At 62.5% G+C, this 113,530-nt stretch carries 106 protein-coding genes, 1 tRNA gene and 1 pseudogene (1 of these 108 cut by a window edge); 37 read left to right on the top strand and 71 right to left on the bottom strand.

The window, feature by feature from the left end:
* Together BM190_RS27380 and BM190_RS27375 are read right to left on the bottom strand one after the other, a co-directional pair.
* Window positions 1-486, bottom strand: the 5' portion of a protein-coding gene (locus BM190_RS27380; RefSeq protein WP_028140463.1) for a LysE family translocator. 126 nt of this gene lie to the left of the window's left edge; the window shows 486 of its 612 coding nt (coding positions 1-486); it begins with the start codon at window positions 484-486; the stop codon falls past the left edge of the window.
* A gap of 217 nt (window positions 487-703) precedes the next feature.
* Window positions 704-1,078: a response regulator gene (locus tag BM190_RS27375; protein ID WP_092260653.1), complete on the bottom strand. Its 375-nt coding sequence runs from the start codon at window positions 1,076-1,078 to the stop codon at window positions 704-706.
* A gap of 120 nt (window positions 1,079-1,198) precedes the next feature.
* Between BM190_RS27375 and BM190_RS27370 the strand changes: the two genes are divergently transcribed.
* The gene (locus BM190_RS27370) at window positions 1,199-2,029 is read left to right on the top strand and encodes an SDR family NAD(P)-dependent oxidoreductase (protein WP_092260651.1); all 831 of its coding nucleotides are present in this window, start codon (window positions 1,199-1,201) and stop codon (window positions 2,027-2,029) included.
* Window positions 2,030-2,132: 103 nt separating this feature from the next.
* On the opposite strand, the gene BM190_RS27365 is transcribed toward BM190_RS27370, so the two are convergent.
* Window positions 2,133-2,936 (bottom strand): lytic murein transglycosylase, encoded by an 804-nt coding sequence (locus tag BM190_RS27365; RefSeq protein ID WP_092260649.1) that lies wholly within the window; start codon window positions 2,934-2,936, stop codon window positions 2,133-2,135.
* A 268-nt stretch (window positions 2,937-3,204) separates the two neighbouring features.
* Here BM190_RS27365 and BM190_RS27360 point away from each other — a divergent pair, with 268 nt between their 5' ends.
* Both BM190_RS27360 and BM190_RS27355 read left to right on the top strand, forming a co-directional pair.
* On the top strand, window positions 3,205-3,549 hold the full coding sequence (locus BM190_RS27360) for a hypothetical protein (RefSeq protein WP_092260647.1): 345 nt from the start codon (window positions 3,205-3,207) through the stop codon (window positions 3,547-3,549).
* A 461-nt stretch (window positions 3,550-4,010) separates the two neighbouring features.
* Window positions 4,011-4,247: a hypothetical protein gene (locus BM190_RS27355; protein WP_018318231.1), complete on the top strand. Its 237-nt coding sequence runs from the start codon at window positions 4,011-4,013 to the stop codon at window positions 4,245-4,247.
* An 18-nt stretch (window positions 4,248-4,265) separates the two neighbouring features.
* Here BM190_RS27355 and BM190_RS27350 read toward each other — a convergent pair whose 3' ends face one another.
* The 3 genes from BM190_RS27350 to dnaG all read right to left on the bottom strand — a co-directional run bounded on the left by BM190_RS27350 (window position 4,266) and on the right by dnaG (window position 9,370).
* The gene (locus BM190_RS27350) at window positions 4,266-4,646 is read right to left on the bottom strand and encodes a thiol-disulfide oxidoreductase DCC family protein (protein ID WP_092260645.1); all 381 of its coding nucleotides are present in this window, start codon (window positions 4,644-4,646) and stop codon (window positions 4,266-4,268) included.
* Between the two features lie 184 nt (window positions 4,647-4,830).
* Complete coding sequence (gene rpoD, locus BM190_RS27345; protein ID WP_092260643.1) at window positions 4,831-6,972, bottom strand: RNA polymerase sigma factor RpoD; 2,142 nt, start codon at window positions 6,970-6,972, stop codon at window positions 4,831-4,833.
* 376 nt (window positions 6,973-7,348) lie between these two features.
* On the bottom strand, window positions 7,349-9,370 hold the full coding sequence (gene dnaG, locus BM190_RS27340; RefSeq protein WP_092260641.1) for a DNA primase: 2,022 nt from the start codon (window positions 9,368-9,370) through the stop codon (window positions 7,349-7,351).
* Window positions 9,371-9,806: 436 nt separating this feature from the next.
* On the opposite strand from dnaG, the gene BM190_RS27335 reads away from it, so the two are divergent.
* The gene (locus tag BM190_RS27335; protein ID WP_092260639.1) at window positions 9,807-10,370 is read left to right on the top strand and encodes a chlorite dismutase family protein; all 564 of its coding nucleotides are present in this window, start codon (window positions 9,807-9,809) and stop codon (window positions 10,368-10,370) included.
* A gap of 56 nt (window positions 10,371-10,426) precedes the next feature.
* Here BM190_RS27335 and BM190_RS27330 read toward each other — a convergent pair whose 3' ends face one another.
* Window positions 10,427-10,825: a gamma-glutamylcyclotransferase family protein gene (locus BM190_RS27330; RefSeq protein ID WP_092260637.1), complete on the bottom strand. Its 399-nt coding sequence runs from the start codon at window positions 10,823-10,825 to the stop codon at window positions 10,427-10,429.
* 75 nt (window positions 10,826-10,900) lie between these two features.
* On the opposite strand from BM190_RS27330, the gene BM190_RS27325 reads away from it, so the two are divergent.
* Complete coding sequence (locus tag BM190_RS27325; RefSeq protein WP_092260635.1) at window positions 10,901-11,704, top strand: N-formylglutamate amidohydrolase; 804 nt, start codon at window positions 10,901-10,903, stop codon at window positions 11,702-11,704.
* Between the two features lie 3 nt (window positions 11,705-11,707).
* Here BM190_RS27325 and BM190_RS27320 read toward each other — a convergent pair whose 3' ends face one another.
* The gene (locus BM190_RS27320; protein WP_177237307.1) at window positions 11,708-12,328 is read right to left on the bottom strand and encodes a LysE family translocator; all 621 of its coding nucleotides are present in this window, start codon (window positions 12,326-12,328) and stop codon (window positions 11,708-11,710) included.
* Window positions 12,329-12,585: 257 nt separating this feature from the next.
* Window positions 12,586-14,031 (bottom strand): LVIVD repeat-containing protein, encoded by a 1,446-nt coding sequence (locus BM190_RS27315; RefSeq protein WP_092260633.1) that lies wholly within the window; start codon window positions 14,029-14,031, stop codon window positions 12,586-12,588.
* 116 nt (window positions 14,032-14,147) lie between these two features.
* Here BM190_RS27315 and BM190_RS27310 point away from each other — a divergent pair, with 116 nt between their 5' ends.
* From BM190_RS27310 to BM190_RS27300, 3 genes are read left to right on the top strand one after another with little or no spacing between them, the layout of a single operon-like run.
* On the top strand, window positions 14,148-14,462 hold the full coding sequence (locus BM190_RS27310; protein WP_092260631.1) for an ArsR/SmtB family transcription factor: 315 nt from the start codon (window positions 14,148-14,150) through the stop codon (window positions 14,460-14,462).
* Entirely contained in the window at window positions 14,455-14,925 is a 471-nt protein-coding gene (locus BM190_RS27305) for an SRPBCC family protein (RefSeq protein WP_092260629.1), read from the top strand. Before BM190_RS27310 ends, BM190_RS27305 begins: the two co-directional genes overlap by 8 nt.
* Window positions 14,922-15,434, top strand: a complete 513-nt coding sequence (locus BM190_RS27300; RefSeq protein ID WP_092260627.1) for an SRPBCC family protein — start codon at window positions 14,922-14,924, stop codon at window positions 15,432-15,434. The genes BM190_RS27305 and BM190_RS27300 overlap by 4 nt, the downstream gene beginning before the upstream one ends.
* Before the next feature lie 191 nt (window positions 15,435-15,625).
* Here BM190_RS27300 and BM190_RS27295 read toward each other — a convergent pair whose 3' ends face one another.
* Window positions 15,626-16,396: a DUF2189 domain-containing protein gene (locus BM190_RS27295; protein WP_026201985.1), complete on the bottom strand. Its 771-nt coding sequence runs from the start codon at window positions 16,394-16,396 to the stop codon at window positions 15,626-15,628.
* A 240-nt stretch (window positions 16,397-16,636) separates the two neighbouring features.
* Between BM190_RS27295 and BM190_RS27290 the strand changes: the two genes are divergently transcribed.
* Window positions 16,637-18,868, top strand: coding sequence for an ATP-binding protein (locus BM190_RS27290; protein WP_092260625.1), 2,232 nt, complete (start codon window positions 16,637-16,639; stop codon window positions 18,866-18,868).
* 1 nt (window position 18,869) lies between these two features.
* On the opposite strand, the gene BM190_RS27285 is transcribed toward BM190_RS27290, so the two are convergent.
* The 7 genes from BM190_RS27285 to BM190_RS27255 all read right to left on the bottom strand — a co-directional run bounded on the left by BM190_RS27285 (window position 18,870) and on the right by BM190_RS27255 (window position 24,522).
* Complete coding sequence (locus tag BM190_RS27285) at window positions 18,870-19,313, bottom strand: hypothetical protein (RefSeq protein WP_092260623.1); 444 nt, start codon at window positions 19,311-19,313, stop codon at window positions 18,870-18,872.
* Window positions 19,314-19,315: 2 nt separating this feature from the next.
* Window positions 19,316-19,702 (bottom strand): nuclear transport factor 2 family protein, encoded by a 387-nt coding sequence (locus BM190_RS27280; protein ID WP_092260620.1) that lies wholly within the window; start codon window positions 19,700-19,702, stop codon window positions 19,316-19,318.
* 83 nt (window positions 19,703-19,785) lie between these two features.
* Window positions 19,786-20,253 (bottom strand): MarR family winged helix-turn-helix transcriptional regulator, encoded by a 468-nt coding sequence (locus tag BM190_RS27275; protein ID WP_092260618.1) that lies wholly within the window; start codon window positions 20,251-20,253, stop codon window positions 19,786-19,788.
* Window positions 20,254-20,279: 26 nt separating this feature from the next.
* A complete protein-coding gene (locus tag BM190_RS27270) occupies window positions 20,280-21,890 on the bottom strand; it encodes an acyl-CoA synthetase (protein ID WP_092260616.1) in 1,611 nt (536 codons plus the stop codon).
* Between the two features lie 49 nt (window positions 21,891-21,939).
* Window positions 21,940-23,079: an epoxide hydrolase family protein gene (locus BM190_RS27265; protein ID WP_092260614.1), complete on the bottom strand. Its 1,140-nt coding sequence runs from the start codon at window positions 23,077-23,079 to the stop codon at window positions 21,940-21,942.
* A 225-nt stretch (window positions 23,080-23,304) separates the two neighbouring features.
* Window positions 23,305-23,760 carry a GatB/YqeY domain-containing protein gene (locus BM190_RS27260; RefSeq protein ID WP_018318249.1) on the bottom strand — a complete coding sequence of 152 codons (456 nt, stop codon included), beginning with the start codon at window positions 23,758-23,760 and terminating at the stop codon, window positions 23,305-23,307.
* 51 nt (window positions 23,761-23,811) lie between these two features.
* Window positions 23,812-24,522 (bottom strand): alpha/beta fold hydrolase, encoded by a 711-nt coding sequence (locus tag BM190_RS27255; protein ID WP_092260612.1) that lies wholly within the window; start codon window positions 24,520-24,522, stop codon window positions 23,812-23,814.
* A 146-nt stretch (window positions 24,523-24,668) separates the two neighbouring features.
* On the opposite strand from BM190_RS27255, the gene carA reads away from it, so the two are divergent.
* Window positions 24,669-25,859: a glutamine-hydrolyzing carbamoyl-phosphate synthase small subunit gene (carA, locus tag BM190_RS27250; RefSeq protein WP_018318250.1), complete on the top strand. Its 1,191-nt coding sequence runs from the start codon at window positions 24,669-24,671 to the stop codon at window positions 25,857-25,859.
* Between the two features lie 166 nt (window positions 25,860-26,025).
* Window positions 26,026-26,547 (top strand): hypothetical protein, encoded by a 522-nt coding sequence (locus tag BM190_RS27245; protein ID WP_092260610.1) that lies wholly within the window; start codon window positions 26,026-26,028, stop codon window positions 26,545-26,547.
* Window positions 26,548-26,671: 124 nt separating this feature from the next.
* Here the strand turns inward: BM190_RS27245 and BM190_RS27240 are convergent, their stop codons facing one another.
* The gene (locus BM190_RS27240) at window positions 26,672-27,196 is read right to left on the bottom strand and encodes a Dps family protein (protein ID WP_018318252.1); all 525 of its coding nucleotides are present in this window, start codon (window positions 27,194-27,196) and stop codon (window positions 26,672-26,674) included.
* Between the two features lie 114 nt (window positions 27,197-27,310).
* On the opposite strand from BM190_RS27240, the gene BM190_RS27235 reads away from it, so the two are divergent.
* Window positions 27,311-28,012, top strand: a complete 702-nt coding sequence (locus BM190_RS27235; protein WP_092260608.1) for a class I SAM-dependent methyltransferase — start codon at window positions 27,311-27,313, stop codon at window positions 28,010-28,012.
* A 54-nt stretch (window positions 28,013-28,066) separates the two neighbouring features.
* A tRNA-OTHER gene (locus BM190_RS40685) sits at window positions 28,067-28,142 on the top strand.
* Window positions 28,143-28,311: 169 nt separating this feature from the next.
* Here the strand turns inward: BM190_RS40685 and BM190_RS27230 are convergent.
* Entirely contained in the window at window positions 28,312-28,683 is a 372-nt protein-coding gene (locus BM190_RS27230; protein WP_092260814.1) for an ArsR/SmtB family transcription factor, read from the bottom strand.
* Between the two features lie 113 nt (window positions 28,684-28,796).
* Between BM190_RS27230 and BM190_RS27225 the strand changes: the two genes are divergently transcribed.
* From BM190_RS27225 to greA, 3 genes are all read left to right on the top strand, one after another.
* Window positions 28,797-29,966, top strand: coding sequence for an MFS transporter (locus tag BM190_RS27225; RefSeq protein ID WP_092260606.1), 1,170 nt, complete (start codon window positions 28,797-28,799; stop codon window positions 29,964-29,966).
* 252 nt (window positions 29,967-30,218) lie between these two features.
* On the top strand, window positions 30,219-33,683 hold the full coding sequence (gene carB / locus BM190_RS27220; RefSeq protein WP_092260603.1) for a carbamoyl-phosphate synthase large subunit: 3,465 nt from the start codon (window positions 30,219-30,221) through the stop codon (window positions 33,681-33,683).
* A 221-nt stretch (window positions 33,684-33,904) separates the two neighbouring features.
* Window positions 33,905-34,378, top strand: coding sequence for a transcription elongation factor GreA (gene greA / locus BM190_RS27215; protein ID WP_018318257.1), 474 nt, complete (start codon window positions 33,905-33,907; stop codon window positions 34,376-34,378).
* A gap of 405 nt (window positions 34,379-34,783) precedes the next feature.
* Here the strand turns inward: greA and BM190_RS27205 are convergent, their stop codons facing one another.
* The gene (locus tag BM190_RS27205) at window positions 34,784-35,263 is read right to left on the bottom strand and encodes an Lrp/AsnC family transcriptional regulator (protein ID WP_026201989.1); all 480 of its coding nucleotides are present in this window, start codon (window positions 35,261-35,263) and stop codon (window positions 34,784-34,786) included.
* A 266-nt stretch (window positions 35,264-35,529) separates the two neighbouring features.
* On the opposite strand from BM190_RS27205, the gene trxB reads away from it, so the two are divergent.
* From trxB to BM190_RS39785, 5 genes are all read left to right on the top strand, one after another.
* Window positions 35,530-36,495, top strand: a complete 966-nt coding sequence (gene trxB / locus BM190_RS27200) for a thioredoxin-disulfide reductase (protein WP_018318258.1) — start codon at window positions 35,530-35,532, stop codon at window positions 36,493-36,495.
* A 5-nt stretch (window positions 36,496-36,500) separates the two neighbouring features.
* Window positions 36,501-37,424 (top strand): LysR family transcriptional regulator, encoded by a 924-nt coding sequence (locus tag BM190_RS27195; protein ID WP_026201990.1) that lies wholly within the window; start codon window positions 36,501-36,503, stop codon window positions 37,422-37,424.
* Between the two features lie 459 nt (window positions 37,425-37,883).
* Window positions 37,884-38,792 (top strand): 4-hydroxy-tetrahydrodipicolinate synthase family protein, encoded by a 909-nt coding sequence (locus BM190_RS27190; protein ID WP_092260598.1) that lies wholly within the window; start codon window positions 37,884-37,886, stop codon window positions 38,790-38,792.
* A gap of 316 nt (window positions 38,793-39,108) precedes the next feature.
* Complete coding sequence (locus BM190_RS40680; protein WP_018318262.1) at window positions 39,109-39,255, top strand: hypothetical protein; 147 nt, start codon at window positions 39,109-39,111, stop codon at window positions 39,253-39,255.
* Window positions 39,256-39,387: 132 nt separating this feature from the next.
* The gene (locus tag BM190_RS39785) at window positions 39,388-39,552 is read left to right on the top strand and encodes a hypothetical protein (protein ID WP_143109090.1); all 165 of its coding nucleotides are present in this window, start codon (window positions 39,388-39,390) and stop codon (window positions 39,550-39,552) included.
* 79 nt (window positions 39,553-39,631) lie between these two features.
* Here the strand turns inward: BM190_RS39785 and BM190_RS27180 are convergent, their stop codons facing one another.
* Complete coding sequence (locus tag BM190_RS27180; RefSeq protein ID WP_025032179.1) at window positions 39,632-40,309, bottom strand: AAA family ATPase; 678 nt, start codon at window positions 40,307-40,309, stop codon at window positions 39,632-39,634.
* A gap of 360 nt (window positions 40,310-40,669) precedes the next feature.
* Entirely contained in the window at window positions 40,670-41,008 is a 339-nt protein-coding gene (locus tag BM190_RS27175; RefSeq protein WP_018318265.1) for a hypothetical protein, read from the bottom strand.
* A 408-nt stretch (window positions 41,009-41,416) separates the two neighbouring features.
* On the opposite strand from BM190_RS27175, the gene BM190_RS27170 reads away from it, so the two are divergent.
* From BM190_RS27170 to BM190_RS27155, 4 genes are all read left to right on the top strand, one after another.
* Window positions 41,417-42,583 (top strand): CaiB/BaiF CoA transferase family protein, encoded by a 1,167-nt coding sequence (locus BM190_RS27170; RefSeq protein ID WP_092260594.1) that lies wholly within the window; start codon window positions 41,417-41,419, stop codon window positions 42,581-42,583.
* Between the two features lie 2 nt (window positions 42,584-42,585).
* Window positions 42,586-43,509: an HpcH/HpaI aldolase/citrate lyase family protein gene (locus BM190_RS27165; protein ID WP_092260592.1), complete on the top strand. Its 924-nt coding sequence runs from the start codon at window positions 42,586-42,588 to the stop codon at window positions 43,507-43,509.
* 6 nt (window positions 43,510-43,515) lie between these two features.
* Window positions 43,516-44,454 carry an AEC family transporter gene (locus BM190_RS27160; RefSeq protein ID WP_092260590.1) on the top strand — a complete coding sequence of 313 codons (939 nt, stop codon included), beginning with the start codon at window positions 43,516-43,518 and terminating at the stop codon, window positions 44,452-44,454.
* An 84-nt stretch (window positions 44,455-44,538) separates the two neighbouring features.
* Window positions 44,539-44,943 (top strand): nuclear transport factor 2 family protein, encoded by a 405-nt coding sequence (locus BM190_RS27155; protein ID WP_092260587.1) that lies wholly within the window; start codon window positions 44,539-44,541, stop codon window positions 44,941-44,943.
* A gap of 33 nt (window positions 44,944-44,976) precedes the next feature.
* Here BM190_RS27155 and BM190_RS27150 read toward each other — a convergent pair whose 3' ends face one another.
* Entirely contained in the window at window positions 44,977-45,474 is a 498-nt protein-coding gene (locus BM190_RS27150; protein ID WP_092260585.1) for a DinB family protein, read from the bottom strand.
* Between the two features lie 125 nt (window positions 45,475-45,599).
* On the opposite strand from BM190_RS27150, the gene BM190_RS27145 reads away from it, so the two are divergent.
* Entirely contained in the window at window positions 45,600-45,965 is a 366-nt protein-coding gene (locus BM190_RS27145; protein WP_092260583.1) for a DUF7677 family protein, read from the top strand.
* 247 nt (window positions 45,966-46,212) lie between these two features.
* Here the strand turns inward: BM190_RS27145 and tenA are convergent, their stop codons facing one another.
* Window positions 46,213-46,896: a thiaminase II gene (tenA, locus tag BM190_RS27140; protein ID WP_018318272.1), complete on the bottom strand. Its 684-nt coding sequence runs from the start codon at window positions 46,894-46,896 to the stop codon at window positions 46,213-46,215.
* A gap of 706 nt (window positions 46,897-47,602) precedes the next feature.
* Here tenA and BM190_RS27135 point away from each other — a divergent pair.
* Window positions 47,603-48,418, top strand: a complete 816-nt coding sequence (locus tag BM190_RS27135) for a site-specific integrase (RefSeq protein ID WP_092260581.1) — start codon at window positions 47,603-47,605, stop codon at window positions 48,416-48,418.
* A gap of 261 nt (window positions 48,419-48,679) precedes the next feature.
* The gene (locus BM190_RS27130; protein WP_092260579.1) at window positions 48,680-49,897 is read left to right on the top strand and encodes a tyrosine-type recombinase/integrase; all 1,218 of its coding nucleotides are present in this window, start codon (window positions 48,680-48,682) and stop codon (window positions 49,895-49,897) included.
* 190 nt (window positions 49,898-50,087) lie between these two features.
* On the opposite strand, the pseudogene BM190_RS27125 reads toward BM190_RS27130, so the two are convergent.
* Window positions 50,088-51,215: pseudogene (locus BM190_RS27125) on the bottom strand (IS3 family transposase).
* A gap of 1,301 nt (window positions 51,216-52,516) precedes the next feature.
* On the opposite strand from BM190_RS27125, the gene BM190_RS27120 reads away from it, so the two are divergent.
* A complete protein-coding gene (locus BM190_RS27120) occupies window positions 52,517-54,094 on the top strand; it encodes a recombinase family protein (protein WP_244550744.1) in 1,578 nt (525 codons plus the stop codon).
* A gap of 610 nt (window positions 54,095-54,704) precedes the next feature.
* Here the strand turns inward: BM190_RS27120 and BM190_RS27115 are convergent.
* From BM190_RS27115 to BM190_RS27085, 7 genes are all read right to left on the bottom strand, one after another.
* Window positions 54,705-55,607: a terpene synthase family protein gene (locus tag BM190_RS27115; protein ID WP_092260576.1), complete on the bottom strand. Its 903-nt coding sequence runs from the start codon at window positions 55,605-55,607 to the stop codon at window positions 54,705-54,707.
* Window positions 55,604-57,154 (bottom strand): hypothetical protein, encoded by a 1,551-nt coding sequence (locus tag BM190_RS27110; protein ID WP_092260574.1) that lies wholly within the window; start codon window positions 57,152-57,154, stop codon window positions 55,604-55,606. Before BM190_RS27110 ends, BM190_RS27115 begins: the two co-directional genes overlap by 4 nt.
* A gap of 158 nt (window positions 57,155-57,312) precedes the next feature.
* On the bottom strand, window positions 57,313-58,308 hold the full coding sequence (locus BM190_RS27105) for a polyprenyl synthetase family protein (protein ID WP_177237323.1): 996 nt from the start codon (window positions 58,306-58,308) through the stop codon (window positions 57,313-57,315).
* 131 nt (window positions 58,309-58,439) lie between these two features.
* A complete protein-coding gene (locus tag BM190_RS27100; protein ID WP_092260572.1) occupies window positions 58,440-59,783 on the bottom strand; it encodes a cytochrome P450 in 1,344 nt (447 codons plus the stop codon).
* Complete coding sequence (locus tag BM190_RS27095; RefSeq protein WP_092260571.1) at window positions 59,783-60,628, bottom strand: SDR family oxidoreductase; 846 nt, start codon at window positions 60,626-60,628, stop codon at window positions 59,783-59,785. The genes BM190_RS27100 and BM190_RS27095 overlap by 1 nt, the downstream gene beginning before the upstream one ends.
* The gene (locus BM190_RS27090) at window positions 60,615-62,216 is read right to left on the bottom strand and encodes a cytochrome P450 (protein ID WP_092260569.1); all 1,602 of its coding nucleotides are present in this window, start codon (window positions 62,214-62,216) and stop codon (window positions 60,615-60,617) included. The genes BM190_RS27095 and BM190_RS27090 overlap by 14 nt, the downstream gene beginning before the upstream one ends.
* Window positions 62,217-62,307: 91 nt before the next feature.
* Entirely contained in the window at window positions 62,308-63,510 is a 1,203-nt protein-coding gene (locus BM190_RS27085; protein WP_092260567.1) for a cytochrome P450, read from the bottom strand.
* Window positions 63,511-64,599: 1,089 nt separating this feature from the next.
* Between BM190_RS27085 and BM190_RS27075 the strand changes: the two genes are divergently transcribed.
* Window positions 64,600-65,229, top strand: coding sequence for an FMN-binding negative transcriptional regulator (locus BM190_RS27075; RefSeq protein ID WP_092260565.1), 630 nt, complete (start codon window positions 64,600-64,602; stop codon window positions 65,227-65,229).
* An 817-nt stretch (window positions 65,230-66,046) separates the two neighbouring features.
* Entirely contained in the window at window positions 66,047-66,955 is a 909-nt protein-coding gene (locus BM190_RS27070) for a TauD/TfdA dioxygenase family protein (protein WP_092260563.1), read from the top strand.
* A 187-nt stretch (window positions 66,956-67,142) separates the two neighbouring features.
* Here the strand turns inward: BM190_RS27070 and BM190_RS27065 are convergent, their stop codons facing one another.
* From BM190_RS27065 to BM190_RS41235, 24 genes are all read right to left on the bottom strand, one after another.
* Window positions 67,143-67,385: a DUF2274 domain-containing protein gene (locus tag BM190_RS27065; protein ID WP_092260561.1), complete on the bottom strand. Its 243-nt coding sequence runs from the start codon at window positions 67,383-67,385 to the stop codon at window positions 67,143-67,145.
* 4 nt (window positions 67,386-67,389) lie between these two features.
* The gene (locus BM190_RS27060; RefSeq protein ID WP_092260559.1) at window positions 67,390-68,601 is read right to left on the bottom strand and encodes a TraB/TrbI/VirB10 family type IV secretion system protein; all 1,212 of its coding nucleotides are present in this window, start codon (window positions 68,599-68,601) and stop codon (window positions 67,390-67,392) included.
* Window positions 68,598-69,623, bottom strand: coding sequence for a P-type conjugative transfer protein TrbG (gene trbG, locus BM190_RS27055; protein ID WP_177237306.1), 1,026 nt, complete (start codon window positions 69,621-69,623; stop codon window positions 68,598-68,600). The genes BM190_RS27060 and trbG overlap by 4 nt, the downstream gene beginning before the upstream one ends.
* Window positions 69,620-70,303, bottom strand: coding sequence for a conjugal transfer protein TrbF (trbF, locus tag BM190_RS27050; RefSeq protein WP_092260555.1), 684 nt, complete (start codon window positions 70,301-70,303; stop codon window positions 69,620-69,622). The genes trbG and trbF overlap by 4 nt, the downstream gene beginning before the upstream one ends.
* A gap of 101 nt (window positions 70,304-70,404) precedes the next feature.
* A complete protein-coding gene (gene trbL / locus BM190_RS27045; RefSeq protein ID WP_092260553.1) occupies window positions 70,405-71,634 on the bottom strand; it encodes a P-type conjugative transfer protein TrbL in 1,230 nt (409 codons plus the stop codon).
* Window positions 71,631-71,996, bottom strand: coding sequence for a putative entry exclusion protein TrbK-alt (gene trbK-alt / locus BM190_RS27040; RefSeq protein WP_092260551.1), 366 nt, complete (start codon window positions 71,994-71,996; stop codon window positions 71,631-71,633). The genes trbL and trbK-alt overlap by 4 nt, the downstream gene beginning before the upstream one ends.
* Complete coding sequence (gene trbJ / locus BM190_RS27035) at window positions 71,996-72,724, bottom strand: P-type conjugative transfer protein TrbJ (protein WP_092260549.1); 729 nt, start codon at window positions 72,722-72,724, stop codon at window positions 71,996-71,998. Before trbJ ends, trbK-alt begins: the two co-directional genes overlap by 1 nt.
* Window positions 72,721-75,162 carry a conjugal transfer protein TrbE gene (trbE, locus tag BM190_RS27030; protein WP_092260547.1) on the bottom strand — a complete coding sequence of 814 codons (2,442 nt, stop codon included), beginning with the start codon at window positions 75,160-75,162 and terminating at the stop codon, window positions 72,721-72,723. The genes trbJ and trbE overlap by 4 nt, the downstream gene beginning before the upstream one ends.
* 10 nt (window positions 75,163-75,172) lie before the next feature.
* Window positions 75,173-75,436, bottom strand: a complete 264-nt coding sequence (locus BM190_RS27025) for a VirB3 family type IV secretion system protein (RefSeq protein WP_092260545.1) — start codon at window positions 75,434-75,436, stop codon at window positions 75,173-75,175.
* A complete protein-coding gene (locus BM190_RS27020; protein ID WP_092260543.1) occupies window positions 75,436-75,759 on the bottom strand; it encodes a TrbC/VirB2 family type IV secretion system protein in 324 nt (107 codons plus the stop codon). Before BM190_RS27020 ends, BM190_RS27025 begins: the two co-directional genes overlap by 1 nt.
* Before the next feature lies 1 nt (window position 75,760).
* Window positions 75,761-76,675 (bottom strand): P-type conjugative transfer ATPase TrbB, encoded by a 915-nt coding sequence (trbB, locus tag BM190_RS27015; RefSeq protein ID WP_177237322.1) that lies wholly within the window; start codon window positions 76,673-76,675, stop codon window positions 75,761-75,763.
* Window positions 76,676-76,903: 228 nt separating this feature from the next.
* Entirely contained in the window at window positions 76,904-78,232 is a 1,329-nt protein-coding gene (locus tag BM190_RS27010; protein WP_092260539.1) for an MFS transporter, read from the bottom strand.
* Between the two features lie 136 nt (window positions 78,233-78,368).
* On the bottom strand, window positions 78,369-78,794 hold the full coding sequence (locus BM190_RS27005) for a ribbon-helix-helix domain-containing protein (protein ID WP_092260537.1): 426 nt from the start codon (window positions 78,792-78,794) through the stop codon (window positions 78,369-78,371).
* A 6-nt stretch (window positions 78,795-78,800) separates the two neighbouring features.
* Entirely contained in the window at window positions 78,801-80,789 is a 1,989-nt protein-coding gene (locus BM190_RS27000; RefSeq protein ID WP_092260535.1) for a conjugal transfer protein TraG, read from the bottom strand.
* Window positions 80,790-80,825: 36 nt separating this feature from the next.
* Complete coding sequence (locus BM190_RS26995; RefSeq protein WP_092260533.1) at window positions 80,826-82,589, bottom strand: relaxase/mobilization nuclease domain-containing protein; 1,764 nt, start codon at window positions 82,587-82,589, stop codon at window positions 80,826-80,828.
* A complete protein-coding gene (locus tag BM190_RS26990) occupies window positions 82,586-82,978 on the bottom strand; it encodes a hypothetical protein (RefSeq protein ID WP_092260532.1) in 393 nt (130 codons plus the stop codon). Before BM190_RS26990 ends, BM190_RS26995 begins: the two co-directional genes overlap by 4 nt.
* Entirely contained in the window at window positions 82,975-83,805 is an 831-nt protein-coding gene (locus tag BM190_RS26985; RefSeq protein ID WP_092260810.1) for a lytic transglycosylase domain-containing protein, read from the bottom strand. The genes BM190_RS26990 and BM190_RS26985 overlap by 4 nt, the downstream gene beginning before the upstream one ends.
* A 2-nt stretch (window positions 83,806-83,807) precedes the next feature.
* Window positions 83,808-84,320 carry a S26 family signal peptidase gene (locus BM190_RS26980; protein WP_092260530.1) on the bottom strand — a complete coding sequence of 171 codons (513 nt, stop codon included), beginning with the start codon at window positions 84,318-84,320 and terminating at the stop codon, window positions 83,808-83,810.
* Window positions 84,317-84,781, bottom strand: coding sequence for a DUF2840 domain-containing protein (locus tag BM190_RS26975; protein ID WP_092260528.1), 465 nt, complete (start codon window positions 84,779-84,781; stop codon window positions 84,317-84,319). The genes BM190_RS26980 and BM190_RS26975 overlap by 4 nt, the downstream gene beginning before the upstream one ends.
* Window positions 84,782-85,070: 289 nt before the next feature.
* On the bottom strand, window positions 85,071-85,952 hold the full coding sequence (locus BM190_RS26970) for a replication initiator protein A (protein WP_092260526.1): 882 nt from the start codon (window positions 85,950-85,952) through the stop codon (window positions 85,071-85,073).
* A gap of 22 nt (window positions 85,953-85,974) precedes the next feature.
* Window positions 85,975-86,256 (bottom strand): helix-turn-helix transcriptional regulator, encoded by a 282-nt coding sequence (locus BM190_RS26965; RefSeq protein ID WP_008561544.1) that lies wholly within the window; start codon window positions 86,254-86,256, stop codon window positions 85,975-85,977.
* Between the two features lie 133 nt (window positions 86,257-86,389).
* A complete protein-coding gene (locus BM190_RS26960; RefSeq protein WP_349516770.1) occupies window positions 86,390-86,830 on the bottom strand; it encodes a DUF2285 domain-containing protein in 441 nt (146 codons plus the stop codon).
* A gap of 136 nt (window positions 86,831-86,966) precedes the next feature.
* Complete coding sequence (locus BM190_RS26955; protein ID WP_092260522.1) at window positions 86,967-87,161, bottom strand: transcriptional regulator domain-containing protein; 195 nt, start codon at window positions 87,159-87,161, stop codon at window positions 86,967-86,969.
* Between the two features lie 165 nt (window positions 87,162-87,326).
* Window positions 87,327-87,599: a DUF2285 domain-containing protein gene (locus tag BM190_RS41235; RefSeq protein WP_092260808.1), complete on the bottom strand. Its 273-nt coding sequence runs from the start codon at window positions 87,597-87,599 to the stop codon at window positions 87,327-87,329.
* 208 nt (window positions 87,600-87,807) lie between these two features.
* On the opposite strand from BM190_RS41235, the gene BM190_RS26945 reads away from it, so the two are divergent.
* Window positions 87,808-88,035, top strand: a complete 228-nt coding sequence (locus tag BM190_RS26945; protein ID WP_050385492.1) for a helix-turn-helix domain-containing protein — start codon at window positions 87,808-87,810, stop codon at window positions 88,033-88,035.
* Between the two features lie 64 nt (window positions 88,036-88,099).
* Here BM190_RS26945 and BM190_RS26940 read toward each other — a convergent pair whose 3' ends face one another.
* From BM190_RS26940 to BM190_RS26920, 5 genes are all read right to left on the bottom strand, one after another.
* Window positions 88,100-88,420, bottom strand: a complete 321-nt coding sequence (locus BM190_RS26940) for a DUF736 domain-containing protein (protein WP_092220534.1) — start codon at window positions 88,418-88,420, stop codon at window positions 88,100-88,102.
* Between the two features lie 572 nt (window positions 88,421-88,992).
* Complete coding sequence (locus tag BM190_RS26935; RefSeq protein ID WP_092260806.1) at window positions 88,993-89,442, bottom strand: hypothetical protein; 450 nt, start codon at window positions 89,440-89,442, stop codon at window positions 88,993-88,995.
* Window positions 89,443-89,580: 138 nt separating this feature from the next.
* Window positions 89,581-90,504, bottom strand: coding sequence for a DUF2493 domain-containing protein (locus tag BM190_RS26930; protein WP_092260520.1), 924 nt, complete (start codon window positions 90,502-90,504; stop codon window positions 89,581-89,583).
* A gap of 338 nt (window positions 90,505-90,842) precedes the next feature.
* On the bottom strand, window positions 90,843-91,904 hold the full coding sequence (locus BM190_RS26925) for a DUF7146 domain-containing protein (RefSeq protein ID WP_092260518.1): 1,062 nt from the start codon (window positions 91,902-91,904) through the stop codon (window positions 90,843-90,845).
* Entirely contained in the window at window positions 91,904-95,320 is a 3,417-nt protein-coding gene (locus BM190_RS26920; RefSeq protein WP_244550743.1) for a strawberry notch family protein, read from the bottom strand. Before BM190_RS26920 ends, BM190_RS26925 begins: the two co-directional genes overlap by 1 nt.
* Window positions 95,321-95,347: 27 nt before the next feature.
* Here BM190_RS26920 and BM190_RS41230 point away from each other — a divergent pair, with 27 nt between their 5' ends.
* Window positions 95,348-96,079: a hypothetical protein gene (locus BM190_RS41230; protein WP_244550742.1), complete on the top strand. Its 732-nt coding sequence runs from the start codon at window positions 95,348-95,350 to the stop codon at window positions 96,077-96,079.
* Between the two features lie 325 nt (window positions 96,080-96,404).
* On the opposite strand, the gene BM190_RS26915 is transcribed toward BM190_RS41230, so the two are convergent.
* Window positions 96,405-98,522, bottom strand: coding sequence for a ParB/RepB/Spo0J family partition protein (locus BM190_RS26915; protein WP_092260513.1), 2,118 nt, complete (start codon window positions 98,520-98,522; stop codon window positions 96,405-96,407).
* A gap of 101 nt (window positions 98,523-98,623) precedes the next feature.
* Window positions 98,624-99,586 (bottom strand): ArdC family protein, encoded by a 963-nt coding sequence (locus BM190_RS26910; protein WP_092260511.1) that lies wholly within the window; start codon window positions 99,584-99,586, stop codon window positions 98,624-98,626.
* Window positions 99,587-100,558: 972 nt separating this feature from the next.
* Between BM190_RS26910 and BM190_RS26905 the strand changes: the two genes are divergently transcribed.
* Window positions 100,559-102,421 (top strand): reverse transcriptase domain-containing protein, encoded by a 1,863-nt coding sequence (locus tag BM190_RS26905; protein ID WP_210189094.1) that lies wholly within the window; start codon window positions 100,559-100,561, stop codon window positions 102,419-102,421.
* 372 nt (window positions 102,422-102,793) lie between these two features.
* Here the strand turns inward: BM190_RS26905 and BM190_RS26900 are convergent, their stop codons facing one another.
* Window positions 102,794-103,834, bottom strand: a complete 1,041-nt coding sequence (locus BM190_RS26900) for an IS110 family RNA-guided transposase (protein WP_092260510.1) — start codon at window positions 103,832-103,834, stop codon at window positions 102,794-102,796.
* A 373-nt stretch (window positions 103,835-104,207) separates the two neighbouring features.
* Here BM190_RS26900 and BM190_RS26895 point away from each other — a divergent pair, with 373 nt between their 5' ends.
* Complete coding sequence (locus BM190_RS26895; RefSeq protein WP_143109088.1) at window positions 104,208-104,966, top strand: hypothetical protein; 759 nt, start codon at window positions 104,208-104,210, stop codon at window positions 104,964-104,966.
* Window positions 104,967-105,125: 159 nt separating this feature from the next.
* The gene (locus BM190_RS26890; protein WP_143109087.1) at window positions 105,126-105,659 is read left to right on the top strand and encodes a hypothetical protein; all 534 of its coding nucleotides are present in this window, start codon (window positions 105,126-105,128) and stop codon (window positions 105,657-105,659) included.
* On the opposite strand, the gene BM190_RS26885 is transcribed toward BM190_RS26890, so the two are convergent.
* From BM190_RS26885 to BM190_RS41635, 3 genes are all read right to left on the bottom strand, one after another.
* Complete coding sequence (locus BM190_RS26885; protein ID WP_092260504.1) at window positions 105,640-105,873, bottom strand: hypothetical protein; 234 nt, start codon at window positions 105,871-105,873, stop codon at window positions 105,640-105,642. The genes BM190_RS26890 and BM190_RS26885 overlap by 20 nt on opposite strands.
* Entirely contained in the window at window positions 105,860-106,045 is a 186-nt protein-coding gene (locus BM190_RS26880; protein WP_092260502.1) for a hypothetical protein, read from the bottom strand. Before BM190_RS26880 ends, BM190_RS26885 begins: the two co-directional genes overlap by 14 nt.
* A gap of 100 nt (window positions 106,046-106,145) precedes the next feature.
* Entirely contained in the window at window positions 106,146-106,274 is a 129-nt protein-coding gene (locus tag BM190_RS41635; protein WP_283806126.1) for a hypothetical protein, read from the bottom strand.
* Between the two features lie 581 nt (window positions 106,275-106,855).
* Here BM190_RS41635 and BM190_RS26875 point away from each other — a divergent pair.
* Complete coding sequence (locus BM190_RS26875; RefSeq protein ID WP_092260500.1) at window positions 106,856-107,803, top strand: hypothetical protein; 948 nt, start codon at window positions 106,856-106,858, stop codon at window positions 107,801-107,803.
* Window positions 107,804-107,860: 57 nt separating this feature from the next.
* Here the strand turns inward: BM190_RS26875 and BM190_RS26870 are convergent, their stop codons facing one another.
* The 4 genes from BM190_RS26870 to BM190_RS26855 form a co-directional block, all read right to left on the bottom strand.
* Window positions 107,861-109,024, bottom strand: coding sequence for a patatin-like phospholipase family protein (locus BM190_RS26870; protein ID WP_092260498.1), 1,164 nt, complete (start codon window positions 109,022-109,024; stop codon window positions 107,861-107,863).
* A 28-nt stretch (window positions 109,025-109,052) separates the two neighbouring features.
* Window positions 109,053-111,287, bottom strand: coding sequence for an anti-phage 6A-MBL system cap2_3 protein (gene cap2-3, locus BM190_RS26865; protein WP_092260496.1), 2,235 nt, complete (start codon window positions 111,285-111,287; stop codon window positions 109,053-109,055).
* A gap of 2 nt (window positions 111,288-111,289) precedes the next feature.
* Window positions 111,290-112,426, bottom strand: a complete 1,137-nt coding sequence (mblB, locus tag BM190_RS26860) for an anti-phage 6A-MBL system MBL-fold protein (RefSeq protein ID WP_092260494.1) — start codon at window positions 112,424-112,426, stop codon at window positions 111,290-111,292.
* A gap of 71 nt (window positions 112,427-112,497) precedes the next feature.
* A complete protein-coding gene (locus BM190_RS26855) occupies window positions 112,498-113,451 on the bottom strand; it encodes a ComEC/Rec2 family competence protein (protein ID WP_210189093.1) in 954 nt (317 codons plus the stop codon).
* Window positions 113,452-113,530 lie beyond the last annotated feature (79 nt).

The following is a 113,530-nucleotide window of genomic DNA, read 5'->3' as shown; positions in this document are numbered from 1 at the left end:
GTAGACCACGAACACCGCAAGGGTCATCGCCATGAAGGCGCCGCTCAATTCCAGCATGCGCGCCAGCACATGGGCTTCGTCCGCGGCGATGAATTGCGGCAAGAAGGCGAGGAAGAAGATCGACAGTTTTGGATTGAGGATGTTGATCAGAAAGCCGGTGACGATGACGCGGCCGACCGAACGCTCGCGGATCTCGCCCTCGACCGCCAGCGCACCTTGCTCGCGTAGCGCCTGCCAGGACATGTAAAGCAGATAGAGCACCCCGCCCCATTTCAGCGCGGCAAAGGCGAGCGCGCTGGTGTGGAGCACGGCGGCGAGCCCGAGCATGGCCGCCATCATGTGCGGCACGATCCCGAGCGTGCAGCCGAAGGCGGCCGCGAGACTGGCACGCGAGCCGCGCGTCAGCGCCGCAGCCAGGGTGTAGAGCACGCCGGTGCCGGGCGAGGCGACGACGATGAGCGAGGTGAGCAGGAAGGACCAGGACATGGGGCCGACCTTATCAACCCGCCTCGCGGCGGGGAAGTCAGGTCTCGGGCCTTCAGTCTCTGACTGTCAACCTGAGGTGCTCGCCCGCTTGGGCCAGCCTCGAAGGGCGACGGCCCGGCTGCATCGCGGCCGTGCATCCTTCGAGGCTTCCCATCGGGCGCTTTGCGCCCGATGCCTCGCACCTCAGGATGACGGATTTGATAGCAAAACCTTCGCTTCAAGCCAGCTGCGCGAGCTCGGCTTCGCGCAGCACGTCGAGCGGCGCCCAGGGTTTGGCCCAGAACTTTGCGCCGTCGGGCAAGGGCTGCATCAGGGGGCGGCCGGAGGTGACGACGACGTCGAGCTTGGGATTGCGGTCCTTGGCGACGTGCGCGAGCTCGACACCGTTCATGCGCCCCGCGAGCTGGACGTCGGTCATCATCAGGCAGAGCGCGCCGGCGCTCTTGTCGAGGACGCGCTCGGCGGCCTCGGCGCTTTCGCACTGGATGACGTGGTAGCCGCTCTCCTCCAGCAGCAGGCTCAGCATCTCCCGCTGCATGACGTCGTCTTCAACGATCAGCGCAGTTGCACGAAATGGCTGTGCCTGTCCCATCAGCGTCTCCCAATGATCGCTTGCGTAACGTATGTTAAGGAGCCAGGGCGCCTGCGGTTCAGTTCCATTCTGAAAAAATGTAAATCATGGTTCCACGCGCAGGGACTTGACGGGGGGTTCATGACCACGATTCGCGGCGCCGCCGCCATCACGGGAGCCGCCAGCGGCATCGGCCGGGCGCTGGCGATCGAGCTTGCACAGCGCGGCTGCGATCTTGCGCTGGCCGATCGCGACGAGGCCGGGCTGAAGACGCTCGCGGCCGAGATCGGCGCGGGACGCAAGGTCAGCGTGCACCGCGTCGACGTCGGCGAGCCCGACGACATCGCGCAGTTCGCGAACGAGGCGACCTCTACCCATCCTGCGCTCGGCATCGTCGTCAACAATGCCGGCGTCGCGCTGATGGGCTCGTTCGAGGAGATCGACCAGGCGCAGATGGACTGGCTGTTCGACATCAATTTCTGGGGCGTGGTGCACGGCACGCGCGCCTTCCTGCCGCATCTGAAGACGAGGGCTGAGGCGCACATCGTCAACCTTTCCTCGATCTTCGGCATCATCGCGCCGCCGGGGCAATCGGCTTACGCGGCGGCCAAGTTCGCTGTGCGCGGCTTCTCCGAGAGCGTGCGGCACGAGCTTGCGGTGGCGGGCAGCCCGGTCAGGCTGTCGGTCGTGCATCCCGGCGGCGTCGCTACCGCCATCGCGCGCAACTCCCGCACCGGGGTCGGTGTCACCGACAATGCCCGCCGCGCGCAATCGATCGAGCGGTTCGAGACCGCGGCAAGGACCACGCCGAAGGACGCCGCGCTGCGCATCATCAGGGGTATCGAGAAGAACGAGCCCCGCATCCTGATCGGCAACGACGCCCGCTTCATGGACCTGTTGCAGCGGTTTCGGCCGGCAACGTATTGGGCGCCGCTGCAGCGGCGGCTGGAGAAGATGGCGAAGGGAACGTGAATTCGTAGGGTGGGCAAAGCGTAGCGTGCCCATGATCTCTTTGCCGCCGACAGAAGTCGTGGGCACGCTACGCTTTGCCCACCCTACGAGACTGAGTATGTGGTCACTGTCCCGCAAGGCGATCGGCGAAATACCCGATGGTCTTGCGATACACCACCGCCCTGTTCCACTCGCGCATCGCCTCGAAATTGGCGGTGCCTTCGCCATAGGGCTGGCCCATCTTGAAGCCGCTGGTGTGGAGCAAATTCGCGGTCGAGGCGAGCACGTCGGGGACGCTGTGACGGAGGTCGACATGGCCGTCACCGTCGAAATCGACGCCGTATTTGATGTAGGACGACGGCAGGAACTGGGTCTGGCCGATCTCGCCGGCGAAGGCGCCAATCAGGTCGCGCAGCGGCAGGTCGCCGCGCTGCACGATCTTCAGCGCAGCGAGCAGCTCGCCCTGGAACAGGTCGGTGCGGCGGCAATCATGCGCGAGGGTTGCCAGCGTGCGGACCACCGGCATCTTGCCGATGTCGCCCTTGCCGAAATCGCTCTCCAGCCCCCAGATCGCGACCAGGATATAGCGGGGCACGCCGAACTGCTGCTCGATGCGCGAGAGCAGCGCGGCGTGGCGCTGCAAGAGGGCACGACCGCCATTGATGCGGCCGGGGCCGACGCGGGTCGAGACATACTGCTCAAAGCTCTTGTTGAAGGTGTGGCGCTGGCGCCGGTCGAAGGCAAGCACCGCGCCATCGGGGGTGACGCCGCTGAGCGCCGCGTTGGTCACGCTTGCCGAGACGCCGGCTGCTTGCGCTTCCTGGGCCATGGTGGCGACGAAACTGTTGAAGTCCCCGCCGCAGCGCGCGGCCTGCGCCCCGCCGGCCAGACAAATGACGGACGCGGCGGCGAGAAGCAGTCTCAGCATGTGGAGCAATCCCCTTAAAAATCTCAAGCTGCGAAGCAGCGCGCGGATCATGCCCGGGAACGCAGCGAGCGTCAAAGCAGCAAGCTTGATCCGCATCAAACTGTCTCACGCCCTGCTGTCTAGATTGCGAATACACGGGAGCCGCCAAGGAGAAGCCTCCATGACCGGCCGGATTGATGGATGAGAGAGCTGGCGCTGTGACAATGTTGCTTGCGCCACACCGCTGCGCGATCGACGACGACGTTGAGCCAGGATGAAGCGATCAACCATGTCCAACCATCAACATCCTCACCGGCCAGCCCGCTCCCTCCTCCGCATTCCCCTGTTCCGCCTGCTCGCCATCAACCTCGCGATCGGCGCCTGCGCCGCGACGCTCCTCGTCGGCGGCCTGCTCTGGCTCAACCCCGGACATCTGCGCGAGCTGATCTTCGCCGACAGCTCGCCCGGCATCGCGCTCGCGCTGCTGGTGGCTTCGTTCCTCATCACCTTCGGCTCGGCTGCGATGGGCAGCGCGATCATGGCGCAGGGACTTAAAGAGCACAGCGGCAAGGGCGGCGGACGCGGGTCGCGGCTGGCGATGCAGGAGACGGCGCGGCGCACGCGCGCGCATTGAGACATTAGCCGCGGCGATGGAACCCGCTTTTACAAATCGAGATCACACTGTCTGCACGCAGGCGGGAAGAGGTGCAGGCTGGCGCGCCTTCCGACACAGCGCGCCACGCGCGTTGCATCGCGAGGGCCGGCAAGATGAACAAACTGGTTTGACGCTCTAAACAATTGCTTCGATGTGAATCGAAACCAGATGTCGCGACCATCGCATATCTGATCCGCTCGCTGCGACATCAACGCCGCCACGATTTGCCTTGCCATCGCAGGGCGTCTTCTATAGCCTTCTATTTTAGGTTGTCACCCTGCCAGCCCCGGGTGACGCTGAAGACCAAAAATAAGCGGCGGGCTTCGGCCCGCCGTTTATTGAGGCAAGGATCCCTTGCGCAGCGGGCCCACGGCTCCGTACCGACCCCGGCGACGCGCGAAGTCATTTGACTATGACGCGGCTATCGACGACAAGCCGCCATGGCCAAAAAACCCGGAACCAATCCCAAAGGCGAATTCGCCTTTTTCAACGTCTTCTATGAAGACGATTCCCAGCGCTCCAACCGCCGCGTACCCAGCGAGCTGCTCGGCGGCCTCGACGGCGACGAACCCGCCCGCGCCTTCATCATGGAGCAGGACCGCGAGATCGCCGAAAAGAGCGGCCGCCCCGCGCTCGAGATCAAGCGGATCGAGCGGGTCGGGGTGAAGAAGAAGTAGGACGACATAAGCAGGCGCTCACCAGCGCCCGCTCCTTTTATTCCAGGCAAACAGCAGATCGGCAAACCGGTCGTAGCCGAACCGCGTGAATGGCAGCGCCACGCGATTGCCGAACAGCGCAGCAAGCCAGCCCTCCCCCGGAGTCAACCTCCACAACGCAATCGCGACATCCGCACCGACGATGAGCCGCCCCGCTTCATCGGTCGCATGCAGGCGCCGCCTGATGTCGTCGAGCGAAGCACCAAAGTGCGCCAGCGCGTCGGGCTGCTCGTTGATGTCTCTGAACTCGACCGTACCCGCGCGCACCAGCGCCAGCAGCTTGTTGCGCTGCCAGTCGATGCCGGCGTCGCAGACGGGGCAGCGGGTGTTGTACCAGACGGTGAGGTGATAGTCGGGCATAGCTGGCGGGGTTGAAAAAAGCGGAAGAGCAACGGAGATGGAATGAGCAAACCAACGGCATCCGCCTCGCAATTTACTATCCGACGCAATCCAGGCGCTAGCACAAAGAAAAACGGCGGGCTTTTCGGCCCGCCGTCTTCGTTACGATGGATGCCCGGGTCGGGCCCGGGCATGACAATCCCGATCAATTATCCAAGAAGCTCCGCAGCTTCCGGCTCCTCGACGGATGCTTCAGCTTCCGCAGCGCCTTGGCTTCGATCTGACGAATACGCTCGCGCGTCACCGAGAACTGCTGACCGACTTCTTCCAGCGTGTGGTCGGTGTTCATGCCGATGCCGAAGCGCATGCGGAGCACGCGCTCTTCGCGCGGGGTGAGCGAGGCGAGCACGCGCGTGGTGGTCTCGCGCAGATTGGACTGGATCGCGGCGTCGATCGGCAGGATCGCGTTCTTGTCCTCGATGAAATCGCCGAGGTGTGAATCCTCTTCGTCACCGACGGGCGTTTCGAGCGAAAGCGGCTCTTTGGCGATCTTCAGGACCTTGCGGACCTTCTCCAAGGGCATGCCGAGCTTCTCGGCGAGCTCTTCCGGGGTCGGTTCGCGGCCGATCTCGTTGAGCATCTGGCGGCTCGTGCGCACGATCTTGTTGATCGTCTCGATCATGTGCACGGGGATGCGGATGGTGCGGGCCTGGTCCGCAATCGAGCGGGTGATCGCCTGCCGGATCCACCACGTCGCGTAGGTCGAGAACTTGTAGCCGCGGCGGTACTCGAACTTGTCGACCGCCTTCATCAGGCCGATGTTGCCTTCCTGGATCAGGTCGAGGAATTGCAGGCCGCGGTTGGTGTATTTCTTGGCGATCGAGATCACGAGACGGAGGTTGGCTTCCACCATCTCCTTCTTGGCCTGGCGTGCCTCGCGCTCGCCCTTCTGCACGGAGTGCACGATCTTGCGGAACTCGACGATCTCGAGGCCGGTCAGCGCGGCGAGCTGATGCACCTCGTGACGCAGATCCTTGATGCGGTCCTTCTCGTGATGGACGAAGTTCTTCCAGCCCTTGGCCGAGAGCTTCGAGACGCGATTGAGCCAGCGCGGATCGAGCTCCGAGCCGGTGTAGTTGCGCAAAAAGTCCTCGCGCGCGACGCCGTGGCTGTCGGCAAGGCGCATCAGGCGGCCCTCATGCGAGACGAGGCGCTTGTTGATGTCGTAGAGCTGCTCGACGAGCGAGTCGATACGGGCCTGGTTGAGGCGCAGCGACTTCACCTCGACGATGATCTCGTCCTTCAGCTTCTTGTACTTGCGCTCCTGGTGCGGCGAGAGCGACTCGTTCTGGAGCTGGTTCTGGATGTCCTGCTCCTGAAGCTTGCGCAGCTTCTTGTAGCTGTCGGCGATCTTGTCGAAGATCTCGACCACCTTCGGCTTGAGCTCGGCCTCGATGGCCGCGAGCGACATCTGGTTCTCGAACTCGTCGTCGTCCATGTCGGACTCGGCCGCAGCCTCGCCCGGATCCTTCTCCTCGCCGGCTTCCGTGCCGCCCGGCGCAGGCGCGGCGCGGAACGGGGTCGGCGACGGCGGCGCGGCGGGCGGGGCGACATGCGCGGGCGCGCCGGTCGCGGCGGCCTGGCCGCCCTCGGCGGGCGCTTCACCGTTCTCGCCGGTGGGACCTGCGATCATCGCATTGTTCATCCCGGCCTTGGCGTCGGGGCCGGCATAGGTGGCTTCGAGATCGATGATGTCGCGGAGGAAGATCTTGCCTTCGTTGAGCTCGTCGCGCCAGATGATGATGGCCTGGAAGGTCAGCGGGCTTTCGCACAGCCCTGCGATCATCGCCTCGCGGCCGGCCTCGATGCGCTTGGCGATGGCGATTTCGCCTTCGCGGGAGAGCAGCTCGACCGTGCCCATCTCGCGCAGATACATACGCACGGGATCGTCGGTGCGTTCGCCCGGCTCGCTCTTCTTGACCTCGGTGACGGCCTTCTGGGTGACCTCGACGAGCTCGTTGTCGGTCTCGTCCTCGCCGCCCTCGTCCTTGTCTTCCTCGCCTTCGCTATCGTCGGCTTCGGTGACGTTGATGCCCATGTCGGAGAGCATCGACATGATGTCCTCGATCTGTTCGGGCGAGGTCTGGTCGGACGGCAAGACTTCGTTGAGCTGATCGAAGGTCACGAAGCCGCGCTTCTTGGCCTGCTTGATCATCTTCTTTACGGCGGCGTCGGACAGGTCAAGCAACGGCGAGGGCGCGTCCTGGGAATCCTTTTCCGGCGCGTCCGCTGCCTTGTCGTCTTTTTCCTTGTCCTTCGCCTGCAGCGTCTTTGCCTTGGTGGCCATCCATTGCTCCTAAACGCGCTTCAATGCAGTCGGCTCGCCGCGTCTGCCTGAATTCACATGAACCTGTTGCCCGACGCTCTCGCTTCGGCAGCTCTCGACACGGAAAGGGCGGCGCACATATCTCTCGCCACCCCCAACTCTCTCTCGCCGGAAATGCCTAACGCTTCGTCAGCCTCTTTGTCGCAGCGGATGCAGGTGTAGTGCCAACAGCAATTGCGCGGATTCATTCCTGACGCGTCTGTTCTGCCTGCGGCCGCCTGGTGGCCAAAGTGCTACAAGACCGTTAAGCCTCGATTAACCCTGTTTTTGCCGCCAAACCTTGGATTTGGCGAGTCTTTTAGCGGTTCCGGCTCCGGCCGTCCGCATGATTCTTTCATCACACGCTCTTCTGGAACCGACCCGACAGCTCGCCAAAACCCTCGATCAGGGCTTCGGTGCCATCGACCTCGGCCATCCGGGCCTTGACGTCACGCAGCCACGCCAAATTGGCCTCGCTGGGGTCCTCCCCCAAGGCCAGCTCGGCGTCTTTCAGCTCTCTAAGTAGTGAATGCCATTGCCGATGCAAGGCAACCAGCTGATGCCAGGTGGCGAGAACGTCGTCGGGCGCGGCGCCTTCGCGGGCACCCCACACCGCCGCGGTGGTGATGCCGTTCTCAACCCGTTGAAGGACTTGCGAAAATCCGCCTTTGGCGAGATCGCCGCGCATCTTTTCGGCCTGCTCGCCGGGGTCCGGGGAATGGTGGTGGTCGTTGGCAAAGGCGGCGATGATGCCGGCCCTGAGCTTGTGGGCCTCGGGATGAGCGAGCTCCAGGGCGGCGACCTCCTCGAGGTGATCGTGCAGCAGCCAGGGGTGGTTGATCAGGCATTGCAGGATCAGGGCCTCCCGGCGGGAGATGGCGCTGCGCTGGCCGCGCATGATCGGGCTTGCCGCCAGCTGCGGGCTCGCCGCCTGGTAGGGGCCGGAGGGTAACAGGGTGGGGCCGGGCGCGCCCCGGCGCCCGCCGCCGAGGCCTCCCCCGAATCCCTGCCCCCCGAATCGATTCGCGCCTCCCGCAGCCCGGGGCTGGAATTGGCGGCCGGAATTACCTTGGAGATTGCCCCGGCCGGCAAAGCCGCTGCGGCCACCCTCAGGCGCGAAAGTGCGCCGAAGCCGCTCGGCAAAATCATCGCGGTAATAGCGCCGCACCACCTCGTCGCGGATGCCGTTGGAGAGCTCCTTGACGCGCGCCTCCAGCGCGGCGCGGCGCTCGGGGGTGGCGAAATTGCCGCCTTCGAGCTCGCGCGACCAGATCATCTCGGCAAGCGGCTTCGCCGCCGCGATGACTTCCTCGATCGCGCCGCGACCGCCGGAGCGCGCGAGATCGTCGGGGTCCTGCCCCTCCGGCAACAGCGCGAAACGAAGACTCTTTCCGGGCGCGAGAAATGGCAGCGCGAGATCAGCGGCACGATAAGCCGCCTTCTGGCCGGCGCGGTCGCCGTCGAAGCAGAGGATCGGCTCGTCCGCCATCTTCCAGAGCAGTGCCAGCTGGCTTTCGGTGAGCGCGGTGCCGAGCGGCGCGACGGCGCCGGCAAAGCCCGCGGTGACCATGGCGATGACGTCGACATAACCTTCGACCACGATCAGCGCGCTGCCGTCATGGGTGGCTTTGCGCGCGGTCTGGTGATTGTAGAGATTGTCGCCCTTGTGGAAGAGCGGCGTCTCCGGCGAATTGAGGTATTTGGCCGGAACGTCCTTCTCCAGCGCGCGCCCGCCGAAGGCGATGACGCGGCCGCGCAGATCGGTGATCGGGAACATCACGCGATCGCGGAAGCGGTCGTAGGGAACGGGAATATCGTCGCCGGCCACCAGCAGGCCGGTCTCGACCATGTCGTCAACGGAGACACCGAGCTTGCCGAGATGCTCCTTCAGCGCGAAGCGATCGGGCGAGGCATAGCCGAGGCGGAACTGCAATTGAGTCGCCGGCGAGATCCCGCGGTCGGCGAGATAGCCGCGTGCCTTGGCGCCGACGCGCGAGGCCAGCGTCTCCGCGAAATAGGTCGCGGCGAGATCCATGACGTCATGCAGCGTGCGGCGGCGCTGCTCCTGCCGCGCCGCATCCGGCGTCACCGCCGGCAGCGCCAGGCCCGCCATGCTGGCGAGCCGCTCGACGGCCTCCGCGAACGGCAGGCCGTCGGTCTCCATCACGAAGGAGATGATGTCGCCGTGCTTGCCGGAGGAGAAGTCGTGGTAAAAACCCTTCTGGTCGTTGACGTAGAAGGACGGCGTCTTCTCCTGCTGGAACGGCGACAGCCCCTTCCACTCCCGCCCGGCCTTCTTCAGCTTGACGCGCTTGCCCACGACTTCGGAGACCGAAAGCCGGGCACGAAGCTCGTCGAGGAATTGGGGCGTGAAGCGCATGGGGGAATGGAACTCTGTCAGTGGCCGCACGGAGCCGCCCAACTCAGAAAGGCAAATCGTTGCCTTGCTTCAATTGCTCATTTAATGTTCTTGATACGTTCCGTCCATATCCACTTTGTCCACATACGCTATTTGTCTCCAAGACGAATACCTACACGCGAATATTGACAGCGCCGCGGACGCATCAGCGCGAGCCCAATGCCACGAGCGATTGCTTTCATCCGTCACCCTGAGGTGCTCGCCTCTTCGGCGAGCCTCGAAGGGCGTCGGCCCGGCTCTAACCGCGTCGAGTACTGAGCATCAGCGCGGCCGTTCATCCTTCAAGCTCCCGGCGCGATGCATGGCATGGCGCCACTCGCGCCTCAGGATGACGGGACCGTAGTGCCGAAATGACGAGCCCCTTGAACCTAACCCGGTTCCACGCTTCCATATCCCCATGTTCAGGACCTTTCGGGGCGGACACAGCGGGGGCTGGCGCGTGGTCTCGATCGCGCCCGTGACCGGCGAGCCCCTGCCCTTCATGCCGGCGCTGTCGGTGACGGACAGCGAGGCCGTCTCATTGCCGCTGGTGCCCTCGCGCAATGCCTGGCGGCTGGTCGGCGCCCCCAGCAATTTGCGCTACACCGAGCGGCCCGAGAAGCAGCAGCTCACAGCCGTGCAGGCCGGGCTCGGCCGGATGGAAGCAACCAGCGCGGCGCTGATCCCGATCCGCAAATCGCAGGCCTGGTGGGAGTTGACGCAGGAAGAGCGCCGCCAGATCTTCGAGGACAAGTCGCACCACATCGCGAGCAGCCTTCGTTTCCTGCCCGCGATCGCGCGCCAGCTCTATCATTGCCGCGACCTCGGCGAGCCCTTCGATTTCCTGACCTGGTTCGAATTCGCCCCCGTGCATGCCTCCTTGTTCGAGGAGCTGGTGGCGATGCTCCGGGAAACCGAGGAATGGAGTTACGTCGAGCGCGAGGTCGACGTGCGCGTGGTGAAGGAAGTGCTGTCGGCTTAGAGCATGATCCGGAAAAGTGCGAAGCGGTTTTCCGAGAAGATCATGCTCGAAAACAACTAGTGCGCCAAGAACCGCCCGGACTCGATGAGCGGCAAACCCGTGAGGGGCCAGTTGTAGACATAGGTCCAGGCCTTCTCCGTGGTGCCATCAGGCAGCGTCACGTCGATCAGCCGGCGCAGATATTCGGTCGGCTCGGGAAAACCTTCGCCGCAGGCCTCGTACATGTCGAGCTCGCCCAGGAGCTCGTCAGGTACGCGCATCCGGAAGAGCTCGCCATGAACGATGTCGGAGGCAGCATTCGACAGCAGCAGTCCCGGATAATGCTTCACCAGGACGAGCCGGCCGCGGCAGGTCGCTTCACCCACAAAATCGGCGTGGCCCGCGAGCAGTCGCGCCATCGGATGGTCGAAGCCGCGCATCAGGGTGCCGTAGACGAAAAGGCGATCGGAGGTCATGCTGCTCTAAAGTTGCGACGTCGGTGCAATATCGTTACTCCGTTTAGACACGTAATCGTTTCATAGGCAATCAGGATGGATCTGCACACGGCCGAGGCCGCCGATCAACTGCTCGGCGAGGGCGATATTTTGCCCGTGCATGAGGTGAATGCCGAAGGGACTTCGCCCTTTCTGCTCACCTCGGATCATTACGGACGGGTGCTGCCGCGCGCGCTCGGCGATCTCGGCATCGCGGAAAGCGAGCTTGTCAGGCACATCGGCTGGGACATCGGCATTGCCGGCGTCGCCGAGCGGCTCGCAAGGTTGCTGGATGCGCATCTGATCGCGCAGCGCTATTCGCGGCTCGTGATCGACTGCAACCGCCCGCCTTCTGCGGCAAGCTCGATCCCCGTGATCTCCGAAGCCACCGCGATCCCGCGCAACGAAGGGATATCGGATGGGGAGCGGGAGGCACGGCGGCGCGAGATTTTCGAGCCTTATCATGATCGCATCGATGCCGCGATCGACGCCCGCCTGCACGACAAGCGGCCGACGGTGCTGGCGTCGCTGCACAGCTTCACGCCCGTCTATGCCGGCGTCGCGCGGCCCTGGCACATCGCCGCGCTCTACAACCGCGACACCGTGCTGCCGCAACTGCTGTTGAAACATCTGCGCGCAGAGGGCGATCTCGTTGTCGGCGACAACGAGCCTTACGCGGTCAGCGACCTCACCGACTACACCATCCCCGTCCACGGCGAAGGGCGCGGCCTCGTCAACACTGGCATCGAGATCCGGCAGGATCTGATCGCCGACCACACCGGCCAGCAGCAATGGGCCGAACGGCTGGCAAGGATCCTTGCCGAGGTCGAGATGGAGCTGAAGGTGGAGCTGTTGGTGTAAGCCTCACTTCGCCCTGGTCAGCGCCAGCCAAATGCCGCCGCCGATCATGAAGCCGCCGGAGATGCGCGACATCATCCGCGTGCGGCGGGCCGAGAAAAATTTTCGCGCGCGGCCTGCGGCGATGGCGTAGAGCGCATCGGTCACCACGGCGGTGACCATGAAGGTCGCGCCCAGCAGCGCCACTTGCGGAAAGTGCGGCTGGTTCATGTCCATGAACTGCGGGATGAAGGCGCCGAAGAACACCAGCACTTTCGGGTTCGACAGCAGCACCAGGAAACCCTGCAGGAAGAAGCCGCCGCGCGGCGGCGGTGGCGGTGTGTCGACATCGACGCCCTCGACCGGCGCCCAGATCAGCTTGATGCCGAGCCAGACGAGATAGGTGGCGCCGGCAAAGCGCACCCAGTCGAACCAGTAGCCCATGGTCGCCATCAGCGAGGTCAGGCCGACCGCGACGATGCCGATGACGATGGCAAGGCCGGCCTGCGCACCGGCCACGTTGGTCAGCGCGGCACGCGTGCCGTGGCGCAGGCCGTTGGCGATGACGAGGGTGACGATCGGCCCCGGCAGCAGCGCCAGCGCAATGCAGGCGGCGACGAAGGCGAAATAGGCTTGCATGGACATCATGGGGGAGACTCGGCTCGGAGCGGTTGGGCCATATTAATGCATGGGACGGGCGCAGAGGGAAGTGAGATGAGCGCAAGGTGCGCGCTCAACCAACGGTGTCATCCCCCGCGAAAGCGGGGGATCCAGTACGCCGCGACGCCTCCGCACTTCACCAACGTCTCTGGAATACTGGATTCCCCGCCTGCGCGGGGAATGACAGCGGAGAATGTGGAAGCGACGTACCAACATCGACGCCGACATCGGTCCGCGCCGCATCATCAGTTCTTCGGCAGGCCGGCGACATTGCGGGCCGGGCCGGTCAGCTCCAGGATATGCAGGCCGGTATTGGCGCGGTCGACGATGTAGATGTAGCCGCGATCATCGGTCTCGACATTGTTGGTCTGGATCGCGACCTTGCAGCGCTCGCCGCCCTCGATCGGGATGCAGCGCTTGTCGGTCGCAGCCGTGATCGAGGGAATGAAATAGCCGACCTCCTTGGGATGATAGGGATCGCGGATATCGAGCGCGCGCACGCCGGCATTGAAGAAGGCAATGAAGGCCATCTTCTTGTAGTAGACCGGCGCCATGCTCTCGTTGGAGGAATGCGCGCCGAAGCGCCCGCCGCGCTGACAGAACCGCCCGCTCGCCTCCGGCACGGTGTAGCTCGAGATCATCATCGGCCGCGTCTCGGTGGTGACGTCGGCGAACCACACCATCTGCCGCGCCTCGCCGCATTCGTTGAGGATCGCTTCATTCACGATCATGACGATGTCGCGGGTCTTGCCGTCCTTGTCCTCGGCGAATTCCGCGATGGGCATGTCGAGCATCGGAAACGTCGTGTGCGCGCCGTTGAAGGCGGACATCGGCATGCGCGCAATCTCGGGATAGCGCAGATTGTCCGGCGTCGGCTCCTTTGCCCCGCTCAAGAGCTTGTCGCGATCGACGATCTGCAAAATGCCGCCCTTGTTGGTGCCGTAGCCGAAATAGACGCGGTTGCCGTCGGGCCCGGTCGAGATCGGCCCGTGCAATTCGGTCGGCACCGCGCCGGTCGAACCGGGCTCCTGACCGGGCAGACCGAAATCGCGGATCTTCTGCGGGCGCGCGGGATCGGAGAGATCATAGATCTGCGTCATCCGCCGCGTGCGCCAGTCCGGCGCGCCCGAGACGAGATAGGCGATACCGGTGTCGCATTCCCACCAGCTCTTGTGGGTGTCCTTCAGGCCGCCGATGCGGGTGATGAGCACGGGGCTCGCGGGATCGGTGACGTTCCAGATCTCGTGCGCCTCGCCGCCGAACGTCCTGAGCATGTAGACCGCGTTGGGATCGCCCCTCGGCAAGGCCTTGCCGTCGCACACCCGCACCATCTGCGCGCCGCCGGATTCGTACTTGCCCTCCTGCCCCGGCAGATGCCGCAGATATTTTGGACGCGCGGGATCGGTGACGTCGACGATCGAGGTTCCGTTCGGCTCGGCCTTGCCCGTCATCGGATTGACGGGCGCGGGCACATCATCAGTGCCGCCGTGATGGCCGATATAGGCGATCCAGCGATCGCCCTGGTGATGGATGGTCGGCTGATAGGCGCTGCGGGCCTGGAGATCGTTGCTCCCGACGAGCTTCATGTTGGAGGCTTCGGGCGGCGCGCCGATGGTCTGCTTCTGCGCCTGGGCCGCGGTGCTGCACGCGAAAAGGACGAGAGCGGCAACACGTGAAACGCGACGGAACATCAAAATCCTCCCGGAACCAATCTGCGTTGGCTGAGCGTCGAGGCTAGCACGGCCGACTGCGCGCGCCAAAGACTCCATCTTGACATGCAACCGTTTGGTTGCCTATTATCGACACCATGGATGAGGTCTTCAAAGCGCTCGCCGATGCGTCACGACGGTCGCTGCTCGACAGGCTTCATGCCAAGAACGGCCAGACGCTGAACGAGCTCTGCGAGGGCCTTGCGATGACGCGGCAGGCCGTGACCAAGCACATTGCGATCCTGGAAGAGGCCAATCTCGTCACCGCCATCAGGCATGGCCGCGAGAAGCTGCACTATCTCAACCCGGTGCCGATCCATCAGATCGGCGAACGCTGGATCAAAAAATTCGAGCGCGGCAAGCTCGCCGCGCTCAGCGAGTTGAAACGCCAGTTGGAGAAGCGCGATGAGTAAGCCGGAGTTCGTCTACGTGACCTATATCGAGACCACGCCGGAAAAGCTGTGGGAGGCGTTGACGTCGAGCGAATTCACCAGGCAGTACTGGTTCGGCGCCGAGGTCCGCTCCGACTGGCAGGTCGGCTCGCCCTTTGCGCTTACGCTCGATGGCGAGGTCACCGATTCCGGCGAAATCCTGGAATCCGATCCGCCGCGCCGCCTGTCCTACAGCTTCAAGCACCAGAAATTCGAAGAGCTGCGCGGCGAGCCAATCTCACGCGTCGTCTTCACCATCGAACCGTTCGGCGCGCTCGTGCGTTTGACCGTGTTGCATGACGGCTTCGTCGAGGGCGGCAAATATCTCGGCGCCGTCTCCAATGGCTGGCCGGCGATCCTGTCCGGGCTCAAGAGCCTGCTGGAGAGGGGCAAAGTGCTCGCCATTCCCCGCACGGCGCTCAACAAGGGATTCGACGCAAAATGAACCTCGATCAATTCAAGCCGCTGACGGTCTACACCATCTACATCGCCTCGACGCCGGAGAAAGTGTGGGAGGCGCTGACCTCGGCCCAGTTCAGCAAGCAGTATTTCTTCGGCAATGCCGTGGAGGTCGAGCCGCGCCTTGGCGGCGCGTTCACCGTGCGCACGCCCGATGGCGCGTTGCACATCAGCGGCGAGGTTCTCGCCTACGATCCGCCGCGAAAGCTGTCGGTCACCTTCAACGTCAACTGGCCCGAGCTGATCGAGAAGCTCGGGCCGACTCTCGTCACCTACGAGATCGAACAGGCCGGCGATGCGGTCCGGCTTACCATGAGCGAAGGCCACGACCGCCCGCTCAGCGAGGACATCCTCGCCGGTGGCCGTTCGGGCTGGCCCGCGATCCTGTCCAGCCTCAAGAGCCTGTTGGAAACCGGCAAGCCGCTGGCGGTGAAGATGGGGCCACCGCAGCGGATGCTGGATGCCCTGAAGGCGATGGGGATCAAGACGCCGTAGGGCGAGACGGGGTCTGTCTCCGCGAACTCGGCATCGTAGGGTGGGCAAAGGCGCACTTGCGCCGTGCCCACCATCTGTCCCCGGTTGAGAGGGGTGGTGGGCACGCTTCCGCCTTCGCTCTTCGAGCTACGGCGGACAAGTCGCTTTGCCCACCCTACGGCACCGCCCAAGGGCAAAAGGACAGCGACTAGCTACACCGGCACCACCAGCCGCCGATAAAGATGCCAGGTCGCATGCCCGAGCACGGGTAACGTCACGATCAGCCCAAGAAAGTAAGGCAGCGCCGAGACGATCAGCAGCATCACGATCACGGCGGCCCATGTGATCATCGGCAGCGGGCTCGTCACCACCGCGCGCACGCTTGTCACCATCGCCGTGACGAAATCGACCTCGCGGTCGAGCAACAGCGGAAACGACACCACGGTCAGCGAGAACAGGATCAGCGACAGCACCGCGCCGACCGCATTGCCGATGCCGAGGAACAGCAGGCCTTCATTCGTGGTCAGCACCACGGTCATGAATTCCTGAAGGCTCGAGAACGAAGCGTGCAGACCGAGCAGCAGCGCGATCAGGAGCCGCACCTGATACATCCAGATCACGAACACGAACAGCGTGACGAACGCCATCCAGCCGATCTCGCTGCGCGCGCGCACGGCCGACCAGATCGCGCCGAAGGAGACCGGCTCGCCGCGCTCGCGGCGGCGGCTGACCTCATAGAGCCCGATCGCCACGAATGGCCCGATCAACGCGAAGCCTGCCGCCAGGGGATAGACGAGATAGACCATTCCGAAGGCGGTGAGGCACAGCATGATGGCGATGCCGCCGGCGGCGTAGAGCGCGCCGAAGCAGAGACCGTAAAACGGTAGCGCCTGGAAATCGCGCAGACCCTCGACCAGCGCCTCGGCGATATCGGTCGCCGCGACGCGACGTACCACCGGATCGACCTTGCCGGAGATGGACATCAGCTCCCTCCACACATCGGCGCGATCTTTCGTCGCGCGCATGCTGCGATACTAGCGCCGCCGCGCGCAGGCGCAACTTGATGCCAGCCGGCGCGAAGAGCAGCGGCGAGGTAACAATGCTCGCGATGCGAAATCCTTCACCATCGGCGCGATTTTCGCGCCAATGCTATGGACTGGGCAGACGATCGTCCGCAAATTGTACCTCCGAGCAGATGCGCCTGAGAGCGGACCGCCCCACCGATGAGCCTGCGTACCCGGTTACTGATCCTCGTCATTGCCGCCATGCTGGTGCCCGCGATCCTGGTCGGGCTGCGTTTTGTGCAGAACCGGGCCAGCGAGATCGACGCGGCGCTGGCCAATCTGGCCGCATCCGCCGACGACATCGCGAGCGATCTGAACGAGAAGATCCAGGGCACCGCCCAGCTTCATTATGGGCTCGCCCGGGCCCGCGACCTCGACACGCGCGACAAGGCGGCGTGCTCGGCGTTCCTGTCGGAAGTGCGCGAAGAATATCCGCAGTTCACGGGCATCTTGACCATCGATCCCGACGGCAGCCTGTTCTGCGACTCGCTTCGGACCAACCGCACCCTCGACCTGAACGACCGCGGCTATTTCAAAGAGGTCAAGGGTCTTCAAGGCGTCGTTGCCGCGGAGCCGGTGTTCGGCCGCCTCACCGGGCTATCGGTGCTCCAGATCGCCTATCCCGTGCGATCGGAGGCGGGCGCGCTGAAATTCGTGCTGCTCGCATCCTTCAACCTGAACAAATTCGCGGAATTTCACGACAAGCGGCTGCTGGCCGAGAAGGACATCCTGTTCGTCGACGCCAAGGGTACGGTCCTGGTCGCCCCCAAGGGCGGCGGCTGGAGCGTGCCCATTGGCGGGACCATTGCGGGCTCCGATCTGTTCCGCTTTGCGGCAGCGCCCGATGGCGAGCCATTTCGGGAAGTCACCGACCGCGGGGGCCGCACGCAGATCTGGGGCGTTGCCCGCTCGCCCTCGATGCGCAAGGCCGGCCTCACCATCATGGTCGGACGCTCCAAGGACGGACTGGTCGCGGCAGCGAACCGCCGGCTTTACGAGGACATGGCGATTCTCGCGGTGGCCTTACTGCTGCTCCTGGCCGGCTTATGGATCCTCACGACCGTGAGCATCGGCCGCCAGGTCGGGCGGCTCGCCACCATGGCGAAGAGGCTCGGGCGCGGAGATCTCAGCGCGCGCATTCCGGAGCCCCATCCGGGCGGCGAGCTCGGCGGATTGATGACCCTGCTCAACGGCACCGCCGAATCGCTGCAGCGGCAGCGCGCCGCGATCGCGGATCTCAACCAGAAGCTCAGCCAATCCCAGAAGATGGAAGCCATGGGCCAGCTCACCGGCGGCGTGGCGCATGACTTCAACAATCTCCTGACCGTCATTCTCGGCAACTCCGAGCATCTTGCCGACCAGCTGGCGGGAAACAAGGAATTGCACCGCATCGCCGGCGACATCGCGACCGCCGCCGAGCGCGGCTCTGACCTGACACGGAGCCTGCTCGCCTTCGCACGCAAGCAGCCGCTGCGGCCGAGAGAGATCGACATCGCCGAGAAAGTGCTCGGCATGGAGCAGCTTCTGCGTCGGACACTGGGCGAGCACATCGAGTGCCGCTTCGCGCTCGAACGGGATTTATGGCCGGCCAGCGTCGATCCCGGCCAGCTGACGACGGCCCTGCTCAACCTCGTGCTCAACGCGCGCGACGCGATGCCGGAGGGCGGCAAGCTGACGGTCGAGGTGCGCAACAATTCGCTCGGTGAATCCGACCTCGACGTCAACGGCGAGCCGCGGCCCGGCGACTACGTGATGGTGGCCGTGACCGATACCGGCAGCGGCATGAGCGCCGAGGTGGTCAGCCGCGCGTTCGAGCCGTTCTTCACGACCAAGGAGGTTGGCAAGGGGACCGGCCTCGGCCTGAGCATGGTCTACGGATTTGCACAACAGTCCGGCGGACTTGTGCAGATACAGTCCGAGCCGGGACGAGGCAGTGTCGTCAGGCTGTTCTTTCCCCGTCTCGAAACACCGCCGGGCGAGGACCTGCGCCCAGCGGAAGCGACCGTCACACAAGCGGGACACGAGACCATTCTCCTCGTCGAAGACGACGACATGGTGCGGGCCTATGTCGAGAACGAGCTCAGCACGCTCGGCTACCGGGTCATCGCGACGTCGAACGGACCGGCAGCGCTGGAGGTGCTGCGCCAGCCCGGAGACATCCAGCTGCTGTTCACCGACGTCGTCATGCCCGGCGGCATATTCGGGCCGGAGCTTGCGAGGCAAGCAACCGAGCTGCGGCCTGATCTCAAAGTGCTCTTCACCTCGGGCTACAGCCAGACTCCCGTCAAAACACCGGACGGGGGCGGCGACGCCCGCATTCTGACCAAGCCGTTCCGGCGAAAGGATCTTGCGGCGATGCTGCGGGCCGCGCTCGCGGATCCGTCGCGGTAGATCAGGACGCTATCGCGAGCTGAAGCGCCACTGCGAGATTGGCCGCGAACAGGCCCGCGTCGATGACGAAGATCCGGAGCATCGGACCCTTCAACACCGGCCAGTAGGCGACCCCGACACGTCCGCCACGCATCAGCACCGGGAGGTTATAGGCGAACTGGCTGAAATGGCAGGCCGAAAAGAACAGGAACAGCGTGAGCTGCGCCTCGACCGGCTGGAAGAAGAGCGGACGCGCAACCAGAAGGTAGAACGACAGCAGCCCGATCGGCAGGTTCCTCCCGCCCAGGAACGCAACGCTGGCCGCCAGGGTCGGCGCGATCGGATTGCTGCGCTCTTCCCGCGGCAGCAAGATCTTCAGCGTGTTGGCCTGCGCAATGCTGAACTGGATGAAGGCGCCGCCGAACCACAGCGTGTTGAGGAGCAGGACGATATCCGAAAGGCGCATGGTCATTTTCCGTAAAAGGCTTCGCTGCGCACGACGCGGCCAGCGTCGTCAAAATCCATGAACTCGCTGGCGCGCGTGTCGCCGAGCTGCCACCACACCGTCAGGCGCGCGATGGTGTCGTCCCAGCTCCAGCTCAGGATCTTCAGGTCCGCGCTTTCGATGTGGCCATAGGCTTTGCGCCAATAGGCGCGGATATTCTCGATGCCGGCGACGACAGGAGAACCGGTCAGCGTCAGCGCCAGAGGGCTGCGCATCTGCGCATTCTCGGCGAAATGCGCCACCACCGCGTCGATCTCGACCTTGCACCAATTCGCGCACCATGCCGCGACGAAGCGCTCGGCGGCCGCGCGATTCATCTTCTGCGCGCTCAATGGATTCTGTCCGCTCATGACGACACGGGCCCTCCCCGGCCTGTTGCCAGGACAGTGGCAAAGCCCGCTTCTCATGTCAACTACATTGACTTTAAGAACCGTCAGTTATTGTCGGCGATCGTCCCCATGACAGCCATCCATGCCGCCGCCCCCGATGCGCCGACGCGATCGAACGCCTCGCGCAAAACCTTGCGCTCGTGGTCCGAAGCCCGTTGCTCGATGCGCTGCCCGGCGGCCGTCAGACGCAGCAGCTTCGAGCGATGCTGCTCGGGCGAGCGCCTCGACGTCACCAGCTTGCGCTCCAGCAGCAGACTGAGCGGCCGGCTCAAGGCCTGCTTGGAAATGCCGAGGACCTCGAGCAGCGAGCCGATCGCGATATCGGGCCGCCGTGCCACCACGTAGAGGATGCGATGATGCGGACGCGACAGGCCCTGCTTCGCAAGATATTCGTCCGCTTCCAGCGTCATCCCGCGCCAGCCGTAATACATGAGCTCGAGCGCCGCATCGAGATCGTGCAACTTGTCGAGCGAAGCGCGGTGAAGTCCCGCGGCTTGAGACGTCTTGGCCATTGTCGGAAGTCAGCCCTTTTAAGAAGTCAGCCCTTGGCCCGCAGCTCGCGCCGCAGCACCTTGCCCGTCGCCGTCATCGGCAGCGTCTCGGCGAATTCGACGAAGCGCGGATATTCATGCGCGGCGAGCTGCACCTTGACGAACTCCTGGATCTCGCGCGCCAGCGCGTCGGTGCCGGTAAAGCCCGGACGCAGCACGATCCAGGCCTTGATCGATTCGGTGCGGATCGGATCGGGAATGCCGATTACCGCGGCCATCGCCACCGAGGGATGCTTCATCAGCGTGTGCTCGATCTCGGACGGGCCGACGCGATAGCCGGCGGTGGTGATGACGTCGTCCTCGCGGCTGACATACCAGAAATAGCCATCCTCGTCCTGCACGCCGAGATCGCCGGTGAGCAGGAATTCGCCGGCATATTTCTTCGCCGTCGCCTCGGGATTGCGCCAATATTCGAGCATGGTGACGGGGCATGGCTGGCGCACGCCGATGATGCCCCGCTGGCCGCGCGGCAATTCCTCGCCCTTGTCGTTGACGATGCGAACGTCGAAGCCCGGCGTCGCCTTGCCCATCGAACCCGGGCGGATTGGAAACAGGTTGGAGTTGCTGCCGATCACGAGATTGCACTCGGTCTGGCCGAACACCTCATGGGCGTCGATGCCGAAGGTCTCGCGCACCCAGCCGAGCAGCTCGCCGCCGAGCGATTCCCCGCCGGTGAAGATGCTGCGGAGCTTGACGCCCGCGTGCTTCACACCCGCCTGCCGCATCAGCTTCAGCGCGGTTGGCGGCAGGAAGACGTTGCGGACGCCGAGATCGGCCATCATCTGCATCGCCGCCTGCGGCTCGAATTTGCGCGCGCGATGCCCGACCAGGGGGATGCCGTGATACCAGAATGCGAGCAGGCCGTTGACGAGGCCGCCGATCCAGGCCCAGTCCGCCGGCGTCCACATCAGATCGCCGGGCCTGGGTAAGAAGTTGTGACACATCTCGACATTGGGGAGATGGCCGAGCACCACGCGGTGCGCATGCAGCGCGCCTTTGGGATTTCCCGTCGTGCCCGAGGTGTAGATGATCAGCGCAGGATCATCGGCGGCGGTGTCGACGGTCGCAAAGTCCTCGGACGCGGTTTCGATCGCCGGCCAGAATGGCTTTGCGCCGGCGTGGACGGCGCCGCTCGTGATGTAGATGTCCTGCAAATAGGGCAGCCGCTCGCGGATCTTCGTGAGCTTCTCCCAGCCCGCCTCATCCGTGATGATTGCCTTCGCCTGTGAATTCGAAAGGCGGAATTCCAGCGCGTCCTCGCCGAACAGGGCGAACAGCGGGATCGAGACCAGGCCGGAGCGGAACGCCGCCATATGCGCGATCGGCAGCTCCAGCGATTGCGACAGGAACACCGCGACGCGGTCGCCGCGCGAAAGCCCATCGGCCTTCAGCACGTTGGCAAAGCGGCGCGACATGTCCGCGACCTCGTCGAAGGAGGTGCGCGTGGGGGCGCCGTTCTCGTCGACATAAACAAGCGCGAGCCGGCCGGTGCCGTCGGCATGGCGATCGCAGCACGCTTCCGCCATGTTGAAGTGCGCCGGGATGTCCCAGCGGAAGTTGCGGACGAGCTCGTCGTAGGTCTTGGCTTCGGTGAGCATGGGCTTGGTCGTCTTCCCGGGTCTCGTCGTTGTTGCCCAGTCTAGAGAGTTACCGCATCGTCCGGAAGAATTTCCTGACATCGCGCACGAACAGCTCCGGCTGCTCGAAGGCGGCGAAATGGCCACCCTTCTCCATCTCGCTCCAATGCGTGATGTTGTGAAAGTTCGGTTCCATCCAGCTCCGCACCGGCGTGATGATTTCCTTGGGGAACGCGGCGACGCCGGTCGGCACCTTGACGACAGGCGTGGTGCGGCGCTTGCCAAAGCTCTCCCAGTAGAGTCGCGCCGAGGAGGTCGCCGTCTCCGTCACCCAATAAAGCATGACGTTGTCGAGCAGCTCGTCCTTGCTGAAGATGTTCTCAGGGTGCCCGTCGCAATCGGTCCAGGCCCAGAACTTTTCCAAAATCCAGGCCGCCTGCCCGCTCGGCGAATCCGTGAGGCCATAGCCGAGCGTCTGCGGGCGCGTCGATTGCTGCTTGGAATAGCCGGAGTCGAAATCGACGTAATGCTTGAGGCCGGCGAGTGCCCGCTTCTCCTCCGGCGTCGGCTCGCCCTCCATGCGCGGCGGCGAGTTGAAGGACAGCGTGATGTGAATGCCGGCGCAGTGCGCCCCATCCTGCGAACCGAGCGAGGCCGTCACCGCCGAGCCCCAATCGCCGCCTTGCGCGCCATAGCGCGCATAGCCCAGCCGCTCCATCAGCTTCGCCCAGGTCGCGGCGATGCGATCGACGCCCCAGCCGGTCGCCTTCGGCTTGGCGGAGAAGCCGAAGCCGGGCAGCGAAGGACAGATCACGTGAAACGCATCCGCAGGATTGCCGCCATGCGCGACGGGATCGGTGAGCGGCGCGATCACCTTCTGGAATTCGACGATCGAGCCCGGCCAGCCATGGGTGATGATCAGCGGCAGCGCGCTTGGTTCTTTCGAACGCGCATGAATAAAGTGGATGTCGAGCCCGTCGATCTCGGTGGTGAGCTGCGCGAAGCGGTTGAGCTTTGCCTCGCGGGCGCGCCAGTCATATTCGCTCGCCCAGTAGGCACAGACCTCCCGGATCCACTTCAGCGGTGCGCCCTGGCTCCAGTCGTCGACCAGCTCCGCCTCCGGCCAACGCGTGCGGGTGAGACGCGACTTGAGATCGGAGAGAATGTCGTCGCTGATGGCGATGCGGAACGGTTTGATGGCGCCGGTCATCGTGCCTCCCGATTTTTCTTGTCCAGAGAGTAGACCGGATCGCAGCCACGTCAAAGGTACCGATCCTCCCCTGGAGGGGGAGGATCGGTTCGCATGAAGCGAAGCGGCATGCGAACCGAGGTGGGGTGGCAGTCTTTCCGCGGAAGCGCTGCCCGAGTGGAGAGATCACCCCACCCCGCTCGCGCTTCGCGCGATCGACCCTCCCCTCCAGGGGAGGGTAAGCAGCTAGCCCGACAGCGCGGCCTTCACGAGGCCGCTCGCCTTGCCGAAGTCCATCTGCCCGGCATACTTCGCGCGCAGCACGGCGATCACCTTGCCCATGTCCTTCATGCCGGCGGCACCGGTCTCGCCGATCGCATCCGCGATCGCCTTTTTCACCTCGTCGTCGGCCATCTGCTTCGGCAGATACGCCGAGATCACCGCGATCTCCTCGCGCTCCTGCGCCGCGAGCTCGGCGCGGCCGCCCTTGTCGTAGAGCTCGACCGCCTCCTGGCGCTGCTTGATCATCTTCTGCAGCACACCGAGCAGATCGGCGTCCGACAGCGGCGGCTTGCCGTTGCCGCGAGCGTCGATGTCGGCGTTCTTGATGGTCGAGTTGACCATGCGCAGCGTGGACAGCTTGCGCTCGTCCTTGGCCTTCATGGCCTCCTTGACCGCATTGTTGATGTCGTCGCGCAACATGATCGTGATCCCTTCGAATATCTGACGCCTGATCTAGGCCGTTCGCGGCCCCTAGACAACCTCGGTTCCGAGCCATTCGGTCAGGGCCCGCACTGTCGCTTCGGGCTGCTCGGCTTGCGGCAAGTGCCCGCAGCGATCGAGGACTTTGAGCCTTGCGCCGGCGATGCCCGCGGCCATCTCCCTGGAGAGCGCGTTCGGGATGGTGTTGTCGGCATCGCCCGTCAACACAAGCGTCGGGCATTTGATGGCTGCAAGCGTCGGGTGCGAATCCACCCGTGCGATGATCGCGGTCTGCTGCCGCAGATAGCCCTCGACACCGACATCCTCGTCCTGCGCATGCACCAGCTTGAGAATATCGGCATCGTCGCGCCGCGACGGATGCACGAGCTCCGGAAAGCTCTCCTCGCGAAGCGCGCGGAGCTCGCCGCGCCGGGCGCGTTCCATCAAGCCGCGCCGGCGTGCGGTTGCCTTCGGCGTATCTGGCCGCGCCTGGGTATTGATCAGCGCGAGCTTTGACACCCGTTCGGGCGCCTGGCGCATGATCTCGAACGCGATGTAGCCGCCCATGGAATGGCCCGCGAGCGCGAAGCGCGGCGGGGCCTCGCTCAGCATGCGGGCGGCGATCGCCGCCATGCTGTCGTCGCGGATATGGTTGGCAACCATGACCGGGCCGAAACGCCACAGCGCCGGGATGACCGGAGCATAGATCCGGGCCGAGGAGGCCAGCCCCGGAACCAACAGAATCGGGGTGGTCTGGTCCATTATTGCCTCGCAAGCCCAGGAATTTGCCGGAAATTGTGCGGCCAAGCTTAGGAGCCCGAGACAGGCTGTCAAATATGCAAAAACGCATGTGAATCGGTGCATCTGCGCTTTGACGGGGGCGTCCGGCAGGCTTATGAAACGCGCTCATGACACAACATGACAACGATCCCGCTTGGCCGGACCATAAACCGACCGCGCTCCTCGTGCTTGCCGACGGCACGGTGCTTGAAGGCTTTGGTCTCGGCGCCGAAGGCCACGCCGTCGGTGAAGTCTGCTTCAACACCGCGATGACCGGCTATGAGGAGATCCTCACCGACCCCTCCTATGCCGGGCAGCTCATCACCTTCACCTTCCCGCATATCGGCAATGTCGGTACCAACGAGGAAGACATCGAGACGGTGAACATGGCCGCCACACCTGGCGCCCGCGGCGTGATCCTGCGCACCGCGATCACCGATCCCTCGAACTATCGAGCCACCAAGCATCTCGACCAGTGGCTAAAGGCGCGCGGCATCATCGGCCTCTCCGGCATCGACACCCGCGCACTGACCGCGCTGATCCGCTCAAAGGGCATGCCCAACGCCGTGATCGCGCACGCCAGGAACGGCGAGTTCGACCTGCATGGCCTCAAGGAAGAGGCGCGCGAATGGCCGGGCCTCGAGGGCATGGACCTCGTGCCGATGGTCACAAGCGGCCAGCGCTTCACCTGGGACGAGACGCCGTGGCTGTGGGACAAGGGCTTTGGCCGCCAGGACAAGGTGGAGTTCAACGTCGTCGCCATCGACTACGGCATCAAGCGCAACATCCTGCGCCTGCTCGCCGGCGTCGGCTGCAAGGTGACGGTGGTGCCGGCGACGACTTCGTCCGAAGACATTCTGGCGATGAAGCCGGACGGCGTGTTCCTGTCCAACGGTCCGGGCGATCCGGCCGCGACCGGCAAATATGCCGTGCCTGTGATCCGGGACGTCATCAAGTCCGGCACGCCGACCTTCGGCATTTGCCTCGGCCACCAGATGCTCGGCCTCGCCGTCGGCGCCAAGACGAAGAAGATGCATCAGGGCCATCACGGCGCCAATCACCCCGTGAAGGACGAGACCACCGGCAAGGTCGAGATCACCTCGATGAACCACGGCTTTGCGGTGGACGAGACCACGCTGCCGAAGGGCGCGACGCAGACCCACATCTCGCTGTTCGACGGCTCCAATTGCGGCATCCAACTCGACGGCAAGCCGGTGTTCTCGGTGCAGTACCACCCCGAGGCCTCACCAGGCCCGCGCGACTCACACTACCTGTTCCAGCGTTTTGCGGATCTGATGCGGCAGAAGAAGAGCGCGTAAGACGCGCGCTCTCATGCCCCGCTGAACCGGGCCTCGCGGCTCTCTGGGGTCCCGGCTCTGCGCCGCGGCGTTGCACGCTGCAGCGCGTCCGGGACAGGTGACCTGTTGAGGAACACCTCCACACGATAGAATGTTGTCCCGCTGTCTTTGCAGCCGGAGTCCCGCCATGTCCGTCGTCCGCGACAAGGCCGAGCCGCTCGCCATCGTGTTCGAGGATGACGGGCTCGTGCCGAACAACATCCTTCCGTTCCTGGTCTACCAGGCTGCGGTGAAGCTCGACCCGGAGCGGCCGGAAGAGACCATCGAGAACCTGTTCGAAGCGAATGGCTGGGGCGGGACGTGGCGGAACGGCGTCTACGATTATCTGCATTACCACGCGACGGTGCATGAGGTGCTCGGCGTCGCGCGCGGCAGTGCCCGCGTCCGCTTCGGCGGCGACCATGGCCAGGAGCTCGAGATCAAGGCGGGTGATGTCGCGATCCTGCCCGCCGGCACCGGCCATCAACGCATCAGGGCGAGCGAGGATTTCTGCGTGATCGGCGCCTATCCGCCGGGCAGCAAGATGGAGATCGCGCGGCCAACGCCGGAGAGCCACGCGAAAGCGTTGAAGACGATTCCGAACGTCGCGATGCCGCCGGCCGATCCCGTGACGGGTACGGATGGGGCGTTGATGCGGCTGTGGCGGTAGCCACAACGGCGGCGCCGTAGGGTGGGCAAAGCGAAGCGTGCCCACCAATCTATTCAAGCCGAAAGGAAAGATAGTGGGCACGGCGCGCAAGAGCGCGCCTTTGCCCACCCCACGGCACCGTGCCCTACGCCTCGTTGCCACCCTCCTGCCGCGTGGCCTCGAACAGGAACCACGTCCGGCGCTCGGTCTCGTCGATGAACACTTCCAAAATGCTGGCGCTGGCGACATCGCCGGCGTCGTCGCAGACCTCGTGCGCTTTGCGCATCGCAGCCGCGACGTGCTTGTTGTCCTGCATCAGCTCGCGCAGCATCTCGCGCGGCGGGACGTAGTCCTCGTTGTTGTCCTTGATGGTCTGGAGCTTTGCGACCTGGCCGATCGACTTCAGCGTGGTGCCGCCGATCTTGCGGACGCGCTCGGCGAGCTGGTCGGTGGTGGCGAAGATCTGGTCGGACTGCTCGTCGAGCAGCAGATGATAGTCGCGGAAATGCCGGCCGCTGATGTGCCAGTGAAAATTCTTGGTCTTCAGATACAGCGCGAAGGCGTCGGCCAGAAGTACGTTGAGCGCCTCCGAAACCTTCTTGACCCCGTCGGGCGACAGGTCGGTGGGGGTATCGAGATCGGGCGAGACCTTGTTGTTGGTTTTGCTCACGGGAAGCCTTCCTGTTAGGACGCGGACATTGACGGCGCGCCGTCGCACCCCTAACGCAAGGCGGGCAGCGCCGGTTCCTTGACGGGAACCGTTTGGCCGGGACCATCGAATACCATGGACGATTGGATCGATTATTACGACTCGACGCATACGATCTATGTCAGCAAGCTGCATCGCGACTTGCACTTCCAGATCATCGCGCGGGACATCATCGGCTATATCCCCTCGCCGGACGCGACGGTGCTGGACTATGCCTGCGGCGAGGCGCTCTCGGCGACCCAGGTGGCCGCTAGCTGCGGCAAGCTGATCCTCGCCGAGCCCGCGCCGGGCGTGCGCGGCCGGCTGATCGCGCGGTTTGCCCCGAACACCAAGATCCGTGTCCGCTCGCTCGACGATGTCCGGAAGATGCAGGACCAGTCGATCGACCTCGTCGTGATGAACTCGGTCGCGCAATACATGGCGCCGGACGAGCTCGATGCCGCGCTCCTCACCATCCGCCGTATCCTGAAGCCCTCCGGCAAGCTGGTGCTGGGGGACATCCTCCAGCCCAATGTCGGCATGTTCAGGGACGTCATGGCGCTGCTCGGCTTTGGCCTGCGCCACGGTTTCCTGAAAGACGCGCTGATCGGGCTGATCAGCACCGCGCTGTCCGACTACCGTCATCTGCGCACGCGTATCGGGCTCCAGCGCTACAGCGAGGAGGAAATCACCGCCAAGCTGAGAGCGGCCGGGTTCGCGGTCCAGCGCGCCCACGCCAATATCGGCCACAATCGCTGGCGCATGACCTTCATCGCGCGGCCGCCTCTGGTTCGTTAAGCATAACAATTAGCCGTTGTAGCTTGTCGCACTGCAATCGGTAATGATCGCCTCGGCCCGGTGGCGGAAGCGTCTACGCGAGGGCGGTGCAACGCTCTACATCCTGGTTCAAATCCAGGCCGGGTCTCCAGCCTTCGCTGCTTACGCAGCTTCGGCTCGGCAAGCCTTTTCGTGGCGAACGCTGCCGCGGCGAAGCCCGAAGGGCGAAGCCGGGCGTGGCGCAGCCATCCGCAGGGTCGAAGCGTGTCCGGCGTAGCTGGAGCGCAGCGGAAGCGAAGACGGACTGCCCCGCCCCAACCTCAATCTGCCGCAACCACTTCACCCTCCGGCAGCAACTGAAGCCGCTCGGCGTCCTTGGCCGCGGATTTGATCACCGCATCGAGCAGGCCGGGAAAACGCGCGTCCAGATCCTCGCGGCGCAGCCGCATGAAGCGGTTGGTGCCGGCCACGCGCGTCTGCATCAGGCCGCATTCGCGCAGCTTGGCGAAGTGATAGGCGAGGTTGGACTTGCCCGCGAGCCCGTTGAAGTCGCCGCAGCAGAGCTCGCTGCTGACACCTTCCTGCTGGGCAAGCTGATAGACGATGGCGAGCCGGATCGGATCGCTCAGGCAATCCAGCACCATCGGCAACTCGATCTGCTCGGGGGTCGGGTGGAGAGGTGTGCGGCTCATGATCCGGGAATCATAGCGAAGCGGCCACAATGTTCAATAGTTCTTGAACCAATTGACATCCATATCCTCACATTCAATAGTTCGATAAACGTTGAACATAGGGATCTCGTCCAATGAGCGTATTCTGGCTGGCCTTGGCGGCCTTTGCGATCGGCATCGAAGGCTTTGTAATCGCAGGCCTTTTGCCCGGCATCGCCGCCGATTTGCAGATTTCGGTCTCCGCCGCCGGCCAATTGGTCACGGCTTACGCCCTCACCTACGCCGTGGGCTCCCCGATCCTGGCCGTCGCGCTGAACAATATCGACCGCCGCACCGTGCTCGCCCTGGCGCTGGCGACCTTCATCGCCGGAAATCTCGCCGCGATGGTGGCTTCCAGCTACGCCCTGCTGCTGGCCTCGCGGATGCTGATGGCGCTGGGCTCCGGGCTTTGCATGCCGACGGCGCTCGCAGTGTCCGTGGCGGTCGCCTCGCCGGAACGGCGCGGCCGAGCGGTGGCGCTGGTCACGTCGGGCCTGACGGTCGCGACCGTCATTGGCGTTCCCCTCGGCAATCTCGTCGGCAGCCTGCTCGGCTGGCGCGCGACCTTTGCCATGGTCGCTATGATCGGCACCGTCGCGCTTGCCGGGCTGCTGCTCGGCCTGCCCCGCGGCCTGCCGCGCAACACCGCCTCGCTCGGCGAACGGCTGGCCGTGGCGCGTCACAGCAATGTCCTGGTCGCGCTTGTGATCACCATCCTATGGGCGCTCGGGGGCTTCACCGTGTTCACCTATTTCGCGATTCCGCTGCGCGGCCTCGGCTTCGATGCGCAGCAAATCAGCCTTGCGTTGCTGGTGTTTGGCGGCGCGGCCGCGATCGGGAACATGTTCGGCGGCTTACTTGCCGACCGGCTCGGTACGCTCGCCACCGTGGGCCTCGGGCTCGCCGGCATGGCAGCAGCGCTGATCCTGCACTCGGTGGTCCTGAAGCTGATGCCGGGCCAGGCGCACTATGCGGTGCTGGGCGCGATCTTCCTCTGGGGCATCTCGGGCTGGGCATTCTACCCGGCCCAGGTCGCCAGCATCATCCGGATCGAGCCGCAGGCCTCGATGATTGCGCTCTCGCTCAACGCCTCCGCCATGTATCTCGGCTTCGCCATCGGCGGGGCATTGGGCGGGGCGGTGCTGGCCACCCTCTCGCCGACCGACCTCGGCTGGATCGGCGGAACGAGCGTTGCGGCCTCACTTCTGGTGCATCTCGCCCGTGGCTGGCAGGCCAGGCCAAAACCCGTCAAAATTGCCGGTTGATGGGCGTTTTTCGGGGTTTCGCCGCTCCGGAATCTGGTCTAAGACCCACCCGCGCGCGAGGGAGACCACCGCGCGCGCGCATGATCCGCCAAAGTGTAGGCGGTTTGGCGTCAAGATCATGCGCCTCTTATAAGAGTAGAAGCGCGATCGGACGCAAAACCGGTGGCCACTTTTGCTGATCGCGCTTCGGCCAAAGGGACGCGCAGGAGCGCGCCCTTTTTTTGTGCCTAAATTCCAGTCCGGCGAGAGTTGATGCCCAAACGTACAGACATCACCACCATCCTGATCATCGGCGCCGGTCCCATCGTGATCGGCCAGGCCTGCGAGTTCGACTATTCGGGCACCCAGGCGGTGAAGACGCTGAAGGAAGAGGGCTATCGCATCGTCCTCGTCAATTCCAACCCGGCCACCATCATGACCGACCCGGAATTGGCCGATGCGACCTATATCGAGCCGATCACGCCCGAGATCGTCGCCAAGATCATCGAGAAGGAACGTCACGTCATCCCCGGCGGCTTCGCGCTGCTGCCGACCATGGGCGGACAGACCGCGCTGAACTGCGCGCTGTCGCTGCGCCGCCAGGGCACGCTCGACAAGTTCGACGTCGAAATGATCGGCGCGACCGCGGATGCGATCGACAAGGCGGAAGACCGCCAGCTGTTCCGCGAGGCCATGACCAAGATCGGGCTCGAGACGCCGAAGTCGCGGCTCGCCAACGCCTCGGCGCTGAAGAAATCGTTCCGCGACAAATATCAGGCCGAGCGCGAAAAACTCTCCGGCGCCGCGCTCGAAGAGCATGAGCGGCAGTGGACGCTGGGCGAGAGCGAGCGCCGCAAGCGCTACCAGGAATACGCCTTCGGCCAGGCCATGATGGCGCTGTCCGAGATCGGCCTGCCCGCGATCATCCGCCCCTCCTTCACCATGGGCGGCACCGGCGGCGGCATTGCCTACAACAAGGAAGAGTTCCTCGACATCATCGAGCGCGGCCTGGATGCGTCTCCGACCAACGAAGTGCTGATCGAAGAATCCGTGCTCGGCTGGAAAGAGTACGAGATGGAGGTGGTGCGCGACAAGAAGGACAATTGCATCATCGTCTGCTCGATCGAGAACCTCGATCCGATGGGCGTGCACACCGGCGATTCCATCACGGTGGCGCCGGCGCTGACGCTGACCGACAAGGAATACCAGATCATGCGCGACGCCTCGCTGGCGGTGCTGCGCGAGATCGGCGTCGAGACCGGCGGCTCCAACGTGCAGTTCGGCGTCAATCCCGAGGACGGCCGCATGGTCGTCATCGAGATGAACCCGCGCGTGTCGCGTTCGTCCGCTCTGGCTTCGAAGGCCACCGGCTTCCCGATCGCGAAGGTCGCGGCCAAGCTTGCGGTCGGCTACACGCTCGACGAGATCGCCAACGACATCACCGGCGGCGCCACGCCGGCCTCGTTCGAGCCGACCATCGACTACGTCGTCACCAAGGTGCCGCGCTTCGCCTTCGAGAAATTCCCCGGCGCCTCCACCACGCTGACCACGTCGATGAAGTCGGTCGGCGAAGTCATGGCGATCGGCCGCACCTTCCAGGAAAGCCTGCAGAAGGCGCTGCGCGGGCTCGAGACCGGACTGACCGGCCTCGACGAGATCGAGATCGAGGGTCTCGGCCGCGACGACGACAAGAACGCGATCCGGGCCGCGCTCGGCACGCCGACGCCGAACCGGCTGCTCCAGGTCGCCCAGGCGATGCGGCTCGGCTGGTCGAACGAGGAGATCTTCAACTCCTGCAAGATCGATCCGTGGTTCCTCAGCGAGATGCGCGGCATCGTCGACATGGAGGAGAAGGTCCGCAAGAACGGCCTGCCGGGCAATGCCTTCGGCATGCGCACGCTGAAGGCCATGGGCTTCTCCGATGCGCGGCTCGCGGTGCTCGCCGAGACGACGGAAGCCGAGGTCACCGCGAAGCGCCACGCGCTCGGCGTTCGTCCGGTGTACAAGCGCATCGACACCTGCGCGGCCGAATTCGCCTCGCCGACCGCCTATATGTATTCGACCTATGAGGCGCTGTTCGCGGGCGCACCGGCGGACGAGAGCACGCCGTCCGACAAGAAGAAGGTCATCATTCTAGGCGGCGGACCGAACCGTATCGGCCAGGGCATCGAATTCGACTATTGCTGCTGTCACGCCTGCTTCGCGCTGCATGATGCCGGCTATGAATCCATCATGGTCAACTGCAACCCGGAAACCGTGTCGACCGACTACGACACCGCCGACCGGCTGTATTTCGAGCCGCTCACTGCCGAGGACGTGCTGGAGATCATCGCCAAGGAGCGCACCAACGGCACGCTGCACGGCGTGATCGTGCAGTTCGGCGGCCAGACGCCGCTGAAGCTCGCGCGCGCGCTGGAAGCCGCCGAAGTGCCGATCCTCGGCACCTCGCCTGATGCCATCGACCTTGCCGAGGACCGCGACCGCTTCAAGCGCGTGCTCGACAAGCTGCGTCTCAAGCAGCCCAAGAACGGCATCGCCTATTCGGTCGAGCAGGCAAGGCTCGTCTCTGCCGATCTCGGCCTGCCGCTGGTGGTGCGCCCGTCCTACGTGCTCGGCGGCCGTGCGATGCAGATCATCCGCGAGGAGAACCAGCTCAACGACTATCTGCTCGGCACGCTGCCGGAGCTGGTGCCGGCCGACGTCAAGGCGCGCTATCCGAACGACAAGACCGGGCAGATCAACACCGTGCTCGGCAAGAACCCGCTGCTGTTCGATCGTTATCTCTCGGACGCAACCGAGATCGACGTCGACTGCCTCTGCGACGGCAAGGACACCTTCATTGTCGGCATCATGGAGCACATCGAGGAAGCCGGCATCCATTCCGGCGACAGCGCCTGCTCCCTGCCGGCGCATTCGCTCGAGCCTGAGATGATCGAGGAGCTGGAGCGGCAGACCCGCGAGCTCGCGCTCGGCCTCGACGTCGTCGGCCTGATGAACGTGCAATACGCCGTCAAGGACGGCGAGATCTACGTGCTCGAGGTCAATCCGCGTGCCTCGCGCACCGTGCCGTTCGTCGCCAAGGTGGTCGGCACGCCGGTCGCGAAGATCGCCGCGCGCATCATGGCCGGCGAGAAGCTTGCCGATTTCAAGCTGAAGAAGGCAAAGCTCAAGCACGTCGGCGTCAAGGAGTCGGTATTCCCGTTCGCGCGCTTCCCCGGCGTCGACACGGTGCTCGGCCCCGAGATGCGCTCGACCGGCGAGGTCATGGGCATCGACCGCAATTTCGAGGTCGCCTTCGCCAAGAGCCAACTCGGCGGCGGCACGAGAGTACCGCGCAAGGGCACGGTGTTCGTCTCGGTGCGCGAGAGCGACAAGACGCGCATCGCCGATGCGGTCCGCGAACTGCATTCGCTCGGCTTCAAGGTGCTGGCGACCTCGGGCACCCAGCGCTTCCTGACCGATCAGGGCATCCCGACCGAGAAGGTGAACAAGGTGCTGGAGGGTCGGCCGCACATCGTCGACGCCATCACCAATGGCGACGTCCAGCTCGTCTTCAATACCACCGAAGGCCCGCAGGCGCTCGCCGACAGCCGTTCGCTGCGGCGCGCGGCCCTCTTGCATAAAGTGCCGTATTACACCACTCTTTCCGGGGCCGTGGCGGCCGCGCAGGGCATCCGCGCCTATCTCGGCGGGGACCTTGAGGTTCGTACCCTGCAGAGCTACTTTTCGGAAACCTGATCGCGAGCGGGAGGCCGAGCCTTAAGGGTTAGGCCTCCGCTAAGTGATTGGCAATGAAGCCACAATGGCCGGAGGAACTGTCCGGCCATGGTGGTTGTTCTGTTCCGGCGCCAGCCCACATAACGTTCCGGTGGCCGCGTGTTCAGCGCCGGGAATACCGACGAATCAAGGTTTCTGCGCCCGCTGTTGTGGGGGCGCGTAACCGAAGAACGAGAGAAGAGATGGAAAAGGTTCCGATGACAGCGAGCGGCTTTGCCGCGCTCGGGGAAGAATTGAAGAAGCGCCAGTCCGAGGACCGTCCGCGCATCATCGAGCATATCGCGGAGGCGCGCTCGCACGGAGACCTGTCGGAGAACGCGGAATATCATGCCGCGAAGGAAGAGCAGTCCCACAATGAAGGCCGCATCGCCGAGCTCGAGGACAAGCTCGCGCGCGCCGACATCATCGACATCTCGAAACTGTCCGGCGACACCATCAAGTTCGGCGCCACCGTGACCTTGGTCGACGAGGACACCGAGAAGAAGACGGTGTGGCAGATCGTCGGCGAGGTCGAGGCCGACGCCAAGAAGGGCCGCATCTCCATCACCTCGCCGCTCGCCCGCGCGCTGATCGGCAAGAAGAAAGGTTCGACCGTCGAGGTCAACGCACCCGGCGGCGCCAAGGCGTATGAAATTACCAAGGTGGAATGGCGGTAAGGATTTGCCGCTGCACCGAGACGTTTCAAAAGGCCGCGCGATGCGCGGCCTTTTTGTTTCGGGGTGTCTTTATTTCAGCGCATCGCTTGCGTGAGTGGAGAAACGCATTCTCTCCGCCCGTCATTGCGAGCGCAGCGAAGCAATCCAGGCTGCCGCCGCGGAAAGACTTTGGATTGCTTCGTCGCAAGAGCTCCTCCTCGCAATGACGGTGTTGATGCAGCGAACCTAATTCCATCACCGTCACCCTGAGGTGCTCGCCTCTTCGGCGAGCCTCGAAGGGCGATGGCCCAACTGTTGCCGCGCGCTGCTGCATCTTGGCCGCGCATCCTTCGGGCTCCCCATCGGGCGCGTTGCGCCCGATGCCTCGCGCCTCAGGATGACGGGATTGGCAGGACTCTAGAGCGGCTACCTCCGCCCCTTCACGTCCAGCGGCACGGCCGCCTCATACTTCGAATTGTGCAGCACCAATGACGTTCGCACGTTCCGCACGTGGGGCGCGGCGGTCAGATGGGTGACGAAATCCTGGAAGGTCGCCATGTCGGGGGCGACGCATTTGAGGATGAAATCGACCTCGCCCGACAACATCCAGCATTCCCGCACCAGGGGCTCGGCGCGGACGAACTCCTCGAAGGCGCGCAAATCCGCCTCGGCCTGACTGGACAGGTGCACGGCGGCGAAGACGGTGACGTCGAAGCCGAGCTTGCGGGCATCGAGCAGGCCGCGATAGCCGTGGATGTAGCCCTCCTCCTCCAGCGCCCGGACGCGGCGCAGGCAGGGCGGCGGCGAGATGCCGACCCGCTTGGCCAGCTCAACATTCGTGATTCGACCGTCGGCCTGAATCTCGGACAGAATTTTCAGGTCGATGTCGTCTAGGTTCCGCGACACTTGATTGGAACTCCTGGCCTTTGCGGCTTGATTGGTGGGTTTGCCGCAATCCTCATAGCCCAGTCCGCACGACTAGCGCAATTTTATTGCGCGTGCACCGCAATCGACTTTTGTTCCTTGTTGGAAAAATCCGCCGAGAGGGAATGCAATTCTTGCATAGCTCACCAGAACGCTTAGATTAGCTCTGATATTTCAGCGCCTCCGCGACGCCTCCCGGCATGTTCCGCGCCCGCGCTGCAAATCCCCCGTGAAAGGCGTCCATCGAAATGTCCGCTCCTGTTCATGCAAAGGTCGTCATTATCGGCTCCGGCCCCGCCGGTTACACGGCGGCGATCTACGCCGCGCGCGCGATGCTCGAGCCGATCCTGATCCAAGGCATCCAGCCGGGCGGCCAGCTCACCATCACCACCGACGTCGAGAACTATCCCGGCTTCGCCGATGTGATCCAGGGCCCCTGGCTGATGGAGCAGATGGAGAAGCAGGCGGTCCATGTCGGCACCAAGATCGTCACGGACCTGGTCATTAAGCTGGAAACTTCGCATCGGCCGTTCCGCCTCACCTGCGACTCGGGCGATGTCTATCTCGCTGACTCTGTGATCCTCGCCACCGGCGCGCAGGCGCGCTGGCTCGGGTTGCCGTCCGAAGTAAAGTTCCAGGGCGGCGGCGTATCGGCCTGCGCCACCTGCGACGGCTTCTTCTACCGCAACAAGGAGGTCGTGGTGGTCGGCGGCGGCAATACCGCGGTCGAGGAGGCCCTGTACCTCACCAACCATGCCTCGCAGGTCACCATCGTGCATCGCCGCGACCATTTCCGCGCCGAGCGTATCCTGCAGGAGCGCCTGTTCAAGCACCCGAAGATCAAGGTGATCTGGGACAGCGCCGTTGACGAGATCTGCGGCACCGAGAACCCCAACAAGGTCACCCATGTCCGCCTCAAGAACGTCAAGACCGGCGCGCTGACGGACGTGAAGACCGACGGCATCTTCATCGCCATCGGCCACGCACCGGCGACCGAGCTCGTCAAAGACCAGATCAAGCTCAAACCGTCGGGCTATGTCGAGGTCGCCCCGAACTCGACCGCGACATCGGTGCCCGGCCTGTTCGCCGCCGGCGACGTCGCCGACGAAACCTATCGCCAGGCCGTCACGGCCGCCGGCCTCGGCTGCATGGCAGCTCTCGAAGCCGAACGTTTCTTGGCCCTGCGCGCCAGCGAGCGCGCGGCAGCGGAATAAAGATCATGCCCCGAACACGCGACGGATTTACGGATATGGACTGGGACAAGCTGAAGGTGTTTCACGCGGCGGCGGAAGCGGGCAGCTTCACGCATGCGGGCGAGCAGCTCGGCCTGTCGCAATCGGCGGTGTCGCGCCAGGTCTCGGCGCTGGAGCAGGAGCTTTCAGTCTCGCTGTTCCACCGCCATGCCCGCGGCCTGATCCTCACCGAGCAGGGCGATTTGCTGTTCCGCACCGCGCATGACGTGTTCATGCAGCTCCAGGCGGCGCGCGCCAAGCTGACCGACAGCCGCGAGCGGCCGAGCGGCGACCTCAAGATCACCACCACGCCCGGCGTCGGCATCAACTGGCTGATCCCGCGGCTCGGCGAGTTCACCGCGCTCTATCCGGAAATCCGGATCTCCCTGATCGTCACCGACGAGGAGCTCGACCTGTCGATGCGCGAGGCCGACGTCGCGATCCGCACCCGCAAGCCGACGCAGCCGGATCTCATCCAGCGCAAGCTGTTCGCGATGGGCTTCCACGCCTATTGCTCGCCGGAATACATCAAGCGCTTCGGCACGCCGCGCACGCTGGAGGAGCTCGACTCCCACCGCATCATCACGCTCTCGGACGGCAACTTCGCGCCGCATCTGCAGAACCGCAACTGGCTGGTCGAAGCGGGCCGCAACGGCTCGGGTCCGCGCGAAGCCTATTTCAGGGTCAACAACATCCTCGGTCTCGTGCGCGCCTGTCAGCAGGGCCTCGGCATCGCGGCGCTGCCCGACTACCTCGTCGAGGAACAGAGCAAACTCGTGCAGCTGTTCGGCGAGTCGGATTCGATCCAGCTCGATACGTATTTTGTCTATCCCGAAGAGTTGAAGACGGTCGCGCGCGTGCAGGTGTTCCGCGACTTCGTGGTGAGCAAGGCGCAGCGCTGGCCGTCCTGATTTCCGCATGACTGACATGCGGCCTCGGCTGTTGCTGCATGGCGCTCGTCAAGCTCATACTGTTTGCACGCTGAGCCTTCGCGTTGCGCATTTGTCCCCCTCCTCCAGTGGCGCGGGAGTTCAGTAATCCCTCTTGGAAGGTGATTGTGTCGGCCTCACGTGGCCAATACCTTAAGCCGGGCTCGTTCGAGCCCGGCTTTTTTTCGGTCAAATCGGCCTTCGCCCTCCGCGTGTATTGACAGTTCCAGGCATACCCCGCATCATTTGCAGATGATCACGAAGTCGTGCGCAATCTCGTCGAAGGCGATCGCCTCGAAAAAAGGCCCCCATCCGGGGACCTCGGAGTTTTGCGCGCGCTAGACCGGCTTCGTCATCGCTGCAATCCCGAAAACCCCGCCGCCTGGACGGGGTTTTTTCATGTGCCCTCCGTCTCAGGTTTCCCGAGAAGGAGATGGAAACATGACCGGACTTGAAGATCATTTGCACGGGCTGTGGCTGCCGCTGGTGACGCCGTTTCAGGGCGGCGCGCTCGACGAGCGATCGCTGCGGCGGCTGACGCGACATTACAGCGCGCAAGGCATCGACGGATTCATCCTGGGGGCGACCTCGGGTGAAGGCATGACGTTGCGCGAGGCCGAGCTCGAACGTCTCGTCGCCATCGTGCGCGACGAGATGGCGGCGAGCCGGCGCACCCTGCCGATCTGCCTCGGGCTGTCGGGCGCGGACACCTCGCGGCTGAAGGACCGTCTCGACGAGACCGCGGACTGGCCGATCGACGGTTATCTGATCGCAAGCCCTTATTATGTGCGCCCCTCGCAGCGCGGCCTCTTGGCGCATTTCGAGACGCTCGCCGATCACGCCGCTTGGCCGCTTGCGCTCTACAACATTCCCTATCGCACCTCGGTGAACATCACCAACCAGACCATGCTGCGGCTCGCCGAGCATCCCAACATCATAGGCTTGAAGGATTGCGGCGCGAGCCGCGAGCAATCGATCGCGCTCTTGCGCGACCGGCCGAAGGAGTTTCGCGTGCTCACGGGCGAGGACGCGAACTTTTTCGAGGCGCTCAGCGACGGCGCCGACGGCGGCATCGTGCTCTCCGCTCATGTCGAGACCGCGACGTTCGCGGCGGTGTATGCGGAAGCGAAGCGCGGCAACCATGACGCGGCGCAGGCGCGCTGGCACGAGGTCGCCGATCTGACGCGGCTGCTGTTCACCGAGCCGAGCCCGGCGCCGGCAAAGTACTGGCTGTGGCGATGCGGCCTGATCGACAGCCCAGAAGTGCGCCTGCCAATGGTGGAAGTGAGCAGCGAGCTCGCGGCCGCGATCGATCGCGAGATCGAGCGACGGACGAAGGTGGCGGCGTAGTTTCTCGTTCACCCTCCCCTGGAGGGGGAGGGTCGATCGCGCGAAGCGCGAGCGGGGTAGGGTGATCTCGCAACTCGGGCACTGTCGGATGTGGCGAGACCGTCACCCCACCCCGTCTCACATTTCGCTGCGCTCATGTGAGCCGACCCACGGGCGAGCTTCGCTCGTCCCGGACCCCTCCAGGGGAGGGTAAGAGCGCCGCCCCTTGGTTAACCGCGCCCCAACGGCCTTCGCTGCTGCCGCATGGCGCATCCACGTCTCGTTTACCCGTCCGTCCCTATCGTTGCTCTCCAGGAACTTCCAGAGGGGAATGACCATGGGACATCGCACCCGGCCTACGGCCGCGCAGCAATTCGCGCCGGCCGATCTTTTGCAGGGAATTCTCGTCGTATCGTCGTTCGGCTTCTGGGCCGTGATGCTCGGCCTGATGCCGGCGCTGCTGTTTCGCGTCTGGCTCGCCTGAGGCGGCACGTCGCGCGGATGGTTAAGCGGCCGTCACAAATGCGCTCAAAATGCGCAGCGGTTTGCAAGCCGGAATCTTAAAACATCCCGCGTATCGTTCACGCCCATAAGCGAAGAAATCGCGGGGGCGTTTATGAATAGTCATAATGAATTGGCGTCGCATTTCGGCGCCGGACAGGAGAAGCTGTCCACCGAGCAGAGCTTTACCACCGAGGACATTCTCTGGGCCGCCGGCATCTGGTCGGTGATCCTGACGATGTCGCCGGTCATCGTGTTCTACACGCTGATGGTGGCGTAGCCTCCTTCAGCAGATCCCGAAAACGCAAAACGCGCGGACGTTCCCGCGCGTTTTTCGTCCGGGGAAATGAATAATGAAATTAAGCAGCCTGCTTGTGCATTGCGCCGGACGCCGACGCCGTGCCGCGAATGGCCTTAACTGAACGCTCGATCGCCGCCCACAGCCTTGCGATTTCCTGGGCCGCACGGCTCTCGGCCTGGTATTCCCGCGCGCCCTCGCCGTGGCTCAGCGCCATCAAGAGATCCGAACGGTTGGTGATCTGGCCGCCCCACACCGGAGCCCGGAATTTCGCCAGCGCTTCGCGGGCGATGGTGACGATCGGGCTTTCGGCTTCGTCGCGCTTGGCCGGCGCACCGTTGAGCACGACCGCATAGGGCTTGCGCGCCGCGCGGCACATCTGGATGGTTTCCTGCACCGCGTTGACGTCGAACACGCCGGGACGCGCCGGAATGACCACCATCGTCGCGTTCTTGATCGCGTCGTCGACGACGGCCGAGAGGTTCGGCGGCGTGTCGATCAACACCCATTCATAACCGTCGCGCTTGGCAGCGGAGACGATGCCGCTGACGGAGTTCACCGCCGCCTTGATCGGCGGCTCGTTGGTGCCACGCAGCTTGTGCCACAGCGTCAGCGAGCCCTGCGGGTCCGCGTCCACGAGCATGACCTGCTTGCTCGCCTTGATCTGTGCGGCGAGATGCGCGGCTAGGGTACTCTTGCCCGAGCCGCCTTTACGCGATGCAAAAACAATAACGTTCATACCTTCGGCCTCCAGATTGACCCTAGGCCGCGAAAATGAATCACCGCGCTGATTCGTGAAAGAAAAATTTATCGGGGGTTGCGTTGCCGCCACGAAATAACAAGGCGTGTTGGCTTTTGAGTCACACTGCGTCGCACGACAAGAGACCACCGGCAGCGAAACACCGCCCGCGCGAGCGTCTGTGCGTTCTTTGAGCAGCCGAACGGGACCAAGCGGAATGCAACCTTCCCGCGCAAACCCTTACCCGACTCTTTTCCTTCGCACATTCGCAATTGCCGCAGGCATCAGCGCGGCCTGCGCGAACAAAAGGAGTCCGTTACATTACGAAGTTTCGGATAAGGAACGCGGGCTATCCCGCGCTCAGCCGTCGCTGGTCTTTTTCTTCTTGGGCTTGGTGCTCTTCTTCGCGGTTTTGGGCGCGATGCTGGTCGGCTTGCCGGCGCGGGCCTCACCCGGCTCGGGTCCGGGACGGAAGAACACCCGGCATTGCGGCGAGAGCTGCGCCTTCTTCTTGATCATGCAGGCGGTGATGGCGTCGACGTTCGGCACGAACTCGCCGCACAGCCGCATCGCATCCGGCGTGCAGGCCTGCTGCTCCTCCGGGGTGTAGGCGAAGCCGGTACCGGGCTGGATCAGAACGGCCAGGGCCATCCCGAGGGTTGCAGCAGCCAAGGATGTCTTGAAGCGAAACGCCGGCATCGATCCCCCCACATGTCGAGTCGGAGGGAATAGTGGGTGAACGGCGGTTCGTTGGCAACGAGGGCAGATGCGAAAGGTCGGACCTGTGCGGTCTCGGCAACAGGCGGGTGCCGCTCGGCAACCTCTCCACTGTCGTCGCCCGGCCTTGTGCGCAATTGCGCACAAGGCGGAGGATGACAGGTGTGGCCGAGGAAAGGGTCTCGCCCTCAGACACAAAACTGCGAAAACAACCCCATGCACAGTAGCCAAGCCACGGTAATCGCAGCGCATTTCGTCTTAGGATTTGACGAAACCAGGTTTGACTTGTCGGGCAAAACGGGGGCATCATGTCCCATCCAAAAAGATGCGCGTGGGGTGATCGGCCTGTCTCCTGCGCTGGTCGAAAAGCGCACGAGAGGAAGCGATCTCATGGAAGCGAATGAAGCGGAGCTGCCGCTGTCCGGCGTCACGGTGGTCTCGCTCGAGCAGGCGATCGCGGCGCCGCTGGCGAGCCGGCACCTGGCGGACTGGGGCGCGCGGGTGATCAAGATCGAGCGGCCGGGCGCGGGCGACTTCTGCCGGGACTACGACCACGTGATGAACGGCATGTCGAGCCAGTTCGTCTGGACCAACCGCTCCAAGGAAAGCCTCGCCATCGACATCAAGAGCGAGGACGGCCGCAAGGTGCTCGACGCCCTGCTGCCGCGGGCCGATGTGTTCATCCAGAACCTCGCGCCCGGCGCTGCCGAGCGGCTCGGCCTCGATGCCGCATCGCTGTTGCGAAAGTATCCGCGCATCATCGCCTGCGACGTCTCGGGCTATGGCACTGGCGGCCCCTACAGCGACAAGAAGGCCTATGATCTCCTGGTCCAGTGCGAGGCCGGGGTTCTCGCCATCAACGGCACCGAGGCGGAGCCGGCCAAGGTCGGGCTGTCGGTGGTCGATATCGCCACCGGCATGTACATCCTCAACGGCGTGCTGATGGCGCTGTACCGTCGCGAGCGGACCGGCAAGGGCACCGCCTTCCAGGCCTCGCTGTTCGACTCCATCACCGACTGGATGAGCTATCCCGCCTTCTACACGCACAGCACGGGCCGGCCGCTGCCGCGAACCGGCGCCAGGCATGCGACGATCGCGCCGTATGGCCCGTTCCGGGTCGGCGACGGCAACACGATCTTCTTCGGCATCCAGAACGATCGGGAATGGCGGTCGCTGTGCAGCATCGTGCTCGGCGATGCCGGCTTTGCCGACGACCTGCGCTTCCGCACCAATCCGCTGCGCATGCAGAACCGCGACGAGCTACAGGCGCATATCGAGCAGCGCTTTGCATCCATGACCAGCGAAGAGGTGCTGCGACTGCTGGATGAGGCCGCGATCGCCAACGCGCATCTGAACTCGGTCGAGGCTTTCCTGGCGCATGAGCAGCTCCGCGCGCGGTCCCGGGTGCAGAGCGTCGGCTCGCCGTGCGGGCCGGTGATGAGCTTCCTGCCTGCGCTGACCATTCCAGGCGTCAAGCCGCGGATGGATCCGGTGCCGGATGTGGGACAGCACAACCAGGCTATCCTCAGCGAACTCGGTCTGGCGAAGGACATTTGACGATGGTCTCGCTGCGGCCCACGCGGGCCTACCTCGCCGTTCCCGCGCATCGCTCCCGTCTTGTCGCCAAGGCAGCGGCCTCAACGGCGGATGCGGTGTTCATGGATCTCGAGGACGCGGTGCCGCCGTCCGAGAAGGGCCTTGCGCTGGAGGAAGCTGTCCAGTCCCTCGCCTCGCTCGACTGGGGCAACAAGCGCGTCACGGTGAGGATCAACGCCGTCGACAGCCCCTTCATCGCGCAAGAGATCCGCGCGCTGGTCGCACTTCCGCGGTTGGATGCGGTGATCGTGCCGAAGGCGGAGCGCGCCAGCGACATCGCCGGCATTGCCGAGCAGTTGCGGGCAGCTAACCCCGATCGCCCCGCGCCGGTCGCGCTGGAATTACTGATCGAGACCGCGCTCGGCCTCGTCAATGTCGACACGCTCGCTGCGTGCCACGCCAGCGTCGCCGTGCTGCATCTCGGCGTCGGCGATTTCGCGGCGTCGATCGGCGCCCGCTCCTCCGACATCGGCGTGTCGCCGGACGGCTATCGTCACGTGGGATCGGCGCAAAGCGGCTATGCCTCCGCCCCGCTCGACCTGTTTGCCTATCCGATGATGCGCGTCCTCGTGGCCGCCCGCGCGCACGGCCTTCACGCCATCGACGGCCCCTGCGGCGCGTTCCGCGATGCCAGGCTGACCGAAAGCAGCGCGCAAAAGGCCGCGGCGATGGGGTTCGACGGCAAGCAGGTCATCCATCCCGACCAGATCGAGCCGACGCTGCGCGCGTTCATGCCGTCGGAGCAGGAGCTGGCCCAGGCGCGGCGGATCGTCGACGCCATGGAGCAGGCGGAGGCGAAAGGACAGGGCGCGGTGACGCTGGACGGCAAGATGATCGACTATGCCAATGTGCGGATGGCGCGCCGGATCATCGAGCTGGGGTCGTAGCGGCGCATGGCCACATTGCTGATCGTCGCGCCGGTGTTTGCGCTGATCGCGTCCGGCTATGCCGCGGTGCTGTTTCGCTTCGTCTCGGAGAGCGCGCACAAGGGCATCTCCGAGTTCGCCTTCAGCATCGCGATCCCGGCGCTGCTGTTCCGCACCATCGTCGTGTCGGAATTCCCAGACGTCAGCCCCTACCGGATGTGGGGCGCCTATTACGGCGCGCTGGCCGTCATCTGGATCGCGGCGCTGGCGATCTCGGCGCTGCTGCGCGCGCGGCGCGAAGATCGCGAGGACGGCGTCGTGTTCGCGATCGGCTCGGTCTACGGCAACATCGTGATGCTCGGCATTCCCCTGACGCTCTCGGCGCTCGGCAATGAGGCCGCAGGCCCGATGGCGCTGATCCTGTCGGTGAACACGCCGCTGCTCTGGCTCTGCGGCATCCTGCAGATGGAGCTGGTCAACCGCAAGCGGACCGGCTCGGCGCTGTCGGTGATCTGGCCCGTGCTCACGGATCTCGCCCGCAATCCGCTGATGCTGGCGATCGGCTTTGGCGTGATCTGGCGTTTCACCGGCCTCGGCCTCACCCCCGTCGTCGACCGCACCATCGAACTGCTGGCGCAGGCGGGCTCGCCGACCGCGCTGATCGCGCTCGGCATCAACCTGTTTCGCTTCGAGGTGAAGGGCGAGAAGCTGAGCATCCTGGTGATGTGCGCGCTGAAGCTAGCGGCGATGCCGGCGGCTGCATTCGTGCTGGCCAAGCTGCTCGACCTGCCGCCGATCGCTGCCGGCGTCGTCGTGCTGTTCGCGGCGATGCCGACCGGCGCCAACGCCTACATCTTCGCGGTGCAGTATCAGCGGCTGGTGAACCCGGTCTCGGGCGCGGTGGCGCTGGGGACGCTGCTGGCGGCAGTGACGTTGCCGGTGGTGGTGTGGGTGGTGGCGCGCTGAGCACGCGCAACACGGTCCCAATGATTTTGCCTTTACACGCGAAGGTCGCTAGGCTGCCCTGATACGTGTTGCAGGGAGGGTGACATGGCACAGCGCGAAGAGATGCTCGCATTGATCAGGACCGCCTACGCCGCGCGCGGCGAGGGCGACGTCGAAGGCCTGGTGACGGCTTTTCATCCCGAGGGCCACTTCACCTTGATGGGCGACAAGGGCGCGCTGGAACTGACGGGACGCATGGAGGGGCATCCGACCCTGCGCGGGGCTTTCACTCAGTTCACTGCCAACTTCGGCTTCGAAAGCCGCGAGATCCTGACTGAGCTGGTCGACGGGGATCGCGTCGCAGTCCATTCCCGGGTTGTCGTTCGATACAATCCGAGCGGAAAGACTTTCAGCACCGAGATCCTGGATCTGTTCAGATTTCAGGACGGCAAGATCGCCGAGCTGATCGAGTTTGCGGACACGGCGCAGATCAAGGCGATGATCGCCTGACATGCGATGAGATGGATTGGAGCGTCGCACGAGCTACGCCAGAAGATGAAGGTCCGTCGGCTCTGGTTCTGCACCCGCTGCCGTCAGCATCGCATGGACCTGACCTCGATGGTGGGTCTGGTGATTGAAGAGTTGAACAGCAACGAGCGTCTTTGGCTTCTCGATCCGAGTTGAACCGTCCCCCGGATACCAAACAAGCATCCCGTTCAGGTCCGCATCGACCAATCGCGCTGACCACGCTTCGATTTCCGCGTTCCGTTGCAAGCGGAGCGCCTTGAAGGCCTCCCAATCTGTGGGATCCGTGAGGGAGGGCTTGATGGTTTCCTCTGGACGCTCGTTCCCCTTTAATCGCTCCAGTATCAGGGCATCAGCCCAATAAAGATGGTTCAATGTAGCTGCGATCGACCGGAAGAACGCACCTCGATCCTTCCAGCGATCCTCGTTGGTAAGCTCGTCGGCGGCCGTTACCAAAGAGGCGTTCTGCCAAGTGTTGTAGCGGGCCATAAGTCGGCAGTATTCGGCTGAGATCATTTTCTCAGGCTCCCAGAGGTTGTCGATGTTGGCTGATTTCGGGATGTTGCCCCGGACGTGAAGCAGCTAGAAATACGGTGTCGACGGCGGAGCTTGGCTCACTTGCTACTTTATGGTGTTCGAACATGAATCATCCTTCAAAGCTAAGCGCCGCCTTCTCGGGAGCGTTACGTAGCTTCAGCTATTGGATTGCTGCTGGCTCCGTCGGGCATCCTCTTCTCGAAGGGATCGAATATCGCCAGGTAATGTTAGCAGAGCCGAGCTTGATGGAGCAGGCCTATGCGATCTTTGCGAACGTCATCGAGTTTGATCAGCAGGGTATGCCCGTTAACGCGAAGTATGCGGAGCACCGTGCCGCCCAATGGATCCGGAGCTATTGCGACCGCGGGTTCCAAGTGAGTCCGCCATTCGAGTCCTGGGAGCTCCAACTCAATGGACCACCACCGAGAGAAGATCCGAAGCCTTGGTCGACGGCGGGCGCACGGAAGTGAGGCAAATTGCACCCGTCTGAATTAGACGACCGCGGCCCTCGCGCCGGATAGGCATGCAGGCTCGACGTCGCGCTTTCCCGGGTTGTCGTTCGATACAATCCGAGCGGAAAGACTTTCAGCACCGAGATCCTGGACCTGTTCATCAGGATGGCAAGATCGCCGAGCTGATCGAGTTTGCGGATACTGCGCAGATCAAGGCGATGATCGCGTGAGGCGGGATGCGAGTCCGCAGGAGTTTCGCGCACTGTTACCGTAATTCGGCAACACGCTGGCCCTCGCGCCAGGCCATCTCCCAGAAGTCTGCCTCGAGCCGGGTGGCTTCCTTGAAGATCGCAGTCAGCTCGGCCTCGCGGGCCGGCGTGGCGTAGAGATCGGCGAGATGGTCGAGGTGCGCACGGGCTTTGGCAGCGACCTCCTGGTACGGCACGCCGGCGTACTCCGCGATCCAGACGCGATAGGCGTTGGTCGCGGCATCCGCATGGGGTCGCGAGGCGAGCCGCGTTGCGATCTCCGCGTACCCGATCACACAGGGAGCAAGCGCCACCTTGAGTGCCAGCAGATCGCCGCGCATTCCCGCATCTAACACATAGCGTGTATAGGCCAGCATCTCGGCCGCCGGAGGGGCCTGTTCAAGATCGGCCGGGGATAGGCCCCAATCGGCACAGAGCTTCACATGCAGGTTCATCTCGACATCGAGGATGGCCGAAAGGCCGGCCGCTGCCTCACGCATGTCGGCAAGCCTGGGCGACTTGTAGACCGCCAGCGCGTAGGCGCGAGCAAACTCGATGAGGAACAGGTAATCCTGGACGAGGTAGTGACGAAACGCCGCTTCGGGGAGCGAGCCGTCTGCCAATCCGTTCGTGAAGGGATGTTCGGTGTAGGCCCGCCACTCAACGGATGCTTCTGTCTTGAGACGTTCGAAGAAACTCACGATCTTTTTTGCCTGGCTTGCTTGTCCATGAATATCTTTGGCTCGCTACCGATATCGCATTGCGAACCGAGGAGCTACGGTGACCGCGCACAAGATTGGCTTTCGCCAGTACTCTGATGGCACGCATGCGCGGGATTAGGAGTTTAGTGCACTGTCACCGTAATCCCGGCAGGCAAAGCGAGCCGCCGCTCCCTTGTCCCGCGTCTCGGCGGCGGCTCGCTTCCCATCTAGTCGCACTTTCTCTTCAGGTTATCGCTCCATGGTAAAGAGCGACAGCCTGTCTAAGTCTTTGAATTTCTTAGAGCTGCTCAGTGGATGTCAGTCATCAGTTGCTGATCAGCAGACAGTACAATCAGCACCGCTCAGAAATTATGCTGGTGGCGCTTGAACTTAAAGGCAAAGCAATTTGGAAAAATGCAGGTTGTCGCTCTTTCGCATAGAGCGATAACCTACCGCGCAGTGTCTTAAGTGCATGAGATTGCGAGGTATTAGGATTTTTCGAAGGCACTCGATTGCCTTCTCCCGGAGATCGAGCACAAGGGTTAGGTCTGATCCAAGGGAGAGTCGCCGTGCAACAACGACAGAGAATGGAAATCCAAATTTTCGGGTCGACGATAAAAGCCGAGGGCGTTCTCGGTATCGTCGGCACAATAGCGATCGTGATAATTATTTTTGGGACCTACTTTGTGAACGGATAGGTTAACCGATGAGCTTGACGCTCGGGACTTTGATTACGGAATACCAAATCGATCCAGACTCATCTTTCCATGAGCTGAAACATGAGGTCCGCGTGAGGCATCGTCGAATGTTAGCGCGCATCGCCGCAGAGAAAGGAGAGTACCGGCTGAGGGACGTTCGTCCCCGCACATTGGTTGCTTGGCAGCGCGATTGGGTAGCTAATGGCAAGGCCGCGATGGCCTCCGCACTAACGGGACGCCTAAGCGCGGTGTTTCGATTTGGCGCGACGATACTGGAAGATAGAGAGTGCGCGCGTCTTTTCGAAGTCCTAAGCCTCGCTCGCGTTCAAGCTAGCTCCACTCCACGCATCTCAAGGATGACCGCAGATCAAGCCACCGCGCTCCGGAACAAAGCTCGGGAAATCGGTTATTTCTCCATTGCGCTCGCGCAAGCTCTTCAATTTGAGCTGCGCCTTACCCAAAAAGAAGTGCTTGGAGAATGGGTGCCGAATGATGAGGCTGATCCATCCGATGTTTCACATCCCAAATACGGTAAGTGGATAAGAGGTCTTCGATGGGAGCAGATTGATGAAGAACTTATTCTGCGTATGACCACCAAGCGATCACGAGTGACTCAGCACGATCTAAAGGTCTTCCCAATGGTTATGGAGGAATTGGCGCACGCCATTGTCTTCTATGGCGGGAAGCCATCTGCTGGTCCTGTTGTCATTTACGAGGCGTCGGCCCGACCATGGTCGCAGTACGGCTTTCGCAGGATCTGGCGAAAAATCGCTAACATCGTCGGCATCCCTGCACACATCAGGAATAGCGATTTGCCTGCTTGATGCCGCTTTATCGCCTCAAGCGAATTCTGCTGATTTCTTTGTTTTGATCTCAAATATTGACCCCGCTGGTACAGTTGGGTGGGCTCGAACCACCGACCTCCTGTTCCACAGACACCGTTTGGACTCCGCCGGTGCTACGCCCTACCCGCCATTTGCACGAAAATCACAGAATTATCAGTTAATAAGCTCGCCGCCTCCCGCATTATCTGCGCTGCAGTTTACGCTATAGTGGTAGCTATGTGGTAGCTACAGAGGTGATCGATGGCCGTTTCGAGTATCACCATCCGCACCGTGCAAGCACTCAGACCGGGCGAGACTATTTGGGACGCAAACCACCGCGAGGCGGTGCGGGGCTTTGGCGTTCGGCGTCAACGCGATCAGGCGACCTACGTTCTCAAATATCGAGTTTTCGGTCGGCAACGCTTTGCCACCATCGGCGCTCACGGCGCCCCCTGGACACCAGAGCTCGCCCGCAAGGAGGCCAAGCGGCTTCTGGGCATAGTTGCTAATGGCAAAGACCCGGCGGACGAGAAAGCCAAGGCGCGCCTACAGGCGGCCGACACGCTCCGAACAATCGCGGATCAATATCTTCGGAACGCCAAACAACGGCTGAAGCCCCGGACCTATTCGGATATAAAACGCTACCTCTTGGTCAGTTGGAAACCCCTGCATTCGGTTTCGGTCTTCCAGATCTCACGCCGCCAAATTTCGGGTCGTATCGCTGACCTCGCTTCCGCTCATGGAGCGGTCTCAGCTGCCCGCGCCCGTACCGCCCTGTCCTCAACGTTCAACTGGGCAATACGTGAGGGCCTCGACATTGTTGCGAACCCGGTACTCGGCACTAACCGACCCGTACAGCCGAGAAGCCGCGAACGGGTCCTCACGGACAGGGAACTATCAGCCATGTGGCACGCCTGTGGCGATGACGATTATGGACGTATTGTGCGTTTGTTACTGCTCACAGCCCAGCGCCGAGATGAAGTAGGCAGCATGCAATGGGCCGAACTTGATACCTTTTCGGGGCTCTGGACGCTGCCAAGCGCGCGGACCAAGAACCATCGCGAGCACTCGCTACCATTGGTTCCTGCCGCGCTATCCCTACTGCCACACCGCCAAATTGGCCGAGAATTCCTTTTTGGTGACGGGCCCAGGCGCAGCGGCGACCCCCATCGTGGTTTCTCTGGCTGGTCCAAGTCGAAGGCGGCGCTTGATGCGCGAGCCGCGAAAACCCTGGGCGCCCCCCTACCCCATTGGACAATTCACGATCTACGGAGATCGGCCTCCACAATAATGGCCGACCGGCTTGGCGTGTTGCCACATATCGTGGAGGCGATCCTAAACCATGTCAGCGGTCACCGGGCGGGCGTTGCTGGGGTGTATAACCGCGCTCGGTATGAGACCGAGATGCGCGAAGCGCTTGAGCGTTGGGCACAGCACGTTACGGCGCTGCCAGACGAGAGCCGGCTATTGGCAGAGTGAACGCGGGCTCCGCCCTCTCGTGCCAGTATGCTCACAAAGACCGTCTTAGACCGCTCCTAAGCCGAGTCCCCTCAAACTGGCCGCGTGACCCTGTCGGGATGCAAAGTCCGCTTTGATCCTATAGCGACCAGGTCCTGCGGTAGCGCAAGAACTCGCGAATTGAGCTGATGCCGATTTGATGGACATCGAGTTAAGCTAATCCGACCTTGCGCTCGAACTCGACCGGGCTGACATAGCCGATGGTCGAGGGCCTGCGGATCGTGTTGTAAAATCGTTCGACTTAGTCGAACACATCAGCTCGTGTCTTGTCTTTGGCCCTGTAGGTTTTGCCTTCCGTCGGTTCGGTCTTGAGCGCCGAGAAGAAGCTCTCCATCGCCGCGTTGTCCAACATTGCCGGAACGGCTCATGCTGCAGATAGTGCCGTGGTCGGCTATCAAAGGCTGGAACTGCTCGCTGACTGCCCTGGTCGGAGTGGTGCAACAGTGCCTCCGGCTTGCCGCGTCGCCAACATCAGCAGGGCATCGGCCACCAAACTGAGCTGTCATGGCGGCGCTCATCGACCAACCCACCACCCAGCCGGAGAACAGGTCGATCACTGCTGCGACGTAGAGCCAGCCCTCGGCTGTCCAGATAAAGTCGGCGATCCACTTCTGGTTCGGCCGCTCGGCAATGACCTGCCGGTCAAGGAGTTCGCCGGCACGGTCTCGAGCTGTCGATCGCCTCTGTCCTTCGGCAAGCGCCGGCCTCGCGGCCGTGCCCCCAAGCCTGCAGGCGCTTCAGTCTTTCGATTTGGTGGAGGCCACAGTCCGCCCCATCGGCAAGCAGATCACGCCACACCCGGCGCGCACCATAGGTGCGGTCGCTCGCCTTGAAGCTTGCCTCCACCTGGCCGCCGAGCTCTTCGTCGCTGCGGGATCTGGCGCTGGGCGAGCGATTCAACCAGGCATGGAAGCCCGACCGCCACACCGCCAGCGCATCGCATAGCCATGCCACCGGCCAGATCGTCCGGTGCTTCGCGATGAAGACGAAGTTCACGTCGCTTCCTTCGCGGAGAAGGCTGCGGCCTTTTTAGGATATCTCGCTCGGCCTTTAACTTGGCGACCTCACAGCGCAACCGCTCGTCTCCTGCTGCTCCGGCTTCATATGCCCGTGGCCGGGAAAGGCCTGCACCGGATCGGAGCCGAACTCTTTCAGCCATTGGCGCAGGACGTTCTCATGGACATCCAGGTCGCGCCCGGCCTGCACGACCGACACCCCAGGCTCCCTAACCAGCTTGACCGCCTCCATCTTGAACGCGACTGAACTTCCGTCTCTTCATGCCCACCTCCGGCTTCATGAAACACCTAATTTCGGCGTCCACCAAACCGGCAGCAGCTCAGGCTAGCATCGCCCGAACTTCGTCGATGTTTAATCTCGCGACCATGCGAAGTGATAGTACCAGTGACTGTCGGCCGCACGGACCTGATTGGCTACAAGCACGGCAAGCGCTTGCGACCGCAGGATCGCGATATGCCGCTCGAATGTATGCATTTGTTGGCCTGTAGCTGCCCTGTGGGCATGGTGTCGCAAGCGCTGGTGGCCAACCGGTCACAAAGACTGGGGCTGGCCACCTTTGCTCCCAAGAGGCTCAAATTCTCAAGGGCTACCAAGTTGTATCTTGGAGAAGTAACGAAGGGCACCTACCAAAATCGGTCGGTCCCATCCTCATCGGCGACTCTTTAAGCTGGGTCTTTGCCCCGCTGGAGCAGACGCTGTGCCTCCCCCGCCCGCACTGCCAGTTGAACTTAGCACAAATTGACTTAGCGCTTGTCCCCCAGGCGCGCACAGGGACCGCGCTATCCCTGCCACCCAGCTAACTGCTCCAAACCCAGCTTGAAGCGGTGGCAAGAAGCTGATCGGGAGCTTATCGCTCGCAAAACGAGCAAAATCGACAGAACGAGAACTAATCGGTGAGTTGGAAGCGGTGCGGACGCGGCTCGGCGCCTGACGGTCCGGGGCATCGTGAGTTACTATCCCGCTGCACCCCCAGTGCAAAAAGCTTAACGGAAGCGTGACTCGGCACATGGTGGTCCTTCAGCTCATGCGCGTCCCTGCCACGTCCCCGTTAAATTCAACGATTCTTTATCGGGGCTGGCTGCGAAATCTGACAGAGCTGCGCAGCAATCTCCAGCAAATGCCGGGACTAGACATCTAGAGCTCTGGCGAGGCCCGAGGTTTCCACTCAGGCATTCGCCTAGATGAGAGGGCGTGCGCTTCCCAGCGGTATCAATTCCGCGCAGGCAAAGCCAGTGGCTCCTCTCTTTTTCGTCGCCTGGGCATCCGATTGCACGACGAGCTCATAGCGACCGTTGCAGTTAGTTTTCATCCGAACAGGATGCTCGAAATGATCAGTGGCCCCCACGTCTTATCGACTAGCCCCAGCGCAGGTGCGTGCACCTCGTTGAGCTGCGCGATGTCCTGAAGGTCAATCGTGCGGCAAGCGGATCGCAACTTTTCCTTGCAGAAGAATCCAGACAAGGCGATTTTACGTCTCGCGCGAGTACTTGCCCGTGTGGCCGCGAGGGAGGATCATGAAAGACAGCTCATCGATCAAAGCGATAAGGAAAAGAGCGACGATCTATGCTCGATTCTCAACCGATCTACAGAGTGAGAGATCGATTGAGGATCAGGTTTCACTTTGTCAGAGCTAATGCCGAGCGCGAATGCTTAACTGTTGTCAGTACCCATGAAGATCGGGCTCGTTCAGGTGGGTCTGTCATGGACCGCGAAGGCCTTTTGCGGATGTTGGACCAAGCGCGGGAGAGATCCTTTGACGTGGTGATCGTCGAAGCGCTCGATCGCCTCTCTCGCGACATGGAAGATCTAGCTGGCATTCATAAGCGGCTGTCATTTCTCGGGATCGAGATCCGGGCGGTCCACGAGGGCGTCGTTAACACCGTGCTGGTTGGCCTTCGAGGCTTGGTCGGACAACTCTATCGAGAGGACAACGCTCACAAGGTGCGTCGTGGCCTGGCGGGGCGCGTCAAGCAAGGTTTGGCCGGAGGCGGCCTGACATACGGTTATGCCGCGGTCGCCGGAAAAAGCGGCGAACGGGTCATCGTTGAGGCCGAGGCGCAAGTGATCCGGCGCATCTTTCAGGAATACGTGGGCGGTCGAACGCCTCGCGAAATCGCGCACGCTCTCAACAGAGAGAGGGTATCACCTCCGCGAGGGCGCGCATGGAATGCTTCAACCATCAACGGCAACCTTGAGAGGCGTGCGGGAATTCTGCAGAACGAGCTTTATGTAGGGCGCCTCCTCTGGAACAAGGTCAGGATGGTAAAAGATCCCGACTCGGGAAAGCGCCTGTCACGACCGAATCCCAAGAGCGATTGGCAGGCAGCCGAAGTGCGGCATCTTGCAATTGTCAGTCCACGGCTGTTTACAGCTCCCCAGCAACGCAAAGCCGAGCGCAGTCGCGGTCATCCCAGCCATCAGCGTCGGCCTCGTCGCATGCTGTCTGGCCTGCTCCGTTGCGGTTCCTGCGGTTCGGGCATGGCAACGAATGGGCGCGACAAATCGGGGCGCCTGCGTATTCGCTGCTCGGCAGCGACAGAAAGCGGCACATGTCCTGATGGCAAAACTTTCTATTTGGACACAGTCGAGAGTGCGGTTCTCAGTGGGTTGAAGGCCGAATTGCGCGCGCCGAAGGTTATTTCGGAATACGTACGCACCTATCTCGAGGAGCGGAAGCGTCTCGCGGCTTCATCAAATGCAAAACGGCAGCGCCTTGAGCAGCAACTTGGGGAACTAAACCGGGAAATCGAACGATTGGTGAATGCGATTGCAAAAGGACACGGAGATCCATCTGTTCTCGGACCGAAATCGACTGACTTAGATGCCGAACGAAAGCGGATATCTGAGGAGTTAAGGAGTGAACCGCCCACCCCCAAAGAAGTCGCGCTGCATCCGGCGATCCTCAAGCGATACGAGGGGCAACTCGGTCGTCTCGAAGAGGCACTAGCGAAAGGACTGGGTGCTGGCGACGGGGAGGCCGCAGAAGCCATCAGAGACCTGGTCGACACGGTCACTGTGTTCCGCGATCCAGGACGCGCAGGCGGCGGTAGCCGTGGAGATAGCAGGCCGGCTAAACGCCCTCATCGGGGAAAAGGCCTATCCAAACCAAACCTACGATATCTCATCCAGTCCTTCGCATGAGGCAGTTCTTGAGCCTATCGGCAAGCGCAGTTCTACGCTCGTACGAAGAGCTCTTGGCGCCGATGGGTCGAGGATGAGGCACGTCTTCCAGGGGCTCGCTGTAGCCACCTTACCGGAGCACCCATCAACTGGAAGCCATTCGAACTGCAGAGTTTTTTGGAAGATCAACGAGTTGATGGGGAACTAGCGGAAGGAGTGTCCTCCTATCCACATTGAAATTTTTATATATTTTGTAGTTTTTCTCTCTTCACGCAATACTCCCCGTTGATGCTCCAAACGTGGGCTATCGCTGGCCCTGAGAGGCCTTGTGACAGAGCCGGACAGCGCGTCGGTCAAATTTATCCCGCGCGCAAGCTCCGCCCATCGGTATCCGGCCGTTTCATTCGGATAGCGCACCGCAGCGTGCCCTATCGCATGTCTCGGATGGGCACGTCATCTTGCTCTGAAGGCAACAGGTCACTCGTTCGAATCGTCGATCCAGAACAATCTCCAGGTGTCGTCTTTGCGCCGGCTAAGAGCGGTGTTGCTCATGCTCGCTGCGTCCGCCGCATCCGGCGACAGCCTTGCGTCGGACCGCGGCAGCGCGTGCATGCCGCCGCCAACCACGCTTTTAGGCCGGCGAACGCTGGCCTCCCCTCGCAGAGTCGCTGCGGTACCGGCCGGCCGAGGTCTGGTAGTACCGCGCGCAGATGGCCCCCATGGCCTCGATCAAGGATCTCCACGGCGCCGGAAAGCGCTCTTGCGCCATCACCCGCTGCAGCATGCGCGTATAGCCGGCCAGCTCGTCATTGAGGAACTCCAGCACAGGCATAGCTGGATAGCGGTGCAGCAGCAGGATCGCCGCGTTGTCGGCCTCGTCGGCCGACGTGTCCTTGTCGCGTCCGTGCAGATCGTTCTGCAGGCGCCCTATCGCGGAGATGAGCCGCAGGACCTGGCGAAACGCTGGACGCGCGCGCAAAGTCGCCATGTCCAGCCCCCACAGCAACGACAGGCAACAGAACACGTTCGCGTAGGCGATCGAATCGATGCCGTTGTGCAGGTACTCGGCGTAGGACCAGCGTTCCGGCCCTGCCGCCTGCGCGTGTCCGGCGCGCAGCGCCGCGCAGTAGCGCTGGGTATCGTCGAGAAGCTGAGCATAGTCGCGACGATCGTAGGCGAGCGCGGCCAGCGAACCGCGCAGCACAGCGCAGCCTTCGAATCCGGGGAGGGCGCACGGCTCGCCCTGCCCCAGCGCCTGCTCCACGGCGGCGAGCTGCTCCGGCGCGATCAGGCCAAGATCGTTGCAATCGTCGAGCCAGAACAGGAGCGCCAGTTCGCGATAGAATGCCAAGATCAGTGTTTCGTCCTGCGGATCGCGACCGGTGCGGCCGCTGATGTCACGCAGGCTCGGTTGGATACGCTGCAGAATGTACTGGCCGCCGCTGACCGCTTCCACGGCATGCTCGTCAGCGAACCCGCTCAGGGAACGCCCCCACTCCAGCACCTGATGCAGCGCGCGTTCTGGCTGGATCATGGGGTCGCTCCTGCTCCCTCGGCCAGGACGCGCCGCCCCCAACGAAGCGCCAGCCACAACCCGGCGAGTTCGGCCACGCGCACGACCCGAGTGGGGCAATACAGTTCCTTGCCGATCCACAATGGCGTTTTCGGCAATGCATGCGCCGCGTGGCGGGCGAGCATCCACTCCAGCGCTCGCGCCACCACCTGCGCGATGCGCCGGCGCCCTGTGGCTTTTTCGCTCTCGTCCATCACGCGTAACGCGAACAACGCGTAGGCGGTTTCCTCGAATGTGGAGGCGCGACCGGCGCCCCAGCCGCCGTCGCCGCGCTGCGCCTGCAGCAGCGCCGCCAGCGCGCGCTCGTCCCGCCACCGGGGCTTGCCTTGCGCCAGCGCAGCGACCGCATGCGAGGTGGGATACAGCCACGAAACGTGCCATTTTTCGTTGTCCCACAGACCGTGCAGGTTGCGATTGGCCTCGACATAGGCGCTGGTGCCAGCGGCGGGCTTTCCGAACAGTCGCAACGCATGCAGGGCGTGGATGTTGGTCGACACCGAGGCATTGCGCTCGCCGGGGAAGGTGACGAACAGCTCGCCGACTTCAAAATGGCGCAACGCATCCACCGCCGCGTCGTGGCCTGCAATGTGCAGGACGCACAACGCAACGGCGGTGTCGTCCGCATCAGCTGCGAAATGCAAGGCCGGGCCCAGACCGCGCAAGCCCAGGCGGGCGTCGAGCTGCGCTACAATCACGCGGACCGCCTCGGCGAGCGCGGGATGCGCGAACAGCCCGGCCAGATGCAGGGTGTACAGGGACCAGCACGGCTCGAACACATTGATCGGCCAGACGTTGGGAAAGACGCCTTCGATGCCGCTGCGCGTCGCCCGCGATGCCATCCGGAGATACGCATCGGCGCGCTCGGCCTGCGGCCTGCTTCCCCACGTCACGGCGTGCGCACGCCACGCGGCGGTGGCCGCCGGACTGATGCCAATGCTGCCCTCGTCATCCAGGCATGCGGTCGTCGGCGACGTCCCCCAGGCTTCCCAGGAGTGCAGCAAGGGATGGCCGCTCGGCAACATCGCCAGCGCCGCCAGCTTGTCCAGGCGCGCTTGCCGCAGCGGCAACAGCGCTGGATGCCGCGGAAACGCTACGGCACTCAGCAAGGAGCTGGCCTCACCGCAAAGCTGCGGCAGGATCAGCTCCGCACCGATCGGCGCGTCTTCCGGCACGGCCTGCGCATAGGGATCGGGCTGGCGCTGAAGGAACCGGGTTGCCGCCTGGACTGCGTCGGCAGCACCGGGAAGGGCATCGGCACGCTGCAATGCCAGTAACGCTGCCCAGGTGGGCGCATGGCGGAACAGCGGGAAGTCCGCGCTTCCCCATCCGCCGTCGGCCTGTTGCTGCGCGATGAGCCACGCATATGCGTCCTGCCGACCGGTGAAGTTGCCGTGGAAGCGCAGCGCCTGCGCCGTGTCGTAGACAGACGGACCGACGCTGCCGCCATCGCTCATTTCGCTCAGCAGGCCGCGCAATTCGGAAAGGATCTGTTCGGACAGCGCGTTCACGCTGGATGTTCCTTATGCAGACCGTTGAAAAGAACTGGGATAGGGCAGACGCCTTCGCATGTCGCCGCAAGCTCGTCGCATAGGCTTGCGCGCAGGGCGCCGCGTGCCCGCGGCGGGCAACCGCTGCAATCGGGGGCGTCCCCATGCGGACCGCGCGCTCATGCGCATGGCGCGTGCTTGAACAGATACGCGTTGGCCCGCTTTAAGAGTTGCGCCAACCGTTCAGCACGCGGCCCCAGCGGCGCGATGGACTCCGCTGCATCGCGCAACAGATCCAGCGCGAACTGGCGTGCTGCCTGCAGTCCCATGATCGACGCGCAGGTCGGCTTCTGCGCCGCCGCGTCCTTGCCGGGGGTCTTGCCCAGGGTCGCGGTATCCGCTGTCACGTCGAGAATGTCGTCGATCACCTGCAACGCTAGGCCGAAACAGGCGCTGTAGTGATCGAGCGCACAGTACAGTGCAGCGTGCGCGGCATTGTCCGCGACAGCGCATAGCGCGCCCATGCGAACGGACGCGCGCACTAGCGCTCCGCTCTTCATCTGGTGCATCGCCACTATCCTGTCCAGCTCGACGTGCTTTCCCACCAGCGACAGATCCTTGGCCTGCCCGCCTGCGGCACCCTCGGCTGACACCGCCTGCGCCAGTTCGCGCACGAGCGCGATACGGCTGTCGCCCGGCGCATCGAGGCTCGCCAGGGTCAGGAAGGCATGCGCCTGCAGCGCATCGCCGACCAGGATCGCAGTAGCTTCACCGAACTTGACGTGCACGGTAGGAAGGCCGCGGCGAAGCACGTCGTCGTCCATCGCGGGCAGATCGTCGTGGACCAAGGTACAGGCGTGCATCATCTCGATGGCAGCGCCGACGTCTTCGAGCATGTGCGCCGGCGCGCCGGCCAGTGTGCCGGCAGCCAGACAGAGCAAGGCGCGGGTGCGCTTCCCGCCCTGCAAGGTAGCGTAGCGCATCGCCGCCATCAGCCCGGTCTCACCGTCATGTTCGGCGCAGAGAACACGCGCCAGCACGTGTTCGACCCGGTTTGCGCCGTCGTGCATCCAGACGGGCAGCAGCCCGCCGGATGCGCCGTGCGCCTGCGCGCCCAATCCGCCGAGCACGGAATCACCAGTTCTGTCATCCTGTGGCGTAGAACCGGTCTGCATGTTGTTCATGTCCTTGTCCCTGACAGGCGAGCCGCCGCGGTGACGTCTGACACGCACCGTGCGCGCGCCGAGTGCAGCAATGCCGCGAGTCGCCGGCGCTGCTGCCTCGCAACAGGGCATGTGATGCCAGCTCATGAAAATCCGATTCGGATAGTCATGGATGGATGTGCAGTCGGGTAATAGCGCAGGCCTTTTTCGACACTGCTCAGCAACCGCGGCCGCGCCCCGCTCTCGTGCATAGTCAGCGCCAAGGCGATGCAGAACTGCACCAGTTCCAGCCATGCCAGGTGGTAGCCTATGCAGACGTGTCGGCCGGTACCGAACTGCAGCATGTCCGCCGGCCGGATCGGCTCGGTGCGTTCCAGCCACCGCGCCAGGCGAAACTGATGAGGCGCCTCGTGCAGCAGCGCCGAGGTCGAGAAATGCAGCAGCGGGATGCACAGATCGGTGCCCGCGGGAATGCGCCGTTGGCCGAGTTGCAATTCACGCGCTGCGCGCCGCACCAGGAGCGGGGTCGGCGGATGCATGCGCAGCGTCTCGCGGAACAGCGCCTCGGCGACCGGACACTGCGCCAAGTCCGCGTGCCGGGTCGGCACCGCGCCCACGCGTTGCGCCTCCTCGACCAGAGCCTCCCACAGCCCAGGCTGCCGCGCTAGCTCGATCACCATCCAGGCCATCGTTGAGGCGGTGGTGTCGTGACCACCAAGCAGCAGCAAGCGGATATTGGCCACGAGGACTTCATCGGAGAGCGCATCGTCCCTGCGATCGAAGGCACTCACCATGTCGTTGATTACCCCGGTACGCGCGGCAAGTTCGCGCGCGTCGCGAATGAACTCGCGCAGCCGCGCATCGATCCAGTCCCGGGCGGCGCGACCGCGCCGCAAGGGCAGTCCGGGCAGGTCGACCTTTGGCGCGACGACCAACTGCAGCAGTTGCCGGTACTTGCGACGCCATTCCGGCAGGTCCTGCGCGGGGATTCCCATGAGGCTGAAGATAAGCTTGAGCATCAGATCGCCGGTTTCGCGCAGGATGGTTACGTCGCCCCGGTCGCGCCACCTCTGCACCCAAGCCCAGATGACGGGCGCGAACAGCTCGCCGATGCCGGCCTGGGTCAGCCCCGTGGGCAGGAACGCCGCCTGGATCGCGCCGCGCGCCTGCCGGTGCGCGCCGCCGTCCTGGGCGACCAAAGTTCCACCAAACAGTTCGGGCGCGATCTCTTCGATCAGCGCCGAGGACACGTCCTTGTGCTGGAGCAGTGCGATCGCATCCGGATCCAGACAGGTCACCATGTGTCCGGCAGGGCCGAAGTCCAGCCAGAAGTGGCTACCCACCGTCCGTTCCGCGCGCCGCAGCAGGCGCGGCAGGTCACAGACGATGGCGGGAAGATGCCCGACCAAGGGGAAGGCGCCGGGCACGACCGGGATGTCGTGCCGCAGCCGATCTCGACGGTTCAGCGGGTTGAGCAGCATGTCCATCAGCAGCGCTGCAACGCAGCCGCTTCGGCGGTCTCGCCGGAAGGCCGCGCGGCGCGGCTATTCCCACCGTCGGCGTATGTCGGCACATGCGCCAGCATGCCGCCGTCGATGCACACTACTTGGCCGGTGATGAACGCAGCATCCTCGGAGAGCAGGAACGCCACCAGCGCCGCCACGTCCTCAGGGCGGCCGACGCGCGGCAGGAGCTGGTGCCGGCGCAGATGCCGTTGCATGCACTCGTCCAGCTTGGCCAGGAGACGCTCGGTCATGATGAGACCCGGCGCAACCGCGTTGCAGCGGATCTGCGCATGACCGTACTGGGTGGCGAGCGAGGCCGATAGCATGTTCATCGCCGCCTTCGATGCGGCGTAGGACGTCAGCGCGGTGTCACCGCTGAGCCCCTGGCACGACGACATGTTGACGATCGCGCCACCGCCGCGGGCGATCATCCCTGGGATGGCCTGCCGGCAGCAGAGTAGTGTGCCGCGCAGATTGGTTGCCATGGTCTGATCCCAGACCGCCAGGTCCAGGTCGAGGATCGCGCGGTCGCGCGGAGTCAGATGCATAGCGCCCGCGTTGTTCACCAGGAGATCGACCGCACTGAAGTGCCGCTCCGCAATGTCGAACAGCGCTGCCACAGCCTGCGCCTCGGCGATGTCGATGGCCAGAGCCAGCGAGTGGCCCGCCTCGGCCGCGATTTGCGCGGTACACGCCGTGGCCGCCGAGCCATCGATGTCGGCGACCACCACTCTGCCGCCCTCGCGCGCGATGGCAAGGGCGCATGCCTTGCCGATCCCCGCGCCGGCGCCGGTCACCACGGCCACCTTGCCTTCAAACCGTCCCATGGTGTCCTCCTGGATTGCGTTGGTCTCTGTCGGCATGCCGCTCCGCCTCCGCCGCCGGAGAAGGCGCATTGTCGGCGCTGGCGCGCTCGTCACCGCCAGCTTCGCCTCTGATGACCCGAATGGCGGCGACCGGGCACTGGCTGGCTGCGAGACGCACGGCGGCATGCAGCGCCTGCGGGACTGTCGCCCGGCACACTTCGGCCACACCGTCCGGTTCGCGCTGGCGAAAAGTACCCGGTAGCGCAAGCACGCACTGTCCGCTGGTTCCGCACAGATTCTGGTCGACTACGACGCGCATCTCAGCCCCTTGCGCACGCAGCCGCACCGGCAGCGCGCGGAACGTCCTAAGGAACGCGGAGGGCTCCCGGGTCGGCAGCCCGGCCAATGCCAGCGTGGGGAAGCGCGCCTGAATCCGCGGCAAACTTTCGGCCAACTGCACCCGGGCCAGTTGCGCTCCGAGGCAGAAGTGGATGCCGTGGCCGAAGCTCAGCATGATCTTCCCATCCGTCGACATGCCGGGACTGGTGCCGTAGAACCGGGCGGGATCGAAGCGGTCGGGATCGGCGAAGGCATCAGGGTCGCGATTGCCAGACGCGATCAGCACGCGCACGTCCGCGTTCTTCGGGATAACCACGCCGCCTAATTCGATGTCGCGCTGGGCGATACGCGGAATGGAGCTGAACATGGCGGGCGCGTCGCAGCGCAGGACTTCTTCGACGAATGCCTTCACCCCCATGGCGTCTCCCTGCAGCCAGTGCCGCTGTTCGGGATAGGCCAGCATCGCCAGGACTGCATGGTCGATGGTGGCAGCAGTGGTGGTGAAGCCACCCAGCAGCATGCCCCACAACATGCTGATCAACTCCGCATCTGACAGCGTGTCGACGTCATCCTCATGTGCGCCGACCAGCATCGACACGATGTCGTGGCAGGGATGGGTGCGCTTGCGCTGTATGAGACCGCCGAAGTAGGCCTTCACTCTGGCACTGGCCGCGTCCGCCGCGGCGAGCCGGGGATCGCTGGCGTGCGGGCTCAGGCCTTCGAGAATGGCGCCGATGCCGGTGGCGAGCCCGAACATGTCGTCGTGGGGCATGCCAAACAGTTCGGCGAAGACCAGTATGGGCAAGGCCAGCGCGAAATCCTGATGCAGGTCCACGGCCTCCCCGCGCTCCAGCGCGGGCGCCATGCCGTCCAGCCGCGCTTCGACGATTCGCGCGATGCTCGGCCGCAGGTTGTCGATCTTGCGCATGGTGAAATCGCGCGAGATCAGCCGGCGCAGACGCGTATGCGTCGGTGGGTCCTTCATTGCTAGCGTGGAGGCCAGCAGATTGAGCGACAGGCTGGTTGCTGCATGCGGAAAATAGCGCGCCAGTTCGCCCGGCGCCGGTCCCCGAAACGCATCGCCAGTGGCCTTGAGGGCCCAGTAGATGTCCGCGTGGCGGCTCAACAGAAAGAGGCCCGACGCCGCGCGATGCACCGGGTCGTGCTCGCGCAACCACCGAATGAACGGATACGGGTCGTGGATCCGCGCCGGCGACGCCAGTTCGGCGAAGGCGTCCCGGCATGCTGCCGTGGTTTCTTGCACTTCCATATTCGTTACCAGTTGGCTGGTTGGTCTGACGGTGCGCGGCAGGTGCGCCGGCAAACCGCGGACGCGATCGCCCCCCAGACGCGTCCGCACATCACCAGAAAACCGGGAACTCTTCGAACCCGCCAGTGATGATCTCCTTGCGCAACTTCAATTGTTCGGGCGCGACGGCTAGGCGTAGCGCGGGAAAGCGCTGGAAGATCGAACCGAACACCGCCTTGAGTTCCAGCCTGGCCAGCTCCCCCCCGATGCACGAGTGCGGCCCGTAGGAGAACGCCAAGTGCGGCTTTTCCTGGCGTCCGATGTCGAAGATTTCCGGCTCGTCGAAATGGCGCGGATCGAACGATGTTGCCGGCAGGCCGACCAGCACCTTGCTCTCGGCGGGAATATGCACGCCCGCGATGGTAACGTCGGTCCTTGGATAGCGCATGATGCCGTCCCAGCCCGCGCCCGGCGGGTACATGCGCAGGATTTCCTCCACCGCGCTGTCCAATAGGGATGGATCGCCGACCAGGCGTTCGCGCTGTTGCCGATGGCAGAACATGGCCAGCAGGCCGTATTCGATCTGCGCGACGGTGCTCTCGTGCCCCGCCACCAGCATGCCTGCCGCCAGGCCGATCGCTTCTTCCTCAGTCGCCTTGCCCTGGTCCACCGCCGTGAGCAGATCTGTCAGCAGGTTGTCGCCCGGATCCTGGCGCTTGTCCCGCATCTTGCCGCGAATGTAGGCGCGCAGTTCTTCCCAGGCCAAGCGCGACGCGCTGCGCGGGCCGCTTTCATGCTGGTGCGTCATCACCTGGTCGGACAGGCGAGCGAAAAAGGCGTGATCCTCGTAGAGCAGGCCCATCAGGGCACTGATGACCATGGCCGGAAGCGGAAACGAAAGGTGGCGCCGCAAGTCGGCGGGCTGGCGCTGGGCCGCCAGGTTCTCGAACAACTGCGCAGCGATCGCGTCGACATGCGGCGCCAGCAGCTTCATCCTCCGGCTGCTGAAGGCCGGCGCGACTAGCATGCGTAGCCGGACATGCTCGCCCCCCTCGTGTGAGACGAGCCACCCCGGCGAACCGAGAATCACCGAATCCGGGGTGAACGCCGTCGGCGGCATTCCCGCCGGCCGGAACGCCGCGTCGGACAGCGCCGCCTTGGCCTCGTCGTAGCCTGTCACGCACCAGCCTTCGTGCCCGGACGGGAAACGCACGCGGTGGATCGGACCGTTGGCGCATAGCGCCAACATCTCGGGCGAGGGCTTAATGTGATCGACGCGCCACATCGGCAGCATCGGCACGGGTTGTTCGGACACGGTGGCACTTCACTCTCTAAGCGATGGAAGGGCGGAAGGTGCCCGCAGGCATTGCGGTCACCGGCTTACAGGCGCTTGTGTTCACTTCTGTTGGTCGATGATGATCGGCGGGGAAGGCGACCGGATCCTAGGACCTCAAGTTGGCTTTAGCCAGCTACCGAATCTTGTAGTAGCCCCTAAACTAAGCGCCTGGTGCCGCAAAAAATATGCGGAAACTCTGTTTCCACGGGCGGCCATATGGAAACCTATTTCAGATGGGTATCCGCCTATGTTGGTCGGCCTCGTGCGCGTCTCAGAACACGGACCTGCAGCGCGTTGCGCTGCTCGGCTCGCCATCGTGACCTCGCTCAAGGACAATCCGGTGGCGTTCCGCTCGTTGACCGATAACCTACACACGGCGACGCCCTCGGGCGAATTCCTGTTCCGGTGCTGCGCGCTCGCGCAGTAGGAGCGCGCTTTATCTAGGAGCGTGCTTCGAACCCAAGGCCGGCTAGCTGCGCCAGCGCCCGCTTCGGACTCCGCGGGAGATAGGGGCACCCTCGCTTGCGGCGCCATGCCGTGTATGATCGCGGCCTCAACCTCATCGCGCGTCAGCGATGGAAACTCATTGATAATCTCCTCGGCCGATTTCCGAGGGGCGAGGGCGTCCATCATAGACGGGAACTTTCGTGTTTTAATGATGGGTTCGTTGCGATCACCTCTGACCTGTACCCATCGACGCAGTTCAGACGATGAAGGCGGATTTTGAGGTCGGCGTCGATCTTGCCAAGACCAAGGACTGGTTCGCCAAACGCGACTTAGTGCGCGCCGAAGCTGCCGGATCGCCTCATACCGGCGAGCCCGAGTGAGATCTCTAAAGGTCCATGAATGCCTGGCTCAGCCCGCAGGAGAATAGCGACGGAAACACCAACCTAACAGCAGCTCGAGGGACTAAAGCGGCTGAGCTGAGTGGAATCGCCGCGCCCCAAATAAATCCGAAGCCGTCACGTTAAAAGAGGAAGCGGAGAAGTTCTACGGGAGCGACTGAACTGGCATTTTTCTCGCATATCGACCCGCGTTTATCTCGACGACCGCCAACGGAGAGCATTCATGTACATACCAAGCCACTTTCGAGATGACGACATCGAGAACATTCGAGCGACAATCCGCTGCGCCCGGTTGGCCAACCTAGTCACAGCGACATCAGATGGGCCACTTGCGACGCCTCTTCCGCTCTTCCTCGATGAGAGCGAAGGCGAACACGGCGCGCTATACGGGCACCTGGCGAAGGCAAATCCGCAATGGCGCACGGCCCCAATCGGAGAAGCTCTGGCGATCTTTACTGGCGCAGAGGCTTATGTGACGCCATCGTGGTATCCCAGCAAGCGACAAGCTGAACATGTGGTGCCGACATGGAATTACATCGCGGTCCATGCCCATGGGCCGATTGAGTTCTTCGAGGATCCGACTCGCCTGCTTGAGATTGTGACGCGTCTAACGAATGTCCATGAGACGTCACGTGCGACGCCCTGGGCCGTCAGCGATGCTCCCGCGGATTTCATCGCCGCACAGTTGCGTGAAATCGTCGGCTTGCGCATCCCGATCACCATGGTCGAAGGCAAACGCAAGATGAGCCAAAACCGCCCCGCGCCTGATCGTATTGGTATCGCCACCGGACTAGCGGCGAGCAAACTCGCACGGGACCAGGAAGTTGCAGCTCTTATCTTGCTTCAGGACTGAGACGATAATGTCCATGACCAGCAGCGCCGCAGCCATCTGCACCTCGCGAAATTCACGAACGGAAACGTCGGCTCGGCACCTGTCGGTGTTCTGACACAGGCACAATCTCGTGTCAGGTCCAGTACAACGCGCAAGCGTTCGGACTTCGAAAGCCAATTCGGCTTTGCGGCTCCCGCGCCGCCTGGAATGGCCATTGCTTAAAAGAAAGCGATCCAGAAACAGGAGGCACAGAGCACAGAGGCAGCAATGCTCACCCTCTCCAAGCTCGACCCCGCCCCGGAAGCAATTACATTGTTTAACCAATTGCGCACGACTGCAAAGACTTGGAATCGAGACTCACGTCAGCGACATTTTGACATTTGCGAGCCGCGCAAGTCAGTTTAGGAGCATAAGCAAGCAAGAGCGACTGCGCTTGTGTATGCAGGCCAATGATTTGTTCCCAGTAAGAACTGTCATCGCCAATGAGACTTGTCCGCAATCTCGGCCACGTCTTTTCCGGATTCCGCGCGGCAGGGCCGGACTACATGATTCATGACCAACATAAACTATTGCCAATCCTTCAACGCAGTTAGTGATCGCAAAAGCTAACGGAAGATCTGCCATTGGCGCGCTCCTGCTGTCCGCTTCACGATTCGACATTCGAAGGGTGAGTTCGGCCATCAAGTTCTTTCGTCAGTCGGAGTTCGAGACTCGCGCCAAATGCCACTATTCGTTCCCTGTCCATTGTCGAGTACATTTTTGTCTTTCGCTTGGCACGATGCTTGCTGAAGATCATTTTGGCCCAAGAGGAACAAGTGCAAGGGCTTGGAAAAGCAAGATGAGCACAAGCGCTTTGATCGGAGGCGTCATTCCGAGCACCGATGTTGTGAAACGCGCAGCGCGCATTGGTGCCGAAATCAAAAATATCAAGCTATCAGGCGATCTACCGGATCACGCGATCGCCGCTATCAACACCTTATTGCTCGAGCACAAGGTAATCTTCTTCCGCAATCAAGGACATCTCAATGACGCCGAGCATGAGCGCTTTGCCGCTCGTCTCGGAAAGCTAGTGCCACATCCGATGCTCAGTGCTACCAAGGGAATGGCCTCGCTCCTCGAACTGGACTCCGCTCGCGGCGGCGGCCGCGCCGACGTTTGGCATGCGGATGGAACCTTCGCCGACGCCTACCCCAAGATCTTGGTCCTGCGCGCGGTTGTAATGCCGACGTTCGGAGGAGACACCGTGTGGTCGAACACAGCTGCCGCTTATCTCAGTTTGCCGCCGCTGCTACGACGGCTTGCCGAGGGGCTATGGGCCGTTCACAGCAATGTCTTCGATTACGCGGGGATCGCGCGTGTCCGCGAGTGCGACAAGAAACATTTTGACGAGGTGTTCACAAGAACGGTTTTTGAGACCGAGCATCCCGTCGTACGCGTCCATCCCGAAACAGGCGAGCGGACGCTAGTGCTCGGCGCCTTGGTGAAGCACTTTATTGGGATCCGCAAATACGACGGACAAAAGCTGTTCGATCTGCTTCAGTCTCACATCACCGCGCCCGAAAACACTGTGCGCTGGAACTGGTTAGAGGGCGATATTGCGATTTGGGATAACCGCGCAACACAGCATTACGCGGTTAACGATTACGGGGACCAGCATCGCGTCGTACGTCGGGCCACGATCGAGGGTGACGTGCCTCTCAGCGTCGATGGCCGGAGCAGTGTAACGCGCCTGAAAGCGCCCGAATAACTGCACGTCGACGCCCGGCGCTCTCGTGTCCGAAAACCGAGAAAACCCGGTACTCGGAGTCGTTTCGGGCAGACGCGGGAACACACTTTCCGACACGATATCTCAGCTTAGCCCCAACTTGACAACACCTAGGTTGATGCACGCACTTATTCTGCGTCGAGCAACAGCTTCGAAGAAACCTTGATCATTACTGTCCTTCGCCAGCGGCCGGTACGTGGCCTTCACGTTTCAGTTTAGAAAATCCTCGATCCGTGGCCATAAAGCGCGTCAACATGGGGGCGATGAGTTTAATCGGATCGACCACGTGACCACCCTGACGCCTAAGCGCTTCTGCATATGCAATGAGATCGCGATGCACGGCCGCGGGCAGCTCCGTAGTCACTTTGACGGGCTTGTCGTCTGGAAGCTCGCCTATTCTGAGTTTTTGCATGTTGTCACTCTCTATACGGCGTAAGTATCAGGTCATGATTAACAAGAACGCGAACTGCGAAGCCAGGTCGCACGGTCAGAGTAGGTTGGATGCTGAGACTGCGGCGAAGGACCTGCTGCCCGGTCTGGTTTAGTGAGTCCGAGGCGCCGTGTCGCAATGCCTGGATGATTGCGCTGTCGTTGCTGTTGGTGTCTGAGCCGGCACCCAGCTCGGTCCCGACCGCCAGAATTGTCGAAAGCGCCGCAGCCTTGAATAGCTCGCCCCAATGATTGTCGACTTGATCTTCGAGACCTGCATAGCCAGCGGTGTCAGCGCCAGGCTGCCGCTCGAGAACGATAGAACGTCCATTCGGCATAATCAGCCGAGTCCAGACGAGCAGGACGCGGGACTGGCCGAAAGTGACTTGACTATCGTAGATGCCGATCAGACGCGCCCCCTGGGGGACAAGCAGAAAGCGGCCGGTCGGGGTGTCATATACGCTCTCGGTCACTTGGGCTGTAATTTGGCCTGGCAGGTCCGACCTGATGCCCGTGATCAAGGCTCCCGGAATTACCGTCCCAGCCTGCACGATATATGGTGAAGCCGGCCTGATGACACGGTCAGGGCTGACCGTGCGACGGTCTACCGAGGCGCTCACAAAAGCAAGCTTTCGGTCCTGAGCGTTCTGCGCAGATCCGTCTTCGCCAGTGCTCGTTGCGTTCGATGGCACGACCCGGTCACCTCCAGCAGCCGCAGCGGCCGACGGACGCACTTCTCGTCCAGTGGTCGAAGCGAACAAATGACTGATGCGGGCTGCTTCGGTCTCTTGATCCCGCCGCTGCTGGTCCGCATCAACGCCGCTCGTCGGCAACTGGCCTTGCGCGGCAAGGATCGGTCGGCCGAGGTCGCCGGGAAGCGGCGGACCTAGCTGCGGAACTGCCTGGCGCGGAACGCCAGCATAGTCCTTCGGCAGTGTCGTAACGCCATCGGCAACATTGTGGTGGTCGGTACCGTAAAGCTCGTCGGCCGCCTGATTGCGGGAGCGATTGTTCTGCAACGACCATAACACCGCACCGCCGATGACGATCAGGGCAACCGCGCTCCCGCCGGCGAGGATCTTTCGCGACAACCTTGTCACGGGCGGATGCTCTGCTCTCAAGCGAAAGCTCCTGGACTGCTCCTCTTGTGTTTGAGGGCGAGCGACTTGGGCCTGGTCGTTCTCGTTTGACGCAATCATGACGACGGCCTCCCGTCCGTCCTGACAATCCTGACCTTCTGCTGGTGCTCACCGCCGAGCCGGAGTTCGGCGGCAGCAAACAACCGATCCACGATCAGCACGTGCCCATAGGCCCTGTAGTTGACGAGTTCGGTCTTGCCATCCGAGCCAATGACAAAGAGCGGAGGCATCTCGCCCTGCACAATGCCGAACGGGAATTCGACGTAGACCTTGCGGCCATCGTCATATGCGGCGAGTGGCCGCCAAGGAGGACTGTCCCCTTCGATGGCGTAGCGGGAGATGCGTTGTGCCGGATCAGGCAGAACGGGTTTTAGAGCGACTGAACGCGGTCGTTCACGCGCGGTTTCCGGATAGTACCAGGCAACGGATGGCATATATGGCCGTTCGCGGGAGCGGAGCTCGATCAGATAGGTCCGCCTATCGGTATTGACGACGAGATTGGTCTCGATCGATGCACGAGTCGGCTTGACCAGGATATGGACGCGTCGCGTGTCGCCGCTTCCGCTCTCTGTATCCCCCACGACCCAGCGTACGGTATCTCCAGCCGCAATGGGTCCTGAGCCCGTCAACTGCTCTCCCTCCTCGAGCGCGATCTCCGTGATCTGTCCCGGCGCGGCGTAAATCTGATAGAGCGCCCCGGGACTGTAGGCGTAGATTTGCGCCGCGTTGAAATATCCCCGCTTGCGGGGTTCAACGCGAGCTGCGCTGTTTGCCGTCTCAACCCGGCTTACCGGTTCTGCGTCTTCCTTCCCTCCCGACTTGCCGCCGAGAGCCGGTTTCCAGAGCGGTGGAACGTGAAGCGGTCGCAATCTGTCGTCGAGAGGCGCGGGAGTCGCCGGCAACGGAGGCACTTCCGCGTCATAGCTGATCTCCGGCGGAATGTAGGTCGCGCACCCACCGAGCGCCGAGGAACCGACCAGGAGAGCAAACAGCATTGCTCGCTTCGCAGCCACGAATTCCGGCAGTGCCGAATTGTGCGGGATGGGGCGATTCGAATGAACATCATGCGGCGTCTTGGTCACTGACCCAACTCCTTCGACCAGTTGATGGCGCGGACATAGACGCCAAGGGGATTCTTGCGCAGGCGCTCGGAATCGCGCGGCGTCTCGATCACGATCGAGAGAATTGCAGTCCACCGCTCAGTCGAGCTTAGCGAGCCGTTGTCGTAGACGCGCTGGGTCCACGCGACGCGAAAACTTTCCGACGACGCGCGAATGACGCTCGATACCTCGACGGAGATTTGCGCCTTACCCAGCTTGGCAAAGGGGTCATTGTTGCGCGCGTAGTCGTTGAGCGCAGCAGCGCCGCGGTCGGTCGTAAAATCATACGCCCGCAGCCAGTTTTGGCGCAGGACGATGCCGTCGGCCGGCAGACCTCTGACATCCTCGATAAAGCGCGCCAGATGGTAGGCGATCTGCGCATCAGTGGGTTGATAGTCGAAGTTAGCCGGCGCGACCCTTTGGGCCTTGCCGAGTTGATCGACCTCGACCACCCACGGCGTGATTGATCCCTGGCTCGATTGCCAGATGAGGCCTGCAGCGAGACCGGCCGACAGCATGAGGCAACCAAAGGCCATCAGCCGCCAGTTTTTGGCTTGGACGCGTGCCGATCCAATACGTCCGTCCCAAACCTGTGCTGCTTTCTGATACGGTGTAACCGGCTCGGGCATACGCCCGTAGTGAACGGATGGTCGCTTGAACATTGATGGCTGCCCCTGAGATAAAGTGAACGGCTTCAAGTGGTGCGGTGTCTGGGTTTGAGGCGCTGTCGAGCAGCGGGTGGCGAAAGCGCGATGGCCGCGTGTCAGCGCTCTCCTTCAGACAAATCGACGGAGGAGCCGCTGCCACCATGATCGCCCGAGCGAACGGCCTGGCTAGCGGCCGAGGCACCATGCCGAATAGTCTCGGCGCGCTTCATGCGTCGCGCCCAATCGGGCTGCCCTTCGGCCGAAGTGTTCGCGGTCTGCGCACCGGCTTCCCCACCTCCACCGAGCGCGGCCGCTGCGCGCCGCAACGGGCTCATGGCGGCGGAGGCACCAGCCTCCGCAACGCCAGCCACGCCTCCGCTTCGATAGGCAGCGGACGCACCGCTCAAGACGGCACCCCCACCGCGCGCGGCGCCTGCAATCGCACCACCGGCGAGACCGGCACCGCCGGCGGCGAGGCCTGCGCCCGCCGCAACGATGCCGCCGGCAGCAAGACCTGTTCCGATCGCGGCACCGGCGCCGAGTTGCGGTCCGCCCGACACCAGGCCATTTGCGATACCAGGACCAAAGATGCCGAGGCCCAGCAACGCGAGCGCCGCGAGCACTAGCGTCATCGCGTCTTCGATGGTCGGTTGGGCGCTGCCGAAGCCTGCGGTGAACTGCGAAAACAGGGTCGAGCCGATCCCAACGATGACAGCCAGGACCAGGATCTTGATCCCTGAAGAGATAACATTGCCCAAGACCCGCTCGGCCGCGAAGGCCGTCTTACCAAACAAGCCAAAGGGAATGAGCACGAAGCCGGCCAGTGCCGTGAGCTTGAACTCGATCAGGGTGACGAAGAGCTGGATCGCCAAAATGAAGAAGGCGAGCAGCACCACGACCCAGGCGAACAGGAGAACGACGATCTGGACGAAATTCTCGAAGAAACTGATGTAGCCCATCAGGCTGGAGATCGAATCGAGCAGCGGTCGGCCAGCGTCGAGTCCGACTTGAGCGATCTTTCCAGGTCGCAGGAAATCGGATGCAGACAGGCTTGCACCCGATGCTTTCAACCCAACCCCCGCAAAGCTCTCGAAGACGATACGCGCCAGGCCGTTCCAGTTACCGATCAGGTAGGCAAAGACGCCGACAAAGAGCGTCTTCTTGACGAGGCGCGCGATGATGTCTTCGTCCGGCCCCCAACTCCAGAACAACGCAGCAAGCGTGATGTCGATCGCCGCAAGGGTCGCAGCGAGATACCCGACGTCGCTACCGAGCAATCCGAAGCCGTTGTCGATATAACGCGTGAACGTTTCCAGAAACTGGTCAATGATCCCCGTACCCGTCATGGCTTGCTCGCCTCAGGTGTCGCCGGTTGCGGATAGCCTTGCGGGATCCGGCTCTGGTCTTTTGGGCCGGGTGCCAAACCTGCGGAATCATCTCGGCCAGGATCTGTGGGACCGTTCTTGCCGAAGAAGCGTCGCCGGTTTTCGGCCCAAACGCCCTTGCAATGGCGATATCCCGCTGTTTCATCCGGAGTGACGCCGCGGCAGCGCGCGAGGTCAGAGTTTGTTGCATCAGTCGTCTGCTCCGCCTTCGGCGGCGGCGGAGAACCGTCTCCGCCACGAAGCTGAATCGTGCAGGCCGCGACGGCCACCAGGCCGATTGTCGTAAGCAGCGACAGCGCCTTGAACGCTCTTACGTCGGTCATCAGTGGAACATCTGCACATTGGAGGATTGATAGCCCTGTCCTGGTGTCAGGAAACGCCTGAGCTGCTCTCGCCCCTGATCCTGAGCCGAGGCGCGCTGAGCCGCCTCGAGGCTCTGCGCCCTGCCCTGCGCCGCCGCGGCCGCTGTGAGATCAGCAAGTTGTTGCGCTTGAAGCGCGAGGATCTGGTTGCCGGCCTGAGTAGCCTGCAAGGCGCCACTGGCACTCTGGCTCGAAGTTACGAGTGCGGACGTCTGGATACGATTGGTGTCGAGGTTGCCAACGATGCCGGCCTGGACGCGAAGCGCGTCCTGCGTTGCCGAGTAAGTATTTTGCCAGCGCGATTGAGCGTTGGAGATCAGTAACTGGCTCGACTGGCTGCCGGTCGCCGGCCCGTAGCTGGTCGAGAAGGCACGATCGATTTGCTGCACGTCGTATGCGATGCGCTGGGCCTGTGCCAGCAATTGCTGGGTGCGCTGGATCGAAGATTGCAGTTGCTGCAACGATGAATACGGCAGGTTTGCCAGATTCCTTGCCTGATTGATCAGCATCTGTGCCTCGTTCTGCAACGAGGTGATCTGATTATTAATCTGCTGGAGTTCCCGCGCGGCCGTCAGGACATTCTGGACGTAGTTGGTGGGATCAAAGACGATCAGCGCCCGTGCGGGCAGCGTAACGCCGAGCAGCAGCGCGAAGGCGGCCGTGGTCGCCAATAGGCCAAGAGGTCTCATAGCGATTTCTCCAGATTGACGAGATTCGGGATCAGATCTATCGCCCAGGCGACGCCACGGTGCTGGAGCCAGGCAGGCACAAAGCCGTCGGATCCATGTTCGGCGATGAGCTGCGTGATGGCAGCCTGGTCTGTCTTGGAAGAGGCCGCGGTGAATGCGAGCGCAACCTCGCCAAGGCCAAGTTCGAACATCCGGTTGCCGCGACGAGACTGGCAATAGTAGTCGCGCTTTGGCGTTGCCCGGCTCAGAAGCTCGATCTGGCGGTCATTGAGGCCGAAGCGGCGGTAGATGGCAGTGATCTGCGGTTCGATCGCCCGTTCGTTCGGCAGTAACAATCGGGTTGGGCAGCTTTCGATGATAGCCGGCGCAATCGCAGAGCTATCAATGTCCGAAAGTGACTGGGTCGCGAAGATGACAGACGCGTTCTTTTTCCGAAGTGTCTTCAGCCATTCCCGGAGCTGGCCGGCGAAATCTTCGTCGTCGAGGGCAAGCCAACCTTCATCGACGATAAGGAGTGTCGGCCGGCCGTCGAGACGGTCCCCGATACGATGGAAGAGGTACGCCAGCACGGCCGGCGCGGCACTCGTTCCGATCAGACCTTCGGTCTCAAACGCCTGAACCGAGGCATCGCCAAGGCGCTCGAATTCGGCATCTAGCAGGCGCCCAGAGGGACCACCCAAGCAGTAAGGCTGCAAGGCACGTTTCAGGGAGTTGGATTGCAGCAGAACTGACAGACCCGTGAGCGTGCGTTCCTCCCTCGGCGCCGAGGCGAGAGACGTCAGCGCCGACCACAGATGATCCTTGACCTCGGGGGTGATCTCCACTTTCTCGCGTGCCAGGATCGCGCCGATCCATTCCGTGGCCCATCCGCGCTCGGAAGGATCGTCGATCCAAGCCAGCGGCTGCAACGCAACGGGTTGCTCACCTCCGTCAGACAATGCCCCGCCCAGATCGTGCCAATCACCGTCCATGGCGAGAGCGGCCGCCCGGATCGAACCACCGAAGTCGAACGCAAAGACCTGAGAGTTTGGATAACGCCTGAACTGTAGCGCCATCAGAGCGAGCAGTACCGACTTGCCAGCGCCTGTCGGTCCGACCACAAGGGTATGGCCGACGTCGCCGACGTGAAGCGAGAATCGGAACGGCGTCGATCCCTCGGTCTTGCCAAACAGGAGTGGCGGACCCTTGAAGTGCAGATCCCTCGCCTCGCCGGCCCACACGGCCGACATCGGAATCATATGGGCGAGGTTGAGGGTCGAAACCGGTGGTTGCCGCACGTTCGCATAGACGTGCCCGGGCAGGCTGCCGAGCCAGGCTTCGACGGCGTTCACCGTCTCAATCATGCAGGTGAAATCGCGACCCTGGATGACCTTCTCGACCAATCTCAGCTTTTCATCGGCAGTGTTGGGATCACGGTCCCAAACAGTGATGGTCGCCGTAACAAAAGCTTGTCCGATCTGATCCGACCCAAGCTCCTGCAACGCCGCGTCGGCATCGAGCGCCTTGTTGTGAGCGTCGGTATCGAGCAGCGTCGACGCCTCGTTCGTCATGACCTCCTTGAGAATGGCGCCAATCGACTTTCGCTTGGCGAACCACTGCCGGCGGATCTTGGTTAGCAGCTTAGTGGCGTCGGTCTTGTCGAGCATGATCGCGCGGGTCGACCACCGATACGAGAACGCCAGGCGATTCAGGTCGTCCAGAATTCCCGGGGTCGTGGCGCCCGGAAAGCCAACAATCGTCAGGACCCGAATATTGGCTGAGCCCAACATCGGCTCTAGCCCGGCGGTCAGCGGCTGATCTGCCAACAGCACATCGATGTACATCGGAATTTCGGGCACGCGAACGCGGTGACGCTTGGTCGAGATCGTCGAGTGCAGGTAGGCCAGCGTGTCCTGATCGTCGAGCCAAGTGCATTCCGGCATGAACCCTTCAACGAGCTGAAGCACACGATTTGTCTGGTCGATAAACCCGCGGAGGACCTCGCGCGCGTCCGCTCCAACGGTCCGATCGCGTCCCTCGTAGAGCAGTTGCTCTGCCCTGGCGGCCCCTTCCTCTGGAGGCAGGTAGAGGAAGGTCAGGAAGTAGCTGGACTCATAATGGGCACCCGCCTCCTCGAACTGAGCCCTGCGTTCCGCGTCAACCAGCGCAGACGCGACATCCGGAAAGGAGCTAGGCGGGTAGGTCCCCGCAAAGTGACGCTGCGCCTCGACGAATACGGCCCAGCCGGATCCAAGGCGACGCATTGCGTTGTTCAAACGACCGGCGACACCGACGAGTTCGGCCGACACTGCGCTATCGAGGTCGGGTCCCCGGAACTTTGCTGTCCGCTGGAACGAACCGTCCTTGTTCAGGATGATTCCCTCGTCGACGAGAGCTGCCCAGGGCAGGAAGTCGGCGAGACGCGCGTTGGAATGACGATATTCGGCAAGATTCATCATGACAGAGGGCTCAGGTGTTGAGATGTGCGGGAATGCGCAGATGTCGGCGCACCACATCGACAAAGGCGGGATCGCGCTTGGCGGCCCAGACAGCGGCCATGTGGCCGATGAACCAGAGGACAAGCCCCGCAATCCACAACCGAAGTCCGAGCCCCAGAGCTGCCGCGAGCGTGCCGTTGACGATCGCAACCGACCGCGGCGCGCCGCCCATCAGGATTGGCTCAGTGAGCGCGCGGTGAATGGGCACGACAAAGCCTGCCACCTGATCATCCATCAGATCACCACGCCGCCGCCGAAGGAGAAGAACGACAGGAAGAAGCTCGAGGCGGCAAACGCGATCGACAGCCCGAACACGATTTGGATCAGCCTGCGGAAGCCGCCCGACGAATCTCCGAACGCGAGGGTCAGCCCAGTCACAACGATGATGATGACGGCAATGATCTTGGCGACCGGTCCCTCCACCGACTGCAAGATCTGATTGAGCGGCTGCTCCCATGGCATGTTCGAGCCAGCCGCCCATGCCGGCGGGGCTGCCACAAGCACCGCGCCGAAGGAGGCCAACGATGCACCTCGAAGTAAGCGAAATTGCTGACGCATGTCAGTCTCCTGCTGATGAAAGGTTGTAGTCACCGGCGGCCCCGAGCCCGGTGACGATGGCGAGTTCAGCGAGGCGACGGTCACCGCCGCGCCCCGCAAGCACAGCAACGAGGTTGATGGTCTCCGCGATCAGGGCGCGCGGAACCGTGATGACGGCTTCCTGGATGAGTTGTTCGAGCCGCCGCAGCGCGCCGACCGCGCTGCCCGCATGGATAGTCCCGATGCCACCGGGGTGACCGGTGCCCCAGGCCTTAAGCAGGTCGAGCGCTTCGGCACCGCGAACCTCGCCAACCGGAATGCGATCCGGACGCAATCGCAACGATGAGCGAACTAGGTCGGAAAGCGTGGCCACGCCGTCTTTGGTGCGCAACGCTACAAGATTTGGCGCTTTGCATTGGAGTTCACGTGTATCTTCGATCAGTACGACCCGATCGGAGCTCTTTGCCACCTCGGCCAGGAGCGCATTCGTCAACGTTGTCTTGCCGGTCGATGTCCCACCGGCGACGAGAATATTCTTGCGTGCAGCGACCGCGTCCTTCAGGGTCCTGGCCTGCTCCGAGGTCATGATCCCCCTGGAGACGTAGTCGTCGAGCGTAAACACGGCTACCGCTGGCTTGCGGATCGCAAAGGCCGGTGCCGCAACGACCGGAGGCAACAGACCTTCGAAGCGCTCGCCGGTCCCAGGCAATTCGGCCGAAACCCGCGGCGAGCCGGCATGCACCTCCACACCTACGTGGTGCGCTACCAGACGAACAATGCGCTCGCCGTCCGCCGCCGACAGAGTTTCGCCTGTGTCTATCAGGCCATCCGACAACCGGTCGATCCACAACCGCCCATCTGGATTGAGCATCACCTCGATGATCGCATCGTCTTCGAGATAGCCGGCAATCGCAGAGCCAAGCGCGCTGCGCAGCATTCGCGCGCCGCGCGAACTCGCTTCCGATTGAATGGAATGGATTGCCACCGTTCGCCCCACCGAATGAGGAAGCCCAACGAGCGTCCTCAGATGGGGATGATTAGAAAAGGCACCGATGGACTTGGCGCAACAAGCGCTTTCGGTGATCGTAGGCTGGCGTAGAAAAAGGAAGATTGAGAACTGTACTTGACGCCTACTTAATCGTATCCGCTCGCCGCGAGTTGCCGCTCACCACTCCGCATCGTCATCCGCGGGCAGGAGGATCACCGAATTCTCATAGAGACCGACTGACTCGACAGCGTTGGAAACAGAAGCCGGCATGAAGAAAGGGATTGAGCTCATCCATGAAACGACGGATCGCCGCCAAGGCAGCGCGTACCAGATCAACGCAGCGATCTGCAATGCCATGTTGAGACCGAACGCGACTTGATAGGCCATGACGGGCCTATGGCCATCGTTGGTGGACCATTGCTCCAGGATCAGACCTGTCGCGCATTGGGCCAGAAATGCCCAACCAAAGTGCAAGACGTTCAAGGCGCCATTGGCACGACCGGCAAGCTCCGGCGGAAAGTAATCCGCAATCACCGCGAAGCTGACTACGGTTGCCGTTCCGACAATAGCGACAACGGACCAGGGCAAGATCGAGGGCGGATGCGCTCGTAGGACCAAGGTTAACTCGGCTGCGATGAACAGCACGGCAACTATCGCTAATACCGTCTCCGCTCCGATTCCTCTGCGTTTGATGTGATGGACGGCCATACCGAACAACCAGGCACCGCCGCTCAATACGACGGACATCACGAAAAGCTGTCTGACGAGACTTGCGCGATCAAACCCTTCTACGTCTATCAACCACGGCGACGCCCACAAACCTTGCAGAGACCAGGATGATCCAATGCAAGTCGCCGATAATGGGGCCATTCTCCAGAACCGTCGATCGCTGAAAACAGTGCTCAGACTGGTGGACACTGTTGACAGGGCGATGCCTCGTTCAGGCACTACGACATAGATGAGAATGGCCGTCGCACCAGTGGCGGCCGCCAGGATCTCAAAGAGCTGCCGCCAGCCCATCCAGGCGAGCAGGTGCTCGACGGGAGCCGTAGCGGTCACCGCTCCTAGCGATCCCAGCATGATCATGTAGCCGTTCAGCAAGGCAACTCGTTCCCTGGGGAACCAAAGGATGATGGACTTCAGTCCTGCCGTGAGCGCCGCCGCCACGCCGAGCCCGATCATTGCACGGGCGATCAACAGTGACAGGAAGCCGGTCGATACCGCGAACAGCCCAGCGCCCACTGCTGCAAGCAAGAGCAGAGCACTTTGGACGCGCCGGGGGCCAAAGCGGTCCAGCAAAACTCCTATGGGGATCTGAGCCGCCGCGAAAACCAGGAAATAGACCGACGTGAGCAATCCGAGGTCGGCAGTCCCGAGCCCGGTGTCCGAACTGATATGACTGGCGATCAAAGCGTTGATCGTCCGAAACAGGTACGAAAGATAGTATCCGGCAGCAAACGGGAGAAATACGCGCGCGGTGAGATGCCATGCCCCCGAAATTTGCATGCTGGCCCTTCTTGCTCCTCAACTCATTCGAGCCGATAGCGCGTCCAGCTTTTTGTGGGCTTGGCTAAATTGCTGCGATCGTAAGCTGGCGTAGAAAAAGAAGGAGCGGCGCGTCAGCGCATCCAAGACACTTCAGTCAGGTTTCGCCGGGCGGTTCCTGGCGGCCGATGTCTTCTGGAATCTCGCGGAGGAAGCTTTGTCCCTTTTGCAAACGGCGCCCGAGTGCCTCAACAAATCCATCAAACCGTTCCCGGCCTTTTGCCTGCGCGGCCGCCTGCGCGTCGTTGGGCAACGGTGGCGTGATCGTCAGCCAGAACCGAATGAATAGAGCTAAGCTTTCGGCCGTCAAACCCACGTCGCGCTCTAGCCTCTGCATCTGACGCGACAGCCGGTCGAGGCGCCGGGCGAACGCGGCCTCCCGCCTGTCCGCTCCATCTGGTGACAAAAACGAGGCAACCGCCGCTTCCACAATCGCAGACCGGGAAAGCTTCTTACGATCGGCAAGCTCCGAGATCTGTTTCAGAAGCACTGGCGGGAAATACACATTCATCCGGTCGCGCATATCGCCTCAGAGCTCCATACCGTCATTCGGGTCTAGGGCGACTTGACGGGCAACACCGCGCATCTGTTGGCGTATGAGCCGGGACTGACGGACCGCATCCTCGTCATCATCTAGAACGGCTGCAAATTCTTCTGCCGGTGTCGGTTCGGTCGTCTCCTTGGCGATCGCGACGTGATCGGGAAGTTCGGGCTCACGACGGAGCCCGCTGTTCGCCGTGTCTCCCTCGGCCTCCGCGGCTTTGTCAGTTGGACTTCCCGTCGGCATCGGCGTTCCGAGCACTGTCCATCCGTCCGTTCGCAGTGATCGGCCGGCCGTCGTCGGATCGGGCGGCGGCAGAACGCGCTCGGCGAATCGCCGATCCTCATAATAGCGGACCTTCTTCGCCCGGATCGGCGCCGTCCCTGCCACCATGACGATCTCGTCCATCGGCGGAAGCTGCATGACCTCGCCCGGGGTTAGAAGCGGCCTTGCCGTCTCCTGACGCGAGACCATCAGGTGCCCCAGCCACGGGTTCAATCTATGACCGGCGTAGTTCTTCATGGCCCGCATCTCGGTCGCCGTACCCAAGGCGTCGGACACGCGTTTGGCCGTCCGCTCGTCGTTAGTCGCGAAACTGACGCGGACGTGGCAATTGTCGAGAATGGCGTTGTTGGGCCCATAGGCCTTCTCGATCTGATTGAGCGACTGCGCGATCAAGAAACTCTTGATGCCGTACCCCGCCATGAAAGCGAGTGCAGACTCGAAGAAATCAAGCCGCCCAAGTGCGGGGAACTCATCGAGCATCATCAGGACTCGGTGCCGGCGGTCGCGAGCGTGCAAGTCCTCGGTTAGGCGCCGGCCGATCTGATTCAGCACCAGACGGATCAGGGGCTTGGTCCGCGAAATGTCGGAAGGCGGCACCACGAGGTAAAGCGTCGTTGGGCGGCTATCTGCGATCAGATCTGCGATCCGCCAGTCGCACTGGCAGGTCACCTTGGCTACCACGGGATCACGGTAAAGCCCAAGGAACGACATGGCGGTGGACAGAACGCCGGAACGTTCGTTCTCGGACTTGTTGAGGAGCTCGCGCGCGGTTGAGGCGATCACGGGATGGGCGCCCTGCTCACCAAGATGCGGCGTGGTCATCATCGCCTTCAACGTTACGTCAATCGGCCGCTTCGGGTCGGACAGGAAGGCGGCCACACCGGCCAAAGTCTTGTCTGCCTCGGCATAGAGGACATGGAGGATGGCGCCGACCAGAAGCGAATGACTGGTCTTCTCCCAATGGTTCCGCTTGTCCAGCGAGCCTTCGGGGTCGACCAGGACGTCGGCAACGTTCTGAACATCGCGGACTTCCCACTCGCCGCGCCGGACCTCGAGCAGCGGATTGTAGGCTGAGGACTTTGGATTGGTGGGGTCGAACAACAGGACGCGGCCATGCCGCGAACGAAAGCCGGCGGTCAATTGCCAGTTCTCGCCCTTGATGTCGTGCACGATGGCCGAGCCGGGCCAAGCCAGCAGTGAGGGGACGACAAGGCCGACGCCCTTTCCCGAGCGAGTGGGCGCAAAACACAACACGTGCTCCGGTCCATCATGGCGGAGGTAGTTTTCGTCGAGCTTGCCCAGCACCACGCCATCCGGACCGAGAAGACCGGCTGCTCTGGCCTCCCTCGCATCGGCCCAGCGCGCCGAACCATAGGTCGCGACGTTCGTGGCTTCACGCGCCCGCCAAACCGACATGCCGATCGCCACCGCGATCGAAACAAAGGTTCCCGACGCCGCAATGAAGGCGCCCTCGACAAAGACCTGAGGCGCATAGGCGTCATACACGAACCACCACCAGAAGAAGACGGGTGGATAATAAATCTTGAAGCCCAACAATTCGAACCAGGGCCGCCCAAGCTCCGGTTGATAGGCGAGCCGCCAGGCCGTCCACTCGGTTGCTCCCCAGATGGCCAGTAAAACGATGAGGCCGACAACGATCACCTGTCCCCAGAGGATTTTGGTCCCGGACATTCCGAGCGTCCTTCCGCAACTGAATTGGCGAGATACCTAGAGGCCGAGGTCGCGCTTCCGACCAAAGCCCCATTCGATGCCGCCGCCGTCCTTCACGACGCCGGTGACGTGTTGGCCGAGTTTCTTTTCGAGTTCGCGCGACCAGGGCACGAGCTGGAAGCCGAGCCCATTATCGATCATGGCGAAGCGTCCCGAGGCGAGCGTCAGACGCTGGCGATAGGTGCCCGCCACATGCTCCCCGGAATCAGGCTTCACATGAGGCAAGCCGGTGTCGGCCGAGACCTTTGCGGCCACCTCGTCCAGTTCCCGTCGGCGCAAGGTGTTCAGGAGGTCGCGCTGTAGGATGATGCGTTGGCCCTGCCGCCGCGCCAGACCCTCCTGGATCAAATGCTCGGTGCGGGCTTCCATGGCGTCGCGAGTCTCGCGGCCGAATCCGCCCATGGCGAGCGGCATGGATTCGCGTTCGACCAGCCTGTGGTCGAGCCAAGTGGCCCCTCGTGCCGTGATCTGACCACCAAGGTCGAGATCGGAGCGGATCGCCAGCACCACGGTCGGCCGCGGATCGCCGGGTTGACCGAAGCGTCGGACTTCGACGATGCCACCGACCGGTGGCGCCTGTTCGAAGGCCTCGACCTCTCGGAAGCGCACATGATGCGCGCGTCCGTCCGTTCCGTCGATCAAGGCGTAGGCCTCGCCAGTCAGTTCGTCATGCAATCCACGGTCGATCAGCCGTCCAACAATCTGGGACGACAGCGGTCCACCTTCGATGACGAAGTCGGCAATGCCGCGCGCTTCTCCACGCTCGGTAAAGGCGCGGTGCATGGTCTTGATAATGTCGCCGCGCATGCCGAGGTCGCGCAAGCTACGCTCGGCCTCGAGTCCTACCATCCATTCTCCTGGTGCGGCGGATGAGGCAAGGCCCATCTTCTCGAGGTGTTGGAGCCGACCGACCATCAGGCGCCGGATCTCTGGATCGGACTTGCCAGGATTCTCGGGGCGAAGATCGATCGAGCCAGTCTCATCTGCCGCCAACCGGATCTCCCGATCGAGCCGCGTCCATCGTTCCGCCGTAACTTCCCTCTCCAGTGAATTGCGGATCTCGTGCTCGGGCTTTGGACCGAGCTCGATGGCGACCAACTCCTCGGCGCGTGAGCGCAGGCCCTGGCTGATGTAGTCGCGAGAGATCACGAGATCCGCCCCTTCCTCATCTACGCCCCGGACGAGAAGGTGGACGTGAGGGTTGTCCGTGTTCCAGTGATCGACAGCTACCCAATCGAGCCGCGTGCCGAGATCGGTCTCCATCTGCCTGGCGAGGTCACGGGTAAAGGCCTTCAGGTCGGTCATGTCGCCGGCGTCCTCCGGCGAGACAATGAACCTGAAATGATGCCGGTCGTCCTTGCACCGTTCTGCGAAAACCGCGCTATCGGCTCGGTCGCAGCCCTCATCGAACATGTCAGCCCGCTCACCACTCCGGGTCACGCCGTCGCGCTTCAGGTATGAGAGGTGGGCCGTGAGTGGTGCTGAACGGAAGGCTCGCCCTTTATGACGAACCACGCGTGCCTTCACCACGACGCGACGCGTCGGGCTGAACAACCGGCTGCGGCTGAACGCAAGCCTGCCGCGGCCAAACGTCGAGCGCCCATAAGCCGTGGAACGCCTGCCAACCGCAGACTGACTAGAGGTGTGCCCGGCCTTCTTCGCGGCGCGCAGCACCTGGTTGATGAAGCTCTTCGGCTTCGGCCCGCGGGTACTGCGAATGCTCCCGGGCCGAACGCGCAGATCGCTGTCGCCTACGGTCATGGCCGGGCCTCGAATTGCGCAAAGGCGCCTACCGTGCCGAAAATGTCCTTGATTGCATTCGATAAAATGCAAAGCGCGGCACGCGCCCCGACCGACCGGCACGCCAGAACCCAAGCCATGCCAATGGCTTGCGGTTCGACCGGCGAGCCCATTTTATCTCGCCGTCCTGCCGTCGTGGGCTCCTGGTCGCTGGTTCCCAAAAGAGCCGCCGCGACTTGGGAGCCAACTCGCGAAGCCACCACTGTTTCCGAGCGCTTGCGATAGCGATCGTTACCCGAAGGGCCGAGACACCCGAAGGGTGGCTCGGTGAGGAGCGAAGCGACGAGTAGAGCGCGGGCCGAAGGCATCGCCCATACGCCATCAGCTTGCAAACCCGCACACTCGATCATTGCGATGCTCCCGAAGCCGATCGAGGCACGAACACGCCAATAGACCTGGGAACCATGTACGAAACATCGGGCGCCGAGATTGCGGTCGTGACACCGCTCGATGGCATGAGCGCCAGCAACCGATCGCGCGGTTTCATGAGATCGGACCGCCTGACGAATAGCGTCGCAGCTGCTGATGACTGTCCGCTGGACGTCCACCTCGGTGGCAGTTCGATGCCAAGCAGATTTGCAAGCTTTGCAACGTATGCTCGCGTCTCGTCTGGCAGAGAGCCGCCTGCGAGATGCTCTTCGTAGCGAGTTGGTCCCGCATTGTACGCGGCAAACACACCAGGGAAGCCATACCGATCGAGCAGTTCGCGCAAGTAAGCCGTGCCGGCCAGAATGTTGTCGTGCGGGTCGTAGGGGTCATTCCCGAGATTGTAGCGCTCGCGAAGTTCCGCCCAGGTCGCCGGCATGATTTGCATCAGGCCCATTGCGCCTTTTGGCGATCTGGCGTGCACGTCACCAGCACTCTCGATGCTTTGGACTGATCGGATCCAGTTCGGTGCAATCGCAAAGCGTTGTGAGGCCTCATTGATGAAGCCGGCAAATGAGTGAGTGGTCTGACTGATCGCCGGCTGGGCGGCTGATCCGCTCTGGGCCAAAGCAACACTGTCGAACGCGGTCAAAAGAAGCATCAGAGGTACGACAGCACAACCGCGCGGGCCCAACTGAGCCAAGCGTGCTGTCGCGCTCGCGCCAGCCTTGCAGACATCGATCGAGACCGAGGAATGATCCAGCAATCGATCGAACAAGGGAACGGCGAGGAGAACACGTTGAATACGCACGATCACTCCTCCCACGTCCACACAGGGAGAGCGCGGCCAATCACGTTAGATGCCGGAAGGAACCCAAAATACCGGCCATCAAGAGAGTCGCCCGACTGCCAATTCATCAGAAACAGCTCGCCGTCGCCGACGACGCGGCAGCCCTGCCATTTCGGCAGCGGCTTGCCCCGTCTGTCGTGATCCTTCGCCTCGCCCACCGCGACCTCGTCGACCGAAATCGTGAGGCCGGTTCTGCAAACTGTCTGCCCGGGAAGGGCAAGCACGCGCTTCAGCATGGGGACGCCAATGGGCAAATAGCCGTTAAGGTCGAGGAAGGTCGCGAGCGGTTCCGGCGGCTGCACGGCGAGGAGTTCCGTAACGAATAGTTTGTCCGGCGGCTGCACACGATAGAGCCCGATCGGTACACTCTCGGATGCATTCCAGATGTAGGCCGGCGTAATCTCCAGAACGATTGGTGCGATAAGTGCGACGGCACCGCAGAGCATTGTGGCCAACGTCTTGAGCCGCGGTGTCATCGCATGACCCTCTGCCGGTGAAGCCATGCCTGGTGGCGGGCTTTCGTGTAGGGACGCGGGTTTTCGTTGACGGACAGACGATTATGAATGTGATGCCAATGATCAGGAGCGACGTCGGCGGGATCGATGCCGAGCGCTTCGATGGCGTCGACCATCTGCAGCACCCGTTCGACCTTCGGCCAGCTGGATAGACGCAGCAAAATCTCTCCGCCGGGTGTCACATAAGGGACGGTCGAGCAGCGCTGTCCCGGAGCGACTGCGCGCAAGATGTCGATCCGCGAAATGATCGTGCCAAAGTCGTTCGAGGTCCACCGGACGAACGCAAAGATGCTGCATGGCGCGAATGACAGGACGCGCCGGTGGCGATCAATCTTCCGTTCCTCGACGATGCGGCCGAATCGAATGCGGTTTTCGATGCGCTTCTCGAGCCACAACACTTCCACTTCCGTGAGATCGCTCATGCAGCGGCTCCCTGACGCTGGCGCCGGCAGCCGTGAGCTTGGGGCTCGGTGGAGAGAACGTGTGGCCTGCTAGGGCAGCCTGGCCTGTCGGACTGCCGTTGCTGAGCGCCGCCAATGCGGCTTTCGGGCTGCTCCGTTAGAAGAAATCCGAAGGATTTCTGGTTAGTAAAGTTAGAGCGGCCGGAAAGCGCGGAGAAACAAGCCCTTAAGGTCGATTCTGGTCCCCGATAGCACGAGGATCGGGTCCCCGATAGCACGAGGGTTGCGGTCCCCGATAGCACGAGCTGATTCACAGGTTGTCCTCCGAATTTCCAATGAGACCGCGGCGCCGCAAGCGCGCCGTTAAGGGATCAACAGGCTGACGGGTGAAGTTCAGTCTCTCGCTGCCGGTCCGGTCTCGCGTGAGCACGAGTTGATAGCCGGGCAATGTCTGGTGCTGGACGATCTGACGAACGTCGTAGGCAAAGTGCTTGAGCGGTGAGATGATGCCGGACTTGGCATGGAGGTGCACAAGGTCAAAACTCCAGCCGTCGTCCTGGCGGCCGCCGTGCTTGCGCACGAGCCGGTAGAGCCAGCGCTCGAGTCCGCCCGTCAGATCGAAATAGGCGCGATCGATCGTCAGCACGAGCGCGTCATCGATGACGCCAGCGTAGAACCAATCCGGCAGGATCAGCTCGATCCCAAATGGGCGACCATTTGCATCGGCCGTCTCCTTCCATTCGTTGATCCAGGAGAAGCGGTGTCGCCGTCGTTCTGTCGGCTGACGGATCGAAGTCACCACGGTCGTTGACTGTAGTCTGTCAAGACCAGCCTTCAGGCGGTCATAGTCACGTGCGCTGGTGCCCCGGCCGACGAACGTCAGAATTTCGTAAGGTGTTGCAGCCATCAAGCGCGAGGTCTTCAAGCCTGCGTCACGGGCTTCGACGATCTGGGACGCAGCCCAGATCAGAACATCCGCATCCCAGATGGTCGCCATGCCGTGTTCCGGCACGGCTTCGACACGAATAGCGATTGCGCCAGCACGGAAATCAATCGGCACGGTCCGCTTGGTCTTTGCGAGCGAGAAGAACGGATAAGCCATCAGATCCTGCGCGTCGCGGGGCGCAAGATCGCCGGGAAGCGCCCGAAAGAGCTCCAGCTGATCGCGCTCGGAATGGTATCTGCGCCGCATGATCACTGTCCTTTCGCGGTGATCAGCGACGTTCCTGGCCCGCATAAGGTCGCAACGCCGGGTGCTTCTTGGCCGGCAGTACAGTCCCCTTGCCGGGGTCAGACGTCGATGTCTTGGCGCCCCGGTCGGCCCATGCTTTCAGATCATCGACGGCGTAGACGACACGGCCGCCAATCTTCCGATAGGTGGGTCCGGTGCCGTACGTGCGGTGCTTCTCCAGCGTGCGACCGGACAGGCCAAGATAGCGTGCCGCCTCAGGTGTACGCAGGAATCGCGGGGGAAGACCGGCCATCGGATCGGGCATTTGAGAACTCCAGGAGGACAGCGCACTACGCCTGGCTAGGCCGGCGTGTGTGCGGTCATTATGGAGAAGCAAGATCTCGGAGGGGGATGCCGAATACGGAGGGGGCGATTTTCGGCACCCTTTGAGGACTGCGCTAATCGCCCTTGCGCCCGGGCCGCAGGAGTTTGCGGTAACCACCGCGCATCAACAAAAGGCCGCCTTGCACCAAGCGGATTGTTCGATTGCGCAGATCATGCGTCTTCCAGGCGCCATCGGGGATGCGCTTTTTGCCGAAGAGCGCGTCGGCGATCGTGCGATAGCTTCCCCCGGCGCCATGCGCATCGAGCGCGCGGATCGCGGCGCTCAGACGTTCGCGCCGCTGTTTGGATAGGGTGTGAAATGCCGGACCTGGCGCGCGCCCATTGATCGCACGCCAGAGCCGCCGGGCTGCGTAGGCACGTGCGCCGAAATCGCCATCAAACGGCAGTTCGGCTGCGTATGACGCGCCGAGCACCGGCGGCCCTTTGGACCAGATCCGGTGATCCAACGCACCGATGCGCAGCACGGCATGCCAGCCGTCGGCGGCGCGGCGCACCTGTCCTGCTGCAAGGTCAAACAGGGGTTGAGACGATGAACTGCGATCGGCAGCCCCGGCAACCTTGACCGGAACGACCGCCGCTAGAATCTCGGGCGCCCAAAAGATCGTCTGCTCGTCGAACGACCGCTGCGGGTCATGGGCGAAAGCAGATGCCCCATTTCCTCCTGAATTCGTCTGTCACTTCGCCGTTCGGACTCTTGGCGATCATCACCTCGTACTCACGCCGATAGTCGGCGTTGCGGCGGAGACATTCCCAGGCGATGTCGGTGATCTCTGCGTCTTGTAGGCTCTTGTAAGAATCCGGCGACCGCCAGTCGAATTCAGGCATTGCTTCCGCCCCATTGCATGCTGCTAACAACGATTGCGCCGCAATAGGTATGAACGAAGCGGTTGTAGGAAGCCCCTAGTTTGGCACCACGTGGTGCACTGGAATGACCACTGGTCAGCAAAAGAAAATCGTTCTGCCTGCAAGTCGCCAGCCAGCGATTTTCTTCTATTTCGACCCGGCACCGCGCAAGAGTCGCCCTTGCTCCGTCACCCATTTGGCACGCGCAAGGTGGCTCTGATATGCACTTCGCGCACGATCCGGCTCTCGCTCGGGGTCCATATGCAAGACCACTCGAGTCACTTCGCGCCAGTCCGCCCCCTCGCCCTCCGCCTGCAGGAGGCGCATGTACGTAACGACATGCTGTTCGTCATAGGCAGTCAGCAGCGGCTCGTTGGGCGCACTGTCAGCTACGTCTCGGTCTAGGGATGGCTTCTGCATCATACCCGCTTTTAGAACGCCTATAAGCTACGCCATGGTTTGGTCGCAATCCAGACCTCCGCTTCCCGTTGGAATCCTGAATATTCGTTCGGTAGATCGGCGGCCGAGTTCGGTCGCGCACGTAGCGCCGCCACCCGATAGCATGTTCGGACACGAATAGGAACGATCGTTCCTAGAACGATCGTTCCGGCTCAGTTCCCATATCGCCATGGATCTCAAAGAGATTATGGCTGTGAATCTGCGTCGGAAACGCCACGATCTACAAATGACGCAGGAGGAGCTGGCCGAGCGCGCGGGTTTAAGCGCCCGTTACGTCGGCGCCATCGAGCGCGGCGATGTATCAGCAAGCGTAACCGTACTCGGACAAATTGCTGAAGCATTGGGGGTCGAACCGGGCGACCTGCTCAAAAAGGCTGCGCGGCTTAGCAAATCGTAAGCCCCTTCAGGCCGACCGCGAAGCGCCCCGCCCGGCGGACCGGACGGGGCTTGGTGGGGCGCTCTTACTCGCCGGTCTTGCGCGGCCGCGACCAGAGCAGGGTGTAGCCTTCACCGCCTTCGTCGTCGAACAGGTTCGCGTAGATCGGCGCGTTGAACGAGGGGTCGTCGAGCTTGAGTGAGAGGTAGTCGCGGCCTTCCTCGGAACGCTTCGACCAGGCTGCGCCGATCTCCGCGCGACCCACATAGATGCGGTGGCTGGGAGCATTTTCGTTGGAGCGGTTGGTCTCGGCGACGATGCGGACGCCTTTGGCCTTCAGGCTCAGGGTCACGATCTCGCCCTGGAATTCGTTACCAACCTTCTTGAAAGAACCGATGTTAGCCATGTCACTTCTCCTGTTGTGTTTCGAGCCCGCGACCACCGCGGCCTCGATGGCGATCTAGGGCCGAGGACGATCGGCGACGCACCCGCTCGGGCCGGAGCGCAGCGGAGGACGTCGTTGTGGCGACTTTCTTGTCTCGCGAGGAATGGGCGAAGCCCAGGGGAAGAAAGTCGCATCAACGGCGTTGCGGCTCAGACGATCGAGGCGAAGCCGGTCTTCGGCCAGATCAAGCCATCAACGAGGCCACGTGCGTCCGCGTGCTGAACCACAATCTTACGGAAAGCGTGGCTATCTCGGTTTTGATGAACAAGAGGTCGGAGCGCTTCAGTGCAGAAAGAGAAGCAATCTCCTGCAAAAGGCGGCATCGTCTCTCAAGAACCGATCCAGGTAACATCGCTCTGCTGCGGCTGGGGTGGGCCGGACCGAATGCCCGCAGCTTGATGAGGACTCCCGAGGAGGACTGCCTCTCCCGCGCTCAGGTTTCGATCATCTTTCGTTCGCCGCGCCGATCTACGCACCTGTTCGATGAAGGCGGGAAATGGTCAACGCTCGGCCAATGCGGCCGTAAGAACTGCTTAGGACGGGTTCTCCACCACCCCACTCGGCTCCAACGGGCGGGTCTCCGCCAAAACCATCAAGCGCGTCCAAGACGTAACGCCAATGCAAACCGCGCCCAGGCAAGCGAAGACCTCACTCCAAGCCAGCGAAGGCACCCCTATCTGGGACACGGCGAAGACCACATGATAGCCGGCGACGGCGGCGGGAACAGCGAATGCTGTCGCAATCGCGATGCGCATGACCAAGGACCGAGTAGCCGCGACGGCCACCTGACCGAGGACGAGCGTGAGCGCGCCACCGGCCGTTCCAATAAGCAGCGCGCCCATGAAGCCGCCGCCGCTTTGGAACGCCATCATCCCGATAGTCAGTGCGACGAAAAACGGCAGGGCATACACAGCGAGCGCGAGAATCGCCCAGCAGAACAAGCCGATGCCGAGTGTGTTGAGAACAAGCCCAATAGCGAGCATGGTGGTGGCTCCCATCTGCATAGATTTCGCAGTCGCGCCTTCCACCACCACCACGGCGCAACTTCAGACCTAAATTCGGAACGAGGCGGAGTTGCGGCGTACCCCCCGCTTTGATAGTTGGAGGCGAGAAGACGGCGCTCACGCGCCGCCGAACCTCCAAACGGGAATGCCGAGGCGCTTGGCCTTATCGGCCAGGTTGTCTTGGATTCCCGTGCCCGGGAAGTGCATGACGCCGATCGGCAGGAGTTCGAGCATGACATCGTTGCGCTTGAACGGTGCTGCCTTTGCATGTTTCGTCCAGTCGGGCCTGAAGGCGATCTGGGCCACCTTGCGGGTAGTTGCCCATTTGGAGGCGATCAATTCGGCCCCCTTCGGTGAGCCGCCGTGGAGCAGGACCATGTCGGGATGCTTGGCGTGAACCTTGTCGAGGCGATCCCAGATCAGGTGATGGTCGTTGAAGTCGAGGCCGCCGGTGAGTGCGATCTTCGGTCCTGCCGGCAGCATGACCTCGGTCTCGGCGCGGCGCTTGGCGGCGATGAAGTCGCGGGAGTCGATCATCGCTGCGGTCAGCGTACGGTGGTTGACCAGCGATCCCGATCGAGGGCGCCAGAATGAGCCGGTGTGTGTCTCAAAGCGTTCGATGGCCTGGTCGCGGAAGAGCTCCAGGCAGTCGCGCCGCTCGACCAGCGAGATGCCTTCCGCCGTCACGCGCTCGAGTTCGACCGACCTGACTTCGGAGCCGTCTTGCTCGCGCTGGCGCTTCTGCTGCGCTTGTTCGTTGTCGTCGAGTTGGCGTCCGATGCGGTCGACCGCTCGGTGGAACAGGTTGACGGTTGACCAGAGCAGATCGTCGAGGTCTGGTTCAAGCCGGGTGTCGCTCAACGTCGCGATCAGGGCATCGAAGATATCGGCGACGGCGCCGGCGATGATCCTGCCCTCGGGGAGCGGTCGTGGATCAGGCTGATCATCGAACGGGCGGTAGCCGTAAAGTTGCAGTTCGTTGAGAACGTGATCGGTCGGAGAAGAGACGTGCGGCAGTTCGATGTCATCGTGGTCGGTCATGGAAGCGATCCTTTGCCGGATCGGCCGCGACCATCGCGGCCTTCGTGGCGATCACTCAGACGGCAGGCGGAACGGGCGAGAACCCGGAGCAGAGCGGAGGGCCGAAGCGCAGCGGAAGATGGCGGAGGCCGGCTATTTTGCTTCGCGATGCAAAGCGCGCCGATCCCGTGACTAATATGTCTTCTCATCGCCGGCGCGCGGCGGAAAATAGCCGGTCGCAGCCATTGCCGGCCCGGACCGCCTGTCGTCCGTTCGCCCTCTAGAAGGCCGTGGTCGCGTGCTCTTCCGGCATCGGCCTCGCTTTGACCGACCTAGTGACGCCGATCGAACACGCCGAGCTATTCCGCGGCCACCGTCGACGAATGCAGGAAGCGGATGACGTCCTCTGGGACAAGTTGAAGCCGCAACGCTGCTCGCAGGGCATCAAGGCCGAATATGTGCAGATCTTCGTTGAAGTCTCCCAGCCGAGGCGACAGCGGGATCGCTTCAACGCCGACCTCTTCCGCGCGCTGGGTGAGAATCGCCTGTACGGCATCTCCGGCAGCATCGTCATCGCGGGCGATATAGAGCCGACGCAGGCCAGACGGCAGCAACATGGCTGCGAGGTGATTAGCCGAAAGCGCGGCCGCCATCGGCAACGTCGGCAGCACGTAGCGCAGCGACAGCATGGTCTCCAGACCCTCGCCGGCAGCGAGCACGTCGTCCACCACGCCAAAGCGAACGGCATTGCCGAGCAGGTCGCCCATGGCCCGTCGTGGCGTATCAATCGGAGCCTTACCGAGCCGTACGCGATCAAAGCCGTGTGGATCTAGCCAGGTGCGATGCACGCCGGTGATCCGTCCCTCGAGGTCGGTGACAGAGCCTATCATCGCCGGCCAGGTTTCAGTCGGCAAATGCTCGTCCGGTCGGTAGTAGCAACGTGGGTGGAAGCGCAGGCTACCACCATGGTGGATTTGGCTTATTCCACGACGTTGCAAATACGTTTCCACCAACGTCCCTTCGATCGGACCGGACATCGCAAAAAGTCGACGGGCGGCTTCTTGCGATCCGGCCGGCACGACTGGACGAACGGGTCTCGGGAGTGATTGCTCCTCAGAACGAGGCAGCTTCAGAAAGCGCCTCGCCTCCTCGGCGACTTCGCGGAAGTCTCGCAAGGCAAGGCTTTCGCGGATGATGTCGAGGAGATCGCCATGTTCTCCGGTCGCGGCATCGGTCCACTTGCCGGCGGGCCCCTTTGGCGATTCGTGCAGCCGCACGAACAACGAGCGGCCCGGGGTGTTGTGGACGTCGCCGACCACCCAGTACCGCCCCGCCCGCTTGCCATTGGAGAGATAGTGTCTGCACACCGCCTCGGCTTCGCGCGCGAGTCGGCGTGCCAGTTCGGAAGCATCGCGGGACATCAGGCGGCCTCCCGCTCACTAATGCGCACCACCGGATAGGTGTCGAGCACCCTCGACAGGATCTCGACGCCGCTCGCGTCCGTAGGCACGAACATGCGGAGCTTCCAGGAGATGATCTCCCCAAAGAGGCCGTAAGCCCGGAGGCGATCGCGCATTGTGTCGTTGAAACCCGACAGCTCGATGCGGTATGCGCCCATCACCCGAACGCGGCGAAGCTGGAGCTCCTCCACGAGCTCGAGCACGGTCCGTCCCTCCATCAACACAGCAAAGGCAGCGTCCGGCGTCAGCGCAGGCGCGTCCGTTGCAAGGACGCTCGCGACCCACGCGGCCGAAACCTTGCGGCCGATGATGCGTTCGCCTGCATCGGTCTGAAGCCGATAGACGCGGGTCGATTCGTTCGGCAGTCGCTTCCAGATCGGTAGCAGCAAGCCCGCCACGACGTGGATCGTGCTTTCCGCGAACTCGGGCACCTCGGCAAGCTCCGCCAGCCAGGCCGCGGCGAAGCGTTCACGGTCCGCTTCCACCCAGTGGCTCTCCGCCATCATATTCAAGGGGACCGTGTGCTGATCCATTGGCCGGATCAGGCGGACGCGCCGCTCGATCTCGCCGTCGTCGAGCATGATGCTTGCCGCAGGGACCTGCACGGCGGCTCGCCCGGACCGCTCATTGATCAGCAGGACAGAACCGGAGTGACGAGCAAGAGCGTCATCCAGACTCAGCGGATGGTTGCGCTGGCGCTGGGTGATCGTCATCAGGCGGGTCTCGGCGCCAGTGCCCGGATAGACATGGATCGTTCGCCGGTCGGTGACGACAAAGCTCTCAGCGCGGAGCGTTTCCAGCCCGACGTCGTAGGTACCCGACGCGACCGCGCCCGCGATCCGAGCGGTCAAGAGCTGCTCGAAGGCGGTGAACAGCACGTTCTGTAGGTCGATGGTGAGCGCCAATAACCTGTTCAGGAACGTCGTGATCGGCGGCAGGTCATCCCTGAGCCCATTGGTATCCGTCAGCTTCAGGCCAGTCGCATCCTCGAACCTTTCGAGCGAGCATCCCTCGACCTTGCCTCGCGCCAGCAGGGTGTAGAGCTGACGCAACGCATCGCGCCCATACTGGCTCTCGAGGTTGTCCTCGGGCCGGAACAGGCCCTGTCCTCCGGTCTTACGTTGGCCGCGCGTAATGGCGCCCAACGTATCGAGCCGGCGGGCAATGGTGCTGAGAAAGCGCTTTTCGGCCTTCACATCGGTCGCGATGGGACGAAACAGCGGCGGCTGCGCCTGATTGGTGCGGTTTGTGCGGCCGAGGCCCTGGATCGCGGCGTCGGCCTTCCAGCCGGGCTCGAGCAGGTAGTGGACCCGCAAACGGCGATTCCGGGTCGAAAGTTCGGCATGGTAGCTCCTCCCCGTGCCCCCGGCGTCGGAGAACACGAGGATGCGCTTGACGTCGTCCATGAAAGCCGAGGTCTCGGCGAGGTTGGCCGAACCGGCTCGATTTTCGACCACCAGCCGGTCGCCCTTGCGAACGATGCGGCGCGAGCGGCCAGTCACCTCGGCGACCAGTTCGGTGCCGAAGCGCTGGATGACCTGATCCAGTGCCCCTGGTACCGGCGGTAGTGATGCAAGCTTCTCGATGAGGCGGTCGCGTCGTGCGACGGCTTCCCGGCTCTCGACCGGCTGGCCGTCGCGATAGACAGGCCGGGAGCAGAGGTTGCCCTCCGAGTCGGTGAAGGGCTCGTAGAGCTGGACCGGAAAGGAGTGGGCGAGATAGTCGAGAACATACTCGCGCGGCGTGATGTCGACCTGGACGTCGCCCCACTCTTCAGTCGGGATCTCGGCGAGCCGGCGCTCCATCAGCGCTTCGCCCGTCGACACGATCTGGATAACAGCGGCGTGGCCAGCATCAAGGTCGCGCTCGATCGATCGGACCAGCGACGGGGTCTTCATCGAAGTCAGGAGGTGGCCGAAGAAGCGCTGCTTCGCGCTTTCGAAAGCGGAGCGTGCCGCGGACTTGGCTTGCCCGTTCAGCGTTCCCGTTGCGCCGGTGATGTTGGCGGCTCGCATCGCCGCATCGAGGTTATTATGGATGACGCTGAACGCACCGGCATAGGCATCGTAGATGCGAACCTGCTCCGGCGTCAGCTGGTGGTCCACGAGATCATACTCGACGCCCTCGTACGAGAGTGAGCGGGCTGCGTAGAGACCGAGCGCCTTGAGGTCGCGCGCCAGCACCTCCATGGCCGCGACCCCACCTTCCTCGATCGCTTCGACGAACTCGGCACGGGTGGCGAATGGGAAGTCAGCGCCGCCCCAAAGGCCGAGGCGTTGGGCATAAGCCAGGTTGTGGACCGTGGTGGCGCCCGTCGCCGACACATAAACTACGCGGGCATTCGGCAGCGCGTGCTGGAGCCGCAGGCCCGCACGTCCCTGCTGAGATGCAGCCTGTTCACCGCGCTCGCCCTTGCCTCCGACCGCGTTCTGCATGGCGTGGCTCTCGTCGAAGACAATCACTCCGTCGAAGTCCGAACCCAACCATTCGACGATCTGCCTGACACGCGAAAGCTTTTCGCCGCGCTCGTCGGTCCGTAGCGTGGCGTAGGTGGTAAAAAGGATGCCTTCCGAGAGCCGGATCGGGGTGCCCTGGCGAAACCGAGACAAGGGCGTAACAAGCAGCCGCTCCATCCCGAGCGCGGACCAATCGCGCTGCGCGTCCTCGATCAGCTTGTCGGACTTGCTGACCCAGATCGCACGACGACGGCCCTTGAACCAGTTGTCGAGCAAAATCCCGGCGACCTGCCGCCCCTTGCCCGACCCGGTGCCATCGCCCAAAAACCAGCCGCGGCGAAAGCGGACGGCATTTTCGGCGTCGTCGCGCGCGGCGGCCACCACATCAAAGGTCGTGTCGACCGTCCAGGAGCCTGCCAGGAATTCGGAATGCGCCTCCCCGGCATAGATGACGCTCTCGAGCTGAGCATCCGACAGAACTCCGACGGCCATGACATTGGCCGGCAGGTGCGGACGATAGGATGGCTTCGGTGGCGCAACGGACGCCATCGCGGCAGACTGCACGAGCTTGGTCGGATGTGCGCGCGATCCGGGGATACGGATCGACTGCAATCCATACTCCTCGTAAAGCGCATCGGTGAGCCTGGCGCCTTCCGGCGGCGACCATTCGACCGTCTCATACGCAAGTTCGACGGCTTCTGGCGTGGCGCTTATCGAAGAGGACGATGAGCGTGGTGCAACGGCGATAGTCGATCGCGACATCGCTGGCCGCCCAATATCAACGATCTCCGATGGCGTGGCGACGGGCAGCCTTGGAGGCACATGCTGGTTCACCCAGCCAAACAAGGTTGCGACGTTGGCCGCCGCGCCTGGCGAGGCGGGAAAAGCTGTCGGATCGGCAGCGGGCAGCTTGTCGATCACAAGCAGCCTCGTGTCCGTCTGAGTGCCATGCTTGGCGTAGATGGCGCCGTCGATCGCCGCAGAAAACACCACCCGTCCGCGTTCCTGGAAGCGAACGAAGGCATCTCGCCATGCCGGATTGTTCGGCGCGAAGCTTGCGCCGGCGATAGCGACGAGGCGTCCACCGTCGCAAAGACGCGCAAGCGCCGAAGCGACGTGGCGGAGAGCCGCATCCGCCATCCGTCGATCGACATTCGCTACCGCGGAGAACGGCGGGTTCATCAGGACGACGCTCGGTGCGACACTCGCATCGAGGTGGTCATCGATCTGGACGCCGTCGAACCGCGTGACCTGAACGTTGGCGAAGAGATGGCCGAGCAGCTCTGCGCGGGCATCGGCCAACTCGTTCAACACCAAGGCGCCGCCGGCGAGCTCTGCAAAGACGGCGAGCAAACCGGTCCCCGCGGATGGCTCCAGAACGCGATCGGCAGGCGTAATTCCGGCTGCGGTACATGCCGCCAGCCCGAGCGGGATCGGCGTCGAGAACTGCTGAAGCGCCTGACTGTCTTCGGAACGTCGCGTGTGGGTCGGGAGAAGACCCGTCACTCGCGCAAGCATCGGCAGCATGGCGACGGTCGAGCCGGCCTTGGCGCGCATGGCCGGGCCGAACTTGCGAAGGAACAGAACGGTTGCCGCCTCGCAGACGTCATAGGCGGTCTTCCAATTCCAAACGCCGGCCGTGTCCGAGGCGCCGAAGGCAGACTCCATAGCACTACGTAGAACAGCGGCATCGATGCGACGGCCGCGTTCGAGCTCGGTCAGGACCTGTCGCGCGGCCCTCACGGCAGCAGAGGTGAGATTTGCAGTGGCACGCACGGAGAGCGGCGCGGCGGCAGCGCCGCCGGCGAGAGATTCGGTCATGGCAGGATGTCTCAGGAGAGCAGGAAGGGGTCGAACCGCCGGGCGCTCTCCTCTGACCTCGACGGCTCAAACCCTTCCCGGCCGGTCTCTCCCTCTCAAGCCTCGCCCATAAAAACGGGGACCAGCGCTGCACACTGGTCCCCAAGCAACCGCGGGACGGCCGGAGCCGTCCCGCTCTGTGATGTCACTCAGCCGCGTCGAGCTGTTGCGGATCTTCTTCGCCGGTGGTCTCCCGATCTTCTTCGTCGGCGAGGAATTCGGGCAGCGAGCCCGCTTCGCCCTCCTGCTCCGCTGGCGCCAAACCGGGAACGACGAGGCGCAGCGGCTCCGGCAGCCAGCCCGAGCCATCCAGAAGACGCTCGGCCTCCTTGGCCATGTCGGCCTTCTTCAGATGGTCGATCAGTTGGGCCGACGGCTCGCCCTTGGCCTCCCGTACCGCTTCCAGAATACGCGGCTTGGTGACCCGGCCGAGATAGTTGTCGACGGTCGGTCGCCAGCCAGCCTGCACCATGTCGAGCCCGACCGCGCGCGCCAGCACATCAGCCTGGTCTAGACGCGTGCGGACACCCTGAGCGGAGACACGGCCTTGGTTGTAGCGGTTGGCCGGCTCATAGACGGCGTTGGCCGCAAATGATGCACAGTGGGCGAACAGCGATGCCTGTGCACCACCATCGAGAGCCGTCAGCGCATCCCAGAGATCGTTCTCGCTCTTCGGCAACCGCTCCTTCCAGGCCTCATGCCGCGCCTCGACTGCCTTTGCAGAGACGCTTTCCCTCAGCCTCGGAGCTTGAGCTGGAAAGTTCGGCGTGCGAAGGCCGATCTCAAGACAGCTCCCGGAAGATGCGAACCGGTAAAAGGCCGTCAGCACGAAGTTATGCAGCACCGCTTGGAACGCGATTGCAGGATTCTCTGCCAGCGCATCCCGCAATGCCAGCGTACGATGCGCCGTCAGCTCGATAATCAGCCGATCCGGCAGAGGCCTGGCCGCGTCCTCATCATCTTCTTCAGCATCAGGAGCACTACCTGCGACCGCGATCACCGTGCGCTGGACGGAAGGACCCTCTTCATGACCTTCGGTCGACGACGCATGGGCGTCCCGCCCGACATCAGGATCAGTTGCCGGGACCTCGTCCTCCGGCCGGACGTAACCCCGGTCCACGGAGAGGCGCCCTTCGGAATCGATGCTGATGAAGACACCGGCTCGAGCGATCTCCGTCGGTTCGTAAAGCATCGGCCGGTCGTCGAACGCCGCCAGTGCCGACTCGATTTCACCAAGACGCTGATCGACCTCATCGGGCAATTCGGCGGCGTCCTGGTAGTCGGTTTCAAGCTTGGCCTGCTCGGCGTTCAGCGCATCGATAGTGGCCTGCTCCTCAGGCGAGAGATCGACGGGTCTACCCTCGATTTCTCTTAGGCCGTGGGTGTGATCGTAGGGAAACTCTACGGCGACCGATATCCACTTCCAACCTTCGGCGGCTATCGTCTCAGCCTGGGCCTTGAGCTTTTCGGTTACGAGGCGGTCGAGCAGCACGACGTCCTGAAGCCAGCCGCCGTCGTCGTGCTCGAACAGATCCCGCAGAACGCCGCCACCCGCGTTCTGATAGGCATCAAGGCCCACAAATTGGGCGCGGCGGTCGGACCCGCGTACGGTGTTCTCGGTGAGCAAGCGCCGGATCTGGTAAGGCTCGTCATAGCCGGAACGGCTGACGTTCTCCCAGGCTTGCTCCTGGCGGGCGTGATCGGCCGTGACCGAGAACGCCATGAGCTGCTCGAGCGTCATGCCGTCTTCAGCATAGACCGCATGCAGCTTCGGCGAGACTGACGCCAGCCGCAGCCGCTGCTTCACGATCGCCGGGTTCACGAAGTGCCGGGCGGCGATGTCTTCCTCGGTCATGCCGAGATCGCGGAGTGTCTGGAAGGCCCGAAACTGATCGAGCGGATGCAGACCGACCCGCTCATCGTTCTCCGCCACCGAGTCGTCCGCGGCGATGCCTCCTTCACGAACGACACACGGCACCGCCTGCGTCTTTGACATGCGCTTTTGTTTCACCAGGAGTTCGAGAGCGCGATAGCGCCTGCCGCCCGCCGGCACCTCGAACATGCCGGTCTCGTTGCCATCTGAATCAACGACGGCCCGGACACTTAGACTCTGCAGAAGCGTACGCTGCACGATGCTCTCGGCTAGCTGCTCGATCGAGACACCGGCCTTGACGCGGCGAACGTTCGACTGACTGAGCACGAGCTTGTTGAAGGGAATGTCCCGGGAAGGAGACAGCGTGATCTTTTGTACGGCCTTTGTCATTTTGGCTCTCCACGACGGGCGGCCGTGAGACTCTCTCTCGGCTTCCAACCCGTCGCGAACAGCCTCCCCTCCTCTCACTCTCGCGCGGCAGAGGCCAAGCATCACGCGGCCTCGTGATCGGTGACGACCGAATCCAGCGACGCGGGTTCAGTGGAGCCGGGAGCGAAGCCGAGCAAATGGTCCGCGGCCTTGCTCGCCTGCGAGGCGGCACGCACGATGGCCCTGACGTCTTCGCGCAGGACTTCAAGCCAGGAGCCGATATAATCGGCATGGCGCACGGTCGGGACGATCCCGAGAGACGCGCAGCTGAACGCAGAACTCAACTCCGCGACCAGTTCTTCGAAGGCATATTTCTTCGTACCGTAGGATCCGCTCTGGTCGCGATTGAGGCGCGAGGGATGCCCGGTCGCATGACCGAGTTCATGCAACGCGGTGCGATGCCAGTTGATGGGTTCGAAATAAGCCTGCGGCGGCGGGACCTGAACGAAGTCTTCGGCTGTTGCATAGAATGCGCGATCTCCACCAATCCGAAATGGAATTCCGCTGGCCTTGATCAGGGCGTCGACCGTGGGTTCTATGAGGCCAGCCGGTGGTGGCGGCGCAGCGGTGGCAATTCCATCGGGCAGATCTTCGCACTGATCGGCGTTGAAAACGGTGAATCGCTTGAGGAATGGAATTGCCTGTGCGTCTTCGCCGGTCTCGGCGGCGCGTCGCTTTTCGCCATTCGGCACGAAACGATCAGCGTAGACGACTGTAGTGCCGCGCTCTCCCTTGCGAACGTGGCCGCCGACCGAGAGCGCCTGACGGAAAGTGAGCCAACTTTGCCCGGTAAATCCACGTTCGATCACGGCTCCCCAGAGGATGAGGATGTTCACCCCACTGTATTGCCGGTTGGTCGACGCGTTTTTCGGCATGGCCAGCGGCGCTTTCGCCGCGGCCGTACCCCAGGGCTGAACCCAAGGGACGCGTCCGGCCTCAAGCTCGGCAATGATCTTGTCGGTGATTTCGTTATAGAGATTGGCCCGGTCCTGGCCGGCGCGCTCTCGAACAGTAGGATTTGACATCGCGGGTCTCCGCGACGGGCACCGCGAGTCTCTCTCGCAGCTTGTAACCCGTCACGGGAGAACCCAGCCTGCACTCTTACTCTCGCCTCTTCACAATCTGCCTCAGGGCCGCAGGCCCTGATCGGGCGTGCGCCAGGGGGCGCATCGCCTTAAGAGAAATGGCACCCGGAGAGCGTGAGCATAGCGACCCGAAGGGGCACGCGGGTCCGAGTGCAGCGACGAGACCGGTTCAATAGCGGCACCCGGGAACGGGGCAGTGATAGCGATCGCCGCAGGCGAGCCCCTTTTCCGAGTGCCCCCGGCGAGGAGCACCAATGCTCTAGCGCGAGGGATCGAAGCCGCAAGACGTGCGCCGTTGTGGCGTGAAGAAGAAGGGAGTGTTCGAAAGAATGGAGCCTGCTGGTTGGGCTCTTACTTACCCGGCTTACCGGTGTCGGAAACGACTGAGACCTCGAAAGAGGAACGGGACCAGAGCATGCCGGGAAACGTCTCGAAATCGGGCGCCGCAGCCCGGTGGAGAGCACAGAGTAAGGTGTGCATGGTGAAAGCTGTATTGCCTGAAACCCAGTTTCCAGTCGCCAAAGGGCTGGCAGTAGCGAACGCGGCTGACACGCTACGCCACGCGGGGCGGATCGCACCGGCCAGTGCGAATTGCCACCAGTCCGCGTGGGACGACCACCATCCGTGGGTCAAGGAGACGAATGGGACACCTAAACACACCGCGACTCCCCACACACGTAACTACGGGATCGCCTACAACAGGTTCTTTCGAGGACCTGTATGGCGACGGAGCCGTCATAGTACCCAAATGCCCGGCGTAATGGCCGGGACAGCCGCCGCGAGGCGGACGATCATGCGTATAAGGCCGGGCGACCGGACCGAAAGCGCCTCCGATCGGGGGAAGGACGATGCCGCGAATAACGGCATGTGCAGTATGCGTAGAAGAGATTCTTCGACGGAAAGGTTCTGCTGATGCAGGCCGTTACCATCCAGAGAAGAATTGAATCACTGCCGACTTTGTCGCGGTCGGGTAAGCGCGTAAATGGCCTTCACCGCCTGATGAGATGTCCGCATCTCTTCGAGTGGGCCTACGAAAAGGTCTCCCGCAACAAGGGAGCCCTGACGCCCGGTGTAGATGGCAAGACCTTCGACGGCATGTCGCTGGAGAAGCTCGCCGACATCGCCAGGCGCGTGGCAGATGGCACTTATCGCTTCCGGCCGGTCCGGCAGGTTTATATCCCGAAGGACAACGGCAAGACACGACCGCTGGGTATCCCCACGGTGGAAGACCGGCTCGTTCAGGAGGCGGTCAGGATTCTACTCGAAGCGATCTATGAACCTGTGTTCCTCAATGAATCACATGGGTTCCGCCCGGGGCGATCCTGTCATACCGCAATCAAGCTCATCAAGAAGAGTTGGACGGGCTGCAAGTGGCTGGTCGAAGTGGATGTGCGTGGGTTCTTCGACAACATCGACCATGACATCCTGCTTGGGCTTCTAAGGAAGCGGATCGATGACGATAGGTTCATCGGTCTGATCGAAGGAATGCTCAAAGCAGGCTACATGGAAGATTGGGTCTACGGACGCACTTACAGTGGCACGCCGCAGGGCGGCGTTGTCTCGCCCTTGCTCGCCAACATCTATCTGCACGAGCTGGACCAGCACATGCAGATGATGAAGGCGAACTTCGACAAAGGCTGTGAGCGACGTCCATTCCCGCGCTACGTGGCGCTGGAACGGCGCGTCCTCAGTCTCCGCCGGAAGATTGAACGGCTCCGTGCCGCAGGCGCGGATCGGGCCGAGATCGATGCTGCATTTGCGGAGATCAAAGCCATCAATAAGGAGAGACGGAAAGTGCCTTCCGTCGATCCGATGGACCCCAACTTCAAAAGGCTCCGCTACTGTCGCTATGCCGACGACTTCCTCATCGGCGTGATCGGGAGCAAGCGGGAAGCGTGTGAGATCATGGCCTGCGTCGAACGATTCATGACGGAGACCTTGAAGCTCGCCGTGTCGCCCGAGAAAAGTGGGGTTCACGCCGCTTCAAAGGGAGTGACCTTCTTGAGCTATCGCGTCTCGACATACACATCCTACGGGGCTGGACGAAAATCCAGCCGCAAAGGACCGGCTGGACGGACATGGCGTGTGATGCGTCGGCCGACCACCGGCAATGTCAGCCTGCGGGTGCCGCGCAAGGAAGTCACCAAGTTCTGCAAGCAACACGGCTATGGCGATCTCGCCAAGAAGACCGGCAGTCCGCGCGAGCAGTTCCTGGTAACCAGCGACGTTGCAACCGTCCTCGCCTATAACTCAGAGTTCCGTGGGTTTGCGAACTACCATTCGTTTGCCGACGACATCAAGAGCGCCTTGGGATTGCTGGAGCTTGTCGTGTTCCGCAGTCTTGTGAAGACGCTGGCGATGCGACATCGGACGACGAGAGCAAAAACCATGGCGCGGCTGTGGAAAGGCACGGACTACGAGGTTAGCTCCGTGGTCCGTGGTAAGCTTCGCAGCATCAAGCTGTGGAGACTGAAGCATCTCACCCGAGCCTACTGGACAAGTCCGACTATCGACAACGTCACGGCAGGTGCGTGGTGGGTCAAACGCCCAAATGATCTGATCGATCGACTTAACGCCCGCAAATGCGAAGCGTGCAGCGATACGACAGGACCATTCGAGATGCATCATCTCCGCCGCCTAGGTGACCTGCGAAGCGGATCGCTGACGGTCTGGAAACGGTCCGGTTGGCGGCGCAAGACCATTGTCCTGTGCCCGTCATGCCGTGCAGCCGTCTCCGGTCGAGAGCATGCGCGTACGGAAAGCCGTGTGCATTGAAAAGTGCCCGCACGGTTTGGGGGGAGGCGTAGGGATATCCTCTTCGAGGTGTCCCGCCCCTACCCTACCGAGACGCTACGCGGCTCGGTTCATATGTGGACGGCCCCCGACTTGCAAGGATTGGCTCTGGCAGCATGCTCGGATCGCTTGCGCTCATATGTCCGGCCTGTTTTCGGGTCTTGCGACCACCGGCCAAGATGGGCTTCGCGGACAGTGAGATCCAAACACGAGAGCGGCATTTTCTGCCGGTAAACCGAGCGGAGCATTCCACTGACCGGCTTGCGCCGAACGTACCACCTCTTCCTGTCCTGCAAGTTCCGCCCCCAGCGTCAAACCTGCCGGTCTGGCGCCAAGCTCTGCATTTCGTTCAGTCTATGTCGGCATCGGCACGACGTTGCTTGCAGGTCGATACCGCTCGCCGCTGACCATCAGTTTCCAGGCAATCCGCGCTAGTTTGTTTGCCAGCGCTATGGCCACCAGCTTCGGCGGCTTGCGTGCGATGATGTCTTTCAACCATGGCCAGGAGCGAGTTTCCCGTCGGCGCATATCTGCGATCACAGCTGTCGCGCCAGCCACCAAAACGGTTCGCAACATGCCGTCGCCGGCGCGTGTAATCACGCCGAGCCTGTTCTTTCCGGCCGTCGAGTGATTCTTTGGTGTCAGGCCGAGCCAGGCGGCAAAGTTTCTTGCCGACTTGAACCCGTGTGCATCCACGACCTTGATTGACAGCAGCGTCGCACCGATCGGACCGACGCCCGGGATAGCCGCCAGCCGTCGGCTCATCTCGTTACTCCGGTGGAGTTGCATGAGCTTCTTGTCGAGCTTGGTGATCTGGTCATCGACGCGCGCCAGTTCTGCTGCCAAAGCGTCCACCAGCTCCTTCGTCAAGTCGGGGACTGTTGCGTCGGCCTGAATGTCGATCAGCAATTGTTGAAGCCGTGAAAGCCCCTTGGGCGCGGTAAAGCCGAATTCCGCGGCGTAGCCACGGATTGAATTGGCGAGCTGGGTTCGCCTGCCGATGAATTGGTTGCGCACGCGCGCCAACATCTGCGTACCCTGCTGCTCGGGACTTTTGATAGGCACAAAGTTCTTGCGCAGTTTCGGCCGGCTTGCCGCCTCGCAAATCGCCTCCGCGTCTGCAGCGTCGGATTTCCCGCGCTGCACATACGGCTTGACATATTGCGGTGGGATCATCGCCACTTCATGCCCGAGCGATTGCAACTCCCGCGCCCAATAGTGCGAAGCCCCGCAGGCCTCCAGAGCCACAAGCGCGGGCGGCAAACGCCTGAAGAACTCCAAAACCTGCCCGCGCCTCAACTTACGCCGCAAAACCGGCTGCTCGGTGACATCAACGCCATGCAACTGAAATACACTCTTCGACGTATCCAAACCGATGCGGACAATCGTTTCCACGGGAGGCTCCTTCGTGCGAGGTCAGCGACGACCTCATCTTGCCACGCAGTGTGGCGGAAGGGGGCCGTCCACCCCAACACGAGAGCCCGGTGCGGCTCTTGCCGCACGCGCAAAGACCTGAGCGGACGCGGCAATCCCGCGAGAACCGCCTGGCATTTTTCATATCATTGGGGGAAACTGGTCCTCAACTGTCTGGGAAGCCCAGCCTTGTGCTAGCAGCCGGAACAAACGACAGGCCACAGGCTTCGTCGTATTCGGAGTCTATTTCCATGCTAAGAGCACCACTCCCATTGCAGTGCTCCCTCGGAGTGTACCATGGCGCGAACGCTTACTCGATTCGACGGTGTAGAAGGTGACGACTGAGAGATCGTACGTGGCCCCGACTGGCGGCCGCCTCATTGTTGGATGGGCCTCATTCGTCGGCGGCATTATCTGCACCGTCATTCTGGTGTACGGAAGCGTGACCGAAAAATTGGACTTCGTTCCGACGCTCATCACGACGTTCATACTCGCGCTATGCCTCACTCACGGACGATACGCATTCGCGCAACACCTGACTCAAAAGCAGGTCCGCAAGATCGATTACTGGTATCTCGGCGCGGCGACCGTCGGCATGTTCATGTTAGCTGTCGGATATTCGGAGCAGCGAGAGACAGCGATCACGCGGAGCAGGGATTTCGTCTATCGGCAGGGCGAAGATGTTCTTATGACCGATGTTGTAAGGGCCCTCTCCCCGTACATGAACGCATCGTGCAAGGACGACATCAGGAAGCTCTCCTTAAAGCCATGTGATACCAGTCAGGCCATCGCGGAAGGAATGCATCCGGGAGCGACCCCCGAGCTGGTCGAGCACTATATGCGGCGACTTGCGAATGCGAGTATCGACTTAGCTCAAAAGGGCGACAATCCAGCGTTCGACAAAATGAGCACTGAGATCGGTATTAAGCTCGCTGCGCTCAAGGAGTATATCGTCGCGAATGTGCCTAGGCACCAATTCATACCTCATGACGAAGGGGTGCTGATCATGTTCAGCGTGGGGCAAATGGTATTCTGGCCGTTCCTCCTCGCATTCGCATTGGCGCTGCGGATCGCCAAGGTGACCATCGATGTGTTTGGCTGGACGGAAACCTAGGCCATCCTTTGCCAAAATCGTTGTCCTCGTCTTCGCGCAGCGGCGTCCGACAGCAGGCCCCGGCAGCCGGTTAATGTAAAAGCACCCTTGTGAGCGCATGCCGGAAATAAAACCACCTCCCGAATTATGTCATGGTTTGCGCAACCCGAGAGGGAGCTGATGGCCAACGAGAAGAATTTCATATTTGCTGACAAGCCGGAGCTGACCGAGCAGGAGAAGCTCTTTGAGGATACTCACAAGCGAGCAATGGAGCTCGTTAGGCGCACCGAGCAAATGATGCTGTCCGTCGTAAAGACACAGGTCATCGTTGAAGGCTTCATGATCGAACTGCTCGAAGCTTACGGAAAGGACCCCAGCCATTTCTTCTACACCGGAAAGAAGATCGAAGAATTGAGGGATAGGATCGATCCACCCGAAGTCGGTCGGCCGATCTGGGAGCTTTTGTCTCTATGCTCACATGTACGGAACGAACTCGTTCACTCCCTCCAAGTGGATAAAATCAAGGAGAAAAGCCAGAAAGTCCGCGACGCTTATTTGGCTATGACTCCAGAAGGCGCGCGCAAAGAAGGCATCAAGAGCATGAATGACACGGACCTAGTGACCGATGCCATCCGCCACTGCGGCAGCTATATCGTGATTGCGACCGACGCCAAAGGAGCCGCCGATAAGAAGGCTAAAACGACGCCGGGATAGGCGTCCGATGGACCGTCGCCAGCGCTGTCACGTTCCTCTCTTCCGGGAAATTCTCCAGCGCCAACAGGGCCAGCTCGACCAAGCGCGGCAGCGGATCGGCCTGCTTCTCCCAGGTGATAATGGTCTGCCGGGATTTGACACCCAGCGCGATTCGCAGCGTATCCTGGGTGAAGCTGTTACGCTTGCGCCATTCCGGGAGTTCAGTGCCGCGCATCGGTCGGCTCCACGGTGGTGACGCTCTCCTCGACGGCGACATTGCCGCTCCACCAATTCAGCCTGACTTTCCGAGTGCGGACGACAAGCCGGTGCAGACCGGTAGCGAGCGCGGCACGGATGTCCAATTTATGGACGTCAGCTTTTTGGACATTTCGGCTTGATTCGCTCATGGACGCCTCTGAAATTGCTAGTGAAAGTGGATTTCGGGACCATCACCATAGCGATAGATGGTTAAAAACAACTTAAATGCAGGTTCGTTGACAATACCTTTCATCCGCTACCTCCCCTTCGGGATAAGCACGCAAGAGCGATCTCGCCGGCAATGAGCAGGACGACTGCGCCGAAGGTGTAGGCGTCGTGGATGTTGTAGATAATTGCGGCCCAGCCGATGGTCTTCATAGGACAATCCCCACGTGCTTGGCTTTCGCCAAGCGAGCTGCGTGATGAATCGTCCCTGCTCAGTCATAACCCACTGGGCACGGTGCTCCGCGTGAGCACCGGGAAGATCTTAGTAACCGGCGGCGTGCCGGGTCTTCATTTGCGGGCCGCTGATGACCCTTATTCAATATTCTTCGCCATCGCGACACGGGTTGATGTCGGTCTGATGGGTTTAGAGTTCTCTAGTGGGGGCTGAGTCCGTGGCGGTTTCAAGGCAGTGCAGCCAGCGGCTCGCCGTGGTGCCCGCGCGCAGAATGGAAGACTCTGCCGCTTCGATATCGACGCTCTCGTTTATGAGACAGATGGGTTGAGCGAGCACTGTCTCCGACCGTCCTTCTTCATCGCCAGCAAAGGCAGCGCCATTCGTTGCGACGTACCTCGCGCCGGCCCCCGTGCGACGAACGGGGTTTCTGCCGCCGCTTTCCGCCGCGCCGGCTGTGAATACGCGGGATAGGGGAACTTGTTGCCGGAACATATACGGAAGCGGGTATAATCTCAGCGTAGTACCGAGTCGCGTCCCGCAACCAACGATAGGAGATTGAATGTTGAGACCGCAGGCCCGCACCACGCGGCGCCACTGGGAAACATTGAGCGACGACCAGCTCCTCGATACGGAGCTAATGACTGATGATCCCGAAAGCCTACCTAACCTCGTTTATGAACTTCCGGCCGGGAACGAGGAGCCATACGTCGAGTATAAGTATGATCTCAGGAAATCAGAAAGGGAGATGTTTTCCTGCGTACACGGCCACCATCAGCACCTTGCTGGCTTCGTCATGCGCAAAGGCGAATCTCGTTTCTTGGTCGGCTGGATTTGTGCCAAGACGATCTATGGCGAAGACTTCGAGAAATACACTGCCGACTTCGATGCGGCAGTCAATAGACAGGATGCGCTCCGGCGCGTTCGCGAGATCAAGGTCGCAATCCACCCTTTCGTCGAGTACTTGAATGCGATCTCGAATTCGGAAGTATTCCGATATTTCAGTAAAGTCCGTGGTCAGCTAGAGATCCAGATGCCCTGGGTATTCGATACGCTGCCCGCTGCTGCCGCCATGGATCGACGCATTATCGGCGCGTCATTGCCGACAAGATTGTGTGCTCCAGGATTGGATATGCGCCAAGAGTTCAACCGATTGATGGCGGACTTCGCGGCAGCGCAGATCACGCTTGCCGGAGAGCCGGAGAAAGCTGCAAAACTCATCGGCGCCATCCGAAACAAGATGGAAGGCTTGGCCAAGCGGACTGAGGCAATCCTCGACACACTCCGCGAAGTAGAGGATTTTTTCCAACCTGCTGCGTTGGCTGCCATTTGCAAGTTGGCAAATGAGCACGACAACCCGAAGCGTAGAAAGTACGAGGCTGGATTACTCTCGCTGTCGTGTAAGAGAGAGCGGGACAAGACGACGATTACGATGCCGAAGGGTTTTCAGCTGCCATCGCGAAGCCCACTTGATGCGTTCCGGTCGGCTCTTGCCGGCGTGAAGGTCTAAAAACAAAAGGGCTCTGGAGTTTCCAGAGCCCTTTCCGTTAAGCCCATCGCCTCATTATCAAGGCCGACTGCCCCACAAAGGCAGCGCATCAAACGTCGCCTGTTGTTGAACTGCTAGCCCGCGCGCAGATAAGGAGGCCGCAGCGCCGGCGTAGCCCGCCATTAAGAGTAGATCGATCTCTTCGAGCTCGAACGCATTCAAGCGAGTGCGCATCGATGCTACACGTTTCGTCTGCTCCGCAGAAATGGCTGGCACACCAGACACATTATCGTCAGCGATCGAAGTGTCGATGCCCCAATAGGCAACTTTTCGCTGACCAAGATTGTTCACACCAAACAGGATGCGCTTGCGCGAATTCTCAGCTTGTTGAGAGACAAGCTCAAGCGTTCTAAAAAGCTGGCCTACCCACCGGCCGGTTGGTGAACCAACCTCAGGCGTATTGCGACCGGCATTGCTAACAAGCACTGTCCGACACCGCCTCCAGATGCGCTCAAGACCCATATTGTCGTAAACTCCGCCATCGGTAAGAACGGCAGTCCGCGTGAATGGAGCGCGATGAAGGTCAGTGCCCGACATCGGCTTCACATCACCGTCTCGAAATTCAATTCGGACCGGTGAAAGGAATGGTGGAAAGGCCGACGATGCAGCGACCACCCGCGACAAACTGAGCGTTGGCCTTTCGATTTGGCCAACGCGATGGTCAGCTGCATAATCCTTTGCAAACCTCCAACCGCTGCCTGTTTGCAAGTTCGTTGCCATGAACGTGAAGCGCGGGCGATCGGTGACGTCCTGTAGTGTAGCGCCATTAAACAGATGCGCATCGTAGGCGCGAGCGACTTCATCCGCGGCACTACGACCGGGAAGCAACCCAAGCACGATCGCACGCACGTCCAAATCATGGCCGGCGAATGCAAGCAATGGCTTTGCGACTATTTCGTTGAAGTTTGTGGCAACCCCGTCGGCGGTAAACTGGAGTCGATGCCAAGCGAGGGCCAGCATGCCAGCAGTGATCGAACCGCCGGAAACGCTGCTAACTTGATCAAGCCGGAAAAGCAGACCTAGCTCATTGAGCCGAACGAGCGCGCCAACATGATAAATCATAGCCCGGAAGCCACCCCCGGAGAGGCAAAGCCCTATCGTATCCTCTGCTTTTGTCGCGGTGAGGAAATCACCTCGAGCAGGATGGCGTTCGAAGCTTGTCTGAATATCAGTCGAGCTCATGGCAAGAAATGCCCTCCGAAATAGGCGTTCATCTTGAACGCGTCGGATCGAAGCTAAGCAGGGAAAACTCTCCACAGTGGGCCGCAATCGCCATCAGCCCGGGCAAGCCGTCTGCGGCAAGTTCTGCGCCCAGATAGGCAAGTTGCGCGATGTCGGTTTCGCTAGGTCGCGCGCTCGCGTAGCGCGGATGCGAATGCCATTCGCCAAGATATCTTACCTGATGCATCGACCGACGCGCTACGTCGTCGATAGACTTCGCTAAGCCGACGACGCCGCGCTCGAACCGGGTCCGGCTACTGACACTGTCCTCGGGTTCGGGGAACGCATGAGCAAGATGAAGAGAGGAACGGCTCCAGTCAGCGATACCGACGAATGCCCCTCCAGTCTCGTTCGGCAGGCGGAGATCGCGCAATGCAGCAAGTTGAACAAGAAATCCGCGATCATAGCTGACCTGCCAATTGCCGACCGTAAACCGGTAAACCGGTTCGCCTTCTCTTTGGACGACCTTAACCGAGCCGCGCTCGCCCAGGGTCCAGATTGTCAATTTGGCACTATCGCTCGCAAGATCCTCGGTGATCCCGCCTGCAGCCAGGGCGCTTAAGAGGGCCGCTCGCGTTGCCGGTATCTTATTCGTCAAGGAACGGCACGACCCGCTGTAGCGCACGCCCCCCTGGGAGACGTCAAGATGCTTGGCCAGAGACGGCTCGGTCAGAAGGAGGCGGTGATATTGCGCCTCGAGATCGCGCAGCGTGACATTGCGCCGCGCATCTTCCGTGAGCAGAACGACGGCGGTGCCCGAAGGATTGAAGAAGGCACAGACGCGTCGCGCGGCAAAGGGCAGATCGCTCAAGTGGCGAGCGACGCCGACCGACGCCGATGCGTCAACGATAATGGAGGCAGCTGCATAGGCGGCATCCAGCGCCGTCTGCTGATCCGCGTTCGGCGTGAGCACGCTGGCCACGATCGCGGATTGGGGCTCGTTCAGCAACGCCGACACCTGCCTAGCCAAAGCGTTGGCCTTGGGCGCGCCGATCTCGTCCGCCAACAGCGCGTGCCGCGCCATGTTGTGCGGCAGGAGCGCGTCACCGTCGACGACGGTCCACTCGAAAGCGCCTTGGCGGGCGAGATCCATGGCGAGTTGAGAGCCGAGCGAGCCGGCGCCGATCAGCACGACCTTTCTTCGGTCCGTAGTCTCGGTACCAGCGATCGTAGCTGCGAGATCCCGATCGAAGGCGAAGTGAACCTGCGCTGGTGCAACAGGCAACGAAACTCCCGCGATCGGCGCTTCAGGGAACGCCCGGACGTAACCCTTACCGACGTTGCTGTTATTGGCGTGCAGTACGCCCAGAAGGACCCCGATCTCGCCCGCGGTATTGGCGGTGATAAAGGCTCGGAAATCGTCGGCGCCCCGTCCTCCTTCGGTGGTCACAGGGAGACCAACGATGATGGCGAGTCGGCCGTCCATCCGCCTGGCGCCGTCGGCGGCGATCCCCGTCCAAGCCTTCAATCTCTCCTTGATCTCGTCCAGCAGCTTGAGGCCGGTTGGCGCAAGTTCCGCGGCTAGACTTTCCAGAGTTCGAGGCAGGCGCCGGATCGAGGTCATGATTTGCGGCGGGAGTGCGAAAGCCATCACGGTCAGGCCGACGCCACCCAACCGACCCTCGTTGGACGGAAGGGCGAATACCAGGCCCTGATTGTCGGCACGTACGAAGCCCGCAAACTCGGAGATCGTGGACCCCGCCTCGAAGACGCTGCGCGGCAACACCAAGGACATGTCCGCATCATAGAATAGTGGGTCCGGCGGTTGCGCCGGATCATGGAGTTCGCCGCGCGCCGCCTTGGCCAGCCAAAGCTGGACGAGCCGCGACAATTCCGTTGGCGTGTAGGTCAGGCGCGCTTCCGACCACGGCCGATCGTCCACGCAAAGCGAGAACGGCATTCCTTCGGGCACGCCATTCTGATGCATGGTGTGGGGAAAGTCGTTCCGCAGCGCCAGTACCGCAGGACGGCCCTGCAGCGACGGGAAGAGAATACCGATCGGCTCGTGGGCGCGGATCGGGTGGGCTAGGTCTTGGGGACGCTCCACGTCGATCTCGACATGGACGCCAACATAGCTGGTCGCCTTGTCCTCCTTGATCTCGACGAACGTGGTGGCCGGAATGCCGGCGAGCACAGCTTCCGCGAACGAACGCGCCAGTCCGGGGGCGACGTCGTCGACCGTCGTCGCCTCCCCGAAGGCGGCCCACCAGGCGTGGATCGTCACGCCTAGCCCGCCCGCACCGGGGTTGCCGCCACGCTCACTGCGCCGGCGGCGGTGGCGGAAACGAGCAGCAGCTGGGCGCCGCGCTCGGTGATCTCGATGGTCGTCGGCTTCGGCTTGCTCTTCGAGGGCAGGTCCATAGTGAACTTGAACTGGCCGTCCTTGAGGTCTGCGACCGAGCGGTAGTAGGCCGCGGCTTGGCGGTGCGGCGGCTGCGGATCGAGGTCCTCGTCACTGCCCCGAGTCGGGATCGACCAGCTGGTGGACATCATGATGGAGCGCTCGCGCCCCTGGGTCTCGCACAGCCATTTGACCTCCTCGGTCGGCTTGGTGACATCGACGCCCTTCTCCGGCCCGATCGAGAGGTAGGAGCAGTGGTGCGGGATCTTGAAGATGTCCCAGAGCAGCCGGTCCTGGTTACCGTGGCGCTTGGACGTGGTCACGATCTGGTTGATCGAGTCGTAGTTGATGTCCGACATGAAAAGCGCGCAGGTCTCGCGGCTTCCCTCCCGGAACGTCGCCTGGAAGACCACGCTGTGCTGGTTGCGGTCGACGATCTCGCTCTCGTTCTGATGCCAGCCGAAAGGGCTGTGGATGAAGAACTGGACCTGTTCGGGACCGAACATCGACAAGCCGGGTACGTACTGGCCGGCGTCGGTGATGAGGTGCGCACGCGATTCCAGAGTCAGGCCCTGCTTCTCCAGCCATTCCTTGAGCTTGGTCGGGCGCGAAAAGACGCGGATGCCCTTGCCGACGCGCAACCGGTGCCGCGCCTCCTGACGGATGATGCGCGCGCTATCTTCGCAACCGTCCTCCAGGATCGCCGCCGCAGGCACCCACAACTCGTCGATCTTGATCCGGCCTTCGCCCTGGTATTTCGCGGCATGTTCGAGCCAGAAGAAGTCGCCCGAACCGCAGCAATGGTCGTCGTCGAGATGGGTGTAGCAGACCACGTCGTAGTAGTCGCGCTTCGCCGCGCGCAGGTCGGCCTTGAGCGCCTCGGGCAGGTCGACGCGGACGTCCCACATGTCGTCGGGATTGCGCATATCGGCGTAGTCGACCAGCATCTTGCGGCCGTTGGCCATGTCGATGCGGGTGCAGTCGGCGTTGCCGAGGGGATGAAAGATAAGTTTAGCCGTCATTTCGGTCTCTCCCGATCTATGCGGTGTTTTCCGGACATCGGAAGGCCGCGTTGAGGCTTCTGGGCGCTTTCCTAGGGGCCGTAACGTCTCCGACCCTGATATCTCTGTCGCAGTGTGTCCTCGTTGAAGGACAGGATCCGGCCCTTCTTCGAGCGGAAGTCCATCGTCGAGGAGATGTCTTTCGAATTGCCCTTGAGGTTGACGGCGCGATAGGCGCCGGTGTGGTCGCCGATCGACTTGACGATCACGTCTCCCGTCTTGGTCGTCATGAGCCGGATGCCTTGCTCGTGGAGCAGTTCCCGGATCTCGTCGCGCGGATGATCGTATTGGTTGGCGTAGTTCGACGAGCAGATCGCGAGCCGCGGCTCCAAGCGGGCGAGAAAGCCCTTGGTGGTGAAGCCGTTGTCCGCCCCGTGATGAGCGAGGATCATCACGTCGGTCTCCGACTTCAGGATCCGCGAGCGCCGCAAGCGCGCCGAGATGTTCGGGGATTCGACGTCGCCGAGGCTGAAGACGTTGAAGCTGCCTTTGCGAAAGTGCTTCACCGTCGAATTGTTGTTGGCGCAATCTTCGTCAATACGAAACGGATTGTAGAGCGTGTCCTCGAACGCCAGATCCCCGGCCTTCTGAAGTGCGGCGATGTACTTGGGCGTGAGGTGGCGGATCATCGGCGTGCGGTTCGCCTTCAGCTGCGCGTCCCTGTAGGCGGCGATGATCTCGAGGCAGCCTTCTCCATGGTCGGTATAAGGATCATAGCCGGGGCACTCGATCCGGAGCGGCCGAACCAGGTCGAGGAGTTCCTGCAGTTCGTGCCGATTGCAGTGGTCCGCGTCCCAACTGGTGATGTGGAGAGTATTGGCGGTCTCTACGCCGCAGCGGTGCATCTCGTACTGGAGCGCGACCTGGCTGAGCTCGGTCAGGCGCCCCTCGATCACCGTGAAGTGTCCGTCTGCGAAGTACGAGAAGGACGAGCCGGGAACTCCGAGTTGATATGCGCGGAACCGCGTCACGATGCTCTTCATCATGCGGCTTCGCCCCCGCTCATCGTCCGCGGGCGCGGTAGGGCTTCAGGTCGGTTCGGGATAGCCATGACGGCTCCAAAAT

Source organism: Bradyrhizobium sp. Rc3b (genome assembly GCF_900114915.1).
Taxonomy (GTDB): domain Bacteria; phylum Pseudomonadota; class Alphaproteobacteria; order Rhizobiales; family Xanthobacteraceae; genus Bradyrhizobium.
The sequence above is the reverse complement of the archived record's forward strand: the minus strand, read 5'-3'. Positions and strand labels throughout refer to the sequence as shown.

What these genes read in the sequence shown, in the direction of transcription:
- BM190_RS27320 (WP_177237307.1), bottom strand. Translation starts at nt 12,328, where the DNA reads ATGATGTCCATGCAAGCCTATTTCGCCTTCGTCGCCGCCTGCATTGCG.
- BM190_RS27275 (WP_092260618.1), bottom strand. Translation starts at nt 20,253, where the DNA reads ATGGCCAAGACGTCTCAAGCCGCGGGACTTCACCGCGCTTCGCTCGAC.
- BM190_RS27305 (WP_092260629.1), top strand. Translation starts at nt 14,455, where the DNA reads ATGAGTAAGCCGGAGTTCGTCTACGTGACCTATATCGAGACCACGCCG.
- BM190_RS27130 (WP_092260579.1), top strand. Translation starts at nt 48,680, where the DNA reads ATGGCCGTTTCGAGTATCACCATCCGCACCGTGCAAGCACTCAGACCG.
- BM190_RS27285 (WP_092260623.1), bottom strand. Translation starts at nt 19,313, where the DNA reads ATGCGCCTTTCGGATATCGTCCTGCTCCTCAACACGCTGTGGTTCGGC.
- BM190_RS27000 (WP_092260535.1), bottom strand. Translation starts at nt 80,789, where the DNA reads ATGTCCGGGACCAAAATCCTCTGGGGACAGGTGATCGTTGTCGGCCTC.
- BM190_RS27155 (WP_092260587.1), top strand. Translation starts at nt 44,539, where the DNA reads ATGGCACAGCGCGAAGAGATGCTCGCATTGATCAGGACCGCCTACGCC.
- BM190_RS27115 (WP_092260576.1), bottom strand. Translation starts at nt 55,607, where the DNA reads ATGATCCAGCCAGAACGCGCGCTGCATCAGGTGCTGGAGTGGGGGCGT.
- BM190_RS26855 (WP_210189093.1), bottom strand. Translation starts at nt 113,451, where the DNA reads ATGATGAAGAGCATCGTGACGCGGTTCCGCGCATATCAACTCGGAGTT.
- trbE (WP_092260547.1), bottom strand. Translation starts at nt 75,162, where the DNA reads ATGATGAATCTTGCCGAATATCGTCATTCCAACGCGCGTCTCGCCGAC.
- BM190_RS27245 (WP_092260610.1), top strand. Translation starts at nt 26,026, where the DNA reads ATGTCCGTCGTCCGCGACAAGGCCGAGCCGCTCGCCATCGTGTTCGAG.
- BM190_RS27190 (WP_092260598.1), top strand. Translation starts at nt 37,884, where the DNA reads ATGACCGGACTTGAAGATCATTTGCACGGGCTGTGGCTGCCGCTGGTG.
- BM190_RS26965 (WP_008561544.1), bottom strand. Translation starts at nt 86,256, where the DNA reads ATGCCCGATCCGATGGCCGGTCTTCCCCCGCGATTCCTGCGTACACCT.
- BM190_RS26930 (WP_092260520.1), bottom strand. Translation starts at nt 90,504, where the DNA reads ATGACCGACCACGATGACATCGAACTGCCGCACGTCTCTTCTCCGACC.
- greA (WP_018318257.1), top strand. Translation starts at nt 33,905, where the DNA reads ATGGAAAAGGTTCCGATGACAGCGAGCGGCTTTGCCGCGCTCGGGGAA.
- BM190_RS27330 (WP_092260637.1), bottom strand. Translation starts at nt 10,825, where the DNA reads ATGACCTCCGATCGCCTTTTCGTCTACGGCACCCTGATGCGCGGCTTC.
- BM190_RS27145 (WP_092260583.1), top strand. Translation starts at nt 45,600, where the DNA reads ATGAATCATCCTTCAAAGCTAAGCGCCGCCTTCTCGGGAGCGTTACGT.
- BM190_RS27325 (WP_092260635.1), top strand. Translation starts at nt 10,901, where the DNA reads ATGGATCTGCACACGGCCGAGGCCGCCGATCAACTGCTCGGCGAGGGC.
- trbK-alt (WP_092260551.1), bottom strand. Translation starts at nt 71,996, where the DNA reads ATGACCGACGTAAGAGCGTTCAAGGCGCTGTCGCTGCTTACGACAATC.
- BM190_RS40680 (WP_018318262.1), top strand. Translation starts at nt 39,109, where the DNA reads ATGGGACATCGCACCCGGCCTACGGCCGCGCAGCAATTCGCGCCGGCC.
- BM190_RS27020 (WP_092260543.1), bottom strand. Translation starts at nt 75,759, where the DNA reads ATGCGTCAGCAATTTCGCTTACTTCGAGGTGCATCGTTGGCCTCCTTC.
- trbB (WP_177237322.1), bottom strand. Translation starts at nt 76,675, where the DNA reads ATGCTGCGCAGCGCGCTTGGCTCTGCGATTGCCGGCTATCTCGAAGAC.
- BM190_RS27175 (WP_018318265.1), bottom strand. Translation starts at nt 41,008, where the DNA reads ATGCCGGCGTTTCGCTTCAAGACATCCTTGGCTGCTGCAACCCTCGGG.
- BM190_RS27290 (WP_092260625.1), top strand. Translation starts at nt 16,637, where the DNA reads ATGAGCCTGCGTACCCGGTTACTGATCCTCGTCATTGCCGCCATGCTG.
- BM190_RS27335 (WP_092260639.1), top strand. Translation starts at nt 9,807, where the DNA reads ATGTTCAGGACCTTTCGGGGCGGACACAGCGGGGGCTGGCGCGTGGTC.
- BM190_RS27105 (WP_177237323.1), bottom strand. Translation starts at nt 58,308, where the DNA reads ATGCAGACCGGTTCTACGCCACAGGATGACAGAACTGGTGATTCCGTG.
- BM190_RS26910 (WP_092260511.1), bottom strand. Translation starts at nt 99,586, where the DNA reads ATGTCAAATCCTACTGTTCGAGAGCGCGCCGGCCAGGACCGGGCCAAT.
- BM190_RS27120 (WP_244550744.1), top strand. Translation starts at nt 52,517, where the DNA reads ATGCTCGATTCTCAACCGATCTACAGAGTGAGAGATCGATTGAGGATC.
- BM190_RS27350 (WP_092260645.1), bottom strand. Translation starts at nt 4,646, where the DNA reads ATGCCCGACTATCACCTCACCGTCTGGTACAACACCCGCTGCCCCGTC.
- BM190_RS26925 (WP_092260518.1), bottom strand. Translation starts at nt 91,904, where the DNA reads ATGTCCCGCGATGCTTCCGAACTGGCACGCCGACTCGCGCGCGAAGCC.
- BM190_RS26980 (WP_092260530.1), bottom strand. Translation starts at nt 84,320, where the DNA reads ATGACACCGCGGCTCAAGACGTTGGCCACAATGCTCTGCGGTGCCGTC.
- dnaG (WP_092260641.1), bottom strand. Translation starts at nt 9,370, where the DNA reads ATGCGCTTCACGCCCCAATTCCTCGACGAGCTTCGTGCCCGGCTTTCG.
- BM190_RS26970 (WP_092260526.1), bottom strand. Translation starts at nt 85,952, where the DNA reads ATGCGGCGCAGATACCATTCCGAGCGCGATCAGCTGGAGCTCTTTCGG.
- BM190_RS27060 (WP_092260559.1), bottom strand. Translation starts at nt 68,601, where the DNA reads ATGATTGCGTCAAACGAGAACGACCAGGCCCAAGTCGCTCGCCCTCAA.
- BM190_RS27100 (WP_092260572.1), bottom strand. Translation starts at nt 59,783, where the DNA reads ATGGACATGCTGCTCAACCCGCTGAACCGTCGAGATCGGCTGCGGCAC.
- BM190_RS27300 (WP_092260627.1), top strand. Translation starts at nt 14,922, where the DNA reads ATGAACCTCGATCAATTCAAGCCGCTGACGGTCTACACCATCTACATC.
- BM190_RS27355 (WP_018318231.1), top strand. Translation starts at nt 4,011, where the DNA reads ATGGCCAAAAAACCCGGAACCAATCCCAAAGGCGAATTCGCCTTTTTC.
- trbF (WP_092260555.1), bottom strand. Translation starts at nt 70,303, where the DNA reads ATGTTCAAGCGACCATCCGTTCACTACGGGCGTATGCCCGAGCCGGTT.
- BM190_RS27265 (WP_092260614.1), bottom strand. Translation starts at nt 23,079, where the DNA reads ATGACCGGCGCCATCAAACCGTTCCGCATCGCCATCAGCGACGACATT.
- BM190_RS27315 (WP_092260633.1), bottom strand. Translation starts at nt 14,031, where the DNA reads ATGTTCCGTCGCGTTTCACGTGTTGCCGCTCTCGTCCTTTTCGCGTGC.
- BM190_RS27360 (WP_092260647.1), top strand. Translation starts at nt 3,205, where the DNA reads ATGTCCAACCATCAACATCCTCACCGGCCAGCCCGCTCCCTCCTCCGC.
- BM190_RS26945 (WP_050385492.1), top strand. Translation starts at nt 87,808, where the DNA reads ATGGATCTCAAAGAGATTATGGCTGTGAATCTGCGTCGGAAACGCCAC.
- BM190_RS26915 (WP_092260513.1), bottom strand. Translation starts at nt 98,522, where the DNA reads ATGACAAAGGCCGTACAAAAGATCACGCTGTCTCCTTCCCGGGACATT.
- BM190_RS27170 (WP_092260594.1), top strand. Translation starts at nt 41,417, where the DNA reads ATGGAAGCGAATGAAGCGGAGCTGCCGCTGTCCGGCGTCACGGTGGTC.
- BM190_RS26940 (WP_092220534.1), bottom strand. Translation starts at nt 88,420, where the DNA reads ATGGCTAACATCGGTTCTTTCAAGAAGGTTGGTAACGAATTCCAGGGC.
- BM190_RS27010 (WP_092260539.1), bottom strand. Translation starts at nt 78,232, where the DNA reads ATGCAAATTTCGGGGGCATGGCATCTCACCGCGCGCGTATTTCTCCCG.
- BM190_RS27365 (WP_092260649.1), bottom strand. Translation starts at nt 2,936, where the DNA reads ATGCTGAGACTGCTTCTCGCCGCCGCGTCCGTCATTTGTCTGGCCGGC.
- BM190_RS27165 (WP_092260592.1), top strand. Translation starts at nt 42,586, where the DNA reads ATGGTCTCGCTGCGGCCCACGCGGGCCTACCTCGCCGTTCCCGCGCAT.
- BM190_RS27095 (WP_092260571.1), bottom strand. Translation starts at nt 60,628, where the DNA reads ATGGGACGGTTTGAAGGCAAGGTGGCCGTGGTGACCGGCGCCGGCGCG.
- BM190_RS41635 (WP_283806126.1), bottom strand. Translation starts at nt 106,274, where the DNA reads ATGAAGACCATCGGCTGGGCCGCAATTATCTACAACATCCACGACGCC.
- BM190_RS27235 (WP_092260608.1), top strand. Translation starts at nt 27,311, where the DNA reads ATGGACGATTGGATCGATTATTACGACTCGACGCATACGATCTATGTC.
- BM190_RS26875 (WP_092260500.1), top strand. Translation starts at nt 106,856, where the DNA reads ATGTTGAGACCGCAGGCCCGCACCACGCGGCGCCACTGGGAAACATTG.
- BM190_RS27310 (WP_092260631.1), top strand. Translation starts at nt 14,148, where the DNA reads ATGGATGAGGTCTTCAAAGCGCTCGCCGATGCGTCACGACGGTCGCTG.
- BM190_RS27255 (WP_092260612.1), bottom strand. Translation starts at nt 24,522, where the DNA reads ATGGACCAGACCACCCCGATTCTGTTGGTTCCGGGGCTGGCCTCCTCG.
- BM190_RS27260 (WP_018318249.1), bottom strand. Translation starts at nt 23,760, where the DNA reads ATGTTGCGCGACGACATCAACAATGCGGTCAAGGAGGCCATGAAGGCC.
- BM190_RS26905 (WP_210189094.1), top strand. Translation starts at nt 100,559, where the DNA reads ATGCAGGCCGTTACCATCCAGAGAAGAATTGAATCACTGCCGACTTTG.
- BM190_RS27270 (WP_092260616.1), bottom strand. Translation starts at nt 21,890, where the DNA reads ATGCTCACCGAAGCCAAGACCTACGACGAGCTCGTCCGCAACTTCCGC.
- trbL (WP_092260553.1), bottom strand. Translation starts at nt 71,634, where the DNA reads ATGACGGGTACGGGGATCATTGACCAGTTTCTGGAAACGTTCACGCGT.
- BM190_RS27295 (WP_026201985.1), bottom strand. Translation starts at nt 16,396, where the DNA reads ATGTCCATCTCCGGCAAGGTCGATCCGGTGGTACGTCGCGTCGCGGCG.
- BM190_RS27150 (WP_092260585.1), bottom strand. Translation starts at nt 45,474, where the DNA reads ATGATCTCAGCCGAATACTGCCGACTTATGGCCCGCTACAACACTTGG.
- BM190_RS27180 (WP_025032179.1), bottom strand. Translation starts at nt 40,309, where the DNA reads ATGAACGTTATTGTTTTTGCATCGCGTAAAGGCGGCTCGGGCAAGAGT.
- BM190_RS27135 (WP_092260581.1), top strand. Translation starts at nt 47,603, where the DNA reads ATGAGCTTGACGCTCGGGACTTTGATTACGGAATACCAAATCGATCCA.
- BM190_RS26990 (WP_092260532.1), bottom strand. Translation starts at nt 82,978, where the DNA reads ATGATCGAGTGTGCGGGTTTGCAAGCTGATGGCGTATGGGCGATGCCT.
- BM190_RS27230 (WP_092260814.1), bottom strand. Translation starts at nt 28,683, where the DNA reads ATGAGCCGCACACCTCTCCACCCGACCCCCGAGCAGATCGAGTTGCCG.
- BM190_RS27025 (WP_092260545.1), bottom strand. Translation starts at nt 75,436, where the DNA reads ATGGATGATCAGGTGGCAGGCTTTGTCGTGCCCATTCACCGCGCGCTC.
- trbJ (WP_092260549.1), bottom strand. Translation starts at nt 72,724, where the DNA reads ATGAGACCTCTTGGCCTATTGGCGACCACGGCCGCCTTCGCGCTGCTG.
- BM190_RS26955 (WP_092260522.1), bottom strand. Translation starts at nt 87,161, where the DNA reads ATGCCTGAATTCGACTGGCGGTCGCCGGATTCTTACAAGAGCCTACAA.
- BM190_RS26885 (WP_092260504.1), bottom strand. Translation starts at nt 105,873, where the DNA reads ATGCGCGGCACTGAACTCCCGGAATGGCGCAAGCGTAACAGCTTCACC.
- BM190_RS27225 (WP_092260606.1), top strand. Translation starts at nt 28,797, where the DNA reads ATGAGCGTATTCTGGCTGGCCTTGGCGGCCTTTGCGATCGGCATCGAA.
- BM190_RS26975 (WP_092260528.1), bottom strand. Translation starts at nt 84,781, where the DNA reads ATGAGCGATCTCACGGAAGTGGAAGTGTTGTGGCTCGAGAAGCGCATC.
- BM190_RS27070 (WP_092260563.1), top strand. Translation starts at nt 66,047, where the DNA reads ATGAGCACAAGCGCTTTGATCGGAGGCGTCATTCCGAGCACCGATGTT.
- BM190_RS27065 (WP_092260561.1), bottom strand. Translation starts at nt 67,385, where the DNA reads ATGCAAAAACTCAGAATAGGCGAGCTTCCAGACGACAAGCCCGTCAAA.
- trxB (WP_018318258.1), top strand. Translation starts at nt 35,530, where the DNA reads ATGTCCGCTCCTGTTCATGCAAAGGTCGTCATTATCGGCTCCGGCCCC.
- BM190_RS27090 (WP_092260569.1), bottom strand. Translation starts at nt 62,216, where the DNA reads ATGGAAGTGCAAGAAACCACGGCAGCATGCCGGGACGCCTTCGCCGAA.
- BM190_RS27370 (WP_092260651.1), top strand. Translation starts at nt 1,199, where the DNA reads ATGACCACGATTCGCGGCGCCGCCGCCATCACGGGAGCCGCCAGCGGC.
- BM190_RS26890 (WP_143109087.1), top strand. Translation starts at nt 105,126, where the DNA reads ATGGCCAACGAGAAGAATTTCATATTTGCTGACAAGCCGGAGCTGACC.
- BM190_RS27375 (WP_092260653.1), bottom strand. Translation starts at nt 1,078, where the DNA reads ATGGGACAGGCACAGCCATTTCGTGCAACTGCGCTGATCGTTGAAGAC.
- BM190_RS27160 (WP_092260590.1), top strand. Translation starts at nt 43,516, where the DNA reads ATGGCCACATTGCTGATCGTCGCGCCGGTGTTTGCGCTGATCGCGTCC.
- BM190_RS27005 (WP_092260537.1), bottom strand. Translation starts at nt 78,794, where the DNA reads ATGCGCGACCGGATGAATGTGTATTTCCCGCCAGTGCTTCTGAAACAG.
- BM190_RS27280 (WP_092260620.1), bottom strand. Translation starts at nt 19,702, where the DNA reads ATGAGCGGACAGAATCCATTGAGCGCGCAGAAGATGAATCGCGCGGCC.
- BM190_RS27075 (WP_092260565.1), top strand. Translation starts at nt 64,600, where the DNA reads ATGTACATACCAAGCCACTTTCGAGATGACGACATCGAGAACATTCGA.
- BM190_RS26995 (WP_092260533.1), bottom strand. Translation starts at nt 82,589, where the DNA reads ATGACCGTAGGCGACAGCGATCTGCGCGTTCGGCCCGGGAGCATTCGC.
- BM190_RS39785 (WP_143109090.1), top strand. Translation starts at nt 39,388, where the DNA reads ATGAATAGTCATAATGAATTGGCGTCGCATTTCGGCGCCGGACAGGAG.
- carB (WP_092260603.1), top strand. Translation starts at nt 30,219, where the DNA reads ATGCCCAAACGTACAGACATCACCACCATCCTGATCATCGGCGCCGGT.
- BM190_RS26880 (WP_092260502.1), bottom strand. Translation starts at nt 106,045, where the DNA reads ATGAGCGAATCAAGCCGAAATGTCCAAAAAGCTGACGTCCATAAATTG.
- BM190_RS26935 (WP_092260806.1), bottom strand. Translation starts at nt 89,442, where the DNA reads ATGCTCGCTATTGGGCTTGTTCTCAACACACTCGGCATCGGCTTGTTC.
- carA (WP_018318250.1), top strand. Translation starts at nt 24,669, where the DNA reads ATGACACAACATGACAACGATCCCGCTTGGCCGGACCATAAACCGACC.
- rpoD (WP_092260643.1), bottom strand. Translation starts at nt 6,972, where the DNA reads ATGGCCACCAAGGCAAAGACGCTGCAGGCGAAGGACAAGGAAAAAGAC.
- BM190_RS27195 (WP_026201990.1), top strand. Translation starts at nt 36,501, where the DNA reads ATGCCCCGAACACGCGACGGATTTACGGATATGGACTGGGACAAGCTG.
- BM190_RS26870 (WP_092260498.1), bottom strand. Translation starts at nt 109,024, where the DNA reads ATGAGCTCGACTGATATTCAGACAAGCTTCGAACGCCATCCTGCTCGA.
- BM190_RS41235 (WP_092260808.1), bottom strand. Translation starts at nt 87,599, where the DNA reads ATGCAGAAGCCATCCCTAGACCGAGACGTAGCTGACAGTGCGCCCAAC.
- BM190_RS41230 (WP_244550742.1), top strand. Translation starts at nt 95,348, where the DNA reads ATGCTTGGCGTAGATGGCGCCGTCGATCGCCGCAGAAAACACCACCCG.
- mblB (WP_092260494.1), bottom strand. Translation starts at nt 112,426, where the DNA reads ATGACGGCTAAACTTATCTTTCATCCCCTCGGCAACGCCGACTGCACC.